This window comes from Nonomuraea sp. ATR24, assembly GCF_041950485.1.
Lineage (GTDB): Bacteria > Actinomycetota > Actinomycetes > Streptosporangiales > Streptosporangiaceae > Nonomuraea > Nonomuraea ceibae.
Genome location: NZ_JBGNUU010000013.1, coordinates 112157 through 226184, shown reverse-complemented (window position 1 = coordinate 226184; position 114028 = coordinate 112157). Strand labels below are relative to the sequence as shown.

The 114028-nt window shown below is 72.1% G+C and carries 105 protein-coding genes (2 of these 105 cut by a window edge); 47 read left to right on the top strand and 58 right to left on the bottom strand.

Going from position 1 to position 114028, the window contains the following annotated elements; genetic code table 11:
- The 7 genes in view from ACBI99_RS29275 to ACBI99_RS29245 are tightly spaced (at most 56 nt apart) and all read right to left on the bottom strand, a layout consistent with a single transcriptional unit that may run on beyond the window.
- Window positions 1-337: the 5' portion of a hypothetical protein gene (locus tag ACBI99_RS29275; RefSeq protein ID WP_219504825.1), read on the bottom strand. Its footprint begins 23 nt before the window's first position; only the first 337 of its 360 coding nucleotides appear in the window; its start codon is at window positions 335-337; its stop codon lies beyond the left edge, outside the window.
- A 22-nt stretch (window positions 338-359) separates the two neighbouring features.
- Entirely contained in the window at window positions 360-1520 is a 1161-nt protein-coding gene (locus ACBI99_RS29270) for a S8 family serine peptidase (protein WP_219504823.1), read from the bottom strand.
- Window positions 1514-2416: a hypothetical protein gene (locus ACBI99_RS29265; protein ID WP_357589980.1), complete on the bottom strand. Its 903-nt coding sequence runs from the start codon at window positions 2414-2416 to the stop codon at window positions 1514-1516. Before ACBI99_RS29265 ends, ACBI99_RS29270 begins: the two co-directional genes overlap by 7 nt.
- Window positions 2417-2472: 56 nt before the next feature.
- Entirely contained in the window at window positions 2473-3693 is a 1221-nt protein-coding gene (locus ACBI99_RS29260) for a S8 family serine peptidase (protein ID WP_375073972.1), read from the bottom strand.
- Window positions 3687-4406, bottom strand: coding sequence for a hypothetical protein (locus tag ACBI99_RS29255; protein ID WP_364176576.1), 720 nt, complete (start codon window positions 4404-4406; stop codon window positions 3687-3689). The genes ACBI99_RS29260 and ACBI99_RS29255 overlap by 7 nt, the downstream gene beginning before the upstream one ends.
- 50 nt (window positions 4407-4456) lie before the next feature.
- Window positions 4457-5638 (bottom strand): adenylyltransferase/sulfurtransferase MoeZ, encoded by a 1182-nt coding sequence (gene moeZ / locus ACBI99_RS29250; protein WP_219504820.1) that lies wholly within the window; start codon window positions 5636-5638, stop codon window positions 4457-4459.
- Between the two features lie 44 nt (window positions 5639-5682).
- Entirely contained in the window at window positions 5683-6579 is an 897-nt protein-coding gene (locus ACBI99_RS29245; protein WP_364176579.1) for an alpha/beta fold hydrolase, read from the bottom strand.
- 229 nt (window positions 6580-6808) lie between these two features.
- Between ACBI99_RS29245 and ACBI99_RS29240 the strand changes: the two genes are divergently transcribed.
- Together ACBI99_RS29240 and ACBI99_RS29235 are read left to right on the top strand one after the other, a co-directional pair.
- Window positions 6809-7189: a hypothetical protein gene (locus ACBI99_RS29240; protein ID WP_219504816.1), complete on the top strand. Its 381-nt coding sequence runs from the start codon at window positions 6809-6811 to the stop codon at window positions 7187-7189.
- A gap of 190 nt (window positions 7190-7379) precedes the next feature.
- A complete protein-coding gene (locus tag ACBI99_RS29235; protein ID WP_375073971.1) occupies window positions 7380-8126 on the top strand; it encodes a hypothetical protein in 747 nt (248 codons plus the stop codon).
- A 1-nt stretch (window position 8127) separates the two neighbouring features.
- Here the strand turns inward: ACBI99_RS29235 and ACBI99_RS29230 are convergent, their stop codons facing one another.
- Window positions 8128-9012 carry a Ku protein gene (locus tag ACBI99_RS29230; protein WP_375073970.1) on the bottom strand — a complete coding sequence of 295 codons (885 nt, stop codon included), beginning with the start codon at window positions 9010-9012 and terminating at the stop codon, window positions 8128-8130.
- Between the two features lie 50 nt (window positions 9013-9062).
- Between ACBI99_RS29230 and ligD (ACBI99_RS29225) the strand changes: the two genes are divergently transcribed.
- The 5 genes from ligD (ACBI99_RS29225) (at window position 9063) to ACBI99_RS29205 (ending at window position 12107) form a co-directional block, all read left to right on the top strand.
- A complete protein-coding gene (gene ligD / locus ACBI99_RS29225) occupies window positions 9063-9977 on the top strand; it encodes a non-homologous end-joining DNA ligase (protein ID WP_375073969.1) in 915 nt (304 codons plus the stop codon).
- Entirely contained in the window at window positions 9974-10846 is an 873-nt protein-coding gene (gene ligD, locus ACBI99_RS29220; RefSeq protein ID WP_219504807.1) for a non-homologous end-joining DNA ligase, read from the top strand. The genes ligD (ACBI99_RS29225) and ligD (ACBI99_RS29220) overlap by 4 nt, the downstream gene beginning before the upstream one ends.
- Before the next feature lie 48 nt (window positions 10847-10894).
- Complete coding sequence (locus tag ACBI99_RS29215; protein WP_246644781.1) at window positions 10895-11107, top strand: hypothetical protein; 213 nt, start codon at window positions 10895-10897, stop codon at window positions 11105-11107.
- Window positions 11108-11168: 61 nt separating this feature from the next.
- Window positions 11169-11789 carry a TetR/AcrR family transcriptional regulator gene (locus ACBI99_RS29210; protein WP_219504804.1) on the top strand — a complete coding sequence of 207 codons (621 nt, stop codon included), beginning with the start codon at window positions 11169-11171 and terminating at the stop codon, window positions 11787-11789.
- 87 nt (window positions 11790-11876) lie between these two features.
- Window positions 11877-12107 (top strand): DUF3107 domain-containing protein, encoded by a 231-nt coding sequence (locus ACBI99_RS29205; RefSeq protein ID WP_049574576.1) that lies wholly within the window; start codon window positions 11877-11879, stop codon window positions 12105-12107.
- 348 nt (window positions 12108-12455) lie between these two features.
- Here the strand turns inward: ACBI99_RS29205 and ACBI99_RS29200 are convergent, their stop codons facing one another.
- Window positions 12456-13100 (bottom strand): ferritin-like fold-containing protein, encoded by a 645-nt coding sequence (locus ACBI99_RS29200; RefSeq protein WP_219504803.1) that lies wholly within the window; start codon window positions 13098-13100, stop codon window positions 12456-12458.
- Between the two features lie 352 nt (window positions 13101-13452).
- On the opposite strand from ACBI99_RS29200, the gene ACBI99_RS29195 reads away from it, so the two are divergent.
- The 3 genes from ACBI99_RS29195 to ACBI99_RS29185 all read left to right on the top strand — a co-directional run bounded on the left by ACBI99_RS29195 (window position 13453) and on the right by ACBI99_RS29185 (window position 17431).
- Window positions 13453-15348 (top strand): DEAD/DEAH box helicase, encoded by a 1896-nt coding sequence (locus tag ACBI99_RS29195; RefSeq protein WP_375073968.1) that lies wholly within the window; start codon window positions 13453-13455, stop codon window positions 15346-15348.
- A 270-nt stretch (window positions 15349-15618) separates the two neighbouring features.
- Window positions 15619-16509 (top strand): alpha/beta fold hydrolase, encoded by an 891-nt coding sequence (locus tag ACBI99_RS29190; protein ID WP_375073967.1) that lies wholly within the window; start codon window positions 15619-15621, stop codon window positions 16507-16509.
- Between the two features lie 13 nt (window positions 16510-16522).
- The gene (locus tag ACBI99_RS29185; RefSeq protein WP_375073966.1) at window positions 16523-17431 is read left to right on the top strand and encodes an oxygenase MpaB family protein; all 909 of its coding nucleotides are present in this window, start codon (window positions 16523-16525) and stop codon (window positions 17429-17431) included.
- A 58-nt stretch (window positions 17432-17489) separates the two neighbouring features.
- Here ACBI99_RS29185 and ACBI99_RS29180 read toward each other — a convergent pair whose 3' ends face one another.
- From ACBI99_RS29180 to ACBI99_RS29165, 4 genes are read right to left on the bottom strand one after another with little or no spacing between them, the layout of a single operon-like run.
- Complete coding sequence (locus ACBI99_RS29180) at window positions 17490-18515, bottom strand: RecB family exonuclease (protein WP_375073965.1); 1026 nt, start codon at window positions 18513-18515, stop codon at window positions 17490-17492.
- A 28-nt stretch (window positions 18516-18543) separates the two neighbouring features.
- On the bottom strand, window positions 18544-19251 hold the full coding sequence (locus tag ACBI99_RS29175) for an MBL fold metallo-hydrolase (RefSeq protein WP_219504796.1): 708 nt from the start codon (window positions 19249-19251) through the stop codon (window positions 18544-18546).
- An 11-nt stretch (window positions 19252-19262) separates the two neighbouring features.
- Complete coding sequence (locus tag ACBI99_RS29170; RefSeq protein WP_308125735.1) at window positions 19263-19871, bottom strand: MarC family protein; 609 nt, start codon at window positions 19869-19871, stop codon at window positions 19263-19265.
- A gap of 36 nt (window positions 19872-19907) precedes the next feature.
- On the bottom strand, window positions 19908-20582 hold the full coding sequence (locus ACBI99_RS29165; RefSeq protein ID WP_246644770.1) for a DUF6758 family protein: 675 nt from the start codon (window positions 20580-20582) through the stop codon (window positions 19908-19910).
- Window positions 20583-20623: 41 nt separating this feature from the next.
- On the opposite strand from ACBI99_RS29165, the gene ACBI99_RS29160 reads away from it, so the two are divergent.
- Window positions 20624-21001, top strand: a complete 378-nt coding sequence (locus ACBI99_RS29160) for an NUDIX domain-containing protein (RefSeq protein ID WP_308125734.1) — start codon at window positions 20624-20626, stop codon at window positions 20999-21001.
- Here ACBI99_RS29160 and ACBI99_RS29155 read toward each other — a convergent pair whose 3' ends face one another.
- Both ACBI99_RS29155 and ACBI99_RS29150 read right to left on the bottom strand, forming a co-directional pair.
- Complete coding sequence (locus ACBI99_RS29155) at window positions 21002-23830, bottom strand: hypothetical protein (protein WP_375073964.1); 2829 nt, start codon at window positions 23828-23830, stop codon at window positions 21002-21004.
- Window positions 23831-24171: 341 nt separating this feature from the next.
- On the bottom strand, window positions 24172-25140 hold the full coding sequence (locus tag ACBI99_RS29150; RefSeq protein ID WP_219504792.1) for a CPBP family intramembrane glutamic endopeptidase: 969 nt from the start codon (window positions 25138-25140) through the stop codon (window positions 24172-24174).
- Window positions 25141-25241: 101 nt separating this feature from the next.
- On the opposite strand from ACBI99_RS29150, the gene ACBI99_RS29145 reads away from it, so the two are divergent.
- Window positions 25242-25961: a hypothetical protein gene (locus ACBI99_RS29145; RefSeq protein WP_375073963.1), complete on the top strand. Its 720-nt coding sequence runs from the start codon at window positions 25242-25244 to the stop codon at window positions 25959-25961.
- Window positions 25958-26500, top strand: a complete 543-nt coding sequence (locus tag ACBI99_RS29140) for a DUF6529 family protein (protein WP_219504790.1) — start codon at window positions 25958-25960, stop codon at window positions 26498-26500. The genes ACBI99_RS29145 and ACBI99_RS29140 overlap by 4 nt, the downstream gene beginning before the upstream one ends.
- On the opposite strand, the gene ACBI99_RS29135 is transcribed toward ACBI99_RS29140, so the two are convergent.
- Entirely contained in the window at window positions 26497-27429 is a 933-nt protein-coding gene (locus tag ACBI99_RS29135) for an HpcH/HpaI aldolase/citrate lyase family protein (RefSeq protein ID WP_375073962.1), read from the bottom strand. The two genes, ACBI99_RS29140 and ACBI99_RS29135, sit on opposite strands and share 4 nt — an antisense overlap.
- A gap of 61 nt (window positions 27430-27490) precedes the next feature.
- On the opposite strand from ACBI99_RS29135, the gene ACBI99_RS29130 reads away from it, so the two are divergent.
- Window positions 27491-27871, top strand: a complete 381-nt coding sequence (locus tag ACBI99_RS29130; RefSeq protein WP_246644768.1) for a hypothetical protein — start codon at window positions 27491-27493, stop codon at window positions 27869-27871.
- Window positions 27872-27875: 4 nt separating this feature from the next.
- Here the strand turns inward: ACBI99_RS29130 and ACBI99_RS29125 are convergent, their stop codons facing one another.
- Window positions 27876-28823, bottom strand: coding sequence for a DMT family transporter (locus ACBI99_RS29125; protein ID WP_219504788.1), 948 nt, complete (start codon window positions 28821-28823; stop codon window positions 27876-27878).
- A 100-nt stretch (window positions 28824-28923) separates the two neighbouring features.
- Here ACBI99_RS29125 and ACBI99_RS29120 point away from each other — a divergent pair, with 100 nt between their 5' ends.
- Window positions 28924-30129: a magnesium transporter MgtE N-terminal domain-containing protein gene (locus ACBI99_RS29120; RefSeq protein ID WP_375073961.1), complete on the top strand. Its 1206-nt coding sequence runs from the start codon at window positions 28924-28926 to the stop codon at window positions 30127-30129.
- Window positions 30126-30593, top strand: coding sequence for a DUF1003 domain-containing protein (locus ACBI99_RS29115; RefSeq protein ID WP_357589954.1), 468 nt, complete (start codon window positions 30126-30128; stop codon window positions 30591-30593). Before ACBI99_RS29120 ends, ACBI99_RS29115 begins: the two co-directional genes overlap by 4 nt.
- Here ACBI99_RS29115 and ACBI99_RS29110 read toward each other — a convergent pair.
- Complete coding sequence (locus tag ACBI99_RS29110) at window positions 30577-31032, bottom strand: MarR family winged helix-turn-helix transcriptional regulator (RefSeq protein WP_219504785.1); 456 nt, start codon at window positions 31030-31032, stop codon at window positions 30577-30579. The genes ACBI99_RS29115 and ACBI99_RS29110 overlap by 17 nt on opposite strands.
- 169 nt (window positions 31033-31201) lie before the next feature.
- Between ACBI99_RS29110 and ACBI99_RS29105 the strand changes: the two genes are divergently transcribed.
- On the top strand, window positions 31202-32341 hold the full coding sequence (locus tag ACBI99_RS29105) for an Mrp/NBP35 family ATP-binding protein (RefSeq protein ID WP_375073960.1): 1140 nt from the start codon (window positions 31202-31204) through the stop codon (window positions 32339-32341).
- Window positions 32342-32383: 42 nt separating this feature from the next.
- Here the strand turns inward: ACBI99_RS29105 and ACBI99_RS29100 are convergent, their stop codons facing one another.
- The 4 genes from ACBI99_RS29100 to sigE form a co-directional block, all read right to left on the bottom strand.
- Complete coding sequence (locus tag ACBI99_RS29100) at window positions 32384-32737, bottom strand: sec-independent translocase (RefSeq protein WP_219504782.1); 354 nt, start codon at window positions 32735-32737, stop codon at window positions 32384-32386.
- Between the two features lie 89 nt (window positions 32738-32826).
- Window positions 32827-34497, bottom strand: a complete 1671-nt coding sequence (locus ACBI99_RS29095; protein ID WP_375073959.1) for a trypsin-like peptidase domain-containing protein — start codon at window positions 34495-34497, stop codon at window positions 32827-32829.
- 164 nt (window positions 34498-34661) lie between these two features.
- Window positions 34662-35189: an anti-sigma factor gene (locus ACBI99_RS29090; protein ID WP_219504780.1), complete on the bottom strand. Its 528-nt coding sequence runs from the start codon at window positions 35187-35189 to the stop codon at window positions 34662-34664.
- A 1-nt stretch (window position 35190) separates the two neighbouring features.
- On the bottom strand, window positions 35191-35832 hold the full coding sequence (sigE, locus tag ACBI99_RS29085) for an RNA polymerase sigma factor SigE (RefSeq protein WP_219504778.1): 642 nt from the start codon (window positions 35830-35832) through the stop codon (window positions 35191-35193).
- Window positions 35833-35993: 161 nt separating this feature from the next.
- Between sigE and ACBI99_RS29080 the strand changes: the two genes are divergently transcribed.
- The gene (locus tag ACBI99_RS29080; protein WP_219504775.1) at window positions 35994-36632 is read left to right on the top strand and encodes an O-methyltransferase; all 639 of its coding nucleotides are present in this window, start codon (window positions 35994-35996) and stop codon (window positions 36630-36632) included.
- A 24-nt stretch (window positions 36633-36656) separates the two neighbouring features.
- On the opposite strand, the gene ACBI99_RS29075 is transcribed toward ACBI99_RS29080, so the two are convergent.
- Window positions 36657-38066, bottom strand: a complete 1410-nt coding sequence (locus ACBI99_RS29075) for a leucyl aminopeptidase (RefSeq protein WP_219504773.1) — start codon at window positions 38064-38066, stop codon at window positions 36657-36659.
- Between the two features lie 78 nt (window positions 38067-38144).
- Entirely contained in the window at window positions 38145-38312 is a 168-nt protein-coding gene (locus ACBI99_RS29070) for a DUF3117 domain-containing protein (RefSeq protein WP_020545024.1), read from the bottom strand.
- 181 nt (window positions 38313-38493) lie between these two features.
- Between ACBI99_RS29070 and ACBI99_RS29065 the strand changes: the two genes are divergently transcribed.
- Both ACBI99_RS29065 and ACBI99_RS29060 read left to right on the top strand, forming a co-directional pair.
- Window positions 38494-39270 carry a PaaX family transcriptional regulator C-terminal domain-containing protein gene (locus ACBI99_RS29065; RefSeq protein ID WP_308125732.1) on the top strand — a complete coding sequence of 259 codons (777 nt, stop codon included), beginning with the start codon at window positions 38494-38496 and terminating at the stop codon, window positions 39268-39270.
- Between the two features lie 20 nt (window positions 39271-39290).
- Window positions 39291-40070, top strand: a complete 780-nt coding sequence (locus ACBI99_RS29060; protein WP_219504769.1) for an enoyl-CoA hydratase-related protein — start codon at window positions 39291-39293, stop codon at window positions 40068-40070.
- Here the strand turns inward: ACBI99_RS29060 and ACBI99_RS29055 are convergent.
- The 6 genes from ACBI99_RS29055 to ACBI99_RS29030 all read right to left on the bottom strand — a co-directional run bounded on the left by ACBI99_RS29055 (window position 40055) and on the right by ACBI99_RS29030 (window position 44963).
- Window positions 40055-40615, bottom strand: coding sequence for a DNA-3-methyladenine glycosylase I (locus tag ACBI99_RS29055; RefSeq protein WP_219504767.1), 561 nt, complete (start codon window positions 40613-40615; stop codon window positions 40055-40057). The two genes, ACBI99_RS29060 and ACBI99_RS29055, sit on opposite strands and share 16 nt — an antisense overlap.
- A complete protein-coding gene (locus tag ACBI99_RS29050; protein ID WP_375073958.1) occupies window positions 40612-41412 on the bottom strand; it encodes a hypothetical protein in 801 nt (266 codons plus the stop codon). Before ACBI99_RS29050 ends, ACBI99_RS29055 begins: the two co-directional genes overlap by 4 nt.
- Before the next feature lie 55 nt (window positions 41413-41467).
- Window positions 41468-42052 (bottom strand): TIGR00730 family Rossman fold protein, encoded by a 585-nt coding sequence (locus ACBI99_RS29045; RefSeq protein WP_219504763.1) that lies wholly within the window; start codon window positions 42050-42052, stop codon window positions 41468-41470.
- A gap of 11 nt (window positions 42053-42063) precedes the next feature.
- Window positions 42064-42861 carry a TIGR00730 family Rossman fold protein gene (locus tag ACBI99_RS29040; protein WP_219504761.1) on the bottom strand — a complete coding sequence of 266 codons (798 nt, stop codon included), beginning with the start codon at window positions 42859-42861 and terminating at the stop codon, window positions 42064-42066.
- A gap of 210 nt (window positions 42862-43071) precedes the next feature.
- Complete coding sequence (gene dapE, locus ACBI99_RS29035; RefSeq protein WP_219504759.1) at window positions 43072-44127, bottom strand: succinyl-diaminopimelate desuccinylase; 1056 nt, start codon at window positions 44125-44127, stop codon at window positions 43072-43074.
- Window positions 44127-44963, bottom strand: coding sequence for a 2,3,4,5-tetrahydropyridine-2,6-dicarboxylate N-succinyltransferase (locus ACBI99_RS29030; RefSeq protein WP_219504757.1), 837 nt, complete (start codon window positions 44961-44963; stop codon window positions 44127-44129). The genes dapE and ACBI99_RS29030 overlap by 1 nt, the downstream gene beginning before the upstream one ends.
- Here ACBI99_RS29030 and ACBI99_RS29025 point away from each other — a divergent pair.
- Entirely contained in the window at window positions 44962-45828 is an 867-nt protein-coding gene (locus ACBI99_RS29025) for a hypothetical protein (protein ID WP_375073957.1), read from the top strand. The two genes, ACBI99_RS29030 and ACBI99_RS29025, sit on opposite strands and share 2 nt — an antisense overlap.
- Here the strand turns inward: ACBI99_RS29025 and ACBI99_RS29020 are convergent.
- The 3 genes from ACBI99_RS29020 to fdxA all read right to left on the bottom strand — a co-directional run bounded on the left by ACBI99_RS29020 (window position 45825) and on the right by fdxA (window position 48062).
- On the bottom strand, window positions 45825-46493 hold the full coding sequence (locus tag ACBI99_RS29020; RefSeq protein ID WP_246644764.1) for a DUF4178 domain-containing protein: 669 nt from the start codon (window positions 46491-46493) through the stop codon (window positions 45825-45827). The two genes, ACBI99_RS29025 and ACBI99_RS29020, sit on opposite strands and share 4 nt — an antisense overlap.
- Window positions 46494-46593: 100 nt before the next feature.
- Window positions 46594-47664 carry a succinyldiaminopimelate transaminase gene (gene dapC / locus ACBI99_RS29015; RefSeq protein WP_219504755.1) on the bottom strand — a complete coding sequence of 357 codons (1071 nt, stop codon included), beginning with the start codon at window positions 47662-47664 and terminating at the stop codon, window positions 46594-46596.
- 74 nt (window positions 47665-47738) lie between these two features.
- Window positions 47739-48062 (bottom strand): ferredoxin, encoded by a 324-nt coding sequence (gene fdxA / locus ACBI99_RS29010; RefSeq protein WP_219504899.1) that lies wholly within the window; start codon window positions 48060-48062, stop codon window positions 47739-47741.
- A 115-nt stretch (window positions 48063-48177) separates the two neighbouring features.
- Between fdxA and ACBI99_RS29005 the strand changes: the two genes are divergently transcribed.
- The 8 genes from ACBI99_RS29005 to ACBI99_RS28970 all read left to right on the top strand — a co-directional run bounded on the left by ACBI99_RS29005 (window position 48178) and on the right by ACBI99_RS28970 (window position 60718).
- Window positions 48178-48408, top strand: coding sequence for a hypothetical protein (locus ACBI99_RS29005; RefSeq protein ID WP_219504753.1), 231 nt, complete (start codon window positions 48178-48180; stop codon window positions 48406-48408).
- A 17-nt stretch (window positions 48409-48425) separates the two neighbouring features.
- Complete coding sequence (locus tag ACBI99_RS29000) at window positions 48426-49487, top strand: ABC transporter substrate-binding protein (RefSeq protein WP_375073956.1); 1062 nt, start codon at window positions 48426-48428, stop codon at window positions 49485-49487.
- Window positions 49488-49587: 100 nt separating this feature from the next.
- Window positions 49588-50364, top strand: a complete 777-nt coding sequence (locus ACBI99_RS28995; protein ID WP_219504750.1) for a trans-aconitate 2-methyltransferase — start codon at window positions 49588-49590, stop codon at window positions 50362-50364.
- A gap of 145 nt (window positions 50365-50509) precedes the next feature.
- Complete coding sequence (locus ACBI99_RS28990; RefSeq protein WP_375073955.1) at window positions 50510-52759, top strand: hypothetical protein; 2250 nt, start codon at window positions 50510-50512, stop codon at window positions 52757-52759.
- 3 nt (window positions 52760-52762) lie between these two features.
- Entirely contained in the window at window positions 52763-54583 is a 1821-nt protein-coding gene (locus ACBI99_RS28985; RefSeq protein ID WP_219504746.1) for a UvrD-helicase domain-containing protein, read from the top strand.
- 48 nt (window positions 54584-54631) lie between these two features.
- On the top strand, window positions 54632-56473 hold the full coding sequence (locus ACBI99_RS28980) for a sigma factor-like helix-turn-helix DNA-binding protein (RefSeq protein ID WP_357589940.1): 1842 nt from the start codon (window positions 54632-54634) through the stop codon (window positions 56471-56473).
- Between the two features lie 9 nt (window positions 56474-56482).
- Window positions 56483-57856, top strand: a complete 1374-nt coding sequence (gene cysS, locus ACBI99_RS28975; protein ID WP_219504741.1) for a cysteine--tRNA ligase — start codon at window positions 56483-56485, stop codon at window positions 57854-57856.
- Window positions 57857-58216: 360 nt separating this feature from the next.
- Complete coding sequence (locus tag ACBI99_RS28970) at window positions 58217-60718, top strand: penicillin acylase family protein (RefSeq protein WP_375073992.1); 2502 nt, start codon at window positions 58217-58219, stop codon at window positions 60716-60718.
- Between the two features lie 5 nt (window positions 60719-60723).
- Here ACBI99_RS28970 and ACBI99_RS28965 read toward each other — a convergent pair whose 3' ends face one another.
- Complete coding sequence (locus tag ACBI99_RS28965; RefSeq protein ID WP_219504737.1) at window positions 60724-61137, bottom strand: hypothetical protein; 414 nt, start codon at window positions 61135-61137, stop codon at window positions 60724-60726.
- Between the two features lie 75 nt (window positions 61138-61212).
- Here ACBI99_RS28965 and ACBI99_RS28960 point away from each other — a divergent pair, with 75 nt between their 5' ends.
- On the top strand, window positions 61213-62139 hold the full coding sequence (locus tag ACBI99_RS28960; protein WP_375073954.1) for a hypothetical protein: 927 nt from the start codon (window positions 61213-61215) through the stop codon (window positions 62137-62139).
- Between the two features lie 46 nt (window positions 62140-62185).
- On the opposite strand, the gene ACBI99_RS28955 is transcribed toward ACBI99_RS28960, so the two are convergent.
- From ACBI99_RS28955 to mshB, 3 genes are read right to left on the bottom strand one after another with little or no spacing between them, the layout of a single operon-like run.
- Complete coding sequence (locus ACBI99_RS28955) at window positions 62186-62686, bottom strand: flavin reductase family protein (protein WP_219504733.1); 501 nt, start codon at window positions 62684-62686, stop codon at window positions 62186-62188.
- Between the two features lie 18 nt (window positions 62687-62704).
- Window positions 62705-63115, bottom strand: coding sequence for a DUF6113 family protein (locus tag ACBI99_RS28950; protein WP_364176691.1), 411 nt, complete (start codon window positions 63113-63115; stop codon window positions 62705-62707).
- Between the two features lie 9 nt (window positions 63116-63124).
- The gene (mshB, locus tag ACBI99_RS28945; protein ID WP_219504729.1) at window positions 63125-64030 is read right to left on the bottom strand and encodes an N-acetyl-1-D-myo-inositol-2-amino-2-deoxy-alpha-D-glucopyranoside deacetylase; all 906 of its coding nucleotides are present in this window, start codon (window positions 64028-64030) and stop codon (window positions 63125-63127) included.
- A 45-nt stretch (window positions 64031-64075) separates the two neighbouring features.
- Here mshB and ACBI99_RS28940 point away from each other — a divergent pair, with 45 nt between their 5' ends.
- The 3 genes from ACBI99_RS28940 to ACBI99_RS28930 all read left to right on the top strand — a co-directional run bounded on the left by ACBI99_RS28940 (window position 64076) and on the right by ACBI99_RS28930 (window position 71168).
- Complete coding sequence (locus tag ACBI99_RS28940) at window positions 64076-66142, top strand: S9 family peptidase (protein WP_219504726.1); 2067 nt, start codon at window positions 64076-64078, stop codon at window positions 66140-66142.
- A 95-nt stretch (window positions 66143-66237) separates the two neighbouring features.
- Window positions 66238-67614, top strand: coding sequence for an alpha/beta fold hydrolase (locus tag ACBI99_RS28935; RefSeq protein ID WP_375073953.1), 1377 nt, complete (start codon window positions 66238-66240; stop codon window positions 67612-67614).
- A 104-nt stretch (window positions 67615-67718) separates the two neighbouring features.
- Entirely contained in the window at window positions 67719-71168 is a 3450-nt protein-coding gene (locus ACBI99_RS28930; RefSeq protein ID WP_375073952.1) for a BTAD domain-containing putative transcriptional regulator, read from the top strand.
- An 833-nt stretch (window positions 71169-72001) separates the two neighbouring features.
- On the opposite strand, the gene ACBI99_RS28925 is transcribed toward ACBI99_RS28930, so the two are convergent.
- From ACBI99_RS28925 to ACBI99_RS28915, 3 genes are all read right to left on the bottom strand, one after another.
- Window positions 72002-72157 (bottom strand): hypothetical protein, encoded by a 156-nt coding sequence (locus ACBI99_RS28925; RefSeq protein ID WP_219511524.1) that lies wholly within the window; start codon window positions 72155-72157, stop codon window positions 72002-72004.
- Window positions 72158-72231: 74 nt separating this feature from the next.
- Window positions 72232-73992: an ABC transporter ATP-binding protein gene (locus ACBI99_RS28920; RefSeq protein WP_375073951.1), complete on the bottom strand. Its 1761-nt coding sequence runs from the start codon at window positions 73990-73992 to the stop codon at window positions 72232-72234.
- Between the two features lie 4 nt (window positions 73993-73996).
- Window positions 73997-75655, bottom strand: coding sequence for an ABC transporter ATP-binding protein (locus ACBI99_RS28915; protein WP_308126071.1), 1659 nt, complete (start codon window positions 75653-75655; stop codon window positions 73997-73999).
- Between the two features lie 121 nt (window positions 75656-75776).
- Between ACBI99_RS28915 and ACBI99_RS28910 the strand changes: the two genes are divergently transcribed.
- The gene (locus tag ACBI99_RS28910; RefSeq protein WP_219511517.1) at window positions 75777-76400 is read left to right on the top strand and encodes a phosphotransferase; all 624 of its coding nucleotides are present in this window, start codon (window positions 75777-75779) and stop codon (window positions 76398-76400) included.
- A gap of 15 nt (window positions 76401-76415) precedes the next feature.
- Here the strand turns inward: ACBI99_RS28910 and ACBI99_RS28905 are convergent, their stop codons facing one another.
- On the bottom strand, window positions 76416-77888 hold the full coding sequence (locus ACBI99_RS28905) for an ATP-binding protein (RefSeq protein WP_375073950.1): 1473 nt from the start codon (window positions 77886-77888) through the stop codon (window positions 76416-76418).
- Window positions 77889-78007: 119 nt separating this feature from the next.
- Here ACBI99_RS28905 and ACBI99_RS28900 point away from each other — a divergent pair, with 119 nt between their 5' ends.
- Together ACBI99_RS28900 and ACBI99_RS28895 are read left to right on the top strand one after the other, a co-directional pair.
- Window positions 78008-80968 (top strand): LuxR C-terminal-related transcriptional regulator, encoded by a 2961-nt coding sequence (locus tag ACBI99_RS28900; RefSeq protein WP_375073949.1) that lies wholly within the window; start codon window positions 78008-78010, stop codon window positions 80966-80968.
- A gap of 84 nt (window positions 80969-81052) precedes the next feature.
- Window positions 81053-81922, top strand: a complete 870-nt coding sequence (locus tag ACBI99_RS28895) for an alpha/beta hydrolase family protein (protein WP_375073948.1) — start codon at window positions 81053-81055, stop codon at window positions 81920-81922.
- Between the two features lie 287 nt (window positions 81923-82209).
- Here ACBI99_RS28895 and ACBI99_RS28890 read toward each other — a convergent pair whose 3' ends face one another.
- Entirely contained in the window at window positions 82210-82917 is a 708-nt protein-coding gene (locus tag ACBI99_RS28890; RefSeq protein WP_219511508.1) for a hypothetical protein, read from the bottom strand.
- 10 nt (window positions 82918-82927) lie between these two features.
- Window positions 82928-83725 carry an ABC transporter ATP-binding protein gene (locus ACBI99_RS28885; protein WP_375073947.1) on the bottom strand — a complete coding sequence of 266 codons (798 nt, stop codon included), beginning with the start codon at window positions 83723-83725 and terminating at the stop codon, window positions 82928-82930.
- An 87-nt stretch (window positions 83726-83812) separates the two neighbouring features.
- Here ACBI99_RS28885 and ACBI99_RS28880 point away from each other — a divergent pair, with 87 nt between their 5' ends.
- The gene (locus ACBI99_RS28880) at window positions 83813-84916 is read left to right on the top strand and encodes a histidine kinase (protein ID WP_219511503.1); all 1104 of its coding nucleotides are present in this window, start codon (window positions 83813-83815) and stop codon (window positions 84914-84916) included.
- Window positions 84913-85605, top strand: a complete 693-nt coding sequence (locus ACBI99_RS28875) for a response regulator (protein WP_375073946.1) — start codon at window positions 84913-84915, stop codon at window positions 85603-85605. The genes ACBI99_RS28880 and ACBI99_RS28875 overlap by 4 nt, the downstream gene beginning before the upstream one ends.
- On the opposite strand, the gene ACBI99_RS28870 is transcribed toward ACBI99_RS28875, so the two are convergent.
- A complete protein-coding gene (locus ACBI99_RS28870) occupies window positions 85574-85978 on the bottom strand; it encodes a hypothetical protein (protein ID WP_219511499.1) in 405 nt (134 codons plus the stop codon). The genes ACBI99_RS28875 and ACBI99_RS28870 overlap by 32 nt on opposite strands.
- 104 nt (window positions 85979-86082) lie before the next feature.
- Here ACBI99_RS28870 and ACBI99_RS28865 point away from each other — a divergent pair, with 104 nt between their 5' ends.
- On the top strand, window positions 86083-86898 hold the full coding sequence (locus ACBI99_RS28865) for an alpha/beta fold hydrolase (protein WP_375073945.1): 816 nt from the start codon (window positions 86083-86085) through the stop codon (window positions 86896-86898).
- 984 nt (window positions 86899-87882) lie between these two features.
- Here ACBI99_RS28865 and ACBI99_RS28860 read toward each other — a convergent pair.
- Window positions 87883-88773 (bottom strand): NAD-dependent epimerase, encoded by an 891-nt coding sequence (locus ACBI99_RS28860; RefSeq protein WP_375073944.1) that lies wholly within the window; start codon window positions 88771-88773, stop codon window positions 87883-87885.
- A 71-nt stretch (window positions 88774-88844) separates the two neighbouring features.
- Between ACBI99_RS28860 and ACBI99_RS28855 the strand changes: the two genes are divergently transcribed.
- Entirely contained in the window at window positions 88845-89789 is a 945-nt protein-coding gene (locus ACBI99_RS28855; protein WP_219511493.1) for a GlxA family transcriptional regulator, read from the top strand.
- A 15-nt stretch (window positions 89790-89804) separates the two neighbouring features.
- On the opposite strand, the gene ACBI99_RS28850 is transcribed toward ACBI99_RS28855, so the two are convergent.
- Genes ACBI99_RS28850 through ACBI99_RS28840 form a run of 3 tightly spaced genes read right to left on the bottom strand, consistent with a single transcriptional unit; the run spans window position 89805 to window position 93162 of the window.
- Complete coding sequence (locus ACBI99_RS28850; protein WP_219511491.1) at window positions 89805-90545, bottom strand: succinate dehydrogenase/fumarate reductase iron-sulfur subunit; 741 nt, start codon at window positions 90543-90545, stop codon at window positions 89805-89807.
- Window positions 90542-92467 (bottom strand): fumarate reductase/succinate dehydrogenase flavoprotein subunit, encoded by a 1926-nt coding sequence (locus ACBI99_RS28845; protein ID WP_219511490.1) that lies wholly within the window; start codon window positions 92465-92467, stop codon window positions 90542-90544. Before ACBI99_RS28845 ends, ACBI99_RS28850 begins: the two co-directional genes overlap by 4 nt.
- On the bottom strand, window positions 92464-93162 hold the full coding sequence (locus tag ACBI99_RS28840) for a succinate dehydrogenase cytochrome b subunit (RefSeq protein WP_308126070.1): 699 nt from the start codon (window positions 93160-93162) through the stop codon (window positions 92464-92466). Before ACBI99_RS28840 ends, ACBI99_RS28845 begins: the two co-directional genes overlap by 4 nt.
- 192 nt (window positions 93163-93354) lie before the next feature.
- Between ACBI99_RS28840 and ACBI99_RS28835 the strand changes: the two genes are divergently transcribed.
- From ACBI99_RS28835 to ACBI99_RS28805, 7 genes are all read left to right on the top strand, one after another.
- Window positions 93355-94284 (top strand): LysR family transcriptional regulator, encoded by a 930-nt coding sequence (locus ACBI99_RS28835; protein ID WP_219511486.1) that lies wholly within the window; start codon window positions 93355-93357, stop codon window positions 94282-94284.
- Between the two features lie 32 nt (window positions 94285-94316).
- Window positions 94317-95450 carry a fused response regulator/phosphatase gene (locus tag ACBI99_RS28830; protein WP_308126069.1) on the top strand — a complete coding sequence of 378 codons (1134 nt, stop codon included), beginning with the start codon at window positions 94317-94319 and terminating at the stop codon, window positions 95448-95450.
- Window positions 95447-96592 (top strand): ATP-binding protein, encoded by a 1146-nt coding sequence (locus ACBI99_RS28825; protein WP_219511482.1) that lies wholly within the window; start codon window positions 95447-95449, stop codon window positions 96590-96592. The genes ACBI99_RS28830 and ACBI99_RS28825 overlap by 4 nt, the downstream gene beginning before the upstream one ends.
- Window positions 96585-97034: a response regulator gene (locus tag ACBI99_RS28820; RefSeq protein ID WP_357589910.1), complete on the top strand. Its 450-nt coding sequence runs from the start codon at window positions 96585-96587 to the stop codon at window positions 97032-97034. Before ACBI99_RS28825 ends, ACBI99_RS28820 begins: the two co-directional genes overlap by 8 nt.
- A gap of 195 nt (window positions 97035-97229) precedes the next feature.
- A complete protein-coding gene (locus ACBI99_RS28815; protein ID WP_219511478.1) occupies window positions 97230-98018 on the top strand; it encodes a hypothetical protein in 789 nt (262 codons plus the stop codon).
- Between the two features lie 14 nt (window positions 98019-98032).
- The gene (locus ACBI99_RS28810; RefSeq protein ID WP_219511476.1) at window positions 98033-99919 is read left to right on the top strand and encodes a fumarate reductase/succinate dehydrogenase flavoprotein subunit; all 1887 of its coding nucleotides are present in this window, start codon (window positions 98033-98035) and stop codon (window positions 99917-99919) included.
- Complete coding sequence (locus ACBI99_RS28805) at window positions 99916-100671, top strand: succinate dehydrogenase/fumarate reductase iron-sulfur subunit (RefSeq protein WP_219511475.1); 756 nt, start codon at window positions 99916-99918, stop codon at window positions 100669-100671. Before ACBI99_RS28810 ends, ACBI99_RS28805 begins: the two co-directional genes overlap by 4 nt.
- A gap of 33 nt (window positions 100672-100704) precedes the next feature.
- Here the strand turns inward: ACBI99_RS28805 and ACBI99_RS28800 are convergent, their stop codons facing one another.
- From ACBI99_RS28800 to ACBI99_RS28755, 10 genes are all read right to left on the bottom strand, one after another.
- Window positions 100705-101928, bottom strand: a complete 1224-nt coding sequence (locus tag ACBI99_RS28800; protein WP_375073943.1) for a hypothetical protein — start codon at window positions 101926-101928, stop codon at window positions 100705-100707.
- Between the two features lie 74 nt (window positions 101929-102002).
- Window positions 102003-103286, bottom strand: coding sequence for a hypothetical protein (locus ACBI99_RS28795; protein WP_375073942.1), 1284 nt, complete (start codon window positions 103284-103286; stop codon window positions 102003-102005).
- Window positions 103287-103383: 97 nt separating this feature from the next.
- Window positions 103384-103776, bottom strand: coding sequence for a (deoxy)nucleoside triphosphate pyrophosphohydrolase (locus ACBI99_RS28790; protein WP_219511469.1), 393 nt, complete (start codon window positions 103774-103776; stop codon window positions 103384-103386).
- On the bottom strand, window positions 103773-104867 hold the full coding sequence (locus ACBI99_RS28785; RefSeq protein ID WP_357589902.1) for an NlpC/P60 family protein: 1095 nt from the start codon (window positions 104865-104867) through the stop codon (window positions 103773-103775). The genes ACBI99_RS28790 and ACBI99_RS28785 overlap by 4 nt, the downstream gene beginning before the upstream one ends.
- Window positions 104864-105484 carry a hypothetical protein gene (locus tag ACBI99_RS28780; protein ID WP_375073941.1) on the bottom strand — a complete coding sequence of 207 codons (621 nt, stop codon included), beginning with the start codon at window positions 105482-105484 and terminating at the stop codon, window positions 104864-104866. Before ACBI99_RS28780 ends, ACBI99_RS28785 begins: the two co-directional genes overlap by 4 nt.
- A 2-nt stretch (window positions 105485-105486) precedes the next feature.
- Complete coding sequence (locus tag ACBI99_RS28775) at window positions 105487-107835, bottom strand: type IV secretion system protein (RefSeq protein ID WP_375073940.1); 2349 nt, start codon at window positions 107833-107835, stop codon at window positions 105487-105489.
- Complete coding sequence (locus ACBI99_RS28770) at window positions 107832-110309, bottom strand: ATP-binding protein (RefSeq protein ID WP_219511462.1); 2478 nt, start codon at window positions 110307-110309, stop codon at window positions 107832-107834. The genes ACBI99_RS28775 and ACBI99_RS28770 overlap by 4 nt, the downstream gene beginning before the upstream one ends.
- Before the next feature lie 47 nt (window positions 110310-110356).
- Window positions 110357-113203 (bottom strand): TcpE family conjugal transfer membrane protein, encoded by a 2847-nt coding sequence (locus ACBI99_RS28765; RefSeq protein WP_375073939.1) that lies wholly within the window; start codon window positions 113201-113203, stop codon window positions 110357-110359.
- 54 nt (window positions 113204-113257) lie between these two features.
- A complete protein-coding gene (locus ACBI99_RS28760) occupies window positions 113258-113506 on the bottom strand; it encodes a hypothetical protein (protein WP_246644910.1) in 249 nt (82 codons plus the stop codon).
- An 81-nt stretch (window positions 113507-113587) separates the two neighbouring features.
- Window positions 113588-114028: the 3' portion of a conjugal transfer protein gene (locus ACBI99_RS28755; RefSeq protein WP_246644889.1), read on the bottom strand. It continues 264 nt past the right edge of the window; 441 of the gene's 705 nt are visible here — the last part of the coding sequence; its start codon lies beyond the right edge, outside the window — the gene reads right to left on this strand; the stop codon is at window positions 113588-113590.

Below are 114028 nucleotides of genomic sequence, written 5' to 3'. Positions count from 1 at the left end.
CCGCGTCGATCATCTCGTCCAGCTTGCCGAGCTCGATCACCGACCCGTCGGCGACCACCTCGACCACGCCCTCACGCAGCCCGTAGACCTCGCCGTCCTCGCCGATGAGCCGGGCGCCGAGCACGCCCGCCAGCCGGACGAGCTGGGCCACCTGCCAGTCGGAGCCGGGCGCCCCGATCACCTGCTCACGCCATGCGCCCACGGCGTGCGTGCCGTCGCCGTGCCTGGCGACGATCTCGTGCGATCCGCGCAGCTCGAAACCCGCCGGCGCGATCGCCTTCGCGACCTCCGCGAAGGCCAGCGGCGCCTCACGAACCACGCGTAGCTCGTATCCCATGACGGGGGACCATAGCGGATCTTTACTCCCTCCGCTGATTGAGGAGCACGATGGCCCCGCAGAACATGACGAGGGCCACGAGGACGCCGATCCCGTACAGCCAGAGCCGCCACGGGTCGGGTCCGGGGGCCGACGGCTGCGGGGTGTCCTCGCCCTGCCCGAAGTGCTGGTCAGCGGGTACGGGGACCTGGCGTTTGTGGCCGGTGAGCCGTTCGGCGGCGTTCAGCGCGGCGCCCGCGTCGACCACGCCGAACCCGGTCCTGTCGTCGTACCCGGCGGCGGGGCGGCCCCGCGCCCCGGTGGCGAGCGCCTGCGCGACCTGCTCGGGCCGCAGGTCGGGGTAGCGCGCCTTGACGAGCGCGGCCACCCCGGCCACCAGCGCCGCCGCCGAGCTGGTGCCGTCGGACAGCGCGTAGCCGCTGCCGCGCTGGACCACGGGCACCCCGGAGCCGGGCGCGGCGACGAGCACGGACAGGTTGTCGCTGCTGTACGGGGCGGGCTTGCTCGTCTTGTCCACGGCCGCGACGCCGATGACGCCCGGGTAGCCCGCGGGGAAGCTCCAGTAGGAGGTCTCGTTGTCCTTGGTGTAGCTGGTCTGCCCGTCGTTGCCCGCGGCGGCGACCAGGACGACGCCCTTGCCGAGCGCGTAGGAGACGGCCTCGCGCTCGGACTTGTGCGGCCCGTAGTTGCCGATCGACATGCTGATGACCTTGGCGCCGTGGTTGGTGGCGTAGCGCAGGGCGCGGGCGAGCGGGCTCTCGGTGGCGCCGGGGTCGGTGAGCAGCGGCGGGGCGATCTGGTCCTCGGGGTTCTCGTCCAGGGCCAGCGGCAGCGACAGCACCCGGGCCTCCGGGGCGACGCCGACGAACCCGTCCCCGGCTCCCGATCCGGCGATCAGCGCGGCCATGGCGGTGCCGTGCTCGCCGGGCTCGACCTCGCGCGGGCGGGCCGAGCCCGAGCTCATGTCGGGGCCCACGGTGACGCGCCCGCGCAGCTCCTTGACCCGGGTGTCGACGGCGCTGTCGATCACGGCGACGGTGACGCCGGCGCCCTTGGTGACGTTCCACGCCTGCTCGACGTTGAGCGCGTCGAGCACCCACTGCTGCTGCTCGCGGATGGGCGGGTCGGTGGGGGCGTGCAGGGCCAGCATCGCGGCGGTGAGGACGCGGACGACGGTCAGCACACGTTCCCCTGGGTGCAGGGCGGGACCTTGGGCGGGTCCGCCAGGAAGTAGGCGATCTGGTTGCCGACGGACTTGGCGGCGGGCCAGAGCTCGGGGTGCAGGATCTCCTCGGGCGGGACCGCGGCCCTGGTGCGGCCGTCGGCGTAACCGGCGGTCGAGAACACGATGTACGGCCCGGCGCCCACCCAGCCGGTGCGCTGGCGCTGCTGCACGCCGAACCGTTCGGTCACGGTGCCGGGGAAGGCGACGGGCAGCACGCCGACGCGGTCGTCCTGGCTGAGCTGGTCGGTGACGGACGCCCTGGCCGCCTCGTCCTTGAGCACGGCCACGCCGACGGTCATGACGAACGTGGAGGTCTGGTCGACGTAGGTGGCGCGCAGCATGGAGACGCAGCCGTACTCGTCGAGGACGCCGGCCACGGACGGGTCGACGGCGTCGCGGCAGGCGGTCTCGGGGGCGATGCCGACGCGCCTGGCGTACTGCTGCGCGCGGTCGAGGCCGAGGTACTTGACCTCTTCGGGGAAGACGCCGGTGGTGGGCCACGCCTGCCAGCGGCGGGCGATCTCCTCCTGCTTGTAGCGGTTCTGCTCCTCGGCGGTCAGCGGGCGCGACCGGGTCTCCTTGAACAGGCCGGCGGTGCCGAGCAGCACGACGACGGCCGAGACGGCCACGATGACGGTGAGGAGCGCGACGAACATGCGCCGGTAGCGGACGCCCTGCTGGAGGGAGTCGGTCTCGGCGCGTTCGGCCGCCGCCCGCCTGCTCCGCATGCCCGCCGTGGGCCAGTCGCGCACGCGCGACCGGCGGCCGGTGGTGGCGCCGAGCGGATTGCTCCGTCCCGGCGTGGATCGTCCCCCGACGCGCGGTAGTCCTGAGGTGGGCCTACGTGCCTTCACCACCGCCTCGTTCCCAGCTCGGCTTCGTGTCTATTTCGTCCCCCTAACGGGGCGGATCATGCCTCTTGGTCATTGTGTGGGCGTCGGCCCCTTCTGACCAGGGCGACGATGGCTCCCAGCGATCCCAGCGCCACCACGGCCAGCGCCGCCGCGAGGCCCCCGTGCAGCAGGATGTGCGCGCCGTCGCGGTGCACGACCTGGATCGGGGCGGGCGGCGCCTGGCCCAGCGGCCTGTCCGGGTCGGCCGCCTGCGCGCCCGCCGCGGTCTCGGTGTGCCCGGCCAGCCGCTCCGCCTCGGCCAGCGCCCTGGCGGCGTTGACGACGCCGAACCCGGTGCCGGTGTCGTAGCCGCCCGGCGGCCGGTCGTCGGCGCTGGCGGCGAGCGCCCGCACGACGAGCGGCGGCGACAGGTCCGGATACTCGGCCTTGATCAGGGCGGCCACCCCCGACACCAGCGCGGTCGCCTGCGACGTCCCCCGGCCCACCCAGTAGGCGTCGCCCGGCCCCGCGCCCATGATGTCGACGCCCGGCGCGGCCACCACCACCGAGGAGTTCCAGTTGGAGAACGTCGCCCGCCGCAGCCTCCCGTCGGTCGCCCCCACCGACACCACGCCGGGGAAGGCCGCCGGGTAGGAGTACGGCGCCGCGCCGCCGCCCTTGACCTCGCGGGTGCCCTCGTTGCCCGCCGCCGCGACCACCACGACCCCCTTGGACACCGCGTAACGCACGGCCGCCCGGTCCTGGCGGGTCGCCAGCTCCTTGGAGATCGACAGGTTGATCACGTCGGCCCCGCGGTCGACGGCGTAGCGGATGCCGCGCGCGACCACGTTCTCGAACCGCTCGTCGGTGTTGAACGTGCGGAACCCCGGCTCCTCGTCCTCCAGGATCACCCGTACCGACAGCACCCGGGCGCGCGGCGCGACCCCGATGACGCCCAGCTTCCCGTCCGGGCCGTGCCCGTGCCCGGCGATCAGCGAGGCCATGTACGTGCCGTGCAGGCGGCGGGGCGTGACGCCGGGCGGGTTCGCCCCCGCGGTGAAGTCGCGGCCGACGGTGACCGAGCCCGCCAGGTCGCGGTGGCCCGGGTCGACGCCCGAGTCGAGCACGGCCACGGTGACGCCGTCGCCCTCGCTGATCCGCCACGCCTTGGCCAGGTCCAGCGTCCTGATGACCCGCTCCTGCCCGGACCGTACCTCGTCCGCCCACGCCGGGGCCGTGAGCGCCGGCAGCAGCCCGGCGAGGAGCGCCGCCCGCACGAGCGGCCCGCGGCTCAGCACCGCCACTCCTCGGCCGCGCAGTTGGGCATCCGGGGCCTGCTCAGGTCGGCCAGGACGCGCTCGGAGATCTCGGTCGCGAAGGCGAAGACCGCCGGCCGCTGCTCGCCCGACTTGCTCGCCGGCCGGCCGTCGACCTGGCCCGCCGTGGTCAGCACCAGGTACGGGCCCGCCTGCCGTACCGAGCCGGACTGCCGCACGGCGGGGGTGAACCGGTCGGACACCGTGCCGCGGAAGGCCAGCGGGCGCAGGCCGGGAACGGGCGCGCCGCTGCCCGGGAAGGCGGACCTGGCGCGGGCGGCGCGCGGCTCGTCGGGCAGCGCGACCACGCCCACGGTGACGAGCACGCCGCGCAGGGCGTCGATGTAGGTGGCGCGCAGCACGGCGCGGCAGCCCGCGGCGGCCAGCGCGGCGGCGGCCTCGGCGTCGACGGCGTCGTGGCAGGCGGTGCGCGGCGAGATGCCGATCCGGCGGGCCCGCTCGCGGCCGCCCTGCTCGGCAGAGTAGGCGAGGCTGGACGGGAAGACGCGCCCGGCCGCCCAGGTGCGCCAGCGCTCGGCGACCTCGCGCTCGGCGGCGGCCCTGAGCTCGGCCGCGGTGGGACCCCGGGTCAGCTCGCCGCTCGCCGAACCGGCCGCGACCCCGGCGGCCACCGCGCAGACCAGAGTCAGCGCGGAGGCCACCAGCAGGGAAGGCCAGAGGCGGGCGTTGTCCACGGGATCGACCTTAATGCGGGCGACCCCGTGTCATCCGTCGGAAAGCAGACTCAGTAAGACGGCAGGCTCGGGTCGACGGTCTTGACCCAGCTCAGCACGCCACCGCCGACGTGGACGGCGTCGGCGAAGCCCGCGTTCTTGACGACCGCGAGCGCCTCCGCCGAACGGGCGCCGGACTTGCAGTGGAGCACGATCCGCTTGTCCTGCGGCAGCTTCTCCAGGGCCGAGCCGTTGAGGAACTCCCCCTTGGGGATCAGCGTGGCGCCCGGGATGGAGACGATCTCGTACTCGTTCGGCTCGCGGACGTCGACGAGGAAGATGTTCTCGCCGTTGTCCTGCATGGCCTTGAGCTCCTGGGCGGTGATCGTGGAGCCGCTGACCGCCTCGGCCGCCTCGTCGGAGATCGCGCCGCAGAACGCCTCGTAGTCCTCCAGGAGCTGGGTGACCGTCGGGTTCTTGCCGCACAGCACGCACTCGGGGTCCTTGCGGACCTTGACGTCGCGGTACTTCATCTCCAGGGCGTCGTAGATCATCAGGCGGCCGACGAGCGGGTCGCCGATGCCGGTGAGCAGCTTGATCGCCTCGTTGACCTGGATGGAGCCGATCGACGCGCACAGCACGCCGAGCACGCCGCCCTCGGCGCACGACGGCACCATGCCGGGAGGCGGGGGCTCCGGGTAGAGGCAGCGGTAGCAGGGGCCGTGCTCGGCCCAGAACACGCTCGCCTGGCCGTCGAAGCGGTAGATCGAGCCCCAGACGTACGGCTTGCCCAGCAGCACCGCGGCGTCGTTCACCATGTAGCGGGTGGCGAAGTTGTCGGTGCCGTCGAGGATCAGGTCGTAGCCGGAGAAGATCTCCATGACGTTCTCGGTGGTCAGCGCCGTGTTGTGGATCACGACGTCGATCAGCGGGTTGATCTCCCGGACGGACGCCGCGGCGCTCTCGGCCTTCAGCCGGCCCACGTCGGACTGGCCGTGGATGACCTGGCGCTGCAGGTTGGACTCGTCCACGACGTCGAAGTCGACGACGCCGAGGGTGCCCACACCCGCCGCGGCGAGATAGAGCAGCGCCGGCGACCCGAGACCGCCGGCGCCGACACACAGCACCTTGGCGTTCTTGAGCCGCTTCTGCCCGGCCATCCCCACGTCGGGAATGATCAGGTGACGCGAGTAACGGCGCACTTCGTCGACGGTGAGCTCGGCGGCCGGCTCTACCAGCGGTGGCAACGACACTTTCTACGCTCCCGTTTCAGGGGGTCTCTATCTCCATGTGAAACCTAGCCGGGCAGTGGGGCATTCCCCAATCGCGTCTCACGGATCAGACGGCGCGCCTCGGCGGCCACCACGCGCGGCACCTCCATCATCGCCACGTGCCCGGCCCTGGGCAGCAGCACCAGTCTCAGATCACGGAACGCGCGCGCCGCCCTGGCGGCCATCGCGGGCCGGACGAGCCGGTCGTGGCGGCCGTGGATGATCAGCGTGGGGGCCTGGACCTTCTCGGCCTGGCGCCACAGGTTGTCCGCGCCGCGCCGGAAGTACTCCGCCACGATGCCCCGGGCCGAGCCGATCATCGCGGCCGCGGAGTACGGCAGTTCGTCGCGGCGCCGCTGCTCCTCGATCGCCTCGCGCAGCCGTACCGGATGCACGGCGGCCATGTCCGCCCAGACCACCGCGAACGAGGCGTTGATCCGCTGTTCGGCGGGGATCAGCTTGAGCCGGCTCGCCACCCACTCGCCCAGCCGGGGCGTCGCGGCGGCGGCCACCCGCACCGGGCCGGAGCGGGGCAGCAGGTCCGGCAGCGCCGGCGAGATGAGCGTGAGCGAGCGCACCAGCTCGGGGCGTCCGGCGGCGACGCGCACGCAGACCGCCCCGCCCATCGAGTTGCCGAACAGGTGCGCCGGGCCGACCTGCTCCAGCAGCCGGACGACCGCGGCCGCGTGCGCGGCCACGCTGTAGTCGCCGTCGGCGGGCGCGGGCGAGTGCCCGGCGCCCGGCAGGTCGATCGCGTGCCCGGTGACGTCGTCCTTCAGCTCGTCCATGAGGTCGGTCCAGTTGGTGGCCGCCCCTGCCAGACCGTGTACGAAGACCGCCTGCTCGGGGGCGCCGGGCGGGGTGGACCTGACGTGGACGTCACCGACCATCCGCCCCGGCCAGTGCGGGACCGGCTCTGCCATGCCTCCTCCTCACACACGGGTTTCTGGACATTTCAGCTTATATCGCTTCATACATCTCTAATTGATCTAACGACAGGCCAAGCGTGCGGCAAAAGGACTTGATCGCCGTTTATGGCCTGCAACCCCCGGAAAGTATGACAACCAGATGACACCTAGCGTGACATCTCAGGCACTCTCCGTCATCACGGAAATTGCCGCAAGTGCAAGGAACCGTTCAGGGGGAAGCACAATGTCCAAGCTCAAGACCATGATGGCTGCCGCCACGCTGACCACCGCCCTCACCGGCGGCATGGTGGGTGTCGGCGAGGCGGCCTCCGCCACCACCACCGCCAACGCCTCCACCAGCGTCGGCGCGGCCACCAACGTCTCCAACTTCGTCGCTCACCCGCGCTGGTGCCGCTGGCACCGCAGCCACGGCTGGGGCCACGGCCACGGCTGGGGTCGCGGCCACGGCCACGGCTGGGGCTGGGGCCACCACGGCCACCGTCACGGCCACGGCCGTTACGTCAACCGTGTCAAGGTGTTCCTCAACCTGGCCGAGGACAAGGTCCGCTCCGTGCACCGTCGCGGCTGCCTGAAGATCCGCCACAACCACGGTGGCCACTGGTAAACCGATCATCTCGGCCCGGGGTTCCGGGCAGAGCTAACGCGGGGGCGCCGGATCATCTCCGGTGTCCTCGCTTTCATGTGTGCGGGTAAGCCGTGGACCCGCATTCGGTCATACGGCTGTGCGGCGCATTCCCGTCCGGGGTCGGAAATGCGATGCAAGGAGGAGTTTCATCGACATAGGAGCTGCTTCCATGGCATTCACCCGCATCGCGGCCGTCCTGCTGGCCGCCTCCGGCGCCGCCCTGGCGACCGCCCCACCCGTGCTCGCCGACCCCGCACCGCCCGGCCCGAACGCCCACCGCGACCTGCGCGAGCTGCGGCAGGAGCTCCACGAGTCCCGCCACGCCCGGGCCCGCGACCTCCAGGAAGCCCGCCACCGCTGGTCCGCCGACCAGCGCGACCGGCACGACCGGCACGACCGGCGCGGCCACTGGGCCGACAACCTCCCCACCCACCCGGACCACTGGGGGAACGACCGCCACCCGACCCGCGACCACCGCGAGGCCGGTGAGGCCCGTGAGGCCCGCGAGGCCCGTACCCGCGCTCTCCAGGACACCCGCACCCCCGGCGACCTGCGCGACCGCCGAGCAGGTGACCGGCGCGACGCCCGGCAGGGGCCCGGGCTGACGGAGGGGCGCGTCGAGAGGGAGGCGCGGGGGCCGAGGCCGGAGACCCGGGATCGGGGGAACGCCACCGCCCAGGCGCGGCTGACCACGTGCGCCTACCGGGTGAAGGCCGGGACGCGGGTCTACGTGAAGCCGGAACGGGGCGCGAAGGAGCTGGAGCACTTCGGCTCCCAGGGCCGCACTCTGGGCGCGTGCGCCTCGCGCCCCGGTGAGAAGTGGACGAAGGTCCTGGCCCCGGAACGCGGCAAGATCGGCTACGCGCGCACCGACAGGCTGAAGAACCTCGGCCCGAAGAAGTGGCTGTCCGTCTGAGTCACGCGGACTTGCGCGCCTTGCGCTTGGGGGCCGCCTCCTTCTCCTTGGACTCCTTCGACTCCTTGGACTCCTTGGCGGCCCTCTTGGGTTTGGCGGCGCCCCCGCCGGTGCGCTCGCGCTTGGCGGCGTCGACGCTGGCGCGCAGCGCGGCCATGAGGTCGACGGCCGGCCCGGCCTCCTCCTCTTCGGGGGCCGCGACGACCTCCTTGCCCGCCACCTTGGCCTCGATCACCTGTTGCAGCGCCTCGCGGTAGGTGTCGTGGTACTCGGTGGGGTCGAAGTCGGCCTCCATCGTGGTGATGAGCGATTCGGCCATCTTGAGCTCCTGGGCCCGTACCTCGATGTCCTCGTCCAGGAACTCGAAGTCGGGCTTGCGGATCTCGTCCGGCCACAGCATGGTCTCCAGGACGAACACGCCGTCGCGGACCCGCAGCGTGGCGAGCGACTCACGCTGGCGCAGCGCCACCTTGACCACGGCGACCTGCCCGGAGCTCTCCAGGGCGTTGCGCAGGAGCACGTACGGCTTGGCGCCCTGGGCGTCGGGTTCGAGGTAGTAGGACTTGGCGAAGTAGATGGGGTCGATCTGCTCGGCCGGGGCGAACTGCAGCACGTCGATGCGCCGGGAGGTGCTGAGGGGCAGTCCTTCGAAGTCCTCGTCGGTCAGCACGACCATCTCGCCGGTGCCGAGTTCATAACCCTTGGCGATGTCGGCGTAGGCGACCTCTTCGCCGTCGACGGTGCACACCCTCTTGTAGCGGATGCGGCCGCCGTCCTCGCGGTGCACCTGGTGGAAGCTGACGTCCTTCTGTTCGGTGGCCGAGTAGAGCTTGACGGGGATGGTGACCAGCCCGAAGGAGATCGCACCTTTCCAGATGCTGCGCATGGGCACTCCTCAGCAGTAGCGGGCGGTCCACCAATGGGCACATACCCGTCATGGTGCAACCAATGCCACACTCGATTGAACCAATGCTGGCTGTACCAGGGGAACTACCCTCCGATCACGACCGGTACGGCCTCGAGGTCAAGTGGGACGGCATTCGCGCCATCGTGCACGTGGACGGTGGCCTCCGGGTGACGGGAAGGCACGGGGCTGACTACACCCGCCGCTACCCCGAAATTTCGGACTTCGGCATGAAAAGTGCGGTCATCGACGGCGAGGTGGTGGCGCTGGACCGCCACGGCCGGCCGAACTTCGTCCGGCTGCAGCGGCGCATGCACCTGACCGACCCCGAGCCGCTGATCCTGGAGCGCTACCCCGTCACGTACCTGCCCTTCGACCTGCTCTATCTCGACGGCATGTCCCTGTGCGACCTGCCGTACCGGGCCAGGCGCAGCCTCCTGGACGAGCTCGACATCGGCGCCCCTCCCTACTTCCCCGGCGATTCCGGCCTGCTGGCGGCCACCTCGGAGCAGGGCCTCGAAGGCGTGGTGGCCAAACGGCTCGATTCTCCTTACCAGCCCGGCGTGCGCTCCCCCGCCTGGATCAAGGTCAAGAACCTGAGCATCACGGAAGTGGTGATCGGCGGCTGGAAGCCCGGCAAGGGCCGCCGGGCGGGCGGCATCGGCTCGCTCGTCATGGGCGTGTTCACGCCCGCCGGCCTCACGTACGTCGGCCACGTCGGGACCGGCTTCACCGAGGAGGCCCTGGATCTCCTGTACGAGATGCTGGCGCCGCTGGAGATCGCGCGGAGCCCGTTCAGCAACGCGGTCCCGTGGCGTAATCGATGGGTTAGACCCGATCTGGTCGGGGAGGTGGCCTACACGATGTGGACCGACGACCAACGGCTGCGCCATCCCGTGTGGCGCGGGCTGCGGGCGGACAAGCTCCCTGCGGAGGTGACGCGGTGAAGGTCCCCGTCAAGGTGGACGGGCGCGAGCTCACGCTGAGCAACCTGGACAAGGTGCTCTACCCGGAGGAGGGATTCGCCAAGGCCGAGGTCATCGACTACTACAGCCGCGTCGCCCCGGTGCTGCTGCCCCACCTGGCGGGCCGCCCGCTGACCGTCAAGCGCTACCCCAACGGCGTCGAGGGGGCCTCGTTCTTCGAGAAGAACGCCCCCGATCACACCCCCGGCTGGGTCCGGCGCGTCCGGCTGCCGGTGCCGGGGAGCACCAAGGACCGCGAGAGCATCGACTTCGCCGTCGTCGACGACCTGCCTACCCTCGTCTACTACGCCAACCTGGCCGCCCTGGAGCTCCACGTCCCGCAGTGGCGCGTCTCGGACGACGGCGAGGCGCTGCCGCCCGACACGCTCGTGTTCGACCTGGACCCGGGCCCGCCCGCCACGATCGTCGAGTGCTGCCGGGTGGCGCTCATGCTGCGCGAGGTGCTGGCCGCCGACGGGCTCACCGCCAGGCCCAAGACCAGCGGCAGCAAGGGCATGCAGCTCTACGCCGCCTGGGACGGCCGCGAGGAGCCGTCCGCGTACGCCAAGCGGCTGGCCCAGGCGCTGGCCAAGGAGCATCCGGGCGAGGTGGTCAGCGTCATGGCGAGGAAGCTGCGGCCCGGCAAGGTGTTCATCGACTGGAGCCAGAACAACCCGGCCAAGACCACCGTGGCCCCCTACTCGCTGCGCGCCAGGGCCAGGCCGACGGTCTCCACGCCGCTGCTGTGGAAGGAGGTCGAGACCTGCGAACACGCCGACGACCTGGTGTTCACCACGGCCGACGTGCTCGCCAGGGTGGAGAAGCACGGCGACCTTTTCGACGCGGCGTAGGCTGGGTGCGTCCGCACGCAACGGGGCCACATGTGAAGGGGGAACGACATGTCGGAGATGGACGTACGCGGGGACGAGGCGAATTTCGCCGACGACGAGGAGCGGCCGCTGGAGGCGCCGGAGGCCGACGCCGTCGAGCAGCGGCGCCGGTTGAGCGAGGACGAGTCCCGGCCGCGCCGGGAGGTCCCGTTCGACGTCGACCCCGCCGACGCGGCCGACCAGGACCGCGTGGTCGAGCTCGACGATGACGACTATCGCTGAGGCGGCGGCTACCCGCGCGTAGGATGTCGGCACGATCCGCACGAAGACGTTGGAGACCCGCGTGACCGCTACCCCGGACGCCAAGCCCCGGGGCACCCGGCTGCCCCGACTCGCCCGCCGCCGGCAGCTGCTCAGCGCCGCGCAGGAAGTGTTCGTCGAGAACGGCTACCACGCGGCCGCCATGGACGAGATCGCCGAGCGGGCCGGGGTCAGCAAGCCGGTGCTCTACCAGCACTTCCCCGGCAAGCTGGAGCTCTATCTGGCGCTGCTCGACCTGCACGTCGACGACATGGTCAACCGCTGCCGCGACGCCCTCGCCTCCACCAGCGAGAACAAGCTGCGGGTCCAGGCGACGTTCAGCGCGTTCTTCGACTTCGTCTCCACCCAGGGCGAGGCGTTCCGCCTGGTCTTCGAGTCCGACCTGCGCAACGTGGCGCCGGTGCGGCAGCGGGTGGAGCGGTCGCTGAGCGAGTGCGCCGAGATGGTCAGCGCGGTGATCCAGGAGGACACCGGCTGCACCAGCGACGAGGCGCACCTGCTCGGGGTCGGGCTGGTCGGCATGGCCGAGGTCAGCGCCCGCTACTGGGTGACCAAGCACGGCTCCATCCCGAAGGACGCGGCCGAGCAGCTCATGGCCCGGCTGGCCTGGCGGGGCATCAGCGGTTTTCCGCGTACGGCATAACCCGTTCGCTGGGCGCGATCAATCGGCGTGTTTCCGGCACGCAGCGGCCACGATGGGACCAGCACAGCCCCGTCGAAAGGGAGCACGATGGAAGTCAAGATCGGGGTACGTTCCGTACACCGCGAGCTCGTGGTGGAGACCGACCTGTCGTCGGAGCAGGTCGAGGAGGAGATCAGGCAGGCGCTGGCAGCCGAGCGGGGCGTGTTCGCCATCACTGACGTGAAGGGCAGGCGCGTGGTCGTGCCGGTGGCGGCGCTCGGCTTCATCGAGATCGGCGAGGACGAATCCCGCCCGGTGGGCTTCGGCGGCACCCTCTGACCTTTCCGGCCCGCACGACCTGACTCCCGGGACCGCGTTCCACCGGCCCCGGGGGTCGCGGGTCTGGCGGGCCGGACCAGGCCGGGCCCGATCAGTGCCCGATCAAGGTCAGGTCAGATCAGGTCAGGCGAGGCGGCAGCCGCGTGGGCGGCGGCGCCGGGGGGCGATCTCCGGCCCCCGGGCCGGGCACCACGCGCCTCCCCTGCGCAGCACGGCCCGCGACGGCCAGCGATTCGGCCCACATCTGGTCAAGGAACTGCCGTAGCGGCGCGAGGCCCTCATGCCTGGCACGCTACAGCCGTTCGCCGCCCCGCGCCGTGCGATCCCCTCGACAGCCCTGCACCGGGTTCAGATGCCGAGCGCCGCCATGCGCTTGTTGTGCTCCTCGGTGAGGCGGGCGAACATCCGGGAGATCTCGGCCTGGTCGTCGGCCCCCGACTCGACCAGCATCATCGCCAGCTCCGGCCGGGCCGCGGCCACCCGCTGCCCCTGGCTGAGCGCCTCGCCGACCATCCGCCTGGCCCACAGCGCCAGCCGCCCGCCGACGACCGGGTCGGCGGCGATGCCCGCCCTGACCCGCTCGACCGCGAACCCGGCCCGCCCCTCGTCCGCCAGCACCTCGTCCACGAGCTTGGCGATCGCGGGCTCCAGCCGCCGGGCCGCCTCCCGATAGAAGTCGAGCGCGATGCCGACCCCGACATAGGCTTTGACCAGCGCCTCCAGCCAGTCGGTCGGCGTGGTCTGGCGGTGCCAGGCGTCGAGCGCCTCGGCGAACGGCTGCATCGCCGCGTCCGGATCGGCGCCCAGCTCGGTGAGCCGGTCGCGCAGCAGCCGGAAGTGCGCGTACTCCGCCACGGCCAGCTCGCTGAGCGCGGCCCGGTCGGCCAGCGTGGGCGCCAGCCGCGCCGCGTCGTCGGTCATCCGCGTGAAGGCGCTGAGCTCGGCATAGGCCAGGACGCCGAGCAAATCGACGACCGCAGGGGACTCGTTCATACGTCGCAGCGTACTTCGGTCAATCTTCGGGAACATACGTGAGCTCGGCCAGCGTTGTGGTATCGAGTACACTGCTCTGTGAAAGTGCGACCGCACTGTGTAAATTCGGGGGAATCTCTCCCGGATGCCCCCGCTCCCCGGGTGCGCGGTCGCTGATGACATGAGAGGGCTGGCTCTACCGCGAGGACCCAGGCACGGGGGTATTTTTCCGCCCGATCGGTCCCGGCAGGCCCGCCTTCATTTGAGACTGAGGCAGGCCACGCTGACGACTTTCCGAGACCTCGGAGTCACACCAGAAATCGCCGATGCCCTCGAGACCGAGGGCATCACCACACCGTTCCCGATCCAGGAGATGGCTCTCCCGCTCGCACTGGGCGGCCAGGACCTCATCGGACAGGCACGCACGGGCACGGGCAAGACCTACGCGTTCGGCATCGCGATGCTCCAGAGCATCGGCAAGCCGCGCAAGAACCGCAAGAAGCCCCGCGGGCTGGTCGTCGTGCCGACCCGCGAGCTGGCCCACCAGGTGAGCGAGGACCTCGTCACCGCCGCGGGCAAGCTCGGCTCGCGCGTCCTGACCGTTTACGGCGGTCGCGCGTACGAGCCGCAGATCGAGGCGCTGAAGGCCGGAGTCGACGTCATCGTCGGCACCCCCGGACGCCTGCTCGACCTGGTCAAGCAGAAGCACCTCGACCTCAGCCAGATCACCAGCCTGGTGCTCGACGAGGCCGACCGCATGCTCGACCTGGGCTTCCTGCCCGACATCGAACGGATCTTCAAGCTGATCCCGGCGCAGCGGCAGACGATGCTGTTCTCGGCCACCATGCCGGGTGAGATCGTCTCGCTCTCGCGCAAGTACCTCAACCGTCCCACCCACGTGCGCGCCGAGCACGAGAGCGGCGAGGGTGAGGCCACTCCGCAGGTCCGCCAGATCGTCTGGCGCACCCACCGGATGGACAAGATCGAGATCGTCGCCCGGCTGCTCCAGGCCGAGGGGCGCGGGCTCACCATGGTCTTCTGCGAGACCAAGCGGGCCTGCGACATGGTCGCCGAGCAGCTCGACACCCGCGGCTTCGCGGTCGCGGCGGTCCACGGCGACCTCGGCCAGGGCCAGCGCGAGCAGGCTCTGCGCGCCTTCCGCAACGGCAAGATCGACGTGCTGGTGGCCACCGACGTGGCGGCCCGAGGCATCGACATCGACGACGTCACCCACGTGGTCAACTACGACGCTCCCACCGACGACAAGACCTACGTGCACCGCATCGGCCGCACCGGCCGGGCCGGGCGCACGGGCATCGCGGTCACGTTCGTGGAGTGGGAGGAGCTGACCCGCTGGAAGATGATCAATCAGATGCTCGGCCTGGACTTCGCCGAGCCCGTCGAGACCTACTCCACCTCGCCGCACGTCTTCACCGAGCTCAACATCCCCGAGGGCACCAAGGGCGTGCTGCCGCACGCCAACCGCTCCCGGGCGGGGCTGTCGGCGGAGCGGATCGAGGACCTCGGCGAGACGGGCCGCCCCCGCAACCGCGGCGGCCGACGCCGTGACGAGCGTGAGGAACGTGACGAACGCCGTCCGGCCCGCACGCCTCGCCAGCGCCGCCGCACCCGTGGTGGCAAGTCCGCCGAAGAGGGCACTCCCGTCGAGACGCCGGAGGTCGAGCTCGTGAACGGTCGCTCCCGCAAGCCGGAGGAGACGCCCGCGATCATCTCTGCTGACGAGGTGGAGGCCGTGGCCGCCGAGCCGCGCCGCCGCACCCGCCGTTCGTCGGCGGAGCGGGCGTCCGCCGAATCGGCCAGGGCCACAGAGCCCGCCAAGGTCACAGAGCCTGTCAAGGCCGCTGAGCCCGTGGTGAGCGCCGAGCCGGTCAAGGCCGCCGAGCCCGTCAAGGCGCCCGAGCCCGTCAAGGCCGCCGAGCCCGTACGCGCTCCTGAGCCCGCCAGGGCGCCGGAGCCCACGCGGGCGCCGGAGCCGGCGCGGGCCGCGGAGCCGGTCCGGGTGGCGCCTGCCGTCGAGCCGTCGCCGACCGAGCCGGTGCCCAGCTTCCTGACCACCCCGCCGCCGCCCGCGGCGTCCAGGGAGCCGGAGCGGATCATCCCGCCGAGCCCGTTCACGGTGATCTTCCAGTCGCCCGACCTGGCGACGGACGACGACGACATCGCCCCGTCCGCCGCCACCGAGCGCAAGCAGCAGCGCCGCCAGGCTCGTGGCGGTGGTGGCGGCGGCAACCGCCGCCGCGCGGGCTGACGACCGCAGTGTGAAGAGCGCAGTGTGAAGAGCGCAGTGTGAAGGGCGCGCACCCACCCGGGTGCGCGCCCTTCCGCGTGTCAGCGGGCCCCGTGACGGGCGGGCGAGCGCTCCGGCCGGAACCCCGCGCACCGGCCTTCCAGGTACGCGCCGCGCGTCCCGGACCCGGCGTCCGGCACCCCCATAAGCTGGCAACTCCCCCGAAATCCGGCACCAGCGTAGGAGGTTAGCCGGTGTTGACGCACTGACCTCTGGGTATTGTTGCCCCACGTGAGTACGCCGCGATTCCTGCAGCTGCCTCCCGGCGTTGCACCACGCAAGATCGACACCCCCGAGGGCACGTTCGCGGCCCTGGAGGCGTCGCCGGTGAGCGGCGTGGTGGAGCGCTGGCCCGCACTCCTGGTGCCCGGCCTGACGGGGAGCAAGGAAGACTTCATCGCGGTCCTGCAGACCCTGGCCCAGTCGGGCCGCCAGGTGCTGGCCATCGACCTGCGCGGCCAGTACGAGTCGCCGGGCCCCGACGACCCCGGCGCCTACACTTGCGCGGCGCTCGGCGCCGACGTCGACCAGCTCGCGCAGACCCTCGGCGGCGGCGAGCCGGTGCACCTGGTGGGCCACTCCTTCGGCGGCCTGGTCTCGCGGGAGGCCGTCATCGACGGGCGCACCAAGTTCGCCTCGTTCACGCTGATGAGCTCCGGCCCGTCGGCGATCGCCGGCAAGCGCGCCCACCACGGCCGCAAGATGCTGCGCGAGATCCCCGAGCTGGGCCTGGAGCACGTGTGGCACGCCAGGTTCGAGCCGGAGGCCGTGGCCGCCGGGGTGCCCGACGACATCATGGCGTTCCTGCGCAAGCGGCTGCTGGCCAACTCCCCGACCGGGCTGGCGTGCATGGCCGAGCAGGTGCTCACCATGCACGACCGCACGCCCGAGCTGCGCCAGATCGAGGTGCCCACGCTGGTCCTGTACGGCGAGCACGACGACGGCTGGCCGGCCGAGACGCAGGCGGAGATGGCGGCCACACTGGAGGCGGAGTGCGTGGTGGTGCCGGGCGCCGTGCACTCACCCGCCGTGGAGGCGCCCGAGACGACGGCCGCCGCGCTGGTCCGCTTCTGGAACGACGCCGAAAGCCACTTTTTGGACACTCGATCGGGCGCTGTGTAACCATGCGTCCACCATGTCCGAAGACCTCGCCGTCCCGACCCTCGCCGTCCAGTCACCGCGCAGCGCGACCTGGCGGGTGCACCTCGACCGCACGATGTGGGTCGGCGGCGTCCGGGGGCTGATGCTCCAGGCTCTGCACCCGCTGGCGATGCTCGGCGTCTGGCAGAACTCCGACTTCCGCACCGACCCGTTCGGGAGGCTGCGCCGTACCGCCGACTTCGTGGGGCGGGTCACGTTCGGCACTCCGGAGGAGGCCGGCGCGATCGGCAGGCGGGTGCGCGGCATCCACCGGAGCCTGCGCGTCGTCGGGCCCGGCGGCCGGGCGCACCGGGTCGACGACCCGGAGCTGCTGCTGTGGGTGCACTGCGCGGAGGTCTCGTCCTACCTGGAGGTCGCCCGGCGCGGCGGGCTCGCGCTCACCGGGCCGCAGGCCGACCGCTACCTCGCCGAGCAGCGGCGCAGCGCCGCCTACGTGGGGCTGCACCCCGAGGACGTGCCCGGCTCGCGCGCCGAGATGGCGGCCTACTTCAAGGCGGCCAGGCCCGCGCTGCGGGTCACGGAGGAGGCCAGGGCGGCCGTGCGGTTCCTGCTGTGGCCGAAGATGCCGCCGCGGCTGCGGCTGCTGTCGGCCGGGAAACCGGTCTACTTCCCGTTCGGGGCGCTGTGTTACTACACGCTGCCGGACTGGGCCAGGCGGATGTACGGGATGCTCCCTGAGGTGCCACGGGGCGCGGTGACGGCGGGGCTGGCGGCGTTCAGGCTGGCCATGAACGCGCTGCCGGAGCCGCTGCACGACCGGGCGTTCCTGCCCGCGACGCGGCGGATGCTGCGCGACTCCCGGCAGCGGCTGGCGGCGGCCGGCTACGACGTCCGCAAGGGGCTGCGCGGCGCCGTCGACCCTCGCCACTGGCCCGGCCCCTGACCGGCGCCATCCATCCTCGCCACTGGCCCACCTCCTGACCGGGCCGGTCAGGGGTGCGCTATTCCGCCAGGCCGTCCCACGGGCGGCGTTCGGGGGCGGCGGCCAGCCCCTCCGGGCAGTGGCGGCGGAAGTCGCACCACCCGCAGATCGGCCCCGGGCTGGGCGCGAACAGCGCGTCGATCTCGGCGGGCACGGCGGCCGGGCCCACGGACGCGCGCTCGCGCCGCAGGTCGTCCTTGGACGGCCAGGCGGCTCCCGGGTTGCCCGGATCCGCCGAGGGCCGTGGTTCAGGCTCCGCTGGACGCGGCTGAGGCGGCGCGTGGGGAGCCGGGCCGCCGGGTCCGGTGTCCCAGGCCGGGGCGGACCGGGAGCGGCGGCTCGGGGCGCTGGAGGCGTCGGAGGACACCGCCGCGCGATAGCGGTCGTCGGCGTCGGCCGCCTCCAGGGCGATCTCCTCGGCGCGGCTCAGGTGGCGGCCGAGGGACTCGTCGGTGTGCCGCCACTCGACGATCTCGCCGGTCGGCAGGTGGTGCAGCTCGACGGCGCGGGCGGGGGTGCGCATCATCCGGGACGCCGCGATCGCGTAGACCGCCAGCGCGAGCGAGGAGCGCGCGTCGTCCTGGGTGAGGGGCCGCCGCCCGGTCTTGTAGTCGACGACCACCAGCTCGTCGCCGCGCCGGTCGAGCCGGTCGATGCGGCCGGACAGCGCGATGACCTTGGTGCGGGTGGCGACGGTCCGTTCGACGCCGACCGGATCATCACTGGGGTCTAAAGTCGCGACATATCCGGACACGAGGTCGCGGGCACGCGCGAGCCACCGCGCCGACTGCTCCCCGTCCCTGAACCCCTCGGTGATCCACCCGCTCGTGAGCAGGGTGGCCGCCGTGAGCGGGGTGCGCCGCTCGTACGGCTCCCGCCACCAGGCCGCCAGCGCGTTGTGCACGCTCGCCCCGACGCTGTTGTGCGCCCAGGCCGGGCCCTTGGACGGCTGCGGCCGGTCCAGGTAGGTGAACCGGTAGCGGCGCCGGCAGTCGAGCCAGGCGTTCAACCGCGACGGCGTGCACGAATAGAGCCGCCGCGGCATCCCTTCCAGCGGAAGCTGGCCCTGCACCCTATTCGTCGCCCGGGTTGAGCTTGATGCCCGACACCCGGGTGCCGTCGGAGAGCGGGCCCTCGGGAGCGGGCTCACGGGTCAGCGAGCCGGAGATCCAGTCGTCGAAGTGCGGCTCCAGGTCGCCGACGGTGACCTCCTCGCCGTGCGAGGGCAGCACCCGCGTCGCGGCCGGCAGCGTGAACAGCCGCCCGCCGATCGCGGTGAGCTGGTCGGCCAGGCGGGGGTACTCGCCGCCGAGCTTGCCCGGGCCGTCGGCCTGGAGGGTCTTGCCGGTGAAGACCGCCTCCAGCGCCTCGCAGTAGAGCGAGACGCCGCCCGGCGTCACCCCGGGCGTCTCCATGACATCGAGCTGCACGTCGGCGACGCCGAAGATGCCGTCGTCCTCCATGTCGATGTCGGGCCAGGTCTCGGTCCAGGTCTCCCGCCAGTGCGGCTTGTCCTTGGGGTGCAGGGCGATGACCGCCTCGTCGCGGCTGGCCACCTCGATGGCCGCGCCGACGTGGTCGGGCAGGCCGTGGGTGCAGATGACGGCGAGCACCTCGCGCTCGCCGACCTGCTCAAGGATCTTGTCGGCGTCACGCGCCGGGTCGATGACGATCACTTCGTCGTCATCGCCGATGATCCACGTGTTGTTCTCGACCTTGTGCTCGACGTCGTCGATCTCGACGACGCCCTCGGTCACCACTCGCTCGATACGCGCTGTCACGCCTCCGAACTCTAGCCCGTCTGCGTGAGTGAGCGAATCGCGTTGATGATGAGTTGCACGGCCAGCGCCGACAGGAGCAGACCGGCGATCCTGGTGACGAGTTCGACGCCGTTCTCCTTGATGAGGCGGATGATGCTCACGGAGAAGCGCATGAACAGCCACAGCAGGATGTGCACGGCCGCGATCGCCAGCCCGAGCGCCAGGATGCCGCCGGGCACCCCGGCGGCCTGCTGGGCGAAGACGATGGTCGCCACGATCGCGCCGGGCCCGGCGAGCAGGGGCGTGCCGAGCGGCACCAGGGCGACGTTCACGTTGGAGCGGACGGTGTCGGCGCGCGGCTCGGCCGCCCCGCGCAGCAGCTCCAGCGCGACCAGCAGGAGCAGCAGCCCGCCCGCGATCTGCATGGCGGCCACCTCGACGTGCAGGTAGCCGAGGATCGCCTGGCCGAACACCGCGAACACCACGATCAGGCAGAACGCGGTCACCGACGCCTGCCAGGCGACCCGTTTGCGCTCCTGGGCGGTGCGCCCGAAGGTGTAGGCGAGGAAGAGCGGGATGACTCCCGGCGGGTCCATGATGACGAACATCGTCACGAACGCCTCGACGAAGAACCTCAGCACCGCTCCCCCAGCACGCCGTACGAGGGGGAACGCCTGTCAGTCTTCCAGTCTCGGGGAGAACGCCCCGTAAGGCACGTCGAGGTCGAGGTCGCGCAGATCGAGCAGGCTGAGCTCGGCGAGCGCGATGAGGCAGCCGGCCTCCGACGGCCAGGCGATCGTCCACAGCCAGTTGCCCGCCGCCTCGCCCGCGTAGACGGCCCGGTCGGCCGCCGCGCCCACGCACCACAGCGGCGTCGGGTGCCCGAGCACCTCGATCTTCGCGTTCGGCGGCCCGTGGTCGAACCCCTCGCCCGGGTCGGGCCCGTCGAGCCCGGCGAACGCCGCGCCCAGCCCCACCCCGGGCTCCTCGGCGACGATCAGCAGGTCGGCCGGCCCGTGCATGAACGACGGCCCGCTCAGCGCCACCACGCTGGCCCGGACGCCTCTGTGCTCGTCGCCCACCTCCGCGAAGCCGGTCACCATCCATTTGGACGGCAACGGCCATGGCAGCCACACGGGCACCATGGAGTTCTTCCGCATCGCCTCCAGGGCCGTCGCGGACGGCGGCCGGGGCGGCTGATACGGCAGGACGTCTCCGTGCGCGTCACAACGCCATGCGCTGGACCACGCACCGGGCCCGTGAAGCGGGCCAAAACACCGTGGGCACGTTGGAGCCGCTCTCACAGCTACCCACGGTGCTTCCTCGGGCCCGGCCCCGTCAAGGCCGCTCATCGTTATCCCGTCGTAATCTTGGCCATGTGCGCGTAAATTGTGTGGGAGCGATCATCTTCGACGCCGGGCGGCTGCTTCTCGTACGGCGCGGCCATGCTCCGTCGGCCGGGCTGTGGTCGCTTCCCGGCGGTCGCGTGGAGCCCGGCGAGAGCGACGAGGCCGCGGTCCGCCGCGAGGTCATGGAGGAGACCGGCCTGCGCGTCGCCGTCGGCCCGCTCGCCGGCGCCGTCGACCGTCCCGGCCCGGCCGGCGTCACGTACGAGATCCGCGACTACTTCGCCACGGTCACCGGCGGCGTGCTCAGCGCGTCGGACGACGCCGTCGACGCCCGCTGGTGCGCCCGCACGGAGCTGACCCGCCTGGCCCTCTCGCCCGGCCTGCTGGAGGCGCTGCGGGAGTGGGACGCGCTCCCGCCCTGATCAGCGGCTGGACGTGAGGGTGGAGGTCCACAGGATGAGGTGGTCGTCGCTGTAGGTGGTGGAGCGGCCCAGCGCCACGACCTCCTCGCCCGCCACCGTCACCGCCGTCAGCCACTGCGCCCCCGGCCCCGCCAGGCTGTCCTCGGTCAGGTCCAGGCGGCTCCAGCCGATCCCGTCCTCGGAGGTCCAGGCGGCGCTGTCGCCGTCGCCGGGCGTGCCGTGCCAGCCGACCGCGACGAGCCCCGGGCCGGCCGCCGCGAGGTCGTACACCGCCGCCGCCCGTTCGGCGGGCAGCCAGGCCGTGCGCCAGGTCGCGCCGTCGTCCTCGGAGACGGCGGAGAAGGCGCGGCGGGCGCCCTCGTCCGTCACGGCGGCGCCGATGGCGACGAGCCGGTCCTGGTAGGCGGCCACCTGGCGCAGCCCGGCCGAGGACGTGCCCGGCGGGGCGACGCGCTTGCGCGCCTTCCAGTTGACGCCGTCGTCGGAGACCCACACGACGCCGCTCTCGCCGGCGCCCACGCCCGCGCCGCCGACCGCGACATAGCCGTCGGAGGTGGCCGCCAGGTCGTGGATCCGCACGTCGGAGCCGCCCTGCGGCAGCTTGTCCGAGCGGGTGAACCGGCGCAGGTCCGGCGTGAACCACAGCGCGGCCGACACCGTGCCCGTCGGCCCCCGGTCCTCCCCCGCGAGCACGTAGCCGTCGGGCCCGGCGGCCAGGACGCGCGCGTCCAGGTACGGGTGGTCGCCCGGCCGGGCCAGATCGCCGTCGGCGGCCACCTTGCGCCAGGCCCGGCCGTCCTCCGAGGCCACCAGCAGCGGCTCGGTGACCTGCACGTCCGTCTGGGTGGCGCCGACCGCCAGCCAGCCCTTGCGGCCGTGGGCCACCTCGCTGAGCCGCTGCTGGCGCGGGCCGCCCAGGCTGATGGACGTCCAGTCCTGCCAGTTGAGGCTGGTCCAGATGCCGGCGTCGCCGGACGCCGAGCCCACCGCGACGTAACGGCCGTCGTGCCTGGCCACCCGGGAGGTCTCGCGGGCGGCCCGCGACAGGCCGTCCACCCCTGCCAGCCGCACCCGGGCGGGCTTGCCGCGCTCGGGCGCCGCCATCAGCACGAGCTGGTTGTCCACGTCGGCCGCCGCCTGGTCGCCGCCCGCGAACAGGGTGCCGTCACCGGAGATCGTGAACCCGCGCAGCGTCGCCCCCGCCAGGTCGCCCAGCTCCGTCCGCTCCTTCCACGACCCGCCGTCGGCGCTGGTCAGCACCGAGTAGCCGCCCAGGTTCGCCTGGCTGACGGCCGCGACGCCCGACGCGTGCGAGATCAGCGACTCCACGCCCGGGCTCTGCCCGCCCAGCTCGTCGATCGTGCCGCACTGCGACCACTCCGCGCCCGTCGGCGAGCAGTAGACGCGCACGTCGCCCGAGGCCGTGCGGTGGCGGACCGGCACCAGCACGAACCGCTTCGGCGCCACCGCCAGCGAGCCCGCCCTCGGCATCGCCTCAGGAAGCTGGAACCCGGTCGCCGCCCAGCTCCGGCCGCCGTCGGCCGAGCGCAGCACCCGCGAGCCGTCGCCCTGCCCCGGCTGGGCCAGCGCCACCGCCGTGTCGCCCTTCGCCACCACCGCGCGCAGCTCGCCCACGTCCAGGCCGCGCGTGTCGACGCGGTCCCAGGAGCGGCCGTCGGCGGAGTGCCAGGCGGCCGCGCCCGCGCCGCCGTTCTGCAGGGTCGAGCGGCCCACGGCCACGAACCCGGACCCGGTCCTGGCGATGTCGTGCACCACGTCGCCGTCGCGGAACGCGGCCAGCCCGGCCGGCTCCACCGCCTCCCAGCTCAGGCCGTCGGCGCTCGTCCACATGGCGCGCCCGGTCAGCTCGTCGCCGCCGCTCGCCAGCCAGCGTCCGCCGCCGCCGACGACCCGCTGCACCGTGGGCGCCGCCGCGCCGGTCACCCGGCCCAGCCGCCACCGCTCGCCGTCGGGCGAGAACAGGAACAGCGGGCGCGGCGTCGGGCTCGTCATGTCACTGCCCACCGCCACGACCGCGCCGCCGACGGAGGCCATGTCGTTGAGCTTCTGGTTGGAGCCCAGGCCGGTGGAGGCGGGCACGGTGAACAGGCTGTCTCCCGGCCTGCCGACGCCCGCCGCCAGCCTCAGGCCGGGGTCGTCGGGGGTGACCCACTGCCACAGCAGCACGCCGCCCGCCACGAGCAGGGCGACGACGAGCGTGACGGCCATCGGCACCGTGCCGCGCCGGCGCCGCCGCATCGGGCTCGCCCGGCGCATCGCCGACGGGGCCGGGGCCCGCTCGTGCCTGCCCCCGTTGCCGGGGCGTTCCGGGCCGGCCGCCACGAGCAGGTCCGGCCGCGTCGGCCGCCCCGCCGGCGGCCTCCCCACCCGCCGCACGGTCTCCTCGCCCACCTCGCCGCCCTCGGCCCGCGCCTCCTCGGGAGCGAGGGGCCGTACGGGGTCCGCTTCTTCCGGGGCGGGAGGCCGTACGGGAGCGTCGGGTGGGGCGGGGGCCGGGGGATGGTGGGTGAGGAGGTACGGGGGGATGCGGACGGGGCGCGGCTCGTCGTCGTCATCGGTCTGCGGGAGAGGCAGGTGGTAGGGGGGTTCCTTGGGCTTGGCGGCCTCCGGCGTGGGGCGGGGCGGTCCGGAGGCGACGAGCTTGTCGGGCCGGTTGACCGTGCGGCGGGGACGGCGGCGCGGCTCGGTCTCGGGGTCGGCCGTCGGGGAGCTGTAGGGGCGCCGGCCCTTGGGCGGGTCCTCGGCGGCCTCGTCGTCGTCCTCGGGGGTGGGGGCGGCGAACGGCGGCATGCCCCAGGGGGATGTCACCGGTAAGCCGCGGGCACGGTCGTCGCTGGGACCCGGCGGGGTGTGCCGGATCCGGGGTTCGCCGGATCCGCTCCCGGAACCCGGGTCGTCGTCGCCCGGCGGTAGCCGAGGCTCGTCACTGGCGCCGGAGGCCACGCGCCGTACCTCCTCCACGTGTCAGGTCTGGCCTGGTCGGCGGGTGGATCGGGCCGCGGGGAGGCGGACCGTTCCAACTGCTTCTACCCCGGGGGGCGCCGATGATCACTTCCGAATGACGCTCGCAACCCACGACATCCAGACCAGCATGCCGGAGCCGGAATGGCGAGACCTCTCTAGCGAGATTCCCGGCACTGCGCGGCGATTTATCCGGAATAGGCGCTGATTGACCGCTTTTTAGCGAGATAGAGCACGCCGATGGCGTACACCGCCAGCTGCACCAGCGACCCCGCGAGCGACTGCCACGGCACCTGGTCCTGCAACAGCGCGTCGTCGAGCTGCCCCGAGGCCGCGCTCAGCCCGAACGCCACCATGTTGTTCACCACGTGCAGCCCGATCGGCGCCTCCAGCCCGCCGGTCCGCACCGCCAGGAACCCCATGACCGCCCCGAACAGGAACACGTCCACCAGCCCCGCCGACGAGTAGCCGTGCATCCCCGCGAACACCGCCGAGCTGATCAGGATGCTCCACACCGGATTGCGCACGTGCGCCCCGAACGCCTGGAGGAACCATCCGCGGAACACGTACTCCTCGGCGGCCGCCTGGAACGGCACCAGCAGCACGATGACGACGAGCGCCGGCAGGAAGTACGCCCACCCGACCCAGCCGAAGAAGTCGTCGACCGGCTCCCCCGTGATCGCGAGGGTGACGAGCTGGGCGGCCTGCCCGAGCACCAGCGCCAGCACGGCCAGCGCGGCGCAGCGCAGCATCCAGCCCCACCGCAGCCGCCCGGCGACGGAGGAGATCGTGCCCGGCCGCCGCCGCTGCACGAGCGCGACCGTGCCGAACACCACCGGCAGCACCACCGCCAGCGACAGCAGGAGCTGGGCCATGCCGAACACCGGGTCGCCGGAGATCTGCTCGGGGTTGGCGGGCGGCGGGATGCCGAGGATCGTGCCGAGCATCATCCCGGCGAGCAGCACGACGAACCCGACCGCGAAGAACCCGGCGGCGACCACGAGCGTGCCGACGACCTGCCGCCAGAGCTGCGCGGCGGGCGTGCGCGCCAGATGGTCGTAGCGGGCGCCGCGCGGTGTCGGCACGTACCAGGACGGCTGCGGCGGCGGGTACGGGTACGTGCCGTAGGAATGCGGTGGCCCAGGATTCTCCTGCATCTACAGAATCTTCCCAGCCTGTACGCAATAGTTCACAGACGGCGCGGCGATTTCGGCGGATGCTCAGGGACGTAGGTCATGTCGACCCTGGGAGCGCATCCATGTCAAGGCTGGGACCAGTCATCACCCTGACGGCGGGCGCCGTGCTCGCCGTGGGGCTGGGTGTCGCCAGCATCACGGCGACACCCGCGGCGGACACCCCCGCCGTCACCGGCGACAACGCCGCCGGCACCACCGGGAACACCACCGGGACCAACGCGCCGGTGGCGGAGAGCACGCCCGAGCCGAGCGCCACCCCCACGTTCGAGGAGTCCGTGCCCGCCGCGCCGAGGAGGGCCGACTACGCGGGCCGCGTCAAGGGCAACGGCGGCCTGATCGCGATCTCCGTCCGCGACGGCAAGGCCATCGGCTACTTCTGCGACGGCAGAACCGAGGTCTGGTTCAAGGGCGACGCGACCGGCGACGAGCTCGTGCTGAAGGGCTCCGGCGGGGCCAAGGTCGAGGCCGAGCTCGGCGACGGCAGGGCCACCGGCCGGGTGTCGATAGGCGGCAAGAGCTGGACCTTCGTGGCCCCGGTGGCGAAGAAGCCGTCCGGCCTGTACCGGGCGAGCGCCATCGTCAGAGGGGCCAGGATCCGCGCCGGCTGGATCGTGCTGCGCGATCCGCAGGGCGGGTTCACCCAGGTCGGGACCGCGTTCGCGGGCGACGAGCAGGTGCCGGTCCCCCGGCTGGACGGCGACGAGCCGACCGGCCCCGTCACCGTCGGCGGGACCACCGTCTACCCGGAGGACGTCGACGGCTTCATCGAGGAGATGCGATGACCGCCATCCAGCACCGCCCGGCCCGTGCCGCCGCGCTGCTCCTGCCGCTGCTCGCCGGCGGCCTGATCATGGTCGCGCTCGGCGTGTACGGCCGCGCGCACACCCCGACGGGCTTCGCCGTGGGCGTCGCGGGCTTCTCGGCCGCGCTGCCGATGAAGGTGTGGCTGACGACGGGCGCCACCGTGCTGGCGCTGGTGCAGGTCGTCTCCGCCCTGTCGCTGTGGGGCCGGCTCGGCGTCGACATCCCGGCGGGCGTGCACCGCTGGTCGGGCAGGCTGGCGTTCCTGCTGACGATCCCGGTCGCGTTCCACTGCCTGTACGCGCTCGGGCTGCAGTACGACGTGGCCAGGGTCGCCGTCCACTCGCTGCTCGGCTGCTTCTTCTACGGCGTGTTCGTGGCCAAGATGCTGTCGCTGCGCAGGGCCGACGCGCCGGGCTGGACGCTGCCGGTGCTGGGCGGGCTGGCGTTCACCGCGCTGGTGGGGCTCTGGCTGACCTCGTCGTTCTGGTTTTTCACGACGATCGGGCTGAAGGTCTAGGGCTCGAACCGGGTCGTCCTGGTCAGCCCGGCGGCCCGGCCCTTGGCGGCCACGACCAGCGCCATCTTGCGCGACGCCTCGTCGATCATCTCGTCGCCGAGCATGACCGCGCCGCGCCGCTCCACGGTGGTGTAGTGCTCGTACGCCTCCAGGATGAGCTCGGCGTGGTCGTAGTCCTCCTGCGACGGCGAGAACACCTCGTTGGCCGCCTCGATCTGCGACGGGTGCAGCACCCACTTGCCGTCGAAGCCGAGCGCCGCGGCCCGCCGGGCGACCCGCCGGTAGCCGTCGACGTCCCTGATCTGCAGGTAGGGCCCGTCGATCACCTGAAGGTCGTGCATCCGGGCGGCCATCAGCAGCCGCATCAGGATGTAGTGGTAGGCGTCGCCCTCCTCGTAGCCGGGCGGCTGCTCGCCCACGACGAGGGTGCGCATGTTGATCGAGGCCATGAAGTCGGCCGGCCCGAACACCAGCGTCTCCAGCCGCTTGGACGAACCGGCGATGGAGTCGGCGTTGACCAGCCCGCGGGCGTTCTCGATCTGCGCCTCGATGCCGATGCGGCCCACCTCGAAGCCCATCGTCTTCTCGATCTGGGTGAGCAGCGTGTCGAGCCAGACGATCTCGGTGGGGTCCTGGACCTTGGGCAGCATCAGGCAGTCGAGCTGGTCGCCGGCGCCTTCGACGATCTCGATGACGTCCCGGTACGTCCACTGCGTCGTCAGGTCGTTGACCCGCACGACCCGGGTCTTGCCGGTCCAGTCGCCCTCGCGCAGCGCGGCCACGATGTTGCGGCGCGCCTCCTCCTTGGCCAGGGGCGCGACGGCGTCCTCCAGGTCGAGGAACACCTCGTCGGCGGGCAGGCCCTGCGCCTTCTCCAGGAACCGGGGATTGCTGCCGGGCACCGCGAGAACCGAGCGACGTGAACGCATGCGCCCACGCTAGTGGCCCGTTCGGCCCTCCCGGAATCGGCCCCCCGGCTAAGGTCTAGCCGTGACCGACATCAACGGGGCCATCATCGAGGGCGCCAAGAAGTCCGGCGTCCTCTGGCTCTCTCTCGACCGTGCCCGGCTGGCCTGGCACACCTGGCACGACGGCGCCATCTACGTGGTGACGGGCGGCGAGGAGCAGTATCTGCCCGGCCTGGAGGGGCTCGGCAGCGTCTGGGTGACGCTGCGCAGCAAGGACAACGGCGCCAGGCTCGCCGAGTTCGAGGCCAGGATCGAGCTGGTCGACCAGGCCGCCGAGCCCGAGGCCGTCGCGGCGCTGGTCAAGGAGCGGCTCAACACGACCGACAGCGAGCATCTGGCCGAGCGGTGGGCGGCCGGCTCCTCGGTGCTGCGGCTGACGCCCAAGCCGGTGTGCACCTGCTGAGGCGTCAGGTGCGCACCGGCTCGGCGAGGCCGGTGGCGGGCGAGGGCTGAGCGCCCGCGGTGGCGGTCTGGGCGAGCAGCGCGCCCGACAGCACGATGAGGCCGCCGATGATCTGGAAGACGCCCAGCGCCTCCCCGAGCAGCACCCAGGCCACGACGGCGCCGCCGATGACCTCCAGCGAGGCGACGGTGGCGCCCACGGCGGCCGACAGGCGGCGCACCGCGTTGACGCCCAGGATGTAGGCCGTCACGGTGGCGACGAGCACCATCCACAGATACGCGCCGAGCACCGGCAGCTCCGACGCCCCGGCGGCCGGGGTGGCGGCGGTGGCGAAGGCGCTCCACGGGATGTCCCAGGGCCGGGCGAAGGGCAGCAGCACGACGGCCGCCCCGGTCATGCCCCAGGCGATCAGGCCGAGCGGGTCCACGTCGTCGCCGAAGCTATCGCTCATCAGGAAATATCCGGCGCAGCACGCCCCCGCGGCCAACCCCAGCAACAGCCCCAGCGCGTCGAGCCGCAGCCCGTCCCAGAACTCGACCACGATGCCCAGCCCCAGCACCGCCGTCACCGCGCCCACGAACGCGGCCCTGGCGAGCCGTACCTTCCGCACGAACCGCACCCAGAGCACGACCATCACCGGCGCCATGAACTCCAGCAGCAGCGCGATGCCGACCGGCAGCCGGGTGATCGCCACGAAGTAGAGCGCCTGCACGCCCGCGACCGCGACGATCGCGTACGCCCCGAAGAACGGCAGGCGCGAGCGCGGGATGCGCAGCGCGGCCGGTTTGACCAGCGCGAGCACGGCGAGCAGGAGCAGCCCGGCGCCGGCCATCCGCGCCCATACGGCCTCGATGGGGGCGAGCCCGGCCGCGATGAGATATTTCGCCATCGGTCCGGAGAACGCGAAGCACACCGAGGACACGAAAGCGATCGCGAGTCCCGCATACCGCATGGGCGCACCACCAGGGAGGAGTAATCACCGTTCGAAACGTTTGATACTGACACGCTCGGGGTCCCCGGCGCAACGCCGGGCCCCTGTTAACGTGGCTGACGTGCAGATCTTCGTGGCACGACTGGCCGGCACCCCGGTCTTCGACCCCGCCGGCGACCAGATCGGCCGCATCCGCGACGTGGTGACCACCCTGCGGGGCAGCCGGCCGCCGAGCGCGCACGGCATGGTCGTGGAGGTCCAGCCGCGCCGCCGCGTCTTCCTGCCCATCACCCGCGTGCGCGGCATCGAGGCAGGCGCGGTGATCTTTACCGGGCGGATCAACATGCGCCGGTTCGAGCAGCGCGTCACGGAGACCCTGGTGATCGGCGAGATGCTGGACCTGACCGTCCGGGTGCGCGACGAGCAGATGACCGTCTACGACGTGGCCATGGCCGAGATCAAGCCGTCCACCTGGGAGGTCACCAAGGTCGCCGTCTACAAGGGCAGGCGCAGGCGCGAGCCGAAGGTCGTCGACTGGGACGAGGTGTCCGGGTTCGACATCCTGCAGAAGGACCAGGGGGCGGCCGGGCTGATCGCCTCGTTCGAGGAGATGCGGGCCGCCGACATGGCCAGCGCGCTGCACGACCTGCCGGGCAAGCGGCGCATCGAGATCGCCCGCGCGCTCGACGACGACCGGCTGGCCGACGTGCTGGAGGAGCTGCCGCCCGGCGACCAGATCGGCATCCTCGGCATGCTGGAGCCCGAGCGGGCCGCCGACGTGCTGGAGGAGATGAACCCGGACGACGCCGCCGACCTGCTCGGCGGCCTGCCCGACCAGCAGGCGGCCGAGCTGCTGGCGCTGATGGAGCCCAAGGAGGCCGCCCCGGTGCGGCGGCTGCTCACCTACCCGCAGGACACCGCGGGCGGCATGATGACCAGCGAGCCGGTGATCCTGCCGCCGAGCGGCACCGTGGCCGAGGCGCTGGCGCACATCCGGCAGCACGACCTGACGCCCGCCGTGGCCGCCCAGGTCTACATCACCCGGCCGCCGAACGAGACGCCGACGGGCCCGTACCTGGGGGTGACGCACTTCCAGCGGCTGCTGCGCGACCCGCCGTCGACGCTGCTCGGCGCCGTCATCGACCCGTCGATCGACCCGATCAGGCCCGAGTTCACGCTGCCGGAGGTGGCCTTCTACCTGGCCAACTACAACCTGGTCGCGGCCCCGGTGGTCGACGAGCTGAACCGGCTCGTCGGCGCCGTCACCGTGGACGACGTGCTGGACCACCTGCTGCCGGAGGACTGGCGCGAGAGGCCGGAGCCGTGACGAGCGAGCGCCTCGACCAGCCCAGGGAGCTGCGCCGCTCGCTGCGCCCGCACTACGACCCCGAGGCGTTCGGGCGGCTGTCGGAGCGGATCGCGCGCTTCCTCGGCACCGCGCGGTTCCTGGTCTACATGACCGTGTTCGTGACGGTGTGGATTCTCTGGAACGTCGCCGCCCCGGACCGCCTGCAGTTCGACCCGTACCCGTTCATCTTCCTGACGCTCATGCTGTCGCTGCAGGCCTCGTACGCGGCGCCGCTGATCCTGCTGGCGCAGAACCGCCAGGACGACCGCGACCGCATCCAGTACGAGCAGGACCGCGAGACCGCCGAGCGCAACCAGGCGGAGATCGAGTATCTGACCCGGGAGATCGCCGGGCTGCGGATGGCGCTGGGCGAGGTGACCACCCGCGACTACCTGCGCTCGGAGCTCCAGCGGCTGGCCGAGGACCTCAGGGAGCGTCCGTGAGCCGGTCGAGCAGGCCGCGCACCTGGGCCAGGTCGCCGGGCGTTAGCCGGTCCAGGAACATCGCCCGCACGCCCCGCCGGTAGGTGGGCGTGGCCTCCGCGAGCCGCTCCACGCCGGCCTGCGTCAGCACCGCGAACAGCCCGCGGGCGTCGTCGGCGCACGCCTCGCGCGTCACCAGCCCGTCACGCTGCAACCGGTCGATCAGCCGGGTCAGCCCGCTGCGCGACAGCAGCACCCGGCCCGCCAGGTCGTTCATCCGCAGCCGCCGCCCCGGCGCCTCGGCCAGGTGCGTCAGCACGTCGAACGAGGCCAGCGGCAGGTCGTGGCCGTCGAGCAGCTCGGCCTCCAGGTGACGGGTGATGCCCAGCTGGGCTCGCTGCAGACCGCGCCAGACCGCCAGCTCCCCGGCGGTGAGCCCCTCGTCGGGCAGAACAGTCACGGAGTAACCTTAGAACGTTGCACAAACACCTAAAACCGCGCTGGATTAACGGGACGGCCCGCCTGGTTCATACCATGGAGGGGCATCCTCACTGGCGTGCAGGCGCCTGTCACACATATACCGGCAAAGGAGGGACGGCACCCTCGTTCGCGGGCGTGCCGAGACTTCGATGGCACCAACCCAGGAACAGGTGACGGCCGCCCTCGCCACCGTCATCGACCCCGAGATCCGCCGCCCGATCACCGACCTCGGCATGGTCAAGGGCATCGACATCGCCGCAGACGGCAAGGTGCGGGTCGGCGTCTACCTCACGGTGGCCGGGTGTCCGATGAAGGACACCATCCGGCGCGACGTCACCACGTCCGTCGCCAAGCTCGCCGGCGTCACCGGCGTCGAGATCGAGCTCGACGTGATGAGCGCCGAGCAGCGCAAGACGTTGCAGACCACGCTGCGCGGCGACCGGGGGCCGGAGAAGGAGATCCCCTTCAACCAGCCCGGCTCGCTGACCCGCGTGTTCGCGGTGGCCAGCGGCAAGGGCGGCGTCGGCAAGTCGTCCGTGACCGTCAACCTGGCCGCCGCCATGGCCTCCAGCGGCCTCAAGGTCGGCATCGTCGACGCCGACATCTACGGCCACAGCATCCCGCGCATGCTGGGCGCCGCCGAGCGGCCCACCAAGGTCGAAGACATGATCATGCCGCCGGTGGCGCACGATATCAAGGTCATCTCGGTCGGCATGTTCAAGCCTGAGGGCAACACACCGGTCGTGTGGCGTGGGCCGATGCTCGACCGGGCGCTGCACCAGTTCCTCGCCGACGTCTACTGGGGCGACCTCGACGTCCTGCTCCTCGACCTGCCGCCCGGCACCGGCGACATCGCCATCTCGGTGGCCCAGCGCCTGCCGGGGGCCGAGATCCTGGTCGTCACCACGCCGCAGATGGCCGCCGCCGAGGTGGCCGAGCGGGCCGGGTCCATCGCGGCCCAGACCCACCAGCAGATCGCCGGCGTCATCGAGAACATGGCCTGGCTGCCCTGCCCCCACTGCGACGAGCGCATCGCGGTCTTCGGCGAGGGCGGCGGCCAGACGGTCGCCGACGCGCTGACCCGCACGCTCGGCGCCCGGGTGCCGCTGCTCGGCCAGGTGCCGATCGACCTGCGGCTGCGCGAGGGCGGCGACGAGGGCAAGCCGCTCGTCCTCACCGACCCCGACTCGCCCGCCGCCGCCGAGCTCCGCTCGATCGCCGCGGGCCTGAGCAAGCGCGGCTCCAGCCTCAAGGGCATGCAGCTCGGCCTTTCACCCAACCGGGGCTGACACGATCACGATCACGGCGGGCCCACCACGCGGGTGGGCCCGTCAGGTCGCCTCGGTGTCGTACGGGGGGATCTCCCCCACGCCCAGCTCCTCCGCCATCGGCGCGGCGTAGGCGGGAGCGGGGTCCAGCGCGGGCTTGGCGTTCCAGTCGTCCTCGAGGTCGTCGAGCAGGTGCTTGCGCACGAAGTTGCGCGGGTTGAGGTCGGCCGGGTCGAAGTCCTTGAACTCCGGCCCCAGCCCGGCCCGCAGGTCGTCACGCGCGTTGTTGGCCATCTGCCGCAGGTTGCGCAGCGTCTTGCCGGCCTGTGCGGCCGCCTGGGGCAGCTTCTCCGGACCGAAGACCAGCAGCGCGATGACGATCAGCGCGCCGATCTCCAACCAGCCAAGTCCGAACACCTGAGCTCCTACCGGTCCATCCGCTCCGAGGACAAAACCCCCGGCCTATCCACAGAGTACGGGCTCCTGCGAAGCGGTCGGCACCCGCGTCAGGACGGGGTGGGCACGGGTTCCTCGTCGGCGCTGACCACGAGGGTCGCGATGTGCTCCTGGTCGTCGCGCTCGTACTTGATCTCGATCTTGGAGCCGGGCGCCTTGCTGCGGATCAGCGCGATGAGCTCGTTGCCGTCCTGCAGGCGCAGGCCGTCGACCTCCAGGATCACGTCGCCCGCCTTGAGGCCGGCCTTCTCGGCGGGGCCGCCGGCGTCGACCGGCGGGCGGCCGCTGCGGTTGCCGGAGGCGATGCGGACGCCTTCGCCCCGCCACTCGGGGTCGAGCACGATGCCGATCTTGGGCCGCTTGGCCTTGCCGGTGGTGACGAGCTCCTGCGCGACGCGGCGGGCCTGGTTGACCGGGATGGCGAAGCCGAGGCCGATGCTGCCGCTCTGGCTGGTGACCGACCGGCTCAGCGTGGCGATCGCCGAGTTGACGCCGACGACCTCGCCCCTGGCGTTGACCAGCGGGCCGCCGGAGTTGCCCGGGTTGATGGCGGCGTCGGTCTGGATGGCGCTGATGTAGGCGGGCTCCTCGCCCGTGGCGCCGCTCTCGTCGCCCGCGATCACGGGCCGGTTGAGCGAGCTGACGATGCCGGTGGTGACCGTGCCGGTCAGGCCCAGCGGTGAGCCGATCGCGATGACCGGGTCGCCCACGACGACCTCCTCGGAGTTGCCGAGCCGGATCTCCGGGGTGCCGAACGTCTCCTCCGGCTTGACCACGGCCAGGTCGGAGCCGGGGTCACGGCCGACGATGCGGGCCGTGGTGGTCTTGCGGTTGTTGAACTGGATCTTGATCTCGCCGCCCTTGGCCGCGAGCGCTACCACGTGGTTGTTGGTCACCACGTAGCCGTCCTTGATCAGGAAGCCGGAGCCCGAGGCGCCCTCGGTGTTGCCGACGTTGCCGACCTCCAGCGACACCACGCTGGGCAGCACCCGCGAGGCCACCCCGGCCACCGACTCGGGCGGCCTGTTGGTGTTGCCGGTGGGCGCGGCGCCGAGGTTGAAGCTCGGGTCGGTGCCGCTGCCCGGCCTGGTCAGCAGGTACGTGCCGACGCTGCCGAGCAGGGAGGCCACGAGCGCGATGACGACGGCGAGCACGACCAGGAACGAGGTGCTGGGCCCGCGCCGGGGCAGCGTCATCGCGCCGCCGAATCCGCCGGGAGGCGGCGCCCATCCGGCGCCCATGCCGAGCGCGCGCTGGGGCGGGGGCGGCGTGCCGTGCCGGCCGAACGCCGGGCCTTCGCCGCCGGGGTTGCCGAAGCCGAACGAGGGATTCTCGCCGCTGGGGCTGGCGAAGCCGTAGGAGGGGCTTTCGCCGCTGGGGCTGCTGAGCCCGTAGGGCGGCCTCTCGGGGCCCGGAGGGGCGTAGGAGGGGCCTTCGCCGCCCGGGTTACCGAAACCGAAGGAGGGGGTCTCGTAGGCGCGTGTGTCGCCCCTGACCCCCTCAGGCGAGCCGAACCCCGGTGAACCGAACTCCGGAGAGCCGAACGTGTGCGGCGGGGAGCCGTAGATCGTGGTGTCGCCGGGCTCGCCCGACGGTGCGCCCCAGCCCGGCTCGGGCCGCCGCTCCGGCTGGTCGCCGGCGGGCAGGAACTCCGGCCGCCCCTGTGGATCAGGGTTGTCCGACGGCGTGCGTCCATCGTCGGGGCGCGTCTCGTCGGTCATCTACTACTCACCACTCCTTGCTCGGACACCGCAATCATGGCGTGATCGGCATACGAGAGTCGTAAAGCAATTGTCAGCAAAATCGCCCGACAAATCCCGATCTCAGATCGTATGCCCACCACGCCATGGACTACGCCATCCCGAGTATCCCAGGAGCGAACCGGTCAAGGCGTGGGCGCGCTCGTCTGCGCGGTCGAGGGCGAGTTCTGCACCCGCTTGACGAGCTCGACCGGAGGCGCGGTGGTCTGGCCGCCGCCCGACACGGCGAAGAACGTGCCGAGCGCCACGGCCGCCGAGACCACGCTGACGGCCACGTACGCGGTGCGCCGCCTAGCGCCTCGGCCCGGCCCCGAAGAAGCGCCACCACTGGCGCCCCTGCGGGGCCTGTTGTCCAAAGGGGCGATGCTGTGCGGGCCCGGGATCGGCACACCTCCGAACGTCCGGGCCGGGAACGGCCGCTCGCGGGGCGGCAACGGGCCGCCCGGCTCGGCCATGCGCAGCAGCGACATGGTGAGGTCGGCCGGCATCGACGGGCCGTCGAGCGAGCGCAGGCGCGACTTCAGCGCCCGCACCGACTCGACCTCCCGCCTGCAGTCAGCGCAGAATGTCAGATGCGCGAGCGCGCGCTCACGATCGGCGTGGCCGAGTTCTCCGTCGACCAGCGCGGATACGCGTTCTCCAAGATGAGCCATATCAGACTTCCTCCCCACGGGTAACGGTCGGGGGGAGTTGGGAATTACGGGGAGCCCGATGGTCGAGCGCCTCCCGCAACTGCGCCCGGCCACGATGAATGCGGCTCCGGACCGTGCCCAGCTTGACGCTGAGCGTGGCCGCGATCTCCTCATACGACAGGCCCTCGATGTCACACAGCACGATCGCGGCCCGGAACTCCGGGGCGAGCGCGTCGAGCGCGGCCTGGATGTCCGGCTCGAGGTGCGCGTCGTCGAACGCCTGCGCCGGCGACGGCTCGCGGCCACGGAGTCGCTCCGCCGCGTCGTCGGCCAGCCCCTCGAACCTGATGCGCTGCTTGCGCCGCGCCATGTCGAGGAACAGGTTGGTCGTGATCCGGTGCAGCCAGCCTTCGAACGTGCCCGGGGTGTAACTCGACAGCGACCTGAAGACGCGGACGAAGACCTCCTGGGTGAGGTCCTCGGCGTCGTGGACGTTGCCGGTCAGGCGGTAAGCCAGGCGATAGACGCGTGCGGAATGCGTCCGCACTACTTCCTCCCATGTGGGGGGAGTCCAGTCGGATTCGGACATGCTCGTCGGAGTCTCGGCCTGGTGGTCACTTTCGTCCACCAGAACTCCTCTCTTTGGGACCACCGCTACCGCCATAGTGCCTGGTTTTGTCCCTTCATGCGCACTGGCTGCCTTCAGGACCGGCAAAGCCCGTTTAAACCTGCAACGCCTCGGGGGCCTCCTGAGTTCCCGTCCCGGCGTGTCTCCCCTAGGCTGCGATCGGTGACCAATCGCACGAAAGTGGGGGGAGGAGGCCGATGACCAGTCCGGTAGAGGCCACTCTGGCCTATGCGGAGCAGTTCCATCAGGAAGATGAGATCTTGCACGCGGCGCGGCAGCGCGGGCTGGAGATGGGCGCCACGCCCATCCTTCCCGGCGGCGGCGCGGCGTTGTGCTTCCTCGCCACGGCGGTCAACGCCAAGTCGGTCGTCGAGGTCGGCACCGGCTGCGGCGTCTCGGGGCTCTGGCTGCTGCGCGGCATGCGCTCCGACGGCACGCTGACCAGCGTCGACGTCGAGCCCGAGCACCAGCGGCTGGCCCGGCAGGCGTTCGCCGAGGCCGGGTTCTCCGGCGGCCGGGTGCGGCTGATCGCCGGCCGCGCGCTCGACGTGCTGCCCCGCCTGTCCGACGGCGGCTACGACCTGGTCTTCGCCGACGCCGCCAAGCAGGAGTACGCCGACTACCTGGCCGAGGCGGTGCGCCTGCTGCGCGTGGGCGGCATCGTCGCCTTCGACAACGTGCTGTGGCACAACCGGGTCGCCGACCCCGCCCAGCGCGACCCCGACACGGTCTCACTGCGCGAGCTGGGCAAGCTGGTGCAGACCGACGACCGGCTGCGCTCGGTGCTCATGCCGCTCGGCGACGGCCTGCTCGCCGCCATCAAGATCGCCGACTAGCCCGTACGCGCTCCGTACGGGCCGTCAGGAGCGGGTCAGCCACTCCAGGAGCACCCGCACGCCGAAGCCTGTGGCGCCCTTGGTCAGCACGCCCTCGTCGACCGTGCTGCGCCCCACGCCCGCGATGTCCAGGTGGGCCCAGGGCCGCTTCCCGGCGAACTCCCGCAGGAACAGCGCCGCCGTGATCGACCCGGCCCCGTAGGTGGAGCCGACCTCGATGTTGGCCAGGTCCGCCACCGACGAGCGCAGCCCGTCGGCGTAGTCGTCGATCAGCGGCATCCGCCACAGCCTGTCGTCGCTCTCCCGCCCGGCCGCCACGAGCTGGCCGGCCAGCTCGTCGTCGGTGGCGTAGAGGCCGCCGACGTTGCGCCCGAGCGCCACGCTCATCGCGCCGGTCAGCGTGGCGATGTCGACGACCACGTCCGGGTCGAGCTCGGCGTCGGCGTAGGCGAGCGCGTCGGCCAGCACCAGCCTGCCCTCGGCGTCGGTGTTGAGCACCTCGACCGTGCGGCCGCCGTACTGCCTGATGACGTCGCTGGGCCGCTGGGCGGTGCCGGACGGCATGTTCTCGGCGGCGGCGATCAGGCCGGTGACGCGCACGGGCGCGCCCAGCCGGGCCAGCGCGCCGAGGACGGCGATCACCACGGCGCCGCCCGCCATGTCCGTCTTCTGCGTCTTCATGTTGTCGGTCGGCTTGAGCGACAGGCCGCCCGAGTCGAACGTGATGCCCTTGCCCACCAGCACGACGTGCCGCGCGGCCGGCTCGGCGGGCGTGTAGGAGAGCTGGATGAGCCGCGGCGGGCTGGCCGAGCCCTGGCCGACCCCCAGGATGCCGCCGAACCCCTCGGCCCGCAGCGCCTCCTCGTCCCACACGCGCACCGGCAGGCCCTGCTCGGCGGCGCGGTCGGCGAGCCAGGCCGGGTTCTTCACCGACGACGGCGTGTTGGCCAGGTCGCGGGCGAGCGCCACGGCCCGCGCCACGCTCTCGCCGCGCCGCACCTGGCCCTCGTCGGCGCCCGCGAACGTCAGCGCCGCCACCGGCTGCCTGCCCGGCGCGCCGATCTTGAAGGAGTAGGCCGCCAGCAGCGCGGCCTCGGCGAACGCCGTCACGTCGCCCTCGGGCGTCAGCACCACGAGCTCGTCCTGGCCGCGCACGCGGCGGGTCAGCGTGGCCGCGGCCTTGCGCAGGGCGCGCGGCGAACCGTCGCCCACGCCGTAGAGGAGCACGCGGCCGACGCCGTCGCCGCGCGCTACGGGAACCTCGACGATCTCGCCGGCCTCGCCCTTGGCCTCGTAGTGGGCGAACAGCCCCGCGACCGGCACGCGCAGGTCGACCACGGCCGGCGGGTCCAGGTCCGCCGAGTACGGGACGGCCAGCAACGCGGCGTCCGCGGGAACCTCGGCGACCACCGACGCAGCGGTCTCAATGGGCACGTTCGCTCTCCTCCAACGTCAGCGACCCTGGCGACGGGCGTACGCCAGGGTCGTGGGTCAAACCTGTCCCGGGATCTCTCAGCCGACGACGTTCTTCAACGCCTCGCCGAGGGCCTTCGCCTCGTCGGCGGAGATCTCCACGACGAGCCGGCCGCCGCCCTCCAGGGGGACCCGCATGACAATGCCGCGCCCTTCCTTGGTGACCTCGAGCGGACCATCGCCGGTCCGCGGCTTCATCGCCGCCATGCGTGCATCCCTTCCTGCCTTGGGCTCCCGCGGCCCGCGATTTCCGACCGCCCGTGGGGGGTGGTCGGCGCATTCACGTCTTCTGTGATGTCCTATTCTCCCGCATCGAGAGCCCTCATGGGTAACGATCTCCTCCCAGAATGCGTTGTCCAGGGGGGCGAAGGCGGCCAAACTGGACTTCGTGCATGCACGCGCCGCCCTGTTCGACCTGTATGGAGACCACCTGCGCTCACGCGGTGGGCAGGCGTCCGTGGCCGCTCTCGTCCGCCTCATGCGACCGCTGGAAATCGCCGCTCCCGCCGTGCGTACCGCCGTTTCGCGCATGGTCAGGCAGGGCTGGCTGCGGCCCGTCAAACTGCCCCGGGGACCCGGGTACGGGCTCACTCCGAAGTGCGTCAGACGGCTGGACGAGGCGGCGCTGAGAATTTACCGAGCCGGGACGGTGACCTGGCACGGCCGCTGGCACGTGATCGTTTTCGGCTCCGTGAGAGACCGGGCGCGCCGCGAGCGGATCAGGGCCGAGCTGACGTTCCTCGGCTACGCCGCGCTGTCCGAGACGACCTGGATCGGCCCGCACTCCTCCGCCGAACTGGACAACCTGCTGGACGCCGAGGGCGTGCGCGCCGACCGGTTCGACGCCGCGCTCGAAGGCGACCCGTGCGAGCTGGTCTCCCGCGCCTGGGATCTGACCGCCATCGGCGAGGCGTACGAGCAATGGCACGCCGAGGCTGTCACGCTGATCAGCGCCCTGCCCGACGGGGCCCCGCCCGACCGGGTGTTCGCCACCAGGAGCAGGCTCGTGCACGGATGGCGCAACTTCCTGTTCCGCGACCCCGGCCTGCCGCCCGAACTGCTGCCGGCCGGCTGGCCGGGCGAGAAGGCCCGCGCCTACTTCGAGCAGGAGGCCGCCCGGCTGCTGCCCACGGCCGCCGCGTTCGTCGACAGGGAGATGCATTGACCGCCGCTGAGGGAGACGCCTTGATCCGCTATGACGTGCGCGACGCCGTCGCCGCCATCACGCTCGACCGCCCCGACGCCATGAACTCGCTGACCGCCGGCCTCAAGGAAGCGCTCCTCGACGCGCTCCGGAAGGCCGCCGCCGACCCCGGCGTCCGCGCCGTCCTGCTCACCGGCTCAGGCCGCGCCTTCTGCGCCGGCCAGGACCTGCGCGAGCACGCCGCCAACCTCGACGCCGGCCGCGGCCTCGCCGACACCGTGCGCCGGCACTACAACCCGATCGTCGAGCTCATCACCACCATGCCCAAGCCCGTCGTGGCCGCCGTCAACGGCGTCGCCGCCGGGGCGGGAGCCTCCCTCGCCTTCGCCTGCGACCTGCGCGTCGCCTCCGACAAGGCCAAGTTCGCGCTCGCCTTCGCCGGCATCGCGCTCGCGCCCGACTCCGGCGCCTCCTGGACGCTGCAACGCCTGGTCGGCCTCGGCCGCGCCACCGAGATCATGCTGCTCGGCGAGCCCATCGACGCCGCCCGCGCCCTGGAGCTCGGCCTGGTCAACCGCGTCGTCCCCGCCGACGCGCTTGCCGAGGCCGCCGCCGACCTGGCCGCCCGCCTCGCGCAAGGACCCACCCAGGCGTACGCCGCCACCAAGCGCGCACTCGCCCACGCCGCGACGCACTCACTGCCCGAATCGCTCGCCCTGGAAGCCGACCTCCAGGACGAATGCGTCGCCACCGACGACCACCTGGCCGCCACCAAGGCGTTCCTCAACAAGGAACGCCCCGTCTTTCACCGGCCCGCCTGACTCCTCGCCACACAGCCCTCGATGTGATCGTTGACCAGGCCGATCGCCTGCATCAACGCATAGGCGGTGGTCGGCCCGACGAACCTGAAGCCGCGCCCCTTCAGCTCCTTGGCCAGCGCCTTGGACGCCGGGGTGACGGCGGGCACGTCGGCCATCGACGCGGGCACCGGCGAGTCGGGATCGGCATACTTCCAGACCAGCTCGGAAATGCCGTCCGGCAGCTCCAGCGCCGCCCGCGCGTTGCCGATCGCCGCCTCCACCTTGGCCCGGTTGCGCACGATCCCCGGATCGCCCAGCAGCCGCTCCACGTCCTTGTCCGTGTAGCCCGCCACCTTCGGGATCGAGAACCCGTCGAAGGCCCGGCGGAAGTTCTCCCGCTTGCGCAGGATCGTCAGCCACGACAGGCCCGACTGGAACGCCTCCAGCGTCACGCGCTCGAACACCCCGTCGTCGCCGCGCACCGGGCGGCCCCACTCCTCGTCGTGGTAGGCGATATAGACCGGGTCCGTCATCCCCGTCCACGAGCAGCGGATCACCTCGCTCACGCCCGCTCGTCCCCGTCCCGCGCCACCCGCACCGTCTCCCCCTCACCGTTCTGCGCCGGACCGCCTCCGGCCCGCTCCGCGCCGTCCACCCCGTCAACGTACGTGACCTCGCCGGACGCGGTGGCCCCCTCACCAGGGACGGCGACCTCGTCGGCGGCCTCGTCGGAGGCGGCGGGCTCCACGGAGGCGCTCGCGGCTTCGCCGGACGCCGACGGCTCGGCGGGCGCGGGCGGCTCGGCGTCGTGCGCGACGTCCTCCCCTGTGGAAGCGGTCTCTTCCGGGACAGCCGCCTCACCGGGAACGGGGGGCTCCGCCGGGGAGGCGCTCACGGCCTCCCCTGCGGCGGCGCCCTCACCGGGGGCGGGCTCCTCGGAGGCCGTCACGGTGGCGGGCGATGGTGTGGGGTCCGGGTCGGGGAGGGTGTGGGGGGCGGCCGGGGGCTCGTGGTCGGTGCGGAGACCGGCGCCGGGGGCCGCGTAGACCTCCTGGCGCGCGTGCAACCGGCTCGACAGCAGCTCCGACACCCGCTGCTCCAGCACGGCGATCCGCGTGTCGCGGGCGCTGATCGCGTTGGCGGCCCGGCGCAGGGTCTCGTCGACGGACTGCGTGTGGTAGCCGACGAGGTTGACGGGCAGCCGCAGCGCCATGAAGTCGACGGCGGTGAGCTTGCCGGCTTCGGGAAGGTTGAGCGGCGGCACGTCCGGCGGGAACTCGGTCAGCTCACCGCCCCTGCCGAGGGAGACCAGCACCACGCAGGCCAGGATGGCGAGCGCGGCAATGGCGAGTATGACCAGCACATTGGCATCGTACTCATACCACGGAGGCATGAGTCCCGCACTTGCCGCATCCCGCTCAGCCGACGGCCTCTCCGAGCTCGGCGACGCTCGGCCTGACGGGGGTGGCACGGCCTTCGAGCTGGTCGAACGCCTCTTCCAGGGTGGTGGTCCAGGCGATGGCGTCGAAAACCCCGGCGCGGGTGAACCCGGCGTCGTGCATGCCGACGATCAGCTCCTTGAGCGGCCCGTAGAGGCCCCACGGGTCGAGGATGACCAGCGGCCGGTCGTGGATGCCGAGCACCCGCGCGGTCCAGATCTCGAACAGCTCCTCCAGCGTGCCGATGCCGCCGGGGAGGACGAGGAAGGCGTCGGACCTGGCGTCCATGACGCCTTTGCGCTCGCGCATGTCGGCGGTGATGATCAGCTCGTCGGAGTCGCGGTCGGCGACCTCGATGTCGACGAGCACCTGGGGGATGACGCCGACGGTGTGGCCGCCGGCGGCGCGGGCGGCGGTGGTGACGGCGCCCATGCAGGACACGGTGGCGCCTCCGCTCACCAGCGTGTGGCCGCGCTTGGCGAGCTCGGTGCCCACGTCGGAGGCGAGGCGGAGGTACTTGCCGTCGATGTTCTGGCTGGAGGAGCAGTAGACGCAGATGTTCACGAGGAGCCAGCCTATTGCGGCTCGGCGACCTGCGACTGGGTGGCCCGGATCTCCTCCTCGCGTTGCTGGGAGCGGGCCCGGTCGGCTTCGACGATGATGCTGACGGCCTCGTCCACGTCGTCGGTGACGGTGATCAGGTCGAGGTCCTGCGGCGCGATCTTGCCGGTGCCGAGCAGCGTGCCCTTGATCCATTCGATCAGGCCGCCCCAGTATTCGCTGCCCATGAGCACGACGGGGAAGGAGGTGACCTTGTGCGTCTGGACCAGCGTCAGCGCCTCGAACAGCTCGTCGAGCGTGCCGAAGCCGCCGGGCAGGGCGATGAAGCCGCAGGAGTACTTGACGAACATGGTCTTGCGCACGAAGAAGTAGCGGAACTCGATGCCGAGGTCCACGTAGTCGTTCATGCGCTGTTCGAAGGGCAGCTCGATGCCGAGCCCGACCGACACGCCGCCGTCGACCTCGGAGGCGCCGCGGTTGGCCGCCTCCATGACGCCGGGCCCGCCGCCGGTGATGACGGCGTAGCCGGCCTTGGCCAGCGCGCTGCCGAGGGCGCGGCCGGCCGCGTACTCGGGCGAGTCGCCGGGGGTCCTGGCGGAGCCGAACACGGTGACGGCCCTGGGCAGCTCGGCGAGCTGGCCGAAGCCCTCGACGAACTCCGACTGGATGCGCAGCACCCGCCACGGGTCCATGTGCACCCAGTCGGCCGGGCCCTGTCGGGCGAGCAGCCGCTGGTCGTGGGTGGAGGAGGGGACCATGTCGCCGCGTACGACCGCCTGCCCCTGACGCCTTTCCCGGCGGGTTGATTTCATGAGTTCACGCTAGCCCTTCGTGTGGTGCGGATCGTGCCCGAACTCCACGTCTACCCGGCTCGGAAGAATCTTGAAAAACTTCCCGGGAAACCTGGAACCGAATTTCGCGGACCCTGCGTCTAACCGGCGAGGGTGCTGCTCGGGACTGAAAGTGGCTCTCCCCGCCAAATGGCCGGCGAGGAGAGCCACTTTCATGTTGTCTGCCGGGTGTCAGGTCGTCAGCCAGGTGCGCATCGCCTGCTCGCTCTCCACGATCCGCGTCAGCGACACGTATTCGCCCTGCTGGTGCGCCAGGTTGGGGTCGCCGGGGCCGTAGTTGACGGCAGGCACGCCGAGCGCGGAGAAGCGCGCCACGTCCGTCCAGCCGAGCTTGGCCCTCGGGGTGCCGCCCACGGCGGCGGTGAACGCGGCGGCCACCGGGTGCGTCAGGCCGGGCCGCGCCCCGGGCGCCGCGTCGACGAAGCGGACCTCGTACCCGTCGAAGACGTCGCGCACGTGCTCCTGCGCCTGCTCGATCGTGAGGTCGGGGGCGAAACGGTAGTTGACGGTGACCACGCACTCGTCGGGGATCACGTTGCCGGCGACGCCGCCGCGGACGCCGACGGCGTTGAGCCCCTCGTGGTACTCCAGCCCGTCGACCACCGGCAGCCGCGCCTCGTACGCGTTGAGCCTGGCCAGGATCGGCTCGGCGCGGTGGATGGCGTTGATGCCGTACCACGACCTGGCGCTGTGGGAGCGCTTGCCGGGCACGACGACGTCGGCGCGCAGCGTGCCCTGGCAGCCGCCCTCGATGACGCCGTCGGTGGGCTCCATCAGCACCGCGAAGTCGGCGGCGAGCCAGTCGGGGTGGTCGCGGGCGACGCGGGTGAGGCCGTTGCGGTCGGCCTCGATCTCCTCGCAGTCGTAGAAGACGTACGTGACGTCGCGCACGGGGGCGGGCACCGTGGCGGCCAGCTTGAGCGCGACGGCCACCCCGGCCTTCATGTCGGACGTGCCGCACCCGTACAGGAGGTCGCCGTCGACGCGGCTGGGCAGGTTGGCGGCGACGGGGACGGTGTCGAGGTGGCCGGCGATCAGCACCCGCTCGGCGTGCCCGAGCTCGGTGCGGGCGACGACGGTCTGCCCGGACCGGTCGACCTTCAGGTGGGGCAGCGCGGTCAGCGCCTGCTCGACCTGGGCCGCGAGGGCCTGTTCGGCGCCGCTCACCGACTCGACGTCGACGATGCGGGCGGTCAGTGTGCGTACGTCCTGGGTGAGGTCGAGCATCAGGTGTTCACTCCGTGTTCGCGCAGCACGTCGTTGAGCGCTGCCTTGTCGTGCCGCTGCCCCGGCTCCAGACGCTTGAGCACGAGCACGCACGGCAGGCCGAACGTGCCACCGGGGAACTCCTTCTGACGGGTGCCGCCCACGGCCACGCACCAGTCGGGGACGCGGCCGCGGCCGAGCTCCTCGCCGGTGTGGACGTCGATGACGGGCATGGAGGCCGACAGGATCGTTCCCGCTCCGACGACCGCGCCGCGGCCCACCCGGGCCCCTTCGACGATCATCGCGCGGCTGCCGATCAGCGCCTCGTCCTCGACCACGACCGGGACGGCGTTCGGGGGCTCCAGCACGCCGCCGATGCCGACGCCGCCCGACAGGTGGACGTCGCGGCCGATCTGCGCGCACGAGCCGACCGTGGCCCAGGTGTCGACCATGGTTCCGGAGTCCACGTACGCGCCGATGTTGGTGAACGACGGCATGAGCACCACGCCCGGAGCCAGGTAGGAGCCCCAGCGCGCGATCGCGCCCGGCACCACCCGCACGCCGTCGAAGGTGCTCTTGAGCGGCACCCGGTCGTGGTGCTGGAAGTCGCCCACCTGGGACCTGGCCATGCCGAGCACCTTGAAGCTCAGCAGGATCGCCCGTTTGGCCCGCTCGTCGACCGCCACCAGGCCGTCGCCGGTCACCTGGGCGACGCGGGCCTTGCCGGTGTCGAGCAGGTCCACGGCGGCGACCACCGCGTGGCGCGCCTCCGCGTCAGCAGCCGACAACTCCGCACGACGCTCCCACAGCTCGTCGATCACCGCCGGCAACGGTGACATGGTGCTCACGTCTGTCATGGCCACGGAGCCTATCTGGCCGGGTAGGTTCTTCTGCGTGCACCTGCGCTTCTCCCGCGGCGTCGTCACCATCGCGGTGATCGTCGTCGTCCTGGCCGTGGCCATCTCGTTCGGCCTCTACCAGCTGCTCAAGCGGGCCAAGCCGCTGGCCGTCACGGAGCCGGGCTGCGTCGCGCTCACCAAGGACCAGGTCGCCCTCAGCCTGGACGTCGAGCAGGCGCAGATCGCCGCCACGATCGCGGCCGTCGCGGCGCGGCGCAAGCTGCCCGAGCGGGCGGTGGTGATCGCCTACGCGACCGCGCTGCAGGAGTCGAAGCTCTTCAACGTCAACTACGGCGACCGCGACTCGGTGGGCGTCTTCCAGCAGCGCGAGTCGCAGGGCTGGGGCACCAAGAAGCAGATCATGGACCCTGTTTACTCGGCCAACAAGTTCTTCGCCGCGCTGGCCAAGGTCAAGGGCTACCGCAAGATGCCGATCGCCGACGCGGCCCAGGCGGTGCAGCGCTCGGCCGCCGGCTACGCCTACGCCCAGCACGAGCACGACGCCCGCATCCTCGCCGCGGCGTTCACCGGCAGGCTGCCCAGGGCCGTGCACTGCGTCTATCCGTCGGACCCCGGCGTCACGCAGGCGGCCCGCAAGGCGCGGACCCGGGAGGCGCGCCGCCAGCTCACCCGGGCGCTCGGCAGCGCCGCCGTCACCAGTGAGAAGCGCGGGTGGCTGATCGCCGCCTGGTCGGTGGCCCACGCGCAGGAGTATGGCCTGAGCCAGGTCGCCTACAGCGGGGCCACCTGGGTCAACGACGTCGAGACGACCGGCTGGAAGGAAGGCGGCAAGGCGGGGGCCAGGCAGGTCGAGCTCGCCTAGGTGGCGCGGCTGACGATCGAGATGGAGCCGGGCGGGAGCGGCTGGGCGTAGGAGGCGGTCCACGCCTGGCCCTGGATGCGCTCGAAGGAGAGCAGGCGGCCGTCGGTGGCGCGGTAGTCGGCGAAGTCGAGCAGGCCCCGGTCGGGGGCGCCGGTGTTGCCTTCGGAGCGGAAGGCGGCGGTGCCGCGCTCCAGCGGGTGGAACTCGACGTCGTCCATGACCAGCGAGCTGCGGGCGGGGACCATGCCCTGGGTCGGCACTCCGGTCCAGAGCAGCACTTCCAGGAAGGGCGGGTCGCCGGCGGCCGGGCCCTGGCGCATCTCGACGGACAGCCACTGGACGCGCCGGGCGGCGTCGCGCAGCCGGTATTCGATCCACTGCTGGCCCTGCCAGGACAGGTGCATCGCGCCGAGCACGCGGGCGGGAGCCCCGTACACCTCGATCTTGTCGCCGACCTTGATGGTGCGCGGGTCGGTGTAGTCGGCACCGGCATGCGCGGGCTCGCTGACCGGCGCCGGCAGCGGGGGCTCGACGGGAGCGGCCTCGACCGGTGGCGCTGTCGTGCGGCCTTTCCTGTCCTGGCGGAGGGTGGCCAGGAAGGCCCCCAGAAGGAGGAGGACGGTGGCGATGCTCAGCCCGAGGACGACCACGGAGGTCATGCTCATCGTTCGGCTCGCTCCACTCGCGGTTCGCCTAGGCAAACGACCGATATCTATTTGTGCTCGCGGATGTCACCCCCCGGGAAGGGGCGCTTGCGGGGCGATCCTACTGGAGGCGGCGCACCGCCGCACCGATCCGTTCGTCAGTGGCCGTGAGCGCGATGCGCACGTGCCGCTCACCTGCTGATCCATAGAATTCGCCCGGCGCGACCAATATGCCGATTTCGGAAAGCTTGCTTACCTGGTCCCAGGAGTTCTGCCCGTTAGTGGCCCAGAAGTACAGCCCTGCCGTCGAATGGTCGATCCGCCATCCGGCCGCCTCCAGCGCGGGCCGCAGCGCCGCCCGCCGGGCCGCGTAGAGCTCCCGCTGCGCGTCGGCGTGCGCGTCGTCGCCGAGCGCCACCGTCATCGCCGCCTGCACCGGCTGGGGCATCAGCATGCCGGCGTGCTTGCGGATCTCCAGCAGCCTCTTGACCAGGACGGGATCGCCCGTCACGAACCCGGCGCGGTAGCCGGCCAGGTTGGAGCGCTTGGACAGCGAGTGCACCGCCAGCAGCCCCTCGTGCGAGCCGCCGCAGACGTCAGGGTGCAGGATCGAGACCGGCCGGTCCTCCCAGCCCAGCTCGATGTAGCACTCGTCGGACGCCACGACCGCGCCGCGCTCGCGCGCCCACGCCACCACCTTGCGCAGGTGCTCGACAGGCAGCACCTTGCCGGTGGGGTTGCCGGGCGAGTTGACCCAGACCAGGTCGGCACGCTCCGGCCCGAGCTTCAGCAGCCCGTCGGCGGCCGTCGCCTCGGCCCCGGCCAGCCGCGCGCCCACGTCGTAGGTCGGGTAGGCCAGCTCGGGGAAGACCACCCGCCTGGCGCCCAGGTAGGTCGGCAGCCAGGCCACGAACTCCTTGGAGCCGATCAGCGGCAGCACGTCCTGCTCGCCCACGCTGACGCCGTGCCTGCGGCGCAGCCAGCCGGCCGCGGCCTCGCGCAGCGCCTTCGTGCCGTGCGTGAAGGGATAGCCGGGGCTGTTCGCCGCCCCGGCGAGCGCGTCACGGACGAGCGCGGGCACCGGGTCGACGGGCGTGCCGACCGACAGGTCGACGATGCCGTCGGGATGGGCACGGGCGCGTTCCTTGTACGGCTCCAGCCGGTCCCAGGGAAAGTCGGGCAGGTTGTTCACGTTTCTCCTTGGTCGGGCGCCGTACATGCGGGAACGACCCGCGGGCAGAGCACCCGCGGGCGTGCCTGCGCCCGCTATCCCTCGGCCTGCGGCGGCAGGGCCGCCACCACCGGGTGGTCCTTCTCGATCTTGCCGACCTTGGAGGCGCCGCCGGGCGAGCCCAGGTCCTCGAAGAAGTCGACGTTGGCCTTGTAGAAGTCCTTCCACTGCTCGGGAAGGTCGTCCTCGTAGAAAATCGCCTCGACCGGGCACACAGGCTCACACGCGCCGCAGTCCACGCACTCGTCGGGGTGGATGTAAAGCATGCGCTCGCCCTCGTAGATGCAATCGACGGGGCACTCCTCGATGCACGCCTTGTCCAGGACGTCCACGCAAGGCTGCGCGATGACGTAGGTCACCTCGAGCTCCTTCTTCTCCGCACCATTCCGCACCATGGCATGACTCTGACCGCGGTTTGCTAGGCCCTAGTATTGCCGTGCCCGGACCCCGGCTGAAACGGAGGGTGGCAAACTCGTGGCCGCTCGCCTCGTCATCACTATCTCAGCCGCGGACATCGGCGCACGGATCACCACACGCCGGAAGGTGCCCGGAGGGTTCCGCGACGCCGTGGGAATCCTCGAATCGTGGGAGGGCGGCGTGCTGCGCGTCCGCAAGCGCGACGGCACCCTGGTGGAGATTTCCGAGGAAACGCTGGTGGCCGGGCGCGTCGTTCCCGCCGCGCCTCCTCGACCCGGGCGGAAGTAACCGTAAGTATTCAGCTTGTGACCGTACGTACCTGCGCCGCCGCAGTAGCCATCCTCGCCAGCGCCGGATGCGGCGCGTCGTCCACCCACGAAGCCGCCCCGACGGGGCCGCCGGTCAACGCCAAGGCCGCCTCCATGAAGGAGGGCTTCACCAGCATGGAGCGCCTGGCCCAGGCCGCCAAGCAGGAGGGCACGCTGCACGTGATCGCGCTGCCCCGCGACTGGGTCAACTACGGCGAGATCATCGACACGTTCGCCGACAAGTACGGCATCGAGGTCAAGGAACTGGAGCCCGGGGCCAACAGCAAGCGCTCGCTGGACGCCGCCGCGCAGCTCAAACCCGACGTGTTCGACCTGACGATGGACGTGGCCGTGGCCAACGCGCACCGGTTCGCGCCGTACAAGGTGCAGGGCTGGCTCGACCTGCCCGACCACGTGAAGGACCCGCGCGGCGCCTGGTACGCCGCCTACGGGGGCTACATGTCGCTCGGGTACGACCCGCGTGCCGTGCCCGCCCCCGCGTCTTTCAGCGACCTGCTCAAGCCCGGCTACAAGGTGGCGCTCGACGGCGACCCGCTGCGCTCGGCCGCGGCGTTCAAGGGCGTGATGGCGGCGTCGCTGCAGGGCGGCATGCCGCAGCCCAAGCGCGCCGTCGACCTGTTCGGCAGGCTCAAGCAGGCCGGGCAGCTCACCGACCCGGCCCACGCGAACGTGATCGTCGACTGGGACCACCTCAACGCCGCCCGCTCCGCCCAGGACGCCACCTCCTGGAAGGTGACGATCCCGCGCGGCGCCGAACTGGGCGCCTACCACGTACAGGCGATCAACAAGGACGCCCCGCACCCGGCCACCGCCCGGCTGTGGCAGGAGTTCCTCTTCTCCGACGAGGGCCAGAACCTGTTCCAGAAGGGGTACGCCAGGCCGGCGCGCGGCGAGGCCATGCTAATGAAGGGCACGCTCGACACCGAGCAGGCGGCCAAGCTGCCGGTCGCCCCCGGGCCGCCCGTGCTGCTGACGATCCCGCAGACGGACGCCGCCAAGGCGTACCTGAGGAAGGAGTGGGCGCGCAGCGTGGGATGAGCCTGAAGTGACCTGATATGTCGTAGCGACAATTGGCTCTAAAGTGAACGGACAGCACGGCCACGGGGGCCCGATGTCTGACGAATGAGAGCTGATCGGCTTGCGATACGACACACCGAGCGTGGAGCGGTGGAACAGTCGCGCCTACGACAGCAGCTTCGGCTACGTGTCCACGCAGGGCGCGCCGCTCGTGGACCTGCTCGACCCCCAACCGGGCGAACGGGTTCTCGACCTCGGCTGCGGCACCGGGGTGCTGACCGCGCAGATCGCCTTCCGCGGCGCCGAGGTGCTCGGCATCGACGGCTCCGCCGCCATGATCGAGAAGGCCATCGCGCAGTACCCCGGCATGAACTTCATCGTCGGCGACGGCCACGACTTCACCGTGGCCAGGCCGTACGACGCCGTCTTCTCCAACGCCGCGCTCCACTGGATGAGCCGCGAGCCCTCCGCCGTCATCGCCAGCGTGCGCGAAGCCCTCACCCCCGGCGGGCGCTTCGTCGCCGAGATGGGCGGCTCCGGCAACTGCGCCGAGCTCACCGCCGCGATGCTCACCGCCTGGCGCGAGCACGGCCTGCGCGAGCCCGAACTGCCGTGGTACTTCCCCACCCCCGCCGAGTACGCCCGCCGCCTGGAGCAGGAAGGCTTCGTCGTGCGGCTGCTGGAGTACTTCGACCGGCCCACCCCGCTCGACGAGTGCCCGCGCGGGGCCGCCGACTGGGTGCGCATGTTCGCCGCCTCGGCGCTCGACGGGCTGCCCCAGGACCTCGTGGAACCCCTGCTCCAGCGGGTGAACGAGCTCGCCGCGCCCGCCCTTCGCAGGGAGAGCGGCTGGATGGCCGACTACGTGCGCCTACGGTTTGCCGCCGTTCGACGCTGATGCGTAGTGCATGATGCGTAGGGCTGTTTTGCCGGACTATGGTCTGTTCCGTGGGCGACGACGATGGCACCGCTACAAGACGGCGGCGTGAGGGGCTGGTGAACGGAACGGGATGAACTTCTGCCTGAGCGACCTCGTACCACCGTTGAGGTGGAGCGACTCGTCCACGATCACGCTGCTCACCGGGCAGCCGGACCTGCCGGACGCCTGGTGGCGCAGCCTGCCCATGCCCCGGGTGCTCGCCGCCATCGGACCGGAATCGCTCGGCGAACTCCTCACCGAGATCGCCCTGGAGCACTGGCCCGCCGCCGCCGTGGGCGACATCCTGCCCGCGCTGCACGTGCTCGACCCCGACGAGGCGGACGAACCGCACGTCGCGATCGCGCTCGACCGCGCGGGGTCGTGGCCGGGGCTGCTGGCGCTCACCGGGCGCGAGCTGGCCGACCAGCCGTTCATCCAGGCCCGGCCCGTGCTCGGCACCCTCTTCTCGGCCGCACTCCACCGGCTGGCCCCGGGCGCCGGCGCCTGGGCCGGCCCCGGGTCCGGTGCGGTCACCCTCGACGACGAGCGCGAACTCCCCGCCACGCCCCTCCCCGCCGTCGCGAGCGAACGTCCCGAGAACGATGAGCCCGAGGACGCCGCCCCCGCCGAGGACGCGGCGCCCGCTGTGGAGGCCGCAGCCGCGCCCCTCGCCGCGGACAGCGCGCCCCAGGACGCCCCGCAACCCGCCGCCGAGGGCGGGCGTCCGGATGGGGAGGAGGAGCGCGCACGCGCCGCCTCCGCCGAGGAGCCTGAGGACGGCACCGCCGCTGAGGAGCGCGCACCCGCCGCCGCCGAGGAGCGTGAGGACGCCACCGCCGACGGCGACGAGCGCGAGCACGCCGCCTCCAAGAAGCACGAGGACGCGGCTCCTGTGGAGGAGCGCGCGGCCGCGCTTTTCGCCGCAGATGGCGCGCCCCAGGAGGCTCCGCACCCCACCGCCGAGGGTGACCGTTCCGAAGAGGACGAACGCCAGGACGCCGCCTCCGCCCAAGAGGCCGGAGACGCGGCCACCGCCGAGGACCGTGAGGACGCCGCCGACGACGACGAGCGCGAGCACGCCGCCGCCGAAGAGCATGAGGATGCCGCCCCCGCCGAGGACCGTGAGGACGCGGCCGAGGAGCCCGCTGGGGCCCTCGCTGCGCAGGCCGGCTGGGATGAGCGGGCCGAGGAGGAGGGCCGCCAGGACTCCGCCGGGGAAGGGTCGGCGCAGGCGGGTGAGCTGCCTGAGCTGATCGAGGCGGCGTTCGCCGGGCTGGACGACAAGAGCTGGGCCGTCGCGCAGAACCGGGTGTTCACCGACCAGCCGTCGGCCGTGGACCAGCTGGCGAAGCTGTTCGCGGTGCCGCCGGCGGAGATCTCCGCCACGGAGGAGCGGCTCTGGGCGAAGCTGGACAGTTGGCTGGCCAGCGAGGAGGCGGCGCCGTACCGGGCGCATCTGGACGAGCTGCGCAGGACGATCGGCCCGGCGGCGCCGAAGGAGCGGCTGATCGACGCGGCCGACTGGCACGGGGTGGAGATCCGCGCGCTGGAGGTGCCCGCGTGGCAGTTCGTGCTGGCGACGCTGCCGCCTCGCCCGCCGGCGCCGCCACCCGGACCGCCGGCGCCGCCCGTCCCTCAGGCACCTCCGGCGCCCCCGGCCCCGTCGGCGTTCACGCCGAAGCCGGCCCCGGCGCCGTTGCAGCCGCCGACGCCGCTCGGGTCTCTCGGGCCGCTGGGGGCGCTGCCGCCGGGGTTCGTGCCGCCGGATCCGGTGCCGTCCCAGTTCCAGGCGTTCGCCCCGGCCGTGCCGGTGCCGGGGGACGGCAACGGGAACTCGGGCGAGCACGGCAAGCCGTACCAGCCGTTGAAGGACGTGTCGCAGACCCGCCGCTGCTTCCGCCAGCCGGACGGGCGCTGGTGGCTGCGGATCGACGTGACGGCCGAGCAGCTCGCCGGAGGCGAGTGCGCGCTGCCGACCGGGTTCGCCTCCTACCTGGGGCTGTCGCCGGGTGAGAGCAGGACGGTCAGGAGCGCGGCGGGTGAGCTGACGATGACCTGGCACGGCAGGCCGGTGCTGGAGTCGATCAAGCGGCTGCTGGTGGACGTGGGCGCCAAGGAGGGCGGCCACCTGTTCCTGACGCTGTCGGACGAGGGCGTGCTGCGTGCCCGGCACCTGCCGGTGGCCGCGCAGGGCGCCGAGAAGATCACCAAGGCGTTGCGCCTGGTCGGTTACACGGCTCCGGGCGGCACGCGGGAGCAGGCGGCCCGGGTGATCGCGACGCGGATCGGGATGACCGGCCCGGTGGGGCTGCCCGAGCTGCTCACCAGGCTCCGTGAGCGCGGGGACCGCGACCTGCTCGGCCTCCTGGACTGAGCCGTGCCGCGGCTCGCGATCGGCCCTGAGTCCCCCAGGGAGCTCAGCGCACTGGCCCAGCCGGTGCGCAGGGACGCCGTGGTCGCGTTGCGGCGGTTCCTGCTGAACGTGGCGGGCGCGCCGCATCCCGAGCGGGTGCGGGGCGGCCGGGACGCGCGGGTGGCGACGCTGCGGCTGGCCGAGGGGCTGCGCGGGGTGGTGGTGCGGCAGCGGGACGTCTACTGGCTGCGCACGGTGCTGCCGGACGCGGACGCATGGTCGTTCGCGCAGCGGCATCGTTACGGCGTCAACCCGGTGATCGGCGTGGTCGAGGAGTGGGACGCGCAGGCGCTGGAGCGGGTGGAGCCGGCGTTACGCCGGTCGGCGGGGGCTTCGCGGCTGTTCGAGCGGATCTGTGATGGTGATCTGCTGGCGCTGGGCATCGACGCGCGGGCGCTGCCTCTGGTGCGGCTCGTGACGACCGAGGCGGACCTGGAGGCGCTGGAGCCGCTGCTTCCGCCGACGCAGTATCTGCCGCTGGCGGTGCTGGCCAGGGGCGGCACGCTGACGGAGGCGTGGCGGGAGCTGGACGGCTGCCGCGCGCTGGCGGAGCCGGAGGAGCCGGTCGATCCGGAGGATCTGCACGCGGCGCTGCTGCGCAGCCCGGACCGGGCGGCGTTCGCGGCGGACAAGTCGGAGCTGGACCAGGTGCTGACGGCGCCGGAGTGGTGCACGTACGTGCATCCGCCGCAGCATCGGCTGGCCAGGGCGGCGCGTTACGAGCGTCCGGTGCTGGTGGTGGGCGGGGCGGGCACCGGCAAGACGGTGGTGGCGCTGCACCGGGCGGCGCATCTGGCGGCGCACGGGCGCGGGCCGGTGCTGCTGGTGACGTTCTCGCAGGGGCTGGCGGAGGACCTGGCGACGCGGCTGGACCTGCTCGTGCGGGACGTGGCGTTGCGCAAGCGGATCGACGTGGACAATCCGGAACGGCTGGCGATGCGCATCGTGGGCCTGGCGGAGGGGCGGCGTCCGGCGCTGGTCGGGCCGGGGGCGCGGAGCATGGCCGAGCTGACCGAGGAGGCGCTGCGGCTGCTGGCCAGGACGACGGGCGACGTGCTCGACGAGCTGGAGCCGGGGCGCAAACCGTACCGTCACATCGTGGTGGACGAGGGGCAGGACGTGAGCCCGGCGCAGTGGCGGCTGCTGCGCGCGGCGGCGCCGCGCGCGCACGACGACCTGTTCGTCGTCGGGGACCCGCACCAGCGGGTGACCGACACGCGGGTGGCGCTGGGCGCGGTGGGCATCCCGGCCGAGTCGCACGAGCTTCGGCTGTCGCACCGGCTCTCGCGCGAGACGCTGGCGTTCGCGGTGCGGGTGCGTGGCGGCGGTCCGGCCGATGGGCTGGTCAAGGGCATGTCGGCGATGTACGGTTTCCGCGGCTCGCACTTCGGTGCGCGGCCGGTGGTGCGGGCCTTCGAGTCGCCCGAGGCGGAGCTGTCCGGATTGGAGAGCGTGATCGCTGCCTGGCTGGATGACGGCGTGCCGGCGGACCGGATCGCCGTGGGCGCGCGCGGCCCGGAGCAGGTGCGCGCGGCCCGGCGGGCGTTGCGGGACGTGCCGGTGCGGGTGTCGGCGTTCGCGCATCTGAAGGGCCTGGAGTTCGACCGGGTGGCGCTGATCGGGGTGGCCGAGGGCGTCGTCCCCGAGCGTCCGCCCGACGATCCGGGGGCCCGGGCCAGGGCGTTGCAGCGGGAGCGGAGCATGCTGTTCGTCGCGTGCACGCGTGCCCGATCATTGCTCTACATATCCCATTCCGGAAGAGGTAGCCCCTTTCTGTCCTTCTGATCACATAGTCTGAACTGCGGATATCTTCCCTTTGCCGGTTGGACCCCAATGAACCTCAGCCTGAGTGACCTCGCGCCACCCCTGCGCTGGACCTCCCCTGGCCAGATCGCGCCGATCGCGGAAGAGCCCCAGCTGCCCGAGGCGTGGTGGCAGGCGATCCCGCTCGACCGCGTGTGCGCCATCGCCGGCACGCAGGCCGTCGCGTCCCGGCTCGCCGACCTGTCCGTGGCCTTCTGGGGACACCTGCTCCTGGGCGACATCCTTCCCCTGCTGCGCTTCTCCGACCCGGCCGAGGCCGAGCGGACCCCGGAGATGCTCGGCAAGGACGTGGTGCAGAAGCTGTACGGGGGCGTCTTCGACCGGCTGCTCGAACCCGCCGCCGTCGCGCCCGTGCCGGCCCGCCAGGACAAGCCGCTGCCCGAGCTGATCGACGCCCTGTTCGGCGCGCTGGACGACCGCCAGCGGGCGATCGCGCGCGACCGGCTGTACGCGGCCGACCGGGCCACGCTGGACGAGCTGGCGCAGCGCTTCTCGGTCACCAGGGAACGGATCCGGCAGATCGAACGCGACCTGCGCGACCACGTCGAAGCCTGGCTGGCCGGGCCGGACGCCGCCGCGCTGGTCGCCCACGTCGCCTGGCTGCGCGGCCGGCTCGGCTCGGCCGTGCCCGCCGACGACCTGGCCGCCGCCGTGCCGTGGCACCGCGGCGACCTGCGCACGCTGGGCATCCCCGCCTGGCGGTTCGTGCGCACGCTGCTGACCGGATACGAGCAGGCCGACGGATGGCTGGTCGCGGGCGGCGCCGACGAGCTGCGCGAGAAGACCAGGCAGCTGTTCGCCGACGGCCCGCACCCGCTGGGCGAGGCCGTAGCCATGGTCACCCAGCTCGGCGTCCGCGAGGACGTGGCCGAGCGCTGGATCCTCGCCGTGCCGCAACTGCGCGTGCTCGACCAGCACGTGGTGCCGTGGCCGCGCAGCATCAACGAGAAGGCCGAGGCGGTGCTGGCCGTGGCCGGGCGCCCGCTGACGCCTGAGGAGATCCAGGAGCGCATCGGCGAGGACTACAGCCTGGTCGGCATCCGCAACCAGCTCACCGCCGACGAGCGCTTCCGCCGCGTCGACAGGAACAAGTACGGCCTGACCCGCTGGGGCGGCGACGAGTACCTGGGCATCCGGGAGATGATCGCCCGGGAGATCGAGCGGGCCGGCGGCGAGGCGTCGGTCAGCACGATCGTCACCAACCTCACCTCCCGCTACGACGTCAGCGAGAGCTCGGTGCGCGCCTACTCGGGCGGCCCGGGGTTCGAGCGGACCCAGCGCGGCTGGATCCGCGTCGCGGGCACCTCGCCCACCGGGGAGTCGGAGCCGTACCAGCCGCGCAAGGACGTCTCCGAGACGCGGCGCAGCTTCCGCAGCCGCGACGGCCGCTGGTGGCACCGGGTGGACGTGAACGCCGAGCACCTGCGCGGCTCGGGGTCGCCGCTGCCGACCGGGTTCGCCGCCTACCTGGGGATGGCGCCCGGCGGGCAGCTCACCGCGTCCACGGCGACCGGCGACGTGGTGATCAGCTGGCACAACCAGCCGACGATGGGGTCGATCCGCAACGTGCTGGCCGACTTCAAGGCGAGCGAGGGCGACCACGTCTTCCTGACCGTCTCCGACGGCGGCGAGCTGCTGACCCGTCACCTGCCGGCGGCGGCCACCGCGATGCCGCCGCTGAACCGGGCCCTCTACCTGATCGGCTACACCGCGCCCGTCAGCTCCGAGGCCGAGGGGCTGCGCCTGATCGGCGCGCGCATCGGCCTGCCGGAGACGGCGACACGCGAGGAGGTGCTCGCCAGGCTGCGGGAGCGCGGCGACCGCGACATCCTCGGCTACCTGGGCGGCTAGCATCGGGGGATGCTGCGGATCTACGACACGCGTGCCAGGCAGGTCGAGGAGATCGAGCGATCCCGCGCCCTGCGCATGTACACCTGCGGGCCGACCGTCTACCGGTCGGCCCACGTCGGCAACCTGCGCTCCTACCTGCTGTCCGACCTGATCAGGCGGGTGCTGGAGCGGCAGCGGGTGCGCATGGTCGTCTGCCAGAACATCACCGACGTCGGCCACGTGACGGACGACAGCGCCGCCGACACCGGTGAGGACAAGGTCCGCATGCAGGCGCGGGCCGAGGGGCGCTCCCCCGCCGAGCTGGCGCGCGCGTACGAGGAGGAGTTCCGCCGCGACACGCTGGCGCTCAACCTGCGCCCGCCGGAGCACACGCCGCGCGCCTCCGAGACGATCGAGCCGATGGTCGAGCTGGTGGCCAAGCTGATCGAGCGGGGACACGCGTACACGGTCCCGGACGGATCGGTGTTCTTCGACGTACGGACCTTCCCCTCCTACGGGGAGATCTCGGGCAACCGGCTGGAGGATCTGCAGCCCGCCCACCGCATCGAGGCCGTCGACCCGCGCAAGCGCTTCCACGCCGACTGGGCGCTGTGGAAGCCCGCCGAGGGCGACCTGTCGTGGGAGGCGCCCTGGGGGGCCGGGTTCCCCGGCTGGCACCTGGAGTGCTCGGCCATGTCGCTGCGGTTCCTCGGCGAGCGCGTCGACCTCCACACCGGCGGCATCGACCTGCGCTTCCCGCATCACGAGGACGAGCGCGCCCAGTCCGGCGCGGCGACCGGGCACGAGGTGGTCAAGCACTGGGTGCACGGCGAGCACCTGCTGTTCGACGGGCGCAAGATGGCCAAGTCGAGCGGCAACGTGGTGCTGCTGTCCGACGTGACCGAGGCCGGGCTCGACCCGCTGGCGGTGCGGCTGGCGTTCCTGGAGCACCGCTACCGCCAGCAGATGAACCTCACCTGGGACACCCTGCGGGCCGCCGACCGCACGCTGCGCCGCTGGCGGACCCGGGTGGCCGAGTGGTCGGAGTCGCCCAGCTCGCCCATGGCCGCGCACTACGTGCAGCGGGTCGAGGCGGCCTTCGACGACGACCTCGACACGCCGTCGGCGCTGCGGCTGATGCGCGAGCTGGAGCGCGACCCCGAGGTGGCTCCCGGGGCCAAGTTCGAGTCGTTCCTGCACCTGGACCAGGTGCTGGCGCTGGACCTGTCGACGCAGATCGGCAGGGCCCCGGCGGCGCTGCCGGGGGGCGCGGCCGAGCTGCTGGAGCAGCGCTCGCGGGCGCGCGAGGCGCGCGACTGGGCGGCGGCCGACCGGCTGCGCGACGAGCTGGCCGAGCTGGGGGTCAGGGTGTCGGACACCCCGGACGGCCAGAGCTGGGGCTGAGCCCGGCCGCCTGAGCCGCCTGACCCGCCTGGTCCGCCTGATCCGCTGCCCAGCCGCCCCGCCGTACGCAGTGCGGCGGGGCGGCTGATCGCTGCGCGGAAACAGCACCTATCGAGAGGTCGGGCGGACGGCATGGCAGGGACCGTCCGCCCGCGTGGCGCCGTCCTGATGCGGTGGTGGACGGTACGCGCCATGCGCACGATACGCAGATCGTGGGTTGCATCGGGGTTGCGTCATGTCACGCGGTACAGGCTCGGAAACCCCCCGTGACGGGCGGCGGAAGGAGTGAGCGGGGGCTGCCAGACTTAGTCCAGCGCGGGATGGATGGAGGTATTCGTGAGGTTCAGGCCGTACGCGTGGATGCCGTGGCCACTGCGCTGGTCCGCGCGGATCTTGACCGTTCTGCTGGCACTGGCGCTGGTGCTGGCGGGGGTGCTCGTCCACACGGTACGCCAGTCGTTCCCGCAGTTGGAAGGCACGCTCCGGTTGCCGGGGTTAACCGGAAATGTAGAGATTTATCGCGATAAAAGCGGAATCCCGCACATCTACGCTGGCACCTCCGAGGACCTGTTCATGGCCCAGGGCTTCGTGCACGCGCAGGACCGGTTCTGGGAGATGGACTTCCGGCGGCACGTGACCGCCGGGCGGCTGTCCGAGCTGTTCGGCACGGCGACGCTCGACAACGACAAGGCCATCAGGACCATGGGCTGGCGCCGGGTCGCCGAGCAGGAGCTGACCGAGCTCACCGAGCGCACCAAGCGCTACCTCGACGCCTACGCCAAGGGCGTGAACGCCTGGCTCGCGGCCAACCCCAACGCCTCCGACCGCAGCCTCGAGTACTCCGTGCTGAAGGTCCAGAACGGCGGCTACACCCCCGAGCCGTGGACGCCGCTCGACTCCGTCTCCTGGCTCAAGGCCATGGCGTGGGACCTGCGCTCCAACCTCGAGGACGAGATCGACCGCGCGCTCGCCCTCACCAAGCTGCCGCCCGAGCGGGTCGAGCAGCTCTACCCCGGCTACCCGTACGACAAGCACGACCCGATCGTCACCGTGGGCGCGGTCGTCAAGGAGGTCTACGACCAGCGGGCCGACCCCCGGCCGCCGCGCGAGGAGCGCACCGGCGCCCGGGTGCTCGCCCAGGCCGCGCAGGCGCTGAAGGCGGTGCCGAGCACGATGAGCACCGCCGAGCGCGACGGGATCGGCTCGAACTCGTGGGTCGTCTCAGGCGACCACACCGTCAGCGGCAAGCCGCTGCTGGCCAACGACCCGCACCTGTCGGCCCAGATGCCCTCCGTCTGGTACCAGACCGGGCTGCACTGCCGCGAGCTCAGCGACGCGTGCTCCTACGACGTGACCGGGTTCTCCTTCTCCGGCGTCCCCGGCGTGGTCATCGGGCACACCGACAAGATCGCCTGGGGGTTCACCAACCTGGGGCCGGACGTGGCCGACCTGTTCCTGGAGAAGGTCGACGGCGACACCTACCTCTATCGGGGCGAGCGGGTCCCGCTGGAGGTGCGACAGGAGAAGATCGAGGTCGCGGGCGGGCGGCCGGTGACCATCACCGTGCGCAGCACCCGGCACGGGCCGCTGGTCAACGAGGTGATGGGTACCGTCAAGCCGAGCGGCGAGGCCAACGCGGTCGCCCTGTCGTGGACGGCGCTGACCCCCGGCAGGACCGCCGACGCGATCTTCGCGCTGAACGAGGCGGGCGACTGGAACGAGTTCCGGGCGGCGGCCGCGCTGTTCGACGTCCCGGCGCAGAACCTGGTCTACGCCGACACCAGCGGCACCATCGGCTACCAGGCCCCCGGCCGCATCCCCGTGCGCGAGAACGGCGACGGCACCGTGCCCGTGCCCGGCTGGACCGGCGAGTACGACTGGAAGACCGCGCCGATCCCGTACGACCAGCTCCCGTCGGTGCGCAACCCCGCCGAGGGCTACATCGTCACCGCCAACAACGCCGTCATCGACCCCTCCCGCTACGCGCCGCTGCTGACCAAGGACTGGTCGTACGGGTTCCGCTCCCAGCGCATCCTCGACCGGCTCAAGGAGGAGATCGGCAAGGGCAAGCTGGACGCCGCCGCCATGTCGCGCATCCAGCAGGACGACCACAACGGGCTGGCCGCGACGCTCGTCCCGGCGCTGATGGAGGTGAGCCTGGCGGGGCCGAGCGCCCAGGCCAGGCAGCTCCTCGACGGCTGGGACGGCTCCCAGGGGCTCGACTCGGCCCCGGCGGCGTACTTCAACGCGGTCTGGCGGCACCTGCTCAGGCTGACCTTCCACGACGAGCTGCCGGAGGCGGCCAGGCCGAGCGGCGGCGACCGCTGGTACGAGGTGGTCGGGCGACTGCTGAACTCCCCCGGCGACCCGTTCTGGGACGACGTCACCACCGAGGAGCGCGTCGAGGAGCGCGACGACATCCTGCGTCAGGCGCTCGCCTCCGCCTACCGGGAGCTCACCGAGCTGCTCGGCGACGACGTCAAGGCGTGGCGCTGGGGCGACCTGCACCGGCTCACGCTCACCCACCAGACGCTCGGCACGTCCGGGATCGGCCCGATCGAGTCCCTGTTCAACCGGGGGCCGCTGGCGGTCGCGGGCAACAAGGACGCGGTCAACGCCACCGGCTGGAACGTCCTGGAGGACTACGCGATCACCTCGGTGCCGTCGATGCGGATGGTCCTCGACCTGTCCGACCTGGACAAGTCGCAGTGGATCAACCTCACCGGGGCCTCGGGGCACGCCTTCCACGACAACTACTGGGACCAGGCCGCCGTCTGGGCCAGGGGCGAGCTGCTGCCGATGCGCTCGAAGCCGGAGTCGGTCAAGAAGGCGGCGGCGCACACGCTCAAGCTGACTCCCTGACGCGGCTACGCCCGCCTGCGCCAGCGCGCGGCGTTGCGCGGGTAGCCGCCGTCGTCGAGGTCGGCCAGGCGTTCGAACGGGTTGTAGGACGCCTGGTCGCCGCAGACGGCCAGCGAGACCAGCATGGCCAGCAGGTAGAGCGGCAGCATGGGCAGCCCCGCGCACCACGCCCACTGGGTGGCGTGCCTGCCCTCGTGTCGCACCAGCCGGTCGCTGAGCGCGTCGCGCCTGGTCAGCACCACGTTCCCGACCGTGAACGCGCCCGCGACGGGGAACCGGTAGCGGTAGCCGTACGCGAGCACGAGCCCGTCGGGACCGGGTTGCCGGCGCGCCCCGCCCGCGGCGGCGATCAGCAGGCCGAGCGGCGTGGTGAGATTGACATAGTTCACCACGCGCCGGAACCGATAGCGCCTGTCCATACGTCTCAGTCTTGACCAATCTTGACAGGTCGGGATAATGGCCTGCGTCCTGAAATCTCCCACAAGAGCAGGATTATGAGATTAGCCATCCTGGGCGCTCTGCTGGGCACCGCGGCACTGGCCGGTGCGGGCGGAATCGCGATCACCCAGACGTCGACCACCGATCCCCTACGCCTCATCGAAACCCCTCCCGGCGCGCGACTGGCGTTGCTCCCCAGCACCGCCACCCCGAAACCCGAGGTCGGGCGCTACACCGCCAAGACGAAGATCGTCAAGAAGAAGGGCGTCTCCTACCTGGACGTCTCCATCAAGTACGGCGGCGCCGCCAGGTTCAGCGTCAAGCAGCGCGCCTGCAAGGGCAAGTCGTGCCGGACCACCACGGCCGAGCTCGCCGTGACCACCGGCGCGGGCCAGGTCCAGAAGAAGGTGGGCAAGGGCGCGTACAAGCTGCGCGGCAAGCCGAAGATCAAGGTCAAGCCGCTGCCGTGGCCCACCAAGACGGTCACGGCCACGCCCACGGCCACCGTCACCGCGTCGGCGCCGCCCCCGGAGGCCCCCACGGAGACGGTCACGGAGACTGCCACCGTCACCGTCACCGTCACGGTCACCGAGCCGGGGCCGACCGTCACCGTCACGGAGCCAGGCCCCACGGTGACGATCACCTGTCAGCCGGTCCCGGTGCCGCCCGTCACGCCGACGGCGACGGTGACGGGCCCGATGCCGCCCACGGTGACCTCCACCCCGCCCCCGACGATCACTCCCACGCCGACATCCACGCTGATCCCGCCGACGGACCAGCCCACCGACGTGCCGCCTCCGCCTGATCCGACGGACGTCCCGACGGACGTCCCGACCGGCCCTCTGCCGACCCCGACCCCGACCGGCCCCCCGCCCACCCTTCCGACGGACCCGGGGCCGGGCTGTCACACCCCGACCGAGCCGCCACCGCCGACCGTCTTCCCGACGGGCGAGCCGACCGTCCCTGAGCCCCCGGTCCAGTGACGCGGCGTCCCACCGGCTCCCGATCTCCAGGGGGCCGGTGGGACCGTCAGAGCTTCTTGTAGCGCCCCTCGTGGTACGTCAGCGCCTCGCCCTCACCCGGCATCCCCAGCGCTGTCACCGCCCCCACGATGATCGAATGGTCGCCGCCCGGGTGCACCGCGTCGGTCCGGCACTCCACCGTCGCCAGCGCCGCGTCGAACAGCGCGACCCCCGTCTCCCCCCGGTGGTGCCCCCACCGGGAGAGCTGCCCGTTCAACGGCCGCCCGCGATGGGCGAAGAAGCGCGAGGCGTCCTCCATGGAGGCCGGCAGCACCGAGACCGCCCACACCCCCGCCTCCAGCACCGCGTCATGGAAGCGCGCGACCTTCTCGGCGCAGAAGAGCACCAGCAGCGGCTCCAGCGACACGGACGTGAAGGAGTTGACGGTCATCGCGTAGTCGACGTCTCCGAGCCGGGTCGTGACGACCGTCACACCGGTGGCGAAACGCCCGACGACTTTCCGGTACGTTTGCCGATCTCCGTGCCGCTCTATGGACGCATGGTGCACGAAGGTTACTTTATGCCGCTACGACCGGCTGCTCTCCGGGTGGCCGTGCATCAACCACGAACCCCCTGATGAGGGCGACAGCAGGAACGCCGCGACCACGGCCGCGATCCCCCCGTAGAGATACACGTACCCGGGCGTGTTTCCCGAGATGACCAGATCGCCCGCGCCAAGCTTGAACGAGAACGCCATCGACACCAGCAGCCACCCCGCCGAGGTCACCGCGGAGCCCAGTCGGGTCCCCATCAGCCTGCCCGCCCCCAGGCTGAGGCCGAACAGGATGACCAGCCAGGCGATCGCCGTGACAGGCTGGCGCACGCCGTCGTGGGCATGGGTGAAGCCGCCCACCACGCCCATGACGACGCCCAGGACGAAGAGCATCCCGTAGGCGGCTCCGCCCAGCGCCGACTCGGCCTGGCTGCGTTGCTCCATATCGAGAGGTTAGTGGATGCCGGCGAACAGATCGTTCTCGCGGACGTGCGGCTCGCCGAGCCCTCCGGCCTCGATCGGCGGACCTGCCACGGCAGGTCCGCGTACGCCCTCGGCCAGCACGAAGTGCTCCACGCCGAGCACTTCCTGGCCGATGTCGTTGGACAGCGCGTACCACGGCTCCCTGACCGTGATCTGCGTGGCGTGGGCGCGCATGGCGGCGGCCTTGTGGCCGATCCAGGGGCGCGCGTCGATCTCGGTGGTGATCACGTCGTCGGGGCTACCGAACGGCATCTCGTCCACGTCCTCGACGATGAACCCGGACCCGGCCTCCCGCAGCGCCTCGTTGCTCCGGCGCATCACGGACCTGGCGCTGGCCGTGTAGTAGAGCTTGGCGATCCGCCACGGCTCGCCCGCGCCGAACGCCGGGTCGGCGGCCAGCTCCCACGCCCGCCGCGACACCCGGTGCGCCTGGATGTGGTCGGGATGCCCGTAATGGCCGTTCTCGTCGTACGTGACCAGCACCTGCGGCCTGACCTCGCGGACCACCTCGACCAGCGCGCCGGCGGCCTCGTCCAGGTCGGCCTGCCAGAACGCGGTGGGACGGTCGTTGGAGGCCACGCCCATCATGCCGGAGTCGCGCCAGCGGCCCGCCCCGCCGAGGAAGCGGTGGTCCTCGACGCCGAGCGCGGCGCAGGCGGCCGCCAGCTCGCCGATGCGGTGCGGCCCGAGCGCGTCGTCGCGGTCGGCTGCCAGGTGCGCGAGCTCCTCCGGGATGACCTCGCCCTCCTCCCCCAGCGTGCAGGTCACGAGCGTGACGTGGGCGCCTTCGGCGGCGTAGCGCGCCATGGTCGCGCCGGTGCCGATCGACTCGTCGTCGGGGTGTGCGTGCACCAGCAGCAGACGTCGGTCCATCATGGTCCGAAGCGTAACGGGCGCCTGGTTGCTGGCAGGATTGGGCCCATGAGTGAGAGCTTCCCGCGCCTGGCCGCCAGGACCCGCCGCTTCACCCTCGGAGTGCCCAGGGGCTTCACGATCTCCCCTGACGGCGGCAGGGTCGTGTTCCTGCGGACCAGGTCCGGCACCGACCCGGTGACCTGCCTGTGGGAGCTCGACACCGAGACGCACGTCGAGCGGCTGGTGGTCGATCCGCGCACGCTCGACGCCGACGAGGGCGACCTGCCTGCCGAGGAGCGCGCCCGGCGTGAGCGCAGCCGCGAGCAGGCCGGCGGCGTGGTCGCCTACTCGACCGACTCCGCGGTGACCAGGGCGGCGTTCGCGCTGGCCGGCGGGCTGTACGTGACCGAGCTGGCCGACGGGAGCACGCGCAGGCTCGACACGCCCGGCCTGGTGATCGATCCCCGCATCTCGCCCGACGGGCGGCATGTCGCGTACGTCACCGGCGGCGCCTTCCACGTGCACGACCTGACGTCCGGCGCCGACCGCGTCCTGGCGACGCCCGAGTCCCCGACCGTCACCTACGGCCTGGCCGAGTTCGTCGCCGCCGAGGAGATGGACCGGATGCGCGGCCACTGGTGGTCGCCGTCGAGCGACGCGCTCCTGGTCGAGCGGGCCGACGACGCGCCGGTCCGGACCTGGTACATCGCCGACCCGGCCAACCCCGACCGGCCCGCGACCGTCCAGCGCTACCCCGCCGCGGGCACGCCCAACGCCGTCACCGAGCTGTTCGTCCTGGGCCTCGACGGCTCCCGGGTCGCGGTGCCGTTCGAGCACGAATACCTGACCACCGCCTCCTGGGACTCCCACGCGCTGTCGATCGTGACGCTGTCGCGCGACCAGAAGACCATGCGCCTGCTCTCCGTCGACCCCGCGACCGGCGCGTCCACGCTGGTGCGCGAGGACACCGACCCGGCCTGGGTCGACATCGTCACCGGCGTGCCCGCCCACCTCGACGACGGCACGCTGGTCTGGGTCGCGTCCGCCGACGGCGGTCACCGGCTGTTCGTCGGCGACCGCGCCGTCACCCCGCCCACGCTCCAGGTGCGCGCCGTGCTCGACGTCGACCACGACAGCGTGCTGTTCAGCGCGAGCGGCGACCCCACCGAGATCCAGCTCTGGACCTGGGACGGCCACTCTCTGCTGCCCGTCTCCACCCGCTCCGGCGTGTTCTCCGGCCGGATGGCGGGCGGCGTCGGCGTGCTGTCGGAGCAGAGCCTCGACACCGAGGGCGTGGCCACCACCGTCGTCCGGCGCGACGGCGTGGCGATCCCGATCCCCTCCCACGCCGAGCGTCCCGGCCTCGACCTGCGCGTCTCGCTCGGCCGTTCCGGCCGCCGCGAGCTGTCCACCGCCGTGGTGCTGCCCTCGTGGCACGAGCCCGGCTCGCGGGCGCTGCCCGTCCTCATGGATCCGTACGGGGGTCCGCACGCGCAGCGCGTCCTCAACCGGCGCGGCGGCTACCTGGAGAGCCAGTGGTTCGCCGAGCAGGGGTTCGCCGTGGTGGTGGCCGACGGGCGGGGCACGCCGGGCCGCGGTCCGGCGTTCGAGCGGGCGGTGCTGAACGACCTGGCCACGCCCGCGCTCGACGACCAGATCGACGCCCTCCAGGGCGTGGCCGAGCAGTATCCCGACGACCTCGACCTGACGAAGGTGGCGATCCGGGGCTGGTCGTTCGGCGGGTTCCTGGCGGCGCTGGCGGTGCTGCGCAGGCCCGACGTGTTCCACGCCGCCGTGGCGGGGGCGCCGGTGACCGACTGGCGGCTGTACGACACCTGCTACACCGAGCGTTACCTGGGGGACCCGGCGGAGCAGCCGGACGTGTACGACAAGTCCTCGCTCTTCGGTGACGCGGCGAAGCTCGAACGGCCGTTGCTGCTCATCCACGGCCTGGCCGACGACAACGTGGTCGCGGCCCATACGCTGCGCCTGTCGTCGGCGCTGCTCGCGGCCGGGCGCCAGCACAGCGTGCTGCCGCTGTCGGGCGTCACGCACATGACGCCGCAGGAGGTCGTGGCCGAGAACATGATGCTGCTCCAGGTCGACTTCCTGAAGAAGGCGCTGCACCTGTGACCCAGGTCTGACAGACCACGGTCTGATTCGGCACCCGCCAGAACCAGACCGTGGTCCGATGTGCGGGGGGCGCCGCGTCCGCGATCGTGAACGTCATGTTCAAGCCCCTCCTGCTGGCGCTGGCCCTGGTCCTGCCCACCCCGCAACAGTCCCCCGCCCCCTCGCTCGCTTGGAGCCCGTGCCCCGGCGACAAGATCGGCATGGAGTGCGCCGACCTCCAGGTGCCCGTCGACTGGAGCAAGCCCGACGGCCGCCGCATCACGCTCAAACTGGGCCGCCTCAAGGCCACCGGCAGGTCCGAGGGCTCGGTCCTGATCTCCTACGGCGGCCCCGGCGGTCCCGGCATCGGCCTGACGCAGAGCCTGTCCTCGTGGTGGACGAAACTCCGCGCCCGCATGGACCTCGTCACCTGGGACACCCGCGGCTACGGCCGCCAGTTCGGCGGCCTCGCCACCGGCCTCGACTGCACCTGGACCCGCCTGCCGATCCCCGAGTTCCCGCGTGACGACGCCGGCTTCGGCCGCCTGTCCGACACCAACCGCGGGGCGGCCGAGGTGTGCCGCCACAACGACCCCGAGCTGTTCGCCCACATGAGCTCCGCCGACCACGCCCGCGACATGGAGGCGATCCGCAAGGCGCTCGGCGGCGACCGGCTCAACTACTACGGCGCCTCCTATTCCGGCATCTACGGCCAGGCCTACGCCCGCCTGTTCCCCGGCCAGGTCCGCACGATGGTCCTCGACGGCACCCTCAACCACAGCACCGCCGACTGGGGCGCCGAGGTGGCGGCCATGGCCGCCGACAACGAGCGGCACCTGCGGCGCTTCTTCACCTGGTGCGCCGCCTCCGGCGACTGCCGCGACGTCCCCGGCAAGTTCCGTTCCCTCGTCAGGCGGGCCGACCGCACCCCGGTCCGGGCCGCGGCCGGCGTCGCCTACACCGGCCGTGACCTGCGTTCCTTCGCGATCGGGCGGGCCCGGCAGGGCGAGCCGGGCTGGCCCGCCCTGGCCAAGGCCGTCCGCCGGGCCCACGCCGGTGACGCCTCCGGCTTCCTCCCCGAGCGCGGCGCCCGCTATCCCGACCAGAGCACCGGCGTGACCGAGTGCACCGACTGGCCGCGCCCCGCCTCCCGCGCGGAGCTCGACGCCACCGTCACCCGTGTGCGCCGCGCCGCCCCCACCGCCGGCGCCGCCAACACCCTCGCCGCCGGGTCGCTGGCCTGCATCGGCTGGCCCGCCCCGGTCACCAACCCGCCCGCCCCGCTCCCCAAGGGCCTCCCGCCGCTGCTGGGCGCCGGCGCGTGGGGCGAGTTCGACGCCGTCTCGCGCATCCTCGCCCAGGTGCCGGGCAGCGTCACGATCGCCCACGACGGTCCCGGCCACACCCTGTACGGCGCCAACGCCTGCGCCCGTGACCACATCGACCGCTACCTCACCGACGGGCGGCTCCCGTCCCAGGGCACGACGTGCTGACGACCCTCCCGGCCAAGTTTCGCAAACGGCGCAATATTACGAAATTGCGCCAATGCAACCCGTCCACAATCCTGGTGCAAAAGCACCAGGGCATGATCCGACCCGTGAGATTCAGGATTCTCGGACCGCTGCAAGTCCTGGGCGACGCGGGAGAGCTTGAGCTCGGCGGGGGCAGACAGCGCATCGTGCTCGCGATGCTGCTCCTTGAGGCCAACCAGGTGGTGCCGATCAGCCGGCTCGTGGAGGCCATCTGGGGCGAGTGCCCACCCGGCACCCCCCGCAACCAGGTGCAGATCCGGATCTCCCAGCTCCGCCGCACTCTCGGCGACACCGCTCAGCCCTACCAGACCGTGATCACCAAGCCGTCGGGCTACCTCATCCGCATCGCCCCCTCCGACCTGGACCTGACCGTCTTCGAACACCTCATCACCCAAGCCCAGACGCAACCCCGCGACCAGGCCGCCCGCACCCTGCGGGAGGCGCTCACCCTCTGGCGTGCCCCCGCCCTGGCCGACGTCGACAGCGACCTGGTGCGCAGCATCGCCCACGGCCTGGAGGAGCGCCGCCTGCTCGCCTTCGAGCGCTGCGTCGAGCTGGAGCTGGAGCTCGGCCACCACCTGCGGCTGATCGAGGAGCTCCGCGCCGTCACCCAGTCCCAGCCGCTGCGCGAACGCCCCCACGGCCACCTCATGCTCGCCCTCTACGGCGCGGGCCGCCAGGCCGAGGCCCTGGAGGTGTTCCGCTCCTACCGCACCTACCTGCTCGACACCCTCGGCCTCGAACCGGGTGAGGAGCTACGCCGCATCGAGCACGCCATCCTCAACCACGCCTCCCCCACCCCTCCGACCCCCCGCACCGACACCCCACCCCAGGAGCCGACCGGCCGCCCCCTGAACGGCCACCATCCCCGTGGCCGGCCCACCGCCCCGGACGATCCGTCCCCCGCGCCCTCCTCCGCAAGACCGGACGGCGGCCTGTTCTCCTCCCAGACATCCGGAGACGGCCCCGCCTCGTCCTCCCAGCGGGAGCGAGGCGGCCCCACATCCTCCTCCCAGGAGCAGGGCGGCCGAAGCCCCGCCGCCCAGAGGGAGCGGGGCGCTCCCGCCTCCCATAAGGAGCGGGGCGGCCCCGCCTCTCAAGAGCGGGGCGCTCCCAGCGCCTCCTTCCCGGCAGCGCCCGCCCGGGGAGGGGCGGCGGGACCATCGACGGGACCGGCCTCAGACGCAGCCGGGGCGGCAACGGCGGCCACCCCATCGCCCGGGCCGACGTCCCGGCCCACACCGGCGCCCGGATCGGCGTCACGACCGGCACCGGCGCCGAGGCCGGTGCCGCGTCAGCTTCCTCCGGTGCTGTCGCGGTTGTCGGGCCGGGAAGCGGAGCTGGCCCGGATCGAGGAGCTGCTGACCGAGCGGCACGGGACGACGCTGCCCGTGGTGGCGGTGCTGGGCAAGGCCGGGGTCGGCAAGTCGGAGCTCGCCCTGCACGCGGCCCACCGGCTCGCCGGCACCTACCCCGACGGCCAGCTCTACGTGGATCTCCAGTCCGGCGCGCTGCGGCCACAGGACGCGCTGGCCCGCTTCCTGCGCGCCCTGGGCCTGCCCGCCGTCCCCCGCACCCTGGAGGAGCGCTCAGCCCTGTTCCGCTCGACGGTGGCCGAACGCCGGGTGCTCGTCCTGCTCGACGACGCCGAGTCGATGCAGCAGACCGAGCCGCTCCTGCCCGGCGGGGCGTCCTGTGCCGTCCTGGTGACCAGCCGCCGCACGCTCGTCGGCCTGCCCGAGCGCCAGGTGATCCGGCTGGGCCTGCTCGACGGCCCGGACGCGGCCGAGCTCCTCACCCAGGACATCGGCGGCGGCTCGGCAGCCGACCCCGAGGCGATCCGCCTGCTGGTCGAGCAGTGCGGCGGCCACCCTCTCGCCCTCCGGATCGCCGGCACGAGCCTGGGCACCTGGCCGCACTCCGCCGTCCAGGACCTCGTCATGACGATCGGCGACCTGGACGTCAAGGCCGTCCTCGACGTCGGCTACCGCGCCCTCTCGCCCCAGGCCCAGGCCCTGTTCCGCCGCCTCGGCCTCATCAGCGGCCAGCAGATCAGCACCTGGCTGGCCCACGCCCTCATCTCCACCCCCGCTACCCGAACCCTCCACCGGGAGCTGACCACAGCACCCCACCCCGCCTTCCCCCGCCCCATCCACTCCCCATCCGCCGCCCTGGCCGAATCGGCGCGGACGGACAGCACGAGGCGGGACATGGTCGACGATCCCGTGATCTCGGGCACCCTCACCCCGCCGTCCCCCTCACCGTCCGGCGCCGCGGCGGTGCTGGAGCGGGCGTTCCAGGAGCTGGTGGACGCGGCGCTGCTGCGGCGGCGGGGCGACCACTACGTGTGGCACGACCTGGTCAGGCTGTTCGCCGCCAAACACGCGTTCGCGGAGGACCCCCGGGAGATCCGCACCGCAGTGCTCGAACATGCGAGTGCGACCCTGCTGGCCCTGGTGGAGCAGGCGCACCGGCGCCACTACAGCGGCCACTTCACCGTGCTGCGCGGCCTGGTGAACCTGCCGCCGATCGACGGGTCACGACTGTTCGGGGACGAGCCGCTCGCCTGGCTCGACTCCGAGCTGCCGGTGCTGATCCGCGCCGTGCGGCAGGCGGCCGACCACGGACTGGCCGAGCTGGCCTGGAGCCTGGCCATGACGGCGGTGACGCTGTTCGAGACCTACGGCTACTTCGACGACTGGCGGGCCGTCTCCGAGACCGCGCTCGCCGCCTGCCGCGCCGCGGGCAACGCGCGTGGGGAGGGCGCGATGCTGTTCTCGCTCAGCTCGCTGGCCATCTTCCAGCAGCGCTACGACGACGCCGCTCCCCTGGTCGGCTTGGCGCTGGCCATCTTCGAGAAGATCGGCGAAGATCACGGCCGGGCGCTGGCCCTGCGCAACGCCGCGCTGCTGGACCGGGCCGCCGGTGACCTCGACAGCGCCCTGCACCGCTACACCGAGGCCCGGCGCCTGCTGCGCGCCGTCGGCGACCGGGCGGCGGAGGCGTACGTGCTGTCGAACATGGCCCTCATCCACGGCGAATGCGGGCGGCTGGACGAGGCAGACCCGCTGCTCAGGGAGGCGCTGACCTTCTACACCCAGGAGGGCGTGCGGCGGGGCGAGGCTCAGGCGCTGATGCGGCTGGCGGAGTTGTCGCTGCGCCGTGGCCGTTCCGAGCCGGCGCTGGAGGCGTACGAGAAGGCCAAGGGGATCGTCCGTGAGGCGCATGACCGCATCGGGGAGGCGTACGTGCTGCAGGGGCTCGGGGAGGCGCACTTGAAGCTGGGGCGGGCGGCGGACGCCGAGCGCACGTTGCGCGAGGCCCTCGACGTCGCCGCCGAGGTCGGCGACCGGCTCATCCAGGGCCGCGCCCGCCTGGCCCTGGGCACGCTCCTGCTGGAGAGCGGCCGCCCCGGCGCGACGCTGGAGCTGGAGCGGGCACAGGCGCTGTTCGCCGAAATCCACGCCGAGCCCTTACGCGCCAAGGCCGCCGCAGCCTTGTCCCGCAGCCACTGACCCCACACACCAGACCCCACACACCCGGCCCACACGCCCTGGCCCACACGCCCTGGCCCGCGCACCCCCACACCCGACCCACACGCCCGGACCCACGCACCCCCGGAGCTCACACATGCCCACCGGAGCCCGCCGTCCCCCGACCCGGCTCCTCATCCCCAGGCGGCGTGCGGCCCCCACGGTGTGCCCCACCGCGCCCACCCTCGCGACGCCCCCTCGGGCACTCACCCCCGGTGCCCGCCGCCCCTGCGACGCCCCCTCGGCACCCACCGCTGCCCAGCGCCCCTCCACGCCCCCTACGGCGCACGCGCGGGCGCTCGCCCCCGGTGCCCGCCGCACCCCTACGACGCGCCCTCGGCACTCACCCCGCCCTGGTGCCCGCCGCACCCCCTGCGACGCCCCCTCGGGCACTCACCCCCGGTGCCCGCCGCGCCCTGCGACTCCCCCTGGACACTCGCCGCCCGCCTGCCTCGCTGCCCCCGGAGTCTCCTGCGGGCGCTTCTTCCGAGCGCCCCACTCCACCGGCCGGCGTGGCCGCTGGCCGGTGGAGTGGCGGCGGAGCTCTACGTGCCCCACCGTGCCCGCTGGCCGGCGCGGTGGGGGGCGGAGCTTTACGTGCCCCGGCGTGCCCGCTGTCGCCAGCGGGCTCATCCCCTGTTGCGTGGCGGGCGGGGCCGGGGTCCCGGCCCCGCGTCACCGCCACCCCGGGCGCGTCCCCCGCGCGCCGGGTGTGGCAGCCGCTGGTACGGCGTGGCACCGGCTCTGGTCCCCGTGTCGCGCTGTGGCGACTGCTCCAGAGCCGCACGCCGGCCAGCGGCTGCCGCGTCCTTCCGTCAGATGGTCCATGGGATGTCGCAGTCGATCTTCGGGTTCGTCTCGCACAGGCGAGGCGGGTCCGGGACCGGTCCGTCGGCGGTGATGCCGGCGGGGCCGGTGACCCCGGTGAAGGCCGTTGCCGCTATCCCCAGGATGACTAGCCACTTGCGCATGTCTGCCCCCGTCATTCGTCGGATCGACGGCGCCGACGGTAGCGAGGGCCGCTTTGGTTTCGCTTTATCGCTGGTCAGGAGCGGGTGGTGGTGGTCGGGGTGCCGTGCCAGCTCTGCCACAGCGCCGCGTAGGAGCCGCCTTCGGCGACGAGCTCGTCGTGGGAGCCGAGCTCGCTGATGCGGCCGTCCTCGACGACGGCGACCCGGTCGGCGTCGTGGGCGGTGTAGAGGCGGTGGGCGATGGCGATGACGGTGCGGCCGTCGAGGACGGCCGCGAGGGAGCGTTCGAGGTGCCGGGCGGCGCGCGGGTCGATGAGCGAGGTGGCCTCGTCCAGGACGAGCGTGTGCGGGTCGGCGAGCACGAGGCGGGCCAGCGCGAGCTGCTGGGCGTGGGCCGGGGAGACGTCGAGGCCGCCGGAGCCGACGACGGTGTCGAGGCCGTCGGGCAGGGCGAGCACCCAGTCGAGCGCGTCGACGGCCGCGAGCGCGTCGCGTACGGCGTCGTCGTCGGCCTCGGGCCGGGCGATCAGCAGGTTGTCGCGCAGCGTGCCCTTGAAGACGTGGTGCTCCTGGGTGACGAGCGCGACGTGGCCGCGCAGGTCGTCCAGGGGCAGGTCGACGAGCGGCACGCCGCCGACGGTGACGGCGCCGGTGCGGGGGCCGTGGATGCCGGCGAGCAGCCGGCCGAGGGTGGACTTGCCGGCGCCGGACGGGCCGACCATCGCCAGCCGTTCGCCGGGCCGCACGGTCAGCGACACGCCGTGGAGCACGTCGCGGCCGGGCCGGTAGGCGTAGCGGACGTCGTCGGCTTCCAGCAGTTCGCCGGTGGGGCGGGCGTCGCTGGGCTGCCGGTCGTCGGGCACGTTGGCGACGCCGAGCAGCCGCGCCATGGCGGCCCCGCCGACCTGGAGCTCGTCGATCCACATGAGGAACCGGTCGAGCGGGTCGATGAGCTGCTGGGCGTAGAGGGTGGCGGCGGTGACCTGGGCGAGCGTGACCCAGCCCGAGCTGTAGAAGAGGCCGCCGCACAGCAGCGCGGCCACGACGGGGACGACGTAGCCGAGCTCGACGGAGGGGAACCAGATGACGCGCAGGCGCAGCGTGTAGCGTTCGGCGGCGAAGGAGCGGCTGATGTCGCGGTCTGTGCGTTCGCGGCGGCGTTGCTGGAGGCCGAGGGCCTCGATGGCACGGGCGCCCTCGACGGTTTCGGCCAGCCCTTCGGTCATGTCGGCATATGCGGCGTTCTCCCGCAGGTAGCCGTCACGGGCCCGCTTCAGGTACCAGCGGGTGCTGAAGTAGAGGAGCGGCGCCGCGACCAGCATGGGCAGCATGAGCAGCGGCCCGACGAGCAGCATCGCGCCGATGGTGATCGTGAACGTGACGACCGCGATCAACGTCTCGGGCACGGCGTGCCGTACGGTCCTGGACAGGGAGTCGACGTCACGGGACGTACGGGTGAGCAGGTCGCCGGCGCCGGCCCGTTCGACCGTGGAGAGCGGCAGCGCGAGCACCTGGTCGACGAACTCCTCGCGCAGCTCGGCCAGGACCTTCTCGCCGAGCTTGGACGAGGCGAGCACGGCGTAGCGCACCAGCGTCCCCTGCAGCAGCAGGAATCCGGCGATGCCGGCGGCGACCAGGAACGCGTTGACCTCGGCGCCCGTCTCGACGTCACGTACGAGATTGCCGAGCAGCCACGGCACGGCCAGGCCCGCGACGGCGGCGAGCCCGTGCAGGCCGAGCGCGCCGGCGAGCTGGCGCGGGTACTTCAGCGTGAGCCGCCGCGCGTAGGCGCGCACCTGTTTCTGATCGGCGACGGGCAGGATCTCGCGGGCCATCTCGTCAGTCCTCCCCTCGGGTGACGGTCGCGGCGTAGGCGGGCGCGGTGGCCAGCAGGTCGCGGTGGGCTCCTTCGGCTCGTACGCGACCGTCCTCGACGTAGAAGACGTGGTCGGTACGGTCGAGCACGAGCGGGCTGGTGGTGCAGATGAGCGTGGTCTTGCCGGCGCGGGCGTCGGCGAGACGCTGGGCGATGCGGGCCTCGCTATGGGCGTCGACGGCGCTGGTCGGCTCGACGAGGATCAGCACCTCCGGGTCGGCAATCAGCGCGCGGGCGAGCCGGAGCCGCTGCTGCTGACCGCCGGAGAACTCGCGCCCGGCCTCGGCCACCTCGGCGTCGAGCCCGTCGGGCAGCGCCTCGACGATGTCCTCGGCGCAGGCGTCGTGGAGGGCCTGGCGGACGCGTTCGGCGGAGGCGCCGCCGCGTACGTCGAGCTCGTCGCGCAGCGGGCCGGTGAACAGGCGGGCGCCGTTGTCGGCGACCAGGATGCGCTCACGTACCTCGTCGAGGGGCAGCGTGGCGAGCTCGGCGGGGCCGAAGGTGACGTCGCCGTCGGAGTAGCGGCCGAGGCGGTCGGCGATGGCGGCGGCGTCCTCGGGGCTGCTCGCGGCCAGCGCGGTCAGCCTGCCGGGCTGTACGGTGACGCCGCTGTAGGAGTCGCGCAGCACGCCGCCCGCGCTGGCGCCGGAGCCGCCGGTCACCTCGGGTTCGATCGACAGGATGCGCACCACGCGGCGGGCGGCGACGTGGCCCTTGGTCAGCTTGTCTGCCGCCTCGGTGAGCGTGCGCATCGGCCCGATGAGGAACACCGCGTAGGTGTAGAAGGCGACGAGCTGGCCGACGGAGATCTGGCCGGACAGCGCGAAGGACGCGCCGACGCCGGTGACGAGCGCGATGAGCAGGCCGGGCAGCAGGATCTGGGCGCCTTCGAGCAGCGACTCGACGCGTGCGACGGAGACGCCGGCGTGGCGCGCCCGCTGTGACTCCTCGCGGTAGCGCTCGGCGAACACCCGCTCGCCGCCGATGCCGCGCAGCACCCGCAGCCCGGCCACGATGTCGGCCGCCCGGGTGGACAGGTCGCCGGTCAGGTCGCGCTGCCGGTGCTGCCGCCTGTGCAGGGGCTTGAGCAGCGGCGCGACGGCGCCCGCCATAACGGGCACGCCGACCAGCACGAGCAGGCCGAGCGGCAGCGAGGTGGAGATGAGGATCACCGTCACGGTGACGATCGCCACGACGGCGCCGGTGCCGCGCAGCAGGATGTCCATGGAGCTGCCGATGTGCGCGATGTCGGAGTTGCCGACGCTGACCACCTCGCCGGTCGACAGCCGCTTGGGCAGGGTGGCGCCGAGCCTGGCCGCCTGCCGGGTGGTGAGCTGGACGGTGCGGTAGGCGGCGGCCAGCCAGTTGTAGACGGCGAACCGGTGCCGCATGATCCCGCTGAACGCCTGCACCAGCCCGAGCGCCAGCAGCACTCCCGACCAGGTCAGCAGCGCGCGGGTGTCCTTGGCCGTGACGGCGTCGATGCCCTTGCCGAGCACGGCGGGCACGAGCGACTGCACGAGCCACCACAGCGTGGCGAACCCGATGCCGGCCAGCAGCTGACGGCCCTGGCGACGGGCGTTCCACCAGAGGTAGCGCAGCGGGCTTCGGATGTCGGGCACGCCGGGATCGGCTTCGGGAAGGGAGCGCATAGCCTGTCAAGGTTGACAAAGTCGTTGCCGCTCCAGCAATCCATTTTTCCAGGGCTGACGCGCGCCCGGGAGTGCGCCAGAATCGTTGGCTGTGGAGCACGGCTACACCAACAGCACGGTCGGAGACGGCGCCCTGGTCGTCAAGTGTTACCAGGGTCCCGACGCGCGGATCAGGCTCGGGACGGAGAGCCGGTTCCTGCGGCGGCTGCGCGGGCGGCTGCCGGTGCCGCGCCTGCATTCCGTCACCGAGACGAGCCTGAGCATGCAGTTCGTGCCGGGTGCGCACGGCCAGGACCTGCTCGACGAGGGCCAGGCGGCGGAGGTGCTGGCGGAGTGCGGGCGCACGCTGGCGCGGCTGCACCGGCTGGGCCTGGTGCACGGCGACTACGGGCCGCAGAACATGCTGTTCGACCCGGCGACGTTCGAGACGGCGGCGATCCTCGACTGGGAGTGGGCGCATCCCGGCCGCCCGGTGGAGGATCTGGCGTGGTGTGAGTGGATTGTCCGATCGCATCACCCGGAGCACGTGCCGCACCTGCGTCACTTCTTCGACGCCTACGGCGGACCCGTGCCGCCGTGGCCCGACCGGCACGCGTACATGCTGGCCCGCTGCCGGTCACTGCTCGACTTCACCGCCCGCTGGGAACCGGGCGGCGAGGGCGAGAAACTCTGGCGCCACCGCATCGAGACCACCAGCGCCTGGACATTCGCCTGACGCTGCGTATCTGACTCAATGTCCTGAATACATCCTGGCGAGGTCCACGAGCTCGACATCGTGCCGGCCCTCGGCGGCGCGCAGCAGTTCGCCGCTGAAACCGGATCGCGCGAACAGCAGCAGCTTGGGCGGGCCGTCGACGCGCGCGTCAGGGAGCAGGGCGCGTAGGTGCTCGAGCCGCTGAAGCTGGGGCACGTCCATGGGCGCGAGCGTGCTCTTCGCCTCGCCGATGGCGATGACGCGATCGGACGCGAACGAGTTCGTCTCGCTGACGACCAGGTCCAGCTCGTGTCCACGGCGATGCTGCGGGCAGGCGATCTCGCTGGGGCGCACCGCCGTCGCGAAGCCGCCGAGCGTGTCCTGCGACGCGTGTCGGAAGCACCATTCCCGGGCCAGGTCCTCGAAATGGGGGCCGTAGATCTTGGCTGCCACGGTGTCGGCGTTCGACTGCCAGACGCGCTCCGCCTGACCGATGACCAGCTGGGGCTCGTGTCGTTGCGTGATGAGGTTGTGCAACCGTACGACCGGCTCGGCGATCCGGAACACGCTGCGCTTGGCACGCAGGGCGTCATCGATCCGTTCCAGCAGCCCGATGTCGGTCAACCCGGACAGCAGATGCGCGATGGCGGCGGCGGGCCGGCCCATCGCGGCCGCGATCTCACCACGGCGGTGGTTGCCGGCGCTGATGGCGGCCAGCGTGGCGGCGTAGGAGGTGGGGTCCGAGATGGAGGGCTCCTCACGGAGCACCAGCCCGCCCTCGCGGAACATCGCCGACGCGGGATTCAGCAGCCGTCGCCCCACCCACTGGTCGAACCCGGCGAGGTCGGCAGGTCCCGATCCGGCGCACATCTCCAGATAGGCGGGCGTGCCGCCGACGAGCGCGTTCACCCTGAACGCCAGCTCCGGGTCGTGTTGGAGCCCCCAGAACGCGCTCGCGTCGCGGAACCCGAAAGGCTTTACCACCAGTTCGAGCACCGCACGCCCCCGGAGCGGGGCTCCGCCGCCGAGCAGCTGGGCCATGGTGGTGAGAGCGCTGCCGCACAGGATCAGTCGGGTGGACGTGCGCTCCCGTGCATGGCCGAGCGGGCTCAGGGCCTGCTGGAGGTAGGAGGGCAGGGCCGGTGTGGCAGACACGAGGTAGGGGAACTCGTCGATGATCACGGGCACCGCCCGCTCTTCCCCGAGGCGAAGGAGCTCGTCCAGCGCCTCACGCCAGTTCGTGAAGACGACCGGTTGCCTGAGGTTGCGATGTTCGGCGTAGGCGGCGCCGAGGTCGGCGAGGTTCTGCGCCTCGCTCTGCTGGGTTGCGCCGAAGAGCATGCCGCCCGTCTCCCGCGCCAGCAGCTCGAGCATGAGCGTCTTTCCTTGCCTGCGACGTCCGTAGACCAGGCCCAAGGTGGCACCAGGGGACGGCGCCGCGACGAAGTCGGCCAGCTCCTCCCACTCGGAGTCCCGGCCGTACAGCCGCTTGGGCTTCTTGAGGCTCATAGGATTATCATAGCTGGAACTATAATAGCTGGTGCTATATCTTTCTGGGCGAATCGGTGAAATCGCCTGCCTTACAGGGGGCCCTTTATCGCTTGACACACCCGAGTAACACTCTGGTCATGTCCACCACGCTGTATGGCCGTGCCGCCGAACAGGAAGCGGTGCGGCGGCTGCTCGACGGGGCACGGGGCGGTGACGGGGGCGCGCTGGCGGTGCTGGGGGCGCCGGGGATCGGCAAGACCGCCGTCCTGGAGCTGGCGGCCTCGCTGGCGAACGAGTTCACGGTGCTGCGGGCGCGCGGGGTGCGGCAGGAAGCCCACCTGCCGCTGTCCGGGCTGGACGCGCTGCTGCGGCCGGTCGCCGATCGGGTGCGGTCCGGGGTGCTCGGGCGGGCCCTGCGCACCGGGGTGGCCGGAGGCGGGGTGGCCCTGCCGGTGGCGGTGCTGGAGTTCCTGCGCGAGCTCGCCGCCGAGCAGCCGGTGCTGGTGTGCGTGGACGACGTGCACCTGCTCGACCGGGCCAGCCGCGAGGCGGTCTGCTTCGCGGCCAGGCGGCTGGCCGGCGAACGGATCGCGCTCCTCCTCTCAGCCCGTACGCCGGGCGACCCGCCGGTGCCGGACGACGTCCCGGTCCTCGCCGTCGGACCGCTGGACGACACCGCGAGCCACGCGCTGGCCAGGGACCTGCTGTCCGGCCGGGCCTCGGAGGGCTTGTGCGCCTGTCTGGTACGGGTCGCCCACGGCAACCCGCTGGGGCTGCGCGAACTTGCCGAGTCGCTGACCGCCGCGCAGCTCGCCGGGCTCGCCCCGCCGCCCGACACCCTGCCGCCCGGCGGACGCCTCCACCGGGCACACGCGGAACGGCTCGCGGGCTTACCGGACGAGGCCCGCGCCCTGCTCCTCCTCCTGGCCGCCGCCCCCGGCCTCCCCACCAGCGACCTCCTCCAGGCCGCAGAGGACCCGCCTTGCGCTCGCCCCACGGCCGCGCCCCTGGGAGCGCGCCAAACCACCGACTGGTCAGCCGTCCGGACGGGCGATCCCGTGGCCATCCCGGCGCCTCCCTCCCGGCGCGCCGACGATCCTCCCGCCGAAGCGGCACCCGTTCGGTCCACGGACCCACTCGCCGTGCTGGCGGTGGCCGAGCGGGCGGGGGTGATCCGGCCGGACGGGGACCGGTACGTGTTCGCCGACGAGACGCTGCGGGCCGTCGCGTACGCCGAAGCCCCGCTGGCCCGCCGCCGCGAGGTGCACCGGCTGCTCGGGAGGCAGCTCACCGGCCTGCCCGGCGCCTGGCACCGCGCCGCCGCACTCGACGGCCCGCCGGACGAACTCGCCGCCGACCTGGCCGCCGCCGCCTCCACCGCCGCCCGCACCACCCCGTACGCCCCCGCCCCACCACCCATCTACGCCCCAAGCCAAAGCCACACACCGGGCACAATCCACGAGCCCACCACGGACAACGCGGCGCAGGGACCGGGCGGGCCGAACGGACCAAGCGGCTCGGGTGGTGGTCACTGTCACCCCACTCCCTCCCTCGCGTACGAGAGGGCCGCGCAGCTCGGCGGCGACGAGGCGAGCAAGGCGGCATGGCTGGCAGCGGCGGCTCGGCACGCGTGGATGTCCGGGGACTTCCCCCGGGCCAGGTCGCTGCTGGCCGGGTTGCACCGCCCGGTGGTCACCGACGAGGCCGAGCTCATGTACGGGCGGCTGGAGCTGCTCAGTGGCCATGCCGACAGCGCCAGCGCCAAGCTGCTGGCCGCCGCCGCCCGGCTCGTGGACCGTGACCGGCTGGTCGCGGTCAAGGCGCTCCTGCATGCCGCCGAAGCCAGCTACATGTCCGGCGATATCCGTACATTTCACGCAATCGCCCACCAAGCCGCACTCCTGCGGCGCAGCGACGACTGCCGGGACACGCAGCTCATGTTCGAGTATCTGGAGGGGATCGCGGCGACGTTCAGCGGCAGGCACCGGGCGGCGGCCGGGCCACTGTGGCGGGTCGTCGCGCTGGCCCCGGCCGTACGCAACCCCACCACCCTCGTCTGGGCCTGCGTGGCGAGCCTGCTGCTCGGCGAGGACGCCACGGCCATCGAGCTGTCGGCCCGCGCGATCGACACCGCACGCCGACGCGGCGCGGTCAGCGTGGTGCCCCAGCTGCTGGAGTCGCTGATCCAGGCGGAGTTCTGGCTGGGCCGCTACTCGTCGGTGGCCACGCACGCCGCCGACGGGCTGCGGCTGGCGCAGGCGTCGGGGCAGCTCAACTCCGCCGCCCGTCACCTCGGCTGGCTGGCCCACGCCGCCGCCGTACAGGGCGACGCACAAGGCTGCCGCGAACGCGCCCACGCCGCGCTGGACCTGGCCGAATCCCATGGTCTCGGCATCGCCACCAGCCTCGGCAACTGGGCGCTGGCCCACCTCGACCTGGCCACCGGACGTCCGGCGGAGGCGGCGGCCAAGCTGCGCGGCCATCGCGGCAACGATCATGTCGTCATCCGGGTCATGGCCAGCCCGCACTTCATCGAGGCGGCAGCCCGTACCGGCGACCGCAGGCGTGCCTCAGCCGCGCTGCGGGTGCTCGACCGCTGGGCGGGCAGCACGCGCAGCCCCGACCGGCGCGCGCTCGTGGCGCGCTGCCGGGCGCTGCTCGCCACCGGCGGCGAGGCCGGCGAGCTGTTCAGGGAGGCGCTGGAGCTGCACGCGTGCCCGTTCGAGACGGCGCGCACGCAGTTGCTGTACGGGGTCGCGCTGCGCAGGGAACGCCGGCCGGGAGCTGCCAGAGAACACCTGCACGGCGCCCTGGAGACGTTCCAGCGCCTCGGCGCGGGCCTGTGGAGCGAGCGAGCCAGGACCGAGCTGCGCGCGTCGGGCGAGACCGTCGTGCCCATCGCGCCGGCCGACGGCCCCGAGCGGCTGCTCACCGCACAGCAGTTGCGCATCGCCCGCCTGGTGGCCGAAGGCGCCACGAACCGCGAGGTCGCCGCGCAACTCTTCCTCAGCCCGCGCACGATCGACCACCACCTCCGCAACGTCTTCGCCAAGCTCGGCGTACGCTCACGCGTCGAACTGTCGCGCCTCCTCTCCTGACACCGGCGATTCACCCGATGCGTCCCCTTCACCCCCGTTTGAAAATGACGACGTCGCACCCCCCGAGAACCTGGAGTTCCCGACATGTCGTCATCCCCAGCGAGGACCATCGCGAAGATCGCCATGGCCGCGACCCTGGCATGCGGAACCATCGCGCTGCCCGCGCATGCCGCCAGCCCGTACGAGCGCGGCCCCGACCCTACCGACGCCATCCTCGAAGCGCTCCGCGGCCCCTTCTCCACCTCCGACCAGTCGGTCTCCTCCCTCAGCGTGAGCGGGTTCGGCGGCGGAGAGGTCTACTACCCGAACGACACCAGCCAGGGCACGTTCGGCGCGATCGCCATCTCCCCCGGCTACACCGCCTCCTGGTCCAGCCTCGACTGGCTCGGCCCGCGCATCGCCTCGCACGGCTTCGTGGTCATCGGCATCGAGACCAACTCCCGCTACGACCAGCCCGCCAGCCGCGGCCGCCAGCTCCTGGCCGCCCTCGACTGGCTGGTCGAGGACAGCCCGCTCGCCATCCGCAGCCGCATCGACGGCTCCCGCCTGGCCGTGGCCGGCCACTCCATGGGCGGCGGCGGCTCCCTCGAAGCCGCCGACGACCGCCCCACACTGCAGGCCGCGGTCCCGCTCGCGCCGTGGAACCTGACCAAGAACTGGTCCGGCGTACGCGTCCCGACGCTGATCATCGGCGGCGAGAGCGACTCCGTTGCCTCGGTCACCACCCACTCCCAGCCGTTCTACGAGAGCATCCCCTCCTCGTCGGAGAAGGCGTATCTGGAGCTCAACAACGCCAGCCACTTCTTCCCGCAGACCACGAACACCACGATGGCCAAGTCGATGGTCGCCTGGCTGAAGAGGTTCGTCGACGACGACACCCGCTACGAACGCTTCCTCTGCCCGCCACCGAGCGGCACGGCCATCGAGGAATACCGCGACACCTGCCCCCACTGACGCACACCCAGTCCCGGCCTCCCGTGAGCAACTCCAGGGGAGGCCGGGACGGCCCATGCAGCCCTTTCCCGCAGCACAACCGGACCTTCCACAGCACAACCGGCACTCCCCACAGCGCAACCGGCACTCCCCAGGCCCACAGCAGCCCCCCAGGCCCACAGCAGGGGCCCGCAGCAGGCCCCCAGGCGCCCCACAGCAGGTCCACAGCACGCCCGCACGGCCCCTTCACAAGGTCCGCACGCGCACGCGCTTCCCTGACCGGGGACGGGACCCGGCGCGCAGCCCGTTCAGCGCCGTCCTGCGAGGGCCGCGATGCCCAGCGGGATGACCGCCCAGCAGCCGAGCACCGTGAAAGCCACCCATCCCGGCATGATGGCCGGCACCTGCCCGATGAGCTGCAGTGCCGGATAGGTCGGCAATAAGTAGTTGCCCCACTCGCCCCCGGGCAGCATGCGGGCCACGAACGGCACCAACAGGATGATCGCCATCAGCGCCGCCATCGCCGCCGCCCCGTTACGCAGGAGGGCGCCCAGCGCCAGCCCCAGCAGGGTGGTCGCCACGATCATGAGGGTGCCGCCGGCGATCACCGGCCACGCCTCCCCCGGCAGTGCCGACGGGTTGAACTCGGCGGCCACCACGCGCCCGTACAGATATCCGGGAACCGCGATGAGCAGCGAGGCGACGACCGCTGCGCCGGCCAGCACCACCGCCTTGGCCAGCAGGACCCGCGACCTTGCGGGCGTGGCGACATGCGTGGCGTCGATCATGCCGGACGCGTGCTCGCCGCTGATCGTCATCACACCGAGCATCCCGAGCGGGAGCTGGGCCAGGATGACGCCCACGTACACGGCCACCACGATGCCCATGGCGGCCTGGTCAGGGGCGTGACCGGGGTCCCAGCGCGAGATGACGGCGCCGGCGCCCAGCGCGGTGAGCACGAGCGCGACGAACACCGCGATCCCCATCGTCCACCAGGTCGAACGCAGGGTCCGCAACTTGATCCATTCAGCGTTGACCGTGTCCACCGCGCACCCCCGAATACCTCATGTCCTGAACTGCCCCATGTCGCTCCCGAGCTCCCTCGTCCCGCTCCGGAGCCTCCTCCCGGCCCTCCGAGACAAGGTCCATGAACACGTCCTCCAACGACGTCCCCGGCCGGACCAGCTCGGCGATCGGCGCGTCGGCGAGCAGCCTGCCGCGCCCGATGACGATCAGATGGTCTGCCGTCAGCGCCATCTCGCTCATCAGGTGGCTCGACACGAGGACGGTGCGCCCTTCGGCGGCCAGCGACCTCAGCAACTGCCGCGTCCAGCGGATGCCCTCGGGGTCGAGCCCGTTGACCGGCTCGTCGAGCAGGAGCGTGCCGGGGTCGCCGAGCAGCGCCGCGGCGATGCCCAGCCGCTGTTTCATGCCGAGGGAGAAGCCGCTGATCCGTTTGCCGGCCGCGTCGCCGAGGCCGACGAGGTCGAGCAGCCCTCCCACGCGCCGCGCGGAGAGCCCGTTGGAGGCCGCCAGCCAGCGCAGGTGCTGCTCGGCGCGCCGCCCGCCCTGCACCGCCGTCGCGTCCAGCAGCGCGCCGACGTGGGTGAGCGGCCGTTCCAAGCTTCGGTACGGTCTGCCGCCGACGGTGGCTTGACCGGCGGTGGGCCGGTCGAGGCCGAGGATCAGCCGCATGGTCGTGGTCTTCCCGGCGCCGTTGGAGCCGAGGAAGCCGGTGATCCTGCCCGACGGCACCTCGAAGGTGAGGTCGTCCACGGCCAGGGTCTGTTTGAAACGCCGGGTGAGCCCGTTCACTTCGATCACGTGCTCCACGATCGGCCGGAACGAGGGTTTTCCACATCGGTCCTGAGACCGATGTTCGGCCCCGACCGCCCCGGTTACCTTCGTTCCGTGCGCGAAGACCTCCGTCCCCCGCTGTTGAGCCGGGTCCCCGAGCGGGCCTGGCTGTGCCTCGACGCAGGCGTCGCCGTGTTCTTCGCGGCCGCCTTCGTGGGGCTCGCCTCGTCACGCGGCAGCGTGGCGCCCGACGCGTTCGACTATGCGGCGGCTCTGGCGACGACCTTGCCGATCGCGGTCCGGCGGCTCTGGCCGCGGGCGGTGTTCCTGGTGGTGCTGGCGGCGGGGCTCGGCATGCGAGAGTTCCTGCTCCCGCACGCCGACCTGCTGTGCCTGCCCCTCGCCCTTTACACGGTGGCGGCACGCCACCGGGCCGCGGTCCCCCTCGTGGCGGCCGTCGCCGTGGGCTGGCAGGGCGTGGCCGAGCTGCCGGTGACCGACACGGTGCTGGAGCAACTAGCCCTGGTGGCGGCGATCCTGGTCGCCTCCTGGGCCGTCGGCACGACCGTGCGTCAGCGCCGGGTCTACACCGAGCGGCTGACCCAGCACGCCGAGCAGCGCGCCCGGGCCCAAGCCGCGGAGGAGCGGCTGCGCATCGCCAGGGAGTTACACGACGTCGTCGGCCACAGCCTCAGCACGATCGCCGTCCAGGCGGGCGTGGCGGGCCACGTGGGCATCGAGGGCGAGATGAGCCGGGCGCTGCATTCGATCGAGGAGACCAGCCGGTCCGCGCTGCGCGAGACCGGAAGGCTGCTCGGCGTGCTGCGCGACGACGACGGGGCGGAGCTCGCCCCCGTTCCCGGCCTGGCCGATCTCGGCGTGCTGGTGAGGCGGGCCGAGGCGACCGGGCTGGAAGTGGACTTGGCGATCGACGGCAAGGTGAACGGAGAAATGGAGCTGACGGTCTACCGGATCGTGCAGGAGGCACTGACCAACGTGGTCAGGCATGCCGACGCCCAGCACGTCGACGTCCGGATCCAGCGGCAGGAGGGCGGGCTGGTCGTGGAGGTCGTCGACGACGGCCGCCACGGGCCGGTGCGGCCTTACGGGCACGGGCTGACGGGGTTGCGCGAGCGGGTGCGCGTCTTCGGCGGCGAGTTCGCGGCGGGCGCCCACGCGCCGGGCGGATTCCGGGTGATGGCGAGGTTGCCTCAGTGACACGAGTGCTGGTGGCCGACGACCAACCGCAGATCAGGGGCAGCTTCCGCCTGCTGGTCGACAGTGCGCCCGGATGTGTGGCGATCGGTGAGGCCGCGACGGGTGCGGAGGCGGTGCGGCTCGCCGAGCGGGACCGTCCCGATCTGGTCCTGATGGACGTACGCATGCCGGTGATGGACGGGATCGAGGCCACCCGCCTCATCTGCGCCGCCCGCCCGGAGACCCGCGTGCTCATCGTGACCACGTTCGACCTGGACGAGTACGTCTACGGGGCGCTGCGAGCCGGAGCCGCGGGCTTCATGCTCAAGCACACCCCGGCGGCCGAGTTGCTCAAGGCCATCGAGGTGATCGCGTCAGGCGAGTCGCTGCTGGCGCCGACCGCCACCCGGCGGTTGATCCAGCAGTTCGTGAGCTCCGCGCCGCCCGCCGTGGAGCGGAGCCGGAGCCTGGTGTCGCGTGCCGCCGAGCGGATCCGGCGTCCGGCGCCGCCTCCGCCGCTGGCCATCACCGAGCGGGAGCGCGAGGTGCTCGTCCTGGTCGCGAAGGGGCTGTCCAACACCGAGATCGCCGGACAGCTCTACCTCAGCCTCAGCACGGTGAAGACGCATGTCAGTCATCTGCTCACCAAGCTGGACGCGCGCAGCCGCATCCACCTGGTCATCGCGGCGTACGAGGCGGGGCTGGTCTGACGGCGAACCAGGCCCGCGACGATCCCGGCACGACAAGCAGCACGGCCATCACCACCCCATAGGCAGCGACGAAGAGACCGAAAAGCCCATATCCCGGTACGTACGGCCCCGACGACGACTCATGCACGGACAGCCCCGCCGGCACCAGCAACCCGCCCACCAGCATCAGGAAGATCCGTGAGCCCCGCCAGCCGCGCCACAGCCCTTGCGCCGCCGAAACACCGGCGAAGGCGGCCATCGCGGCGAGCAGGACGAGCGGCCAGAAACCTTGGAAGATCCCGACCACCGCCGAGACGAGCACGACCAACACGCCCAGCTCGAACATCACCGCCGCGGCGATGACCGGCGCGGGCGGCCTGCCTTGGAGGGTCACGCGCTCGAACGTACCCACTCACGCCCTTACCAGGAGGACCGATTCCTTTTTGCCCCGGCACCCGTCACACGGTCGAGAACGTGACAGAAACGGAGCAACACCCCATGCGCACCACCACGACCACGACCGTGATCTCCCGCGACGGCACCCCGATCGCCTTCGAGCAGCTCGGCGCCGGTCCCGCCGTCATCCTGGTCGCCTCTGCGCTGGCCGACCGCAAGGACGCGGCCAAGCTCGCCCGCCTGCTCGCACCGCGCTTCACCGTGATCAACTACGACCGGCGGGGGCGGGGCGCGAGCGGCGACGGGTCCGCCTACACCGTGGAGCGCGAGATCGAGGACGTGGCCGCACTCATCCACCATGCGGGCGGCTCGGCGTCGCTGTTCGGCAGCTCGTCCGGTGCGGTGCTCGCCCTGCGTGCCGCCGCCGCGGGCCTCAACGTCGACCGCCTGGCCCTGTACGAGCCGCCGTTCGCGGTGACGGGCGACGGGTTCGCGCCACCGGCCGGGTTCGCCCAGGAGATCGACGCCCTGCTGGCCGCCGACCGGCCCGGGGGTGCCGTCAAGCACTTCATGACGCGGGCGCAGGGGATGCCGTCGTTCATGGTCGCCATGATGCGGCTGATGCCGGGCGTGTGGTCCACGCTCAAGAGGCTCGCGCCCACGCTGCCGTACGACATCGCGGTGATGGGCGACACTCAGCAGGGGCGGCCTCTGGATGCGGCCGCATGGGCGGGAGCCGTCGCGCCCACGCTGGTGCTGACCGGGAGCAAGAGCCCCGCCGGGTTCCACGACGCGGCCCGGGCACTGGTGGAGGTGCTGCCGCACGCCGAGCACCGCACACTCGCCGGCCTCAACCACGGAGCCGTCATGATGGCCCCGCACAAGCTCGCCCCCGTCCTGTCGGACTTCCTCACGTGAAACCCCACGGACCGGCGCAGACACCCACCGCCTCCCGCCGCCCAACGCATGAGGGAGGCGCGGGCCACCCCAGCGGCGTCCGGGCTGGCGGGTTGCCCAGTGCCCAAGACGATCGGGCGAGCGGGGCGCCCCGTCCTACCCACAGGACACACCGCACCCCCCGGCCACCCCGCCACCATGGCAGCCCGCCAGCCCGCCAGCCGAACGACCGCACCCAGACGGTGGGGCTCACCGCGTCCGCCCTGACCGCGTCCGCGCCTCCACCCGACCTGCCTCCGCCCGACCCGCCCCCGACCGACCTGCCCTCGGCCAACCTGCCCCCCGCCCGACTTGACCGCGCCTGACCGCGCCCGACCTGACCGCGCCCGACCTGAGGTGAGCTGGCAGCGGATGGCGGCCCGGCGGAGCGGGTGAACGGCGGAGGGACGGCGCGCGCCCTGACGGTGGGAGGTCTAACGGTGGGGGCGATCTGACGGACGGCGGACGGACGGCGGACGGACGGCCGTCGGGCGGACAGCCGCCCGAGCGGAGGCCGGGTGGACGGACGGCGAGCGGACGGACGGACGGGGCACGAGCGGACGCCGAGCGGACGGACGGCACGGGCGGACAGGGCACGGGCGGACAGGGCACGGGCGGACAGGGCACGGGCGGACAGGGCACGGTGGCCAAGCGGTGGCCCGCCAGAGGGTGCGCCCACGGACGGCGCTCAAGCGGGTGGTGCGCGACCGGTCCGTGCCCCCACGGTGCCGGTCTGACGGGCCTGCGGCCAGACGATGCGGGGTCTGGCGGTGCGCGACCGGATCATGCGTGCCCGACGGTGCTGGCCTGGCGACGTGCGGACTGACTGCCTGCGGCCGGAAGATGCGCGGCCCGGTGGTGCGCGGCACGGCGACGCACGGACCGACCGCGCGCGACCCGGCAGCGCGCGACCCGGTGGGGCACCGACCGGTGGGGCGCGGTTGGGGGCGGGGCATTCGATGAGGCTTAGAGCAGGTCGCTCAGGACGGTGTCGACAGGGGTGGCGGTGATGCCGAGGATCTTCTCCGTTTCGGTGTGGTCGATGACGAAGGGGGCGCCGGGCTTTGCGAGGACTTCGTGCAGTTCGGCCCAGAAGGGGTCGGTGAGCGCCAGCAGGGTGAGGTCCCGCTCGGTCAGCTGCTCCAGGCGGGGGGTCGGGGCGCCGGCGAGATGGGCGAGGCGGCCGGCGAGGTCGCGGACGGACAGGGTCGCGGTGGGGACGTGCCAGGCGCGGCCGTATGCGTGTTCGTCGCGTCCGGCGGCGATGAGCGTGCGGGCGGTGTCGGTGATGGCGGAGTAGCTGTGCGGGACGTCGAGTTCCTGGGGGACGAGGGCGAGTCTGCCTTCGAGGACGGGCCGCTGCACCATGAGGCTGAACACGGAGTAGGCGCCGGCGCCGTAGAACTGGGCGGCGCGCACCTCGGTCACCTTGGCGCCCGAGGCGACGGCTTCCTCCCAGATGCGCGCCCTGGTGCGCCCCTTGGGCCCGGTCGCCGTCAGGGGGAAGTCGGGCCGGATGGGGCCGTCCACCGGGCCGTAGCCGTAGAGGTTGCCGAGCATCACGTACGGGACGCCGGCGCGGCGGACGGCGGTGAGCAGGGAGGCGGCGAGGACGGGGAACTGGGCGGGCCAGGCGTGGTAGGGCGGTGCGGCGGTGGTGAAGAGGGTGCGGGCGCCGGTGGCCAGTTCGGTGAGCCGGTCGGTGTCGGTGGCGTCGGCGGCGATGCGCTCGACGAGGGGATGTTCGGGGCCGCCTCCGGCGCGGCTGATCATGCGTACGCGTTCGCCGTCCTCGGCGAGCAGTTGCGCGGTCTTCGAGGCGGCGGCGCCGCGGCCCACGATCACGTGAAAGGTCATGGCGACCACGCTGCCGGGTGGCGGCGGCGTAGCCTAGTGGCCGGAATGCCAACTATCCGGAGGATCTGGCCATGACGGAAATTCAGGACAGGCACCGGATTGCCGTCGTGGTCGTGACCCCGGTGCTGAGTTTCGATGTGTCGATCCCGTTGATGGTGTTCAACAGCGTTCCGAACTATGACGTGCGGATCTGTACGGCGCGGCCGGGGGCGGTGCCGACCGTCGGGGGGCCGGACATCGTGGTGACGGACGGTCTGGAGGCGGTGGCGGGCGTCGACACGGTGATCACTGTGGGCAGCGGCGGTGAGCCGGCTCCGCCGGAGGTGCTTGCGGCGCTGCGGAAGGCGGAGCGGGCGGGCGCGCGCATCGCGTCCCTGTGTACGGGCGCGTTCGTGCTGGCCCAGGCGGGGCTGCTGGACGGGCGGCGGGCCACCACGCACTGGGGGCTGGCCGGGGATCTGGCGGCCCGGTTCCCGTCGGTGGAGGTGCAGCCCGATCTGCTGTTCGTCGAGGACGGCGGCATCTTCACGTCGGCGGGCGCGGCGGCCGCCATCGATCTGTGCCTGCACCTGGTGAGGCTGGACTTCGGGGCGGCGGTGGCGAACGTGGCGGCGCGGGCGGCGGTGGTGTCGCCGGTGCGGCCGGGCGGTCAGGCGCAGTTCATCGAGACGCCGTTGCCTCCCGAGCGGGGCACGTCGCTGGCGCCGACGCGGGCGTGGGCGCTGGCGCGGCTGGACCGGCCGTTGACGCTGGCCGACCTGGCGGCGCACGCGAGCACCAGCGTCCGTACGCTGACCAGGCGTTTTCACGCGGAGACCGGGTTGAGCCCGCTCCAGTGGCTGTTGCACCGCCGGGTCGACCGGGCCAGGGAGTTGCTGGAGACGACGGAGCTGCCGATGGACCAGGTGGCGGAGAAGAGCGGGCTGGGCAGCGCCGACTCCCTCCGCAAGCACCTGGTCGACCGGGTGGGGCTCACGCCGACGGCCTACCGCGCGAGCTTCACGCACGCACGATAGGCCGGGAAGCGGCGGCTACTTGGCGTTCGCCTTCAGGTAGTCCGTGTTCATCTGGGCGATCGTGTCGAGCGGGATGCCCTTGGGGCAGACCGCGGTGCACTCGCCGGTGTTGGTGCAGCCGCCGAAGCCTTCGGCGTCCATCTGGTCCACCATGGCCTTGGCGCGGGACAGGCGCTCGGGCTGGCCCTGCGGCAGCAGGCTCAGGTGGGTGATCTTCGCCGCGGTGAACAGCGACGCCGACCCGTTGGGGCAGGCGGCGACGCAGGCGCCGCAGCCGATGCAGGTGGCGGCGTCGAAGGCGGCGTCGGCGTCCTCCTTGCGCACCGGGACGCTGTGCGCGTCGGGGGCGGAGCCGGCCGGGACGGAGACGAAGCCGCCCGCCTGGATGATGCGGTCGAAGGCGCTGCGGTCGACGACGAGGTCCTTCACCACCGGGAAGGGCGCGGCGCGCCACGGCTCGATGGTGATGGTGGCGTTGTCCTCGAAGTGGCGCATGTGCAGCTGGCAGGTCGTGGTGGCGCGCTGCTCGCCGTGGGCGACGCCGTTGATCACCATGCCGCACATGCCGCAGATGCCCTCGCGGCAGTCGTGGTCGAAGGCGATCGGGTCGTCGCCTTCGAGGATGAGGCGCTCGTTGAGGACGTCCAGCATCTCCAGGAACGACATGTCCGGCGAGACTTCCTCAACCCGATATGTCACCATCCGGCCGGCGTCGGAAGGGCCGCTCTGCCGCCAGACGCGAAGGGTCAGGTTCACTTGTAACTCCGCTGGGTCATCTTGACGTACTCGTACACGAGCGGTTCCTTGTGCAGCACCGGCTCGCCGTCGGGCGAGTGCTCCCAGGCCGACACGTGCGCGAAGGCCTCGTCGTCACGCAGGGCCTCGCCGTCGGCGTCCTGCGACTCGGCGCGGAAGTGGCCGCCGCACGACTCGGTGCGCACCAGCGCGTCCAGGCACATGAGCTCGGCCAGGTCGAAGAAGTCGGCCACCCGGCCGGCCTTCTCCAGCACCTGGTTGAGCTCCTCGGCGGTGCCGGAGACCTTGACGTTCTCCCAGAACTCCTTGCGCAGCTCGGGGATGCGCTCCAGGGCCTTGCGCAGCGACTCCTCGGTGCGCTCCATGCCGCAGTAGTCCCACATGAGCCTGCCGAGCTCGCGGTGGAAGGAGTCGGGGGTGCGGGTGCCGTTGACGGCGAGCAGGCGCTCGATCCTGTCGCGGACCTTCAGCTCGGCCTCGGCGACCGCCGCCTCGTCGACCTCGCCGAACGGGCCGTCCGCCAGGTAGTCGCCGAGCGTGGTCGGCAGCACGAAGTAGCCGTCGGCCAGGCCCTGCATCAGCGCGGACGCGCCGAGGCGGTTGGCGCCGTGGTCGGAGAAGTTCGCCTCGCCGATCACGAACAGGCCGGGAATCGTCGACTGCAGGTCGTAGTCGACCCAGAGCCCGCCCATCGTGTAGTGGACGGCCGGATAGATGCGCATCGGCACGTCGTACGGGTTCTCGCCGGTGATGCGCTCGTACATCTCGAAGAGGTTGCCGTACTTCTTCTCGACGGCGTCGCGGCCGAGCCGGTTGATCGCGTCGCGGAAGTCGAGGTAGACGCCGAGGCCGCCGGGGCCGACGCCGCGGCCCTCGTCGCAGACGTTCTTGGCGGCGCGGGAGGCGATGTCACGCGGGACGAGGTTGCCGAAAGCGGGGTAGATCCGCTCCAGGTAGTAGTCGCGCTCGTCCTCGGGGATGTCGCCGGGGGCGCGCTTGTCGTCCTTGCGCAGCGGCACCCAGACGCGGCCGTCGTTGCGCAGCGACTCCGACATGAGCGTCAGCTTGGACTGGTACTCGCCGGAGACCGGGATGCAGGTCGGGTGGATCTGCGTGTAGCAGGGGTTGGCGAAGTACGCGCCGCGCTCGTGGGCCCGCCAGATGGCGGTGGTGTTGCAGCCCTTGGCGTTCGTGGACAGGAAGAACACGTTGCCGTAGCCGCCGGTGGCGAGCACGACGGCGTCGGCGGTGTGGCGCTCGATCTCGCCGGTGACCATGTCGCGCACGATGATGCCGCGCGCCCGGCCGTCGGCGACGATCAGGTCGAGCATCTCGTGCCGGGTGAACATCTCGACGGTGCCGGCGGCGATCTGCCGCTCCAGCGCCTGGTAGGCGCCGAGCAGGAGCTGCTGGCCCGTCTGGCCGCGCGCGTAGAACGTACGCGACACCTGCGCGCCGCCGAACGAGCGGGTGTCGAGCAGGCCGCCGTACTCGCGGGCGAACGGCACGCCCTGGGCCACGGCCTGGTCGATGATGTTCACCGAGACCTGGGCCAGGCGGTAGACGTTCGACTCGCGGGCGCGGAAGTCGCCGCCCTTGACGGTGTCGTAGAACAGCCGGTAGATCGAGTCGCCGTCGCCCCGGTAGTTCTTGGCGGCGTTGATGCCGCCCTGCGCCGCGATGGAGTGGGCGCGCCGGGGCGTGTCCTGGTAGCAGAACGACTTGACGTTGTAGCCGAGCTCGCCGAGCGTGGCGGCGGCGGACCCGCCCGCCAGGCCGGTGCCGACCACGATGACGTTGAGCTTGCGCTTGTTGGCCGGGTTGACCAGCCTGGCGCTGAACTTACGCTTCTCCCAGCGCTCCTCGATGGGCCCCTCGGGCGCCTTGGTGTCCCGGATCTCCGGGCCCTCGGTGTACTTCATTGCACGACTCCGAACATGATGGCGAGCGGCGGGGCGAGGAAGCCGACGACCAGGACGGCCGACAGCAGGCCGGCGCTCAGGCGCAGCGCCTTGTTGCGGTCACGGTTGGCCCAGCCGAGCGTCTGGAAGGCGCTCCACACGCCGTGGCGCAGGTGCAGGCCGACCATGACGACGGCCACGAGGTAGATGAGCGTGACCCACCAGCGGGACGGGTCGAATCCGGCGATCATGCGGTCGGCCGGGGTGGAGTCGAAGCCCTTGGGGTTGACGACGCCGAAGGTGAGGTCGAGCAGGTGCCAGACGACGAACAGCGCGATCGTCAGGCCGCCGAACCGCATGATGTGCGTGGCGTAGCCGGTGGCCTGCGACTTCTTGGCGACGTACTTGACCGGGCGGGCCGAGCGGGCCCGGCGCGACAGCGAGATCGCGGCCCACATGTGCAGCACGACCGACAGGACGAGCGCGATCTCCACGATCGTCAGCAGCGTCCGGTAGGGCAGCAGCGGCTCCAGCAGCGTGCGCAGGGCGTGCGCGTACTCGTTGAAGGAGTCCTTGCTGATGAAGATCTTGAGGTTGCCCAGCATGTGGCCGATCAGGAAGAGCACCATCACGGCGCCGGTGACGGCCATGACGGCTTTCTTGCCGTTGGACGAGCTGAGGAACCCGCGGGGCCGCTTGCGCGTTGGCTTCTTCACGGGTGCTGGGGAGGTAACGGGCGCGGTGGCGGCGCCGCGCTCTATCGTGGCTGTCACATCTTCTGAAGCTAGGTAACCAGCGATGATCCGTCCAAGTCATCGCGGGCCTGGTTTCCATAGCCAAAGGCTATGATGTCTGGTTTGTATGGCCGGCATAAAAGCCAGCGAGTCCGCCGGTGCGAGGAAAATCACATGCAGTTGCAGCAGTTGGCGTACTTCGTAGCGGTGGCCGAGACCAGGCACTTCACCCATGCGGCCGAGCGGATGCGGGTCGCCCAGCCGTCGCTCAGCAAGCAGATCAAGGCACTGGAGACCGAGCTCGGGGCCCCGCTGTTCTCCCGTGCGCGCGGCAACGTCACGCTGACCGCCGCTGGCGAGGCGCTGCTGCCGCTGGCGCGCCGGATGCTGGAGGACGCCGAGACGGCCCGGCGGGAGGTCGCCGAGCTGGCGGGGCTGCGCAGCGGCCGGGTGCGGCTGGGGGCGACGCCGTCGCTGTGCGCGGGGCTGATGGCCGACGTGCTGGCCCGCTTCAACCACGCCTACCCGGGCATCGAGCTGCTGGTGGAGGAGGGCGGCTCGCGCGACCTGGTGCGGGCGCTGGCGCGGGGGCAGCTCGACCTGTCGCTGATCATCATGCCGTTGCAGCATGACGACCCGGCGCTGCTGACCGAGGAGATCCTGCGCGAGAACCTGGTGGTCGTGGCGCCCTCCCATGAGCGGTTGCGCAAACCGTACATGCGGATCGAGGACCTGCGCGGCCGGCCGATGGTGATGTTCCGGCGCGGCTACGACCTGCGGGAGGCGACGCTGACGGCGTGCCGGCAGGCGGGGTTCGAGCCGAGGTTCGCGGTGCAGGGCGGCGAGATGGACGCGGTGCTGCGGTTCGTGGAGGCCGGGCTGGGCGTGGCGGTGGTGCCGTCGATGGTGCTCGACGGCCGGCCGGGGCTCGCCGGGACGCCGCTGGCCCCGCCGGGGCTGAGCCGGACGATAGCGCTGGCGCACCGGCGCGACGTGGAGCCGACGCGGGCGGCCCAGGCGTTCCGGACGACATTGCTCACATTCGTCGTCGAAGCTGGTCAGGAGGGTACGCTTCCCCAAGGGGTCGAGCTCATCGCAGAATGAGCGGACGGCCTATCTCCAGCGAAGAGGCGTTTGTGACGGCATCCCTATCCGAAACGCTGACGCTCCTGCTCATCGAGGACGACGACGGAGACGCGTTCCTCGTGGAGGAGCTGCTGAAGCAGGCCGCGGCGCCGCCCCGGATCACCTGGGCCCGCAACCTGGCGGAGACCAGGGCCAAGCTCACCCCCCACATCCAGTGCGTGCTGGTCGACCTGTCGCTGCCCGACGCCACCGGCCTGGAGGCGCTGGAGCACGTGCTGGCGATGGCCCCGCACGCGGCCGTCCTGGTGCTGACCGGGCTGCGCGACGCGCACGTCGGCGTGGCGGCGGTCCAGGCGGGCGCCCAGGACTACCTGGTCAAGCAGGACATCGACGCCCGCCTGCTGGCCAGGGCCGTCCGCTACGCGATGGAACGCAAGCGCGCCGACCTGGCCCACATCGCGCTGACGAAGGCCGAGCTGACCGCCGAGGAGAACGCCCGGCTGGAGAACGGCCTGCTGCCCACCCCGCTGCTGCGCACCCACGACCTGGAGCACGTCACCCGCTACCTGCCGGGCTCGCAGGGCCAGCGGCTGGCCGGCGACTTCCTCGACACCGTGCAGACCCCCGACGGCGCGGTCCACGTCGTCATCGGCGACGTGTGCGGGCACGGCCCCGACGAGGCGGCGCTCGGCGTCTCGCTGCGCATCGCCTGGCGCACGCTCGTGCTCGCCGGGATGGACGGCGACCCGCTGCTGCGGACCATGGACACGCTGCTGCGCGCCGAGCGCAAGGCGCCGGAGATCTTCACCACCCTCTGCACGGCCAGGATCAGCCCGGACCTGAGCCACGCCGCGATGCGGGTCGCCGGGCACCCGCCGCCCGTGCTCCTGCGCGACGGCGTCGTCGAGATCGTCGAGGGCACCCCGTCCGGCCCGCCGCTGGGCATCTTCCCCGACCGCGAGTGGGCGGTCATCGACGTGCCGCTCGGCGAGCGGTGGTCGATGATGCTCTACACCGACGGGCTCATCGAGGCCGCCGCCGGGCACGGCGGCGAGCTCGGCGTCGACGGCCTGGTCAGCCTGGTCAAGCAGCACGGCGTCATCGACCTCGACCGGCTCATCCGACACGTGGGCACCCTCAGCGACGACCTCGCCGCGGTGCTCGTCCGCAGGAGCGCCTCATGAGCATCAACCCGCTGCCTCCGGCCAAGCCCGCCACCGGAGTCGGCCGGATCCCGCTCACCCGCTGGTTCCTCATCACCGGCGCGCTCACCGGCGTCGCGTTCCTGACCTCGGCCACGCTGATCATGATGATGATCTCCGAGCTGAGCGTGCTGGAGCCCCGGCCCGAGATCGCCGCCCAGGTGAACCGGCTGACCGTGCTGCTCGTGGTGCTCTGCTCGGTGCTGCTGGCCTCGGTCCTGGCGCTGGTGCTCATCGTCCGCTTCACCGTGCTCAAGCCCATCGCGCGGCTCACCGACCAGGTGCGCGCCGTCGCGGGCGGCGACTTCGACCACCGCCTCGGCGTGGCCAGGCCCGCCGAGCTGGCCGAGCTGTCCAGCCACGTCGACTCGATGCGCCGGCGCATCCTGTCGAACTGGCGCATCGCCCAGGACCAGGCCGACGAGCTGCGCCGCTCCAACGGGGAGCTGGAGCAGTTCGCGTACGTGGCCAGCCACGACCTTCAGGAGCCGCTGCGCAAGGTCGCCAGCTTCACCCAGATGCTCGAACAGCGCTACGGCGACCAGCTCGACGAGCGGGCCAAGCAGTACATCCACTACGCCGTCGACGGCGCCAAGCGCATGCAGCTCCTCATCAACGACCTGCTCGACTTCTCCCGCGTCGGCCGGGTGACCAGCGGCCGGTCCGTGGTGGAGACGCGGCCCGCGCTGGACGCGGCGCTGGTCAACCTCTCGGGCATGATCGAGGACGTCGAGGCCACCGTCACCGCCGACGAGCTGCCCGCGGTCGTCGGCAACCGCGTCCAGCTCACGCAGCTCTTCCAGAACCTCATCGAGAACGGCGTCAAGTTCCGCGGCGAGCAACCGCCCCGCGTGCACATCGGCGTCACCCGCAAGGGCGGCATGTGGGAGTTCAGCTGCTCCGACAACGGCATCGGCGTCGAGCCCAAGTACGCCGACCGGATCTTCCTCATCTTCCAGCGCCTCCACCCGCGGGACGTGTATCCAGGTACGGGCATCGGGCTCGCGCTCTGCCGCAAGATTGTCGAGTTTCACGGCGGGCAGCTGTGGCTCGACGGCGACGCGGAGGGGCCGGGCACGACGTTCCGATGGACGCTACCGGCCGCGGGAGACGACGATGAATGACTGGCGCCCGATCGAGGTGCTCCTGGTCGAGGACGACCAGGGTGACATCCTGCTGACGCGGGAGGCGTTCGAGCTCAACAAGGTGAGCAACCGCCTGCACGTGGTGAACGACGGCGAGCAGGCGATGGACTTCCTGCGCCAGAAGGGCGAGCACACCGGCGTGCCCCGGCCCGACCTGATCCTGCTCGACCTCAACCTGCCCAGGAAGAGCGGGCTGGAGGTGCTGGAGGAGGTCAAGCTCGACGAGGATCTGCGGACCATCCCGGTGGTGGTCCTGACGACCTCGGAGGCCGAGGAGGACATCCTGCTCAGCTACAAGATGCACGCGAATGCGTATGTCGCAAAACCGGTCGATTTTCAGCAGTTCATAAGAGTTGTCCGTCAAATCGATAACTTTTTTGTGACTGTGGTGAAGTTGCCCAACCAGGGGTTGCGCGCCTGACGGCGGACGTGACAGGAATCACAGGTCGTCCTGGAAAAAGTGAGTGATGCTTCTCACAAATCCGTATGCGGGCGTCGTAACGTATCCCACACCAACGCGCGCCGGAGCGGAGCACAGCGCCCGCCACATGTGCGCGCCAGACAGACGACCCGGACCCCAGGCGTGCGGGGTCCGCGGGAGGTGGAGAGGTCCGCGATGACCCAGACGACGCCCGACGCTCCAGTGAGAAGGCAGCGTGCCCAAGTCAAGGTGCGCACCCTGCGCACCGACCGATGGTGGATCACCCCGCTGCTGACGTTTCTCGGGCTCAGCTCATTCCTGGTCTACGGGGTGTGGGCGATCATCGACACGAGCAACTTCGTCGAGCCCTATATCGCCCCCTTCGCCTCGCCCTGCCTGACGACCTCCGCGGTGTGCGACGGCGCCCGGCTGTTCGGGTGGGCTCCGATCGGCGACTGGTACGCGCTGCCGCCGGGGCTGCTCATCCTCGGTCTGCCGGGCGGGTTCCGGCTGACCTGCTATTACTACCGCAAGTCGTACTATCGCTCGTTCTGGCTGTCGCCGGCGGCGTGCGCGGTGCAGGAGCCGCACGGCAAGTACACCGGTGAGACCCGCTTCCCGCTGATCATGCAGAACATCCACCGCTACTTCTTCTACTTCGCCCTGCTGATCGGCGCGATCCTCACCTACGACGCGATCCTGGCGCTCGTCCACAAGCCGCTCGGCCTCGGCAGCTACATCCTGCTGGCCAACGCCGTGCTCATCCTCGGCTACACGCTGGGCTGCCACTCCTGCAGGCACATCACCGCGGGCCGGCTCAACCACTTCTCGCGCCACCCGTTCCGCTACAAGGCCTGGACCCTCGTCTCCAAGCTCAACGCCAAGCACCAGCAGTGGGCCTGGGCCTCGATGTTCTCCGTCATGGGCGCCGACCTCTACGTCCGTCTGGTGGCCAAGGGCATCATCGCCTTCCCGTTCGCGTAAGGAATCGTTTCACAGTGGAAATCGAGCGTCACGAATACGACGTCGTCGTCATCGGCGCGGGAGGCGCCGGGCTGCGCGCCGCCATCGAGGCCCGCCAGCAGGGCAAGCGCACCGCGATCGTGTGCAAGTCGCTGTTCGGCAAGGCCCACACGGTCATGGCCGAGGGCGGCGCCGCCGCCGCGATGGGCAACGTCAACTCCGACGACAACTGGATGGTGCACTTCCGCGACACCATGCGCGGCGGCAAGTTCCTCAACAACTGGCGCATGGCCGAGCTGCACGCCAAGGAGGCCCCGGACCGGGTCTGGGAGCTGGAGGCTTGGGGCGCGCTGTTCGACCGCACCAAGGACGGCAAGATCAGCCAGCGCAACTTCGGCGGCCACGAGTACCCCCGGCTCGCCCACGTCGGCGACCGCACCGGCCTGGAGATGATCCGGACCCTGCAGCAGCGCGTCGTCGCCCTCCAGCAGGAGGACTTCGAGACGCACGGCGACCACGAGGCCTACATCAAGGTCTTCCAGGAATGCACGGTCACCCGCCTGCTCAAGCAGGACGACCGGATCGCCGGCGCGTTCGGCTACTGGCGCGAGAGCGGCAACTACGTCCTGTTCGACGCCCCCGCCGTGGTGCTCGCCACCGGCGGCATCGGCAAGTCGTACGTGGTCACCTCCAACTCCTGGGAGTACACCGGCGACGGCCACGCGCTGGCCCTGCTGGCCGGAGCCAAGCTGATCAACATGGAGTTCATCCAGTTCCACCCCACCGGGATGGTCTGGCCGCCCTCCGTGCGCGGCATCCTCGTCACCGAGTCGGTGCGCGGCGACGGCGGCGTGCTGCGCAACTCCGAGGGCGAGCGCTTCATGTTCAAGTACATCCCCGAGGTGTTCAAGGACAAGTACGCCACCACCGAGGAGGAGGGCGACCGCTGGTACACCGACCAGGCCAACAACCGCCGTCCGCCGGAGCTGCTGCCGCGTGACGAGGTCGCCAGGGCCATCAACGCCGAGGTGAAGGCCGGGCGCGGATCCCCCCAGGGCGGTGTCTACCTGGACGTGTCGACCCGGCTGCCCGCCGAGGAGATCAAGCGCCGGCTGCCGTCGATGCACCACCAGTTCAAGGAGCTGGCCGACGTCGACATCACCGCCGAGCCGATGCAGGTGGGCCCGACCTGCCACTACATCATGGGCGGCGTCGAGGTCGACGCCGACTCCGGCGCGGCCTCCGTGCCCGGTCTGTTCGCGGCGGGCGAGGTGTCCGGCGGCATGCACGGCTCCAACCGGCTCGGCGGCAACTCGCTGTCGGACCTGCTGGTCTTCGGCCGGCGGGCCGGCGCGGGCGCGGCGGCCTACGTCGACACGCTCGCCGCCCGGCCCCGGCCCGCGCAGGCGGACGTGGACGCCGCCCGCGCCGAGGCCGAGGCGCCGCTCCAGCGCTCGGGCGAGAACCCGTACGAGGTCCACCAGGAGCTCCAGCGGACGATGAACGACCTGGTCGGCATCATCCGCAAGGCCGACGAGGTCGCCGAGGCGCTGGAGGTCGTGGAGAAGCTCAAGGAGCGCGCCCAGCTCGTCGGCGCGGCCGGGTCGCGCGTCTACAACCCCGGCTGGCACCTGGCGCTCGACCTGCGCAACATGGTGCTCGTCTCGGAGTGCGTGGCGCGGGCCGCGCTCAAGCGCGAGGAGAGCCGGGGCGGCCACACCCGCGACGACTTCCCCGGCATGAACCCCGAGTGGCGCCGCAAGCTGCTCGTCTGCTCCACCGGCGACGGCCGGTCGATCCAGGTCGAGGAGCGCGTCCAGCCCCCGATGCGCGACGACCTGATCACCCTGTTCGACCGCGACGAGCTGAAGAAGTATCTCACCGACGAAGAGATGGCCGAGTTCGACGGGATTTCGAAATGAGCTACAAGGCGAAGTTCAAGGTCTGGCGCGGTGAGGGAGGCGAAGGCAGGCTCGAAGACTTCACCGTCGAGGTGAACGAGGGCGAGGTCGTCCTCGACATCATCCACAGGCTCCAGGCCACCCAGGCCCCCGACCTCGCGGTCCGCTGGAACTGCAAGGCCGGCAAGTGCGGCTCCTGCTCGATGGAGATCAACGGCAAGCCGCGCCTGGGCTGCATGACCCGGATGTCCACCTTCGCGGAGGACGAGACCATCACGGTGACCCCGATGCGGACCTTCCCCGTCATCAAGGACCTGGTCACCGACGTCTCGTACAACTACCAGAAGGCCCGGGAGGTGCCGTCCTTCACGCCCCCGGAGGGCGTGCGGCCCGGCGAGTACCGGATGCAGCAGGTCGATGTCGAGCGGTCCCAGGAGTTCCGCAAGTGCATCGAGTGCTTCATGTGCAACAACGTCTGCCACGTCATCCGCGACCACGAGGAGAACAAGCCGGCCTTCTCCGGCCCCCGCTTCCTCATGCGGATCGCCGAGCTGGACATGCACCCGTACGACGTGGCCGACCGCAAGGACTCGGCCCAGCAGGACCACGGCCTCGGCTACTGCAACATCACCAAGTGCTGCACCGAGGTCTGCCCCGAGCACATCAAGATCACTGACAACGCGCTGATCCCGATGAAGGAGCGCGTGGTCGACCGCAAGTACGACCCGCTGGTCTGGCTCGGCAACAAGATCTTCAAGCGCTCGTCCAAGTGACACCGGCGGCGGGGCCTTCGGGCCCCGCCGTTCTCACTTGCTCTTGCGCCGCAGCCCGCGCTTGCGCTTGCCCTGCTCGGGCCGGGGCTCCTCCACCGTCGCGCCGTCTGCCGGCGTGTCCTCCGCCGGCGTGCCCGGCAGCGGCTGGACGACCGTCCGGTCCGCCGCGAACGCCTGCCACGGCTCGGCGTCGCCCTGCTCGGCCATCGACGCCGCACCCAGCGGGCGCTCGGGCGTGTCCTCGTACGGGCCCGCGCCGCCAGGCGGGATGTCCGAAGGCGGCGGCTCCGGCGGGACCAGCGGCTCGAACGGCGCCCGGTAGGCCGGCTCCTGGTCCACGGTGTCGAACTGGTCCGGCTGCAGCACCACCGGCTCCTGCACGGTCGCCGGCTGCTGGTGCTGGGGAGCCGCCTGGCCGTACATGGCCGGGTCCTGGTAGACCGCGCCGTACTGGACCTGGCCCCCCGGATACGTCTGCACCGGGACGAAGCTGATGATCGGCGCGTACGCCGTGCCGCCCGGATATCCGGGAGCCGGGAACGCCGCCGTCGCATAACCCGGACCCGCCGGGTAGCCCGCCATCTCCAGCGGCACCGGCGGCAGCTGCGGCCCCGCCTTGCGCACCGCCGCGGCGTGCGCCATCCGGCGCAACCGGCCCTCGAAGATCAGCACCGCGAACAGCACCAGCAGCACCATGACCAGCGCCGGAATGCTGAGCTGCTGCGTCAGCGTCCGCTGGTCGAACTCCGGCGCCGCGTTACGCACCTCCAGCGGGATCGGCTCGCTCTCCGACGACTGCGGCAGCGTCGCCGACGGCAGCGGGTCGCTGGTGGCCACCTGCGGCATCTCGACCTCCGACTCCGTCTCGGAAGGCGTCGCCGCCGGGACCTCCACGCTCTGCGTCGGCAGCGGCTGAGGCTGCGGGGCCGAGCTCGTCTGCGGCGTCGGATCGGGCGCCTGCGTGGTCTTCGTCGGCGTCGGCTTGGCGGTCGTCTTCTTCGGAGTCGGCGTCGCCGTGACCGTCTTGGTGACCGTCGTCTCCGGCTGCTCCGTCGGGGTCGGCGTCGGCAGCGTGGTGATGACGGTGACCGTGGTCTCCGGCGGACCCTCCTCGCACACCTCGCCCGCGTCACACGGCTCCACCGGGGTCAAGGCCGTCGCCGAAGCGCTCTGCCCCACGAACGGGGCGACGCCCGCGCAGGTCAGCCCCAGTGCGAGCACCATCGCGGACACGGCCGTCGCTCGCGTGCGTGCCACCTGTGCCCTCCGCGCAGTCCCGCAACCATGGTCAAGGGAATACTAGTCGGGTAAAAGGCACAGTAAAGACGGAATTACCAGACGTTTTTTTGAATGCGTGCCCGCTGCACCCTGGCGATCAGCCACAGCGCCCCCATCAGCGCCGCGATCCCCACCGCCACGGCAGGCACGCCCCGCGGCCCGGCCAGCGGATTCACCGCCTCCTCGGCCCGTACCTGCATCCTCCCGCCCCCGACCTCCCGAGGCAAGGGCGCCTCCACCGCCTCCACCGGCTGCCCGGTCTGCACAGGTGCCACCGCCACCCCAGCAGCAGGCGCTCCTCCCGGGGCGGGCATTCCCTGCCGGTCGGGCACGCCCCCAACGGCAGTGGCCCCACCCAACGCGGGCGCGTCCGCAACGTACGGCGCATACCCCCGCACGGTGGCCCCACCGGGCGCGGGCGCACCCCCGACCGAGGGGGCCGCACTGAGGGCCGGCGCGTCATGGGCGGTCGCGCCCTTCTGAGCGGATGCGCCCCGCTGAGCGGGCGCGCTGCCCGTGGACGGTGTGCGGCCACGTGCGGTGGGGTCGCCCGGCGCGGGCGCGCCCCCGACGGAGGGTGCGGCATTGAGGGCGGGCGCGTCCTGGGCGGGCGGGCGTTCCTGGCGGGACGCGTCCCTCTGGGCGAGCGCGTCCTGCCGGGACGGCCGTGCCGAGTGGCCCCCGGGGCGCGGAGGGACGGCGGCGGGCGGGGCGGCCTTCTGGGTGAGGCGTACGGCGTTGCCGCTGAAGCCCACCACGTCACGCGGCACCGGCCCCTCGAAGACCGCGGTACGCACACTCCTGGCGATCGTCGTGTGCCCGAGCCCGTCGTCCTCGCGCACCTTCGCCACGGCGGCCAGCTCGACCTCGCCGGCCCCCTGCGGAACGGTGAGCGTCACGTCCACGACCTGCTTGCCGGCGAGCCGCCCCAGTAGGCACACGCGGGCACCGGCGTCCACCGTCCCCGAGAGCGCCCGGTTCGCCGTCACCCGGGCGCCTGCCACCCGCCCGGGGACGCCCTCCGGAGGAACGCCGGCCCCCACCGGCGCGGGCGCGGGACTCGCGGCGGCCTCAGGGACGACCCCGGCTACAGGCTCGGTGACAGCTCCCGCTACAGCGCCAGTGGCCGGGCAGGCGACGGTCGTGAGGGCGGCGGCCGGGACCGTGGCGACCGCGAGCCGGGCGTCGTGCCCCATGCCCTTGAGCCGCACCTGGTAGCGCAGCACGTCGCCGGTCCTGATCCACTTGAGCACTCCGTCGGGGTTGCCCACCTGGTCGAGCACCATGGACACCCCGTTGGCCGCCGCCGGCACGGCGGGCACTGCGGCAGCGAGCATCAGGGCTCCGCCCACGATCCAGCCCCGATTCATGACGCCGCCTCCCTCATCGTGACAAATAACGCCCAGTAATCGTTATGTCACAGAGAGCGACCATTCAATCCTCGCGGAGCAGTTTCTCCACGGCTTTCATCACGGGCAGGTCCCCCGCCAGCCACGGCACGTCGTAGTACGCGCCGGGCGCGAGCCAGCGCAGCGCCAGGTGTTCCTTGGGCCGGGGCGTGCCGGCAGCGACGGTGGCGAGCCAGACGCGCAGCACGTACTCCTTGCCGAGCGCCCAGTCACCGCCGACCCGTTCGCCGACGGCGATCTCCACGCCGAGTTCCTCGCGGCACTCGCGGACCAGCGCGTCGAGCTCGCTCTCCCCCGGGTCGACCTTCCCGCCGGGGAACTCCCACCCGCCTCTCAGCGCCGCGGGCGCGCCCCGCTGCGCGGCGAGCACCTGCCCGCCGTCTCCCACGATCGCCGCGGCCACCACGATCACTGTCATAGGGATGCATTCTTCAGCTTCTCGAGCTGGTCGAGGACGGCGGGGTTCTGCAGAGGCCGGGTGAACCCGACGATCTTGTCCCGCGACTCGTAGCTCGTCACCTTGATCGGCCCGCACAGCCGGCAGCGTGCCTCCACCATCTTCCCCTTCGACACGACCATCCCGACATGCCCGGGGTTGTTGGCCGACGTGCCCGGCCCGGCGTTGAAGAACACCAGGTCGCCGGGCTGCTCGGTGCCCTGTTCGATCTTCACCCCGAACGGCCACTGCCCGAACGTGGTGCGCGGGATCGACAGCCCCGCCGACCGGTAGGCGGCGAAGATGATGCCCGAGCAGTCGAACGCGTCGGGCCCGGTCCCGCCCCACAGGTACGGCTTGCCGCGCTGGTCCAGCGCGTAGGCCAGGATCTTGCGCACGATGTCGCTGGGCGCGGCCTCGACCAGCGGCTCGTCACAGGAGTCGTCGGTCTCGGGCGGCACCTCGACCTCGCCGGACCTGGCGTACTTCCTGGCGATCTCCTCGACCTGGTCCACGTACCACCAGGCCCGGTTGTAGACGAACAGGGCGCGACGGACGTTCTCGGGGGCGCCGTTGCGCTTGAGCATCCTGGCCGCGCCGAGAATGGCGTCGGCGGGGTTGTAGACGTCGCCGATGCCGTCGCCGTCGCCGTCGGAGGCGTAGCCGTTGAACGTCGACGACATGGGGATTCGGGCCTTGCCGCCCCACGTGCTGATCAGGAACTGCATCGGCCCGGCCGCGCCGGCGTAGTTGGTGCCGCTCTTGACGCCCGGCAGGTTGGAGCGGCCGTGGTCGGTCTCGCGCTTGCCGACGGCGGCCAGGATGTTCCACTGGACGCCGATCTTCTTGCCGTGCTGCCGGTAGAGCTCCAGGTATTCGGCAGGGATGTCGGAGGCGGCCGAGTCGGACGCCTCCTGCACCTGGGTGCCGTCGGCGCAGTCGGGCGGCGCGCCACCGCTGCCGACGAACGACGGGATGGACGTCATCAGCATCGGCGACACGATGACCAGGACGAGCAGCAGCATCCCGGCGACGACGACCGCGAGGATCACGCGGGGGCGGGAGGTGTTCACCCCTGCGAATCCCCGTCCTGGCCCTCGTCGGCGGGCCTCAGGTCGAACACCCGCCAATCGGAGCCCAGCTGGCTGACCGTCACCGCGTAGTCGGCCGCCTGCTGCTTGGCGCCGCTCTTGCCGGTGAGCTGCTGCGTCGCGGTGAGGACGAACACGATGCTGGTCTTCTCGATCTGCCGGATCTCCTTCAGCGCGGCCGTCGCCGTCGACACGGTCTGGTCGTCCTGCTCCACCGGGCCGGCCGCGGTGCGGGTCCTGGCCAGGATGTTGCCGAAGTCGGCGGTGGTGTACTTGCGCACCCGGTCGGCGTACGTCTGCGGCGCCTCGTCGAAGCGGTACGTCGCGTACTCGGCGGTGAAGCGTTCGGCCAGGTCGGCGGCGGCGGCGAGCTGCTCCTTGGACATCGGCAGGAAGGAGTAGACGTCGAAGGGCGCGTCACTGGCGGTGGCCAGCGGCGTGCTCGCGATGACCGGCGTGCTCGTGGTCCGGCCGGAGGCGGCCTGCTCGGCGGCAGGCTGCTCCGGATCGGGCCACAGCCACAGGTAGGCGCCGACGGCAGCGATGATCACGACGATGACGGCGAAGGCCATCCCTCGCTTGTCGCCCCGCTGAGCCATGATCAGTCCCTGTCCGGGTGGGAGGGGTTGAGCCAGAACGGCACCGGCGGCTCGGCCTTGCGGGAGCTGCCCCACAGCGGCGGCGGCTCGGAGGCGCGGCCGTCGGACTCGGAGCGGCTGAACATGCTGCCGCCTCCGCCGTTGCCGAACACGCGCCCGTCCTCGTTCCTGCCGAAGATGCCGCCGCCGGACGACTGCCGGTCGGACCGCGACCCGCCGCCGGAGCCGGTCCGCCGCGACCCGCCGAACATCGACCCGCCCGACCGGGACCCGCCGCCGCCGCCCGAACCGCCGAACCGCGACGCGCGCGACCCCCCGGACCCGGACCCGGAGCCGCCGAACCGCGACCTGCCGGACCCGCCCGACCAGGAACCGCCGGACCGGGACCCGCCCGACCCGCCGGACCCGCTCGCGCCGCCTGAGCCGCCCGAGCCGCCGAGGCGGGAACCGCCCGTACGGGTGCCGCCCGAGCCTCCGCGTGGCGCCCAGCCACCGCCCGAACGGCCGCCGAACCAGCCGCCGCCCGCCGTACCGGAACCACCGGAACCACCCGAGCCGCCGGGACGGCCAGGGGCGGCGCCGCGCGGGGCCGCGCCGGCGCCGCGTGTGCGGGTCGGCGCGCCACCCAGGTTGAGCGGCGGCGCGTCGCCCTTGCGGGGAGCGGGCGCCTGCCGCCCGGCCGCCTTGCCGCCCTGCGGGTCGGTGTCGAGCGGCGCGGGCACCCGGACGCCCGACGGCATCGCGCCGGTCTCGCCCTCCTCGCCGCGCGCCCGGCCCTGGGCGACGGTCGCCGCCGTGGCGCCGGCCGCGCCGCCCGCCACCGCGCTGACGATGGGCTCCGCCTTACGCGCACCCCAGCGGCCGATCCTGGCCGAGGCGACCGGCGGCAGCACGTTCGAGGCCCGCTCCAGGACGGGCGAGCTGGCCGCGTCGCCGAGCATGCGGGTGGTGAGCGTGTGCCCGTTCATGGAGGCGAACAGGTGCTGGAACGGCCTCCGGTAGAAGAACACCGCGATCGTCAGCAACGCCATGAACAGGATCTGCATGCCCCACGGCATCGCGGTCGAGATGATCAGCGCGTAACCGTACACGAGCACGCCGAGCACGAGTGCGAGCACGGCCTGGCGCAGCAGGGTGCCGATCAGCATCTCCACCCAGCGCATGGCGATGATCCGCCCGCTGCCCGGATGCACGCCGATGAGCAGGAACACCGGCCCGAGGATGAGCAACAGCAGGAAGCCCACCTTGAGCACCAGCAGCGAGACCGCCACCAGGAAGATGAGCACCCCGGCCACCAGCGCGGCGATCAGCGCGCCGATGGCCACGCCGAGCCGGCTCGTCCAGTCACGCCCGGAGAAGATGAAGTAACGCGAGTCGTTGCGCAGCTTGTCAGCGATCTCGGCATATTTCGCCTGATGCGCTCCCACGTCGGGCGCCGGTTGGCCTGCCGTGGCCGGTGGGATGGACTGCGTCTCCAGCATCGTGCGGCCGAAGTCGCGCACGATGGGCTGGTTGGGGTCGGCGGTGCCGAACAGGCCCATCAGCCACGGCTTGCACACCAGTGTGGACCAGAGCGCGTCGGCGTTCTGGTCGACGCCCGGGGTGCCGTTCTGGCCGAAGCCGCCGGCCTTGACCTCGGGGCTGGCGTCACCCGGAGGCGGCAGGCAGGAGGCGCCGCCCGCGCCGGGCAGCCCGGAGAAGGCGGAGTTGACGACCTCGCCGGTCTTGTCCGTGACGACCTTGCCCAGGCCGGTGAAGTCCTGCGGCCGGCTGAGGAACCAGGTGGCGACCGTGACCGCGAGCACCATCCAGATCACGCCCTCGGCGGTCGTGGTGGCTCGCTTGCGGATCAGCCCGTACCAGGCCAGCCAGATCGCGCCGAGGATGACGATGGGCTGCAGGTAGGGCCAGTACATGGCCTCCGACAGGTTCGTCACGATGTCGTCGACCACGTCCTTGATCGACTGGAGCGGCCCCTCGGTCGCCGCCGCCTGGTAGGTCGTGATCGTGAGCCGGTCGACGGCCTTGGCCCACAGGAAGATCGTGTTGGCCCACGAGTTGCCGAGCACGGCGGCGATGTCGGAGCAGCCGAGCTCGTGCGTGTGCCAGAACTGTCCGGCCATGCCGAACTGGCTGTAGTTGGTGACCGCCGCCGGCGTGCCGGGCTCGGGTGTCGGCGGCTGCATCATGCCGTCGGTGCCGCCGCCGATCACCTCGGGGGCGAGCTCGCCGGACAGGTCACACGGGCCCGCGGCGGCGGGCGACAGGCTGCCCGCCACGATCGGCACCACGAGGACGCCGAGCAACACCACAAGCGCCAGAGCCCATCGTCTGGGTAGCCGGATCCTCATGACCGCACCTCCTGCGCGTGGCCCACTCCCCCTTGAAGATCATCATGCCCGCCGCCGCCGGGTTTGTCGTGTGTCGGGTTCGTGTCGAGCCAGCGGAGCAGCTCCTCGGAGATCAGGTCTACTCCGATGCGGCCCGCCCTGCCATCCAGATCACGGAAAATGCATTCCCCGTTGCCCAGCGATCTGAGGACGGCCTTGTGCTCCTCCGACGGTTCGACGCCCAGCAGCGACATCACGTGTCCGACCTCCACCCGTTCGGTCGAGCGGAAGGCGAACACCGACGACAGGCAGTTGGTCACCTGTTCGTTGAGCAGGTCGCCCGCGTTCTGCGAGACCAGGACGAGGGCGGTGTTGCGGGAGCGGCCCATCCGGCTGACCTCGGGCACCAGCTTGGCGCCCTCGGGCGTGGACGTGATCGCCCACGCCTCGTCCAGGAAGATCGCCTTGGGCGCGCGCCGGTCGAGGCCGTTCATCAGCCGCCGGGCGAACTGCGACACCAGGTAGAGCAGGGCCACCGACAGCCGCTGCTCGTAGGAGTAGTCGTCGCGGCCCGTGGCCACGTCGGGAAGCGTCAGCCCGCCGAGCGTGAACACGGTGGTCCAGCCCTCGCTGTCGATCTGGTCGCCGCCCGACGGGTCGAAGCAGAGCCTGGCCAGGTGCATCTCAGACATCGAGCGCAGCACCGCGCCCAGGTTCTTCGACGCGGCGTCCTCGGCCTGCTCCAGATAGTCGACGACCTTGCCGAGCGACGGGTCGGCGGCGTTGGACACCGCCGCCACCGCCTGGATCATCGCCGACTCGCGCTCCTCCGACATGCGCGGCAGCAGCAGCCGCAGCGTCTCGGTCGCCATCGTCTTCTTGGCCGCGATGTCGTCCCCGAACGAGAACGGGTCCAGCAGCCCCGGCGCGGCCGAGCCCAGCGGGATGATCCGCGCCTTGCGCTCGCGCTTCTGCAGCAGCTCGACCAGCGACTCTGCGTCGCCCTTCGGGTCGATCACCGCGACCGTGACGCCGCGCAACGCCATCTGGTAGATCATCAGCAGCGCCAGCGTCGTCTTGCCGCCGCCCGGCTCGCCGGTGATCGCGATGGCGGTCGGCCGGTTGCGGCTGGCCGCCAGCAGCGGGTCGAAGTGCACGATGCTGCGCGCCCGGCCGACGGTCTCGCCGATGTACGGGCCCAGCCAGCCCTCGCCGCCCTCCTCCAGCCGGTCGCCCAGGTCGACGGTCGCCGTCGCCATCCCGCCCGCGATCGTACGCAGCGGCTGACGCTGGGCGTAGGCGTTGACGCCCACCTTCTCGCCCGGCAGCGACTCGCAGAACAGCGAGAACTGGTCACCGGTCGAGTTGACCACGTCGATGCCCATGTCGCGGTAGTGCTCGACGACCGCCTCCACCCGCTGCACGCAGATGTCCTCGGTCGGCGCCGACACGATCAGCCGGTGCCACCCGTACACGAACGGCAGCCGCTCCTTCGTGATGCCGTGCTCCAGCATCCGGGCCGCGTCGATCTGCTCCGCCAGCGCCAGCGGCGCCTCCGCGCCCGCCTCGCGGATGTGGATGTCCATGTCGCGGGCGTGCGCCAGCTTGCGCGCCACGTCCTTGGACGCCTTCACCGGCGGGATCAGCCGCATCCGCGACGACACCTCCACCGGGAACGGCAACTGGTCGGCGAAGTGCATCCACGGCTCCCCGTCGGGGAACGGCATCAGATCCGGGAACCGGGCGAACGACAGATACGCCACGTACGAGTCGCCCTGCGGCTGCACGATCCGCAGCAGCGACCTGCCGTTGTGGATCTCACCCTCGACCAGCGACTCGATCTCGCCCTTGCCCCAGCGCCGCTTCGGGCTCGCCGACGGCGCCGCGTCCGCCAGCGCCCCCGCCGCCGCGTGCTGGAACAGCCACGCGACCTCCACCGACGTGGCATGCCGGGCATACAGGGCACTGGACGCCAGCGCCCGGCCCAGCCGCTCGGCCTGCTCGGTCCACCGGCCGACCTCGCTCTCGGGCACGTGGTCGTCCTCCAGCCCGAGGACCTTCTCCGTCTTCTGGTAGAAGCCGAACACCTGAGCCAGCACCCCGGCGCCCAGCTGCTTGCCCCGCGGACCGAGCCGTACGCCCAGATAGACCTCCTTCGACCAGAAGTCCTTCGCCCAGACGTGCCGGTACATCTCCTCCAGGTAGTCGCGCCAGCCCGGCCCCTCGTCGGAGGTCGCGTTGAGCGCCATCGCCCACTCCGCCGCCGGATAGGCGCGATGCGCCACCCGCAGGTGCACCTCGGCGTCGGGCATCCTGATCGCGGCCAGCGCGATCGTGATGTTGGTGGCCAGCGCCTCACGCTCCTCAGGCGTGACGAACTCGTAGCTGACCGTCGGAAGGCGGAAATACGCCCATGCGTCGGTGTCCGTGAGCAGGATGCGGTCGTCGAAATAGCGGACCGCCAGGCGCTGACGCGCTCTAGACGCCCTGCTCATGCCGCCCCCTCGGCGCATGAACGGGCCATGCCTGCTCGCATGTTCACTTATCGCTCACCGATTCTCGTGCCCGGGGGGTCACTCGCCAGCTCCTCTTCGTCAGTTCGGACCTTCTGTGCCGCGAAGCCCGCGATCACGACCCCGGCGAGAGCGAGATACGCCCGCCGCCCGGCCGCGCGCAGCTGCCCCGGATCGACCACCCCGGCGCCGCCCGGCGCCAGATCGTCGTCCCAGGGGACCCTGACGATGGCCCGGCACCTGCCGCGCGCCACCGCCTCCGCCTGCTCGACGTCCGTCATCGAACGCCGGCTCACCCCGTTGACCACCATGACCGCGCGCCGCCTCAGGTCCGCGCAGCCGTGCCCGTCCAGCCACTCGTACGTCATCGCCACCGCGTCCGGTGCCTCCACGCTCGCGGGCACCACGAGCACGAGCTGATCCGCGTACGGGAGCACGCGGGCGGCCAGCGCGGCGGCCGGATCGATCACCGTGAGCTTGTAGTGCCGGTCGAGCAGGCTCATCGCCTCGCCCAGCCGGTGATCCGAGAACAGGCCCCGGTCGGCCAGCCGCTGCTCGTCACCGTCGGCCCCCACCACCTCCAGCCCCGAAGCAGTGCGCGTGGTGTAGCCGCGCATCGTCAGATAGCCGCTCACCCGCTGCAACCCCGCCAGCAGCGACGTCAGCGTCTCGGGCGTCTCCGGATGGATGCGGCTCGTCATGCTGCTGTCACCCGACGCCGCGTCCACGGCCACCACCCGGTCGTCGCGGTACTGCGCGAACGTGTGACCCAGCATCAGCGCCGTCGTGCTCTGCCCGGCGCCGCCGGTGCACCCCAGCACCACCACCCGCCGGCTCCCGGCGAACACGCCCCGGGCGCGCGCCTCGTCCAGCTCCGACCCGTCGGTCCGTACGCCGTTGCCGCCCACGACCACCTGCGCGATGCGCCGCCAGCCGCCCGAATCGCGCCCCACCACGGACTCGACCCGCCGCACCCGCTGCCCCGGCCTGGGCCCCGGCACCACGGCCGCCCCGCCGTCACGCCCCTCCTCCGGCTCCACGGGCACCGTCGGCGCCTCGGCCACCGGCTCCGGCGCGACCTCCTCTGGGGGCGGCAATTCCCCAGGCACGACGTCCGGACGATGAATCGTACGGCTCGGCAGCTCAGCCTCACGCCCCCGCAGCGGGCGCGACAGGGTGACGGGCTTGGCATCGGGGCTCAACGGCGCCCACGCCCGCGCGTCGGGCAACGCCACCCCCGGCCCCAACCTGGGCGGCTGCCCCTTCCTGTGCTGACTCCGCGCCGCCTCATCCCCCTCGGCCTCCGGCCCAGCCCCACCAACCTCACCGTGGCCCTCCTCGGAGGCGGGAGCCTCCTCAGGGGCGACGGCCCGGAAGCGGGCGGCGTCCTCCTCAGAGGCGGGGGCCTGCTCGGAGGCGTCGGCCCGCTGGTGGGCGGGGGCCTGCTCGGAGGCGGGGGCGGCACTCCCCCCAACCGGGGACTCCTCCGAAACGGCCACCTCCTCAGCGGCCGGCCCCGCATCGGAGACGGAGACACTCTCACGGACCGAGGACTCTCCATGCGCCACCGCAGACACCGGAGGCTGTCCGGGCGCAGGGGCGGGCTCGCGGGCCGGAGTCTGCCCAGCACCGGACGCACCCTCAGCAGCTCGCCTCCGCCTGGAAGCCGCAGCCCCCTCACGGGCCGGCGCACCCTCAAGTCCCCGCACACCCTCACGGGCCCGAGGCTGCTCTGAGGCCGACGCCCCCTCCTGGGCCGCGGCCGGCTCGGGCGCGGGGGCGCTCCCGGCGGTCAGCGGGCGCTCGGACGCCGCAGCGCTCTCGCGGGCCGGGGCACTCTGCCGGCCCCGCGCGCCGCCGCGGACCGGAGGCTGCTCGGAGGCCGACGCTCCCTCGATCGCCAGGGGCTGCTCGGCAGCGGACGCGCTCCCGGCGGGCAGTGCGCGGTCGGGCGTCGGGCTGCCCTTGCGGCGGCCCGGGGTTCCCTCGGGGGTCTGGGTGGCCTCGGGGGGTGGGGTGGGTTTGGGGGGGTCGGCGGTGGCGGCGAGTTTGCGGAGGCGGCGCAGGGCCTCGGTGTCGATCGGCTTGCCCGTGGGTTTGCGGGCCTCCGTCTCCGGTCTGGGGCGCGCCGGGGCGGGGTCGCGTACGCCGTCGAAGGCGCGCAGGCCCTGCGCGTCCGGTGCGGGGTCGGGGGCGGCGGGGGTGTCGCGTACGAGGCGCAGCTCGACCGGGGCCGAGGGCGAGGGCACGGCCGAGGGCGCGGGCGAGGACGAGGGCGCGGGCGAGGACGAGGGCGACGACGGCTCGGGGGCGAGGGCGGGGGCGGCGGCGGTGGGGCGGACGCGGGAGCCCCAGCGGACGGGCGGGTCGGCGAGCGGCGCCTGCGCGGCGGCCACGGCGGCGGCCGCCACGGCGGGGCGGACCTGGCGGGGCCCGGTGACCCGTTCGGGGGCGCGCTTGCGCTCGGTCTGGCGGGCCTTACGGGGCTTCTTGACCTTCACCCGCTTGGGCGTGGCGTGCCAGACGCGCCCGGAGAACGTGATGGTCTCGGGCTCGGCCGCGGGCGACAGCCGGTACCAGGCGCGCGGCTGCCCCAGGTAGCGCAGCTGCGACTCCAGCAGCTCGGTCAGCCGTTTGCCCTCGATGACGGGCCGGGTGGACAGCCAGGTGACGATGCCGGGCGGGACGAGGAAGAGCACGTGCCAGGGCATCTCGACGGGTACGCCGACGAGCCAGAGCAGGAGCGACCACGGCACGAAGACGCCGACGAACACGCCGATCCAGACGATGGGCAGCGGCATGGGGAGCCGTAGGTCGTACAGCTTGTAGAGCCGCTTCTCGATACGCCAGATGTTCGTGTACGTGGGCAGGTCCACGCGGTCCTCCTCTCCACCCGCTCGTTCATGACCGCGCGGAGGCGGTCCCAACCCTCACTGGTTGATGCCCAGCGCGCCCGCGATCGCCTTGGCCGTCACCTCGATGATGTTGGGCACGTAGAAGATCACGCCGATGGCCACGGCCAGGATCAGGAACTGGACGAAGCGCGTGATCTCGCGGGTGAAGAGGAAGAACAGCGCGACCACGGACACGACGACGAGGAACAGCGGGGCGAAGAACGCGCGCAGGAAGTCGGCGAGTCCTTCGGTGTTGACGCCCGTCGGTGCTGGTGTGGGCGTCATTTCGATGAGGTTGAGCACTATGGTTTTCAAGATCACTTCTTGTCCTCCCGGGGGGTGCCGATCAGCAGCGCGGTCGTGCGTCTACCCAACGGCCCTACCGGCACCGCGGATGTCGTCGACGTACCATTTGTCGCCCTGCTTCTCGACAGTGAGGCGGTAAGCCTGCTGGAGGCGGCCGGACACCGCTTCGGGGTTGTTGGCCTCGTCCGCGGGCGGCGTGCCGTCGGGCACGATCCACACCACGACCGCCTGGATCTCACGGGTGGCACCCCCCACAGGCACCACGACACTCTTGAGCTCGCCGAAGGTGAACGCGCCCGCGAAGGTGGGCAGGCTCGTGCCGGCGGTCACGTAACGCTGCAGCTCGACGGTGTTGCCCAGCGCGTAGTAGCGGAAGAAGCCCTCGAGCTGCGGCTTGAGCTCGGCGGCCGCCACGTCGTCGCTCTCGGGCGCGGCCACCTGCGGCAGCTCGGCCGGCGCGGGAGCGGGCAGGATGGCGGGCCAGCCGGAGACGACGAACCT

What these genes read in the sequence shown, in the direction of transcription:
- ACBI99_RS29245 (WP_364176579.1), bottom strand. Translation starts at nt 6,579, where the DNA reads ATGGCAGAGCCGGTCCCGCACTGGCCGGGGCGGATGGTCGGTGACGTC.
- ACBI99_RS29240 (WP_219504816.1), top strand. Translation starts at nt 6,809, where the DNA reads ATGTCCAAGCTCAAGACCATGATGGCTGCCGCCACGCTGACCACCGCC.
- ACBI99_RS29235 (WP_375073971.1), top strand. Translation starts at nt 7,380, where the DNA reads ATGGCATTCACCCGCATCGCGGCCGTCCTGCTGGCCGCCTCCGGCGCC.
- ACBI99_RS29230 (WP_375073970.1), bottom strand. Translation starts at nt 9,012, where the DNA reads ATGCGCAGCATCTGGAAAGGTGCGATCTCCTTCGGGCTGGTCACCATC.
- ligD (WP_375073969.1), top strand. Translation starts at nt 9,063, where the DNA reads ATGGTGCAACCAATGCCACACTCGATTGAACCAATGCTGGCTGTACCA.
- ACBI99_RS29215 (WP_246644781.1), top strand. Translation starts at nt 10,895, where the DNA reads ATGTCGGAGATGGACGTACGCGGGGACGAGGCGAATTTCGCCGACGAC.
- ACBI99_RS29205 (WP_049574576.1), top strand. Translation starts at nt 11,877, where the DNA reads ATGGAAGTCAAGATCGGGGTACGTTCCGTACACCGCGAGCTCGTGGTG.
- ACBI99_RS29200 (WP_219504803.1), bottom strand. Translation starts at nt 13,100, where the DNA reads ATGAACGAGTCCCCTGCGGTCGTCGATTTGCTCGGCGTCCTGGCCTAT.
- ACBI99_RS29195 (WP_375073968.1), top strand. Translation starts at nt 13,453, where the DNA reads ATGGCTCTCCCGCTCGCACTGGGCGGCCAGGACCTCATCGGACAGGCA.
- ACBI99_RS29185 (WP_375073966.1), top strand. Translation starts at nt 16,523, where the DNA reads ATGTCCGAAGACCTCGCCGTCCCGACCCTCGCCGTCCAGTCACCGCGC.
- ACBI99_RS29180 (WP_375073965.1), bottom strand. Translation starts at nt 18,515, where the DNA reads ATGCCGCGGCGGCTCTATTCGTGCACGCCGTCGCGGTTGAACGCCTGG.
- ACBI99_RS29165 (WP_246644770.1), bottom strand. Translation starts at nt 20,582, where the DNA reads ATGAGCGGCCTTGACGGGGCCGGGCCCGAGGAAGCACCGTGGGTAGCT.
- ACBI99_RS29150 (WP_219504792.1), bottom strand. Translation starts at nt 25,140, where the DNA reads ATGCAGGAGAATCCTGGGCCACCGCATTCCTACGGCACGTACCCGTAC.
- ACBI99_RS29145 (WP_375073963.1), top strand. Translation starts at nt 25,242, where the DNA reads ATGTCAAGGCTGGGACCAGTCATCACCCTGACGGCGGGCGCCGTGCTC.
- ACBI99_RS29140 (WP_219504790.1), top strand. Translation starts at nt 25,958, where the DNA reads ATGACCGCCATCCAGCACCGCCCGGCCCGTGCCGCCGCGCTGCTCCTG.
- ACBI99_RS29135 (WP_375073962.1), bottom strand. Translation starts at nt 27,429, where the DNA reads ATGCGTTCACGTCGCTCGGTTCTCGCGGTGCCCGGCAGCAATCCCCGG.
- ACBI99_RS29125 (WP_219504788.1), bottom strand. Translation starts at nt 28,823, where the DNA reads ATGCGGTATGCGGGACTCGCGATCGCTTTCGTGTCCTCGGTGTGCTTC.
- ACBI99_RS29105 (WP_375073960.1), top strand. Translation starts at nt 31,202, where the DNA reads ATGGCACCAACCCAGGAACAGGTGACGGCCGCCCTCGCCACCGTCATC.
- ACBI99_RS29095 (WP_375073959.1), bottom strand. Translation starts at nt 34,497, where the DNA reads ATGACCGACGAGACGCGCCCCGACGATGGACGCACGCCGTCGGACAAC.
- ACBI99_RS29090 (WP_219504780.1), bottom strand. Translation starts at nt 35,189, where the DNA reads ATGGCTCATCTTGGAGAACGCGTATCCGCGCTGGTCGACGGAGAACTC.
- sigE (WP_219504778.1), bottom strand. Translation starts at nt 35,832, where the DNA reads ATGGCGGTAGCGGTGGTCCCAAAGAGAGGAGTTCTGGTGGACGAAAGT.
- ACBI99_RS29080 (WP_219504775.1), top strand. Translation starts at nt 35,994, where the DNA reads ATGACCAGTCCGGTAGAGGCCACTCTGGCCTATGCGGAGCAGTTCCAT.
- ACBI99_RS29070 (WP_020545024.1), bottom strand. Translation starts at nt 38,312, where the DNA reads ATGGCGGCGATGAAGCCGCGGACCGGCGATGGTCCGCTCGAGGTCACC.
- ACBI99_RS29040 (WP_219504761.1), bottom strand. Translation starts at nt 42,861, where the DNA reads ATGAAATCAACCCGCCGGGAAAGGCGTCAGGGGCAGGCGGTCGTACGC.
- dapE (WP_219504759.1), bottom strand. Translation starts at nt 44,127, where the DNA reads ATGCTCGACCTCACCCAGGACGTACGCACACTGACCGCCCGCATCGTC.
- ACBI99_RS29025 (WP_375073957.1), top strand. Translation starts at nt 44,962, where the DNA reads ATGGCCACGGAGCCTATCTGGCCGGGTAGGTTCTTCTGCGTGCACCTG.
- ACBI99_RS29030 (WP_219504757.1), bottom strand. Translation starts at nt 44,963, where the DNA reads ATGACAGACGTGAGCACCATGTCACCGTTGCCGGCGGTGATCGACGAG.
- ACBI99_RS29020 (WP_246644764.1), bottom strand. Translation starts at nt 46,493, where the DNA reads ATGAGCATGACCTCCGTGGTCGTCCTCGGGCTGAGCATCGCCACCGTC.
- ACBI99_RS28980 (WP_357589940.1), top strand. Translation starts at nt 54,632, where the DNA reads ATGAACCTCAGCCTGAGTGACCTCGCGCCACCCCTGCGCTGGACCTCC.
- cysS (WP_219504741.1), top strand. Translation starts at nt 56,483, where the DNA reads ATGCTGCGGATCTACGACACGCGTGCCAGGCAGGTCGAGGAGATCGAG.
- ACBI99_RS28970 (WP_375073992.1), top strand. Translation starts at nt 58,217, where the DNA reads ATGCCGTGGCCACTGCGCTGGTCCGCGCGGATCTTGACCGTTCTGCTG.
- ACBI99_RS28965 (WP_219504737.1), bottom strand. Translation starts at nt 61,137, where the DNA reads ATGGACAGGCGCTATCGGTTCCGGCGCGTGGTGAACTATGTCAATCTC.
- ACBI99_RS28960 (WP_375073954.1), top strand. Translation starts at nt 61,213, where the DNA reads ATGAGATTAGCCATCCTGGGCGCTCTGCTGGGCACCGCGGCACTGGCC.
- ACBI99_RS28950 (WP_364176691.1), bottom strand. Translation starts at nt 63,115, where the DNA reads ATGGAGCAACGCAGCCAGGCCGAGTCGGCGCTGGGCGGAGCCGCCTAC.
- mshB (WP_219504729.1), bottom strand. Translation starts at nt 64,030, where the DNA reads ATGATGGACCGACGTCTGCTGCTGGTGCACGCACACCCCGACGACGAG.
- ACBI99_RS28940 (WP_219504726.1), top strand. Translation starts at nt 64,076, where the DNA reads ATGAGTGAGAGCTTCCCGCGCCTGGCCGCCAGGACCCGCCGCTTCACC.
- ACBI99_RS28935 (WP_375073953.1), top strand. Translation starts at nt 66,238, where the DNA reads ATGTTCAAGCCCCTCCTGCTGGCGCTGGCCCTGGTCCTGCCCACCCCG.
- ACBI99_RS28925 (WP_219511524.1), bottom strand. Translation starts at nt 72,157, where the DNA reads ATGCGCAAGTGGCTAGTCATCCTGGGGATAGCGGCAACGGCCTTCACC.
- ACBI99_RS28920 (WP_375073951.1), bottom strand. Translation starts at nt 73,992, where the DNA reads ATGGCCCGCGAGATCCTGCCCGTCGCCGATCAGAAACAGGTGCGCGCC.
- ACBI99_RS28905 (WP_375073950.1), bottom strand. Translation starts at nt 77,888, where the DNA reads ATGAGCCTCAAGAAGCCCAAGCGGCTGTACGGCCGGGACTCCGAGTGG.
- ACBI99_RS28900 (WP_375073949.1), top strand. Translation starts at nt 78,008, where the DNA reads ATGTCCACCACGCTGTATGGCCGTGCCGCCGAACAGGAAGCGGTGCGG.
- ACBI99_RS28895 (WP_375073948.1), top strand. Translation starts at nt 81,053, where the DNA reads ATGTCGTCATCCCCAGCGAGGACCATCGCGAAGATCGCCATGGCCGCG.
- ACBI99_RS28865 (WP_375073945.1), top strand. Translation starts at nt 86,083, where the DNA reads ATGCGCACCACCACGACCACGACCGTGATCTCCCGCGACGGCACCCCG.
- ACBI99_RS28860 (WP_375073944.1), bottom strand. Translation starts at nt 88,773, where the DNA reads ATGACCTTTCACGTGATCGTGGGCCGCGGCGCCGCCGCCTCGAAGACC.
- ACBI99_RS28855 (WP_219511493.1), top strand. Translation starts at nt 88,845, where the DNA reads ATGACGGAAATTCAGGACAGGCACCGGATTGCCGTCGTGGTCGTGACC.
- ACBI99_RS28845 (WP_219511490.1), bottom strand. Translation starts at nt 92,467, where the DNA reads ATGAAGTACACCGAGGGCCCGGAGATCCGGGACACCAAGGCGCCCGAG.
- ACBI99_RS28835 (WP_219511486.1), top strand. Translation starts at nt 93,355, where the DNA reads ATGCAGTTGCAGCAGTTGGCGTACTTCGTAGCGGTGGCCGAGACCAGG.
- ACBI99_RS28825 (WP_219511482.1), top strand. Translation starts at nt 95,447, where the DNA reads ATGAGCATCAACCCGCTGCCTCCGGCCAAGCCCGCCACCGGAGTCGGC.
- ACBI99_RS28820 (WP_357589910.1), top strand. Translation starts at nt 96,585, where the DNA reads ATGAATGACTGGCGCCCGATCGAGGTGCTCCTGGTCGAGGACGACCAG.
- ACBI99_RS28815 (WP_219511478.1), top strand. Translation starts at nt 97,230, where the DNA reads ATGACCCAGACGACGCCCGACGCTCCAGTGAGAAGGCAGCGTGCCCAA.
- ACBI99_RS28805 (WP_219511475.1), top strand. Translation starts at nt 99,916, where the DNA reads ATGAGCTACAAGGCGAAGTTCAAGGTCTGGCGCGGTGAGGGAGGCGAA.
- ACBI99_RS28795 (WP_375073942.1), bottom strand. Translation starts at nt 103,286, where the DNA reads ATGCTCGCTGCCGCAGTGCCCGCCGTGCCGGCGGCGGCCAACGGGGTG.
- ACBI99_RS28790 (WP_219511469.1), bottom strand. Translation starts at nt 103,776, where the DNA reads ATGACAGTGATCGTGGTGGCCGCGGCGATCGTGGGAGACGGCGGGCAG.
- ACBI99_RS28780 (WP_375073941.1), bottom strand. Translation starts at nt 105,484, where the DNA reads ATGGCTCAGCGGGGCGACAAGCGAGGGATGGCCTTCGCCGTCATCGTC.
- ACBI99_RS28775 (WP_375073940.1), bottom strand. Translation starts at nt 107,835, where the DNA reads ATGAGGATCCGGCTACCCAGACGATGGGCTCTGGCGCTTGTGGTGTTG.
- ACBI99_RS28770 (WP_219511462.1), bottom strand. Translation starts at nt 110,309, where the DNA reads ATGAGCAGGGCGTCTAGAGCGCGTCAGCGCCTGGCGGTCCGCTATTTC.
- ACBI99_RS28760 (WP_246644910.1), bottom strand. Translation starts at nt 113,506, where the DNA reads ATGACGCCCACACCAGCACCGACGGGCGTCAACACCGAAGGACTCGCC.